Source organism: Halorubrum salsamenti, from assembly GCF_007671685.1.
Lineage (GTDB): Archaea > Halobacteriota > Halobacteria > Halobacteriales > Haloferacaceae > Halorubrum > Halorubrum salsamenti.
Window position 1 is genome coordinate 388,415 of record NZ_VCNL01000002.1, and the last position, 113,694, is coordinate 502,108.

Annotated in this window: 101 protein-coding genes (1 of these 101 running past the window's edge); 42 read left to right on the plus strand and 59 right to left on the minus strand. The window is 69.2% G+C overall.

The window, feature by feature from the left end; all coding sequences use genetic code 11:
• Positions 1–826, plus strand: the 3' portion of a protein-coding gene (locus FGL94_RS06530) for a fumarylacetoacetate hydrolase family protein (protein WP_144922396.1). It extends 50 nt beyond the left edge of the window; only the last 826 of its 876 coding nucleotides appear in the window; the start codon falls outside the window, past its left edge; its stop codon occupies positions 824–826.
• Between the two features lie 873 nt (positions 827–1,699).
• Here FGL94_RS06530 and FGL94_RS06535 read toward each other — a convergent pair.
• Positions 1,700–3,634: an archaea-specific SMC-related protein gene (locus FGL94_RS06535; protein ID WP_144922399.1), complete on the minus strand. Its 1,935-nt coding sequence runs from the start codon at positions 3,632–3,634 to the stop codon at positions 1,700–1,702.
• Between the two features lie 799 nt (positions 3,635–4,433).
• On the opposite strand from FGL94_RS06535, the gene FGL94_RS06540 reads away from it, so the two are divergent.
• The 5 genes from FGL94_RS06540 to FGL94_RS06560 are packed head-to-tail and all read left to right on the plus strand — an operon-like array spanning position 4,434 to position 11,915.
• The gene (locus FGL94_RS06540; RefSeq protein ID WP_144922402.1) at positions 4,434–5,534 is read left to right on the plus strand and encodes a hypothetical protein; all 1,101 of its coding nucleotides are present in this window, start codon (positions 4,434–4,436) and stop codon (positions 5,532–5,534) included.
• Positions 5,535–5,588: 54 nt separating this feature from the next.
• A complete protein-coding gene (locus FGL94_RS06545; protein WP_144922405.1) occupies positions 5,589–6,611 on the plus strand; it encodes a hypothetical protein in 1,023 nt (340 codons plus the stop codon).
• A 1-nt stretch (position 6,612) separates the two neighbouring features.
• Complete coding sequence (locus FGL94_RS06550; protein ID WP_144922408.1) at positions 6,613–7,248, plus strand: hypothetical protein; 636 nt, start codon at positions 6,613–6,615, stop codon at positions 7,246–7,248.
• Positions 7,241–8,974: an ATP-binding protein gene (locus FGL94_RS06555; RefSeq protein ID WP_144922411.1), complete on the plus strand. Its 1,734-nt coding sequence runs from the start codon at positions 7,241–7,243 to the stop codon at positions 8,972–8,974. The genes FGL94_RS06550 and FGL94_RS06555 overlap by 8 nt, the downstream gene beginning before the upstream one ends.
• Positions 8,967–11,915: a hypothetical protein gene (locus FGL94_RS06560; protein ID WP_144922414.1), complete on the plus strand. Its 2,949-nt coding sequence runs from the start codon at positions 8,967–8,969 to the stop codon at positions 11,913–11,915. The genes FGL94_RS06555 and FGL94_RS06560 overlap by 8 nt, the downstream gene beginning before the upstream one ends.
• Before the next feature lie 96 nt (positions 11,916–12,011).
• Here the strand turns inward: FGL94_RS06560 and FGL94_RS06565 are convergent, their stop codons facing one another.
• The 9 genes from FGL94_RS06565 to FGL94_RS06605 form a co-directional block, all read right to left on the minus strand.
• Positions 12,012–14,291, minus strand: coding sequence for a COG1361 family protein (locus tag FGL94_RS06565; RefSeq protein ID WP_206664914.1), 2,280 nt, complete (start codon positions 14,289–14,291; stop codon positions 12,012–12,014).
• Entirely contained in the window at positions 14,284–15,300 is a 1,017-nt protein-coding gene (locus FGL94_RS06570; protein ID WP_144922417.1) for a hypothetical protein, read from the minus strand. The genes FGL94_RS06565 and FGL94_RS06570 overlap by 8 nt, the downstream gene beginning before the upstream one ends.
• Position 15,301: 1 nt before the next feature.
• Positions 15,302–18,217 (minus strand): hypothetical protein, encoded by a 2,916-nt coding sequence (locus FGL94_RS06575; RefSeq protein ID WP_144922420.1) that lies wholly within the window; start codon positions 18,215–18,217, stop codon positions 15,302–15,304.
• A 6-nt stretch (positions 18,218–18,223) separates the two neighbouring features.
• Positions 18,224–19,453 carry an FtsZ/tubulin family protein gene (locus FGL94_RS06580; protein WP_144922423.1) on the minus strand — a complete coding sequence of 410 codons (1,230 nt, stop codon included), beginning with the start codon at positions 19,451–19,453 and terminating at the stop codon, positions 18,224–18,226.
• Positions 19,454–19,456: 3 nt separating this feature from the next.
• The gene (locus FGL94_RS06585) at positions 19,457–21,553 is read right to left on the minus strand and encodes a hypothetical protein (protein ID WP_144922426.1); all 2,097 of its coding nucleotides are present in this window, start codon (positions 21,551–21,553) and stop codon (positions 19,457–19,459) included.
• Entirely contained in the window at positions 21,550–22,593 is a 1,044-nt protein-coding gene (locus FGL94_RS06590; protein WP_144922428.1) for a hypothetical protein, read from the minus strand. Before FGL94_RS06590 ends, FGL94_RS06585 begins: the two co-directional genes overlap by 4 nt.
• A complete protein-coding gene (locus FGL94_RS06595) occupies positions 22,590–22,865 on the minus strand; it encodes a hypothetical protein (RefSeq protein WP_144922431.1) in 276 nt (91 codons plus the stop codon). The genes FGL94_RS06590 and FGL94_RS06595 overlap by 4 nt, the downstream gene beginning before the upstream one ends.
• Positions 22,862–24,142, minus strand: coding sequence for an FtsZ/tubulin family protein (locus FGL94_RS06600; RefSeq protein WP_144922434.1), 1,281 nt, complete (start codon positions 24,140–24,142; stop codon positions 22,862–22,864). The genes FGL94_RS06595 and FGL94_RS06600 overlap by 4 nt, the downstream gene beginning before the upstream one ends.
• A 126-nt stretch (positions 24,143–24,268) precedes the next feature.
• Positions 24,269–26,338, minus strand: a complete 2,070-nt coding sequence (locus FGL94_RS06605; RefSeq protein ID WP_144922437.1) for a zinc ribbon domain-containing protein — start codon at positions 26,336–26,338, stop codon at positions 24,269–24,271.
• A 125-nt stretch (positions 26,339–26,463) separates the two neighbouring features.
• On the opposite strand from FGL94_RS06605, the gene FGL94_RS18225 reads away from it, so the two are divergent.
• Positions 26,464–26,880, plus strand: a complete 417-nt coding sequence (locus FGL94_RS18225; RefSeq protein WP_186313350.1) for a hypothetical protein — start codon at positions 26,464–26,466, stop codon at positions 26,878–26,880.
• Between the two features lie 60 nt (positions 26,881–26,940).
• Here FGL94_RS18225 and FGL94_RS06615 read toward each other — a convergent pair whose 3' ends face one another.
• Together FGL94_RS06615 and FGL94_RS06620 are read right to left on the minus strand one after the other, a co-directional pair.
• Complete coding sequence (locus FGL94_RS06615; RefSeq protein ID WP_144922439.1) at positions 26,941–28,569, minus strand: FtsZ/tubulin family protein; 1,629 nt, start codon at positions 28,567–28,569, stop codon at positions 26,941–26,943.
• Between the two features lie 113 nt (positions 28,570–28,682).
• Positions 28,683–30,302 carry a hypothetical protein gene (locus FGL94_RS06620; protein ID WP_144922442.1) on the minus strand — a complete coding sequence of 540 codons (1,620 nt, stop codon included), beginning with the start codon at positions 30,300–30,302 and terminating at the stop codon, positions 28,683–28,685.
• 104 nt (positions 30,303–30,406) lie between these two features.
• Here FGL94_RS06620 and FGL94_RS06625 point away from each other — a divergent pair, with 104 nt between their 5' ends.
• Positions 30,407–31,000: a class I SAM-dependent methyltransferase gene (locus FGL94_RS06625; RefSeq protein ID WP_144922445.1), complete on the plus strand. Its 594-nt coding sequence runs from the start codon at positions 30,407–30,409 to the stop codon at positions 30,998–31,000.
• Positions 31,001–31,010: 10 nt separating this feature from the next.
• Here FGL94_RS06625 and FGL94_RS06630 read toward each other — a convergent pair whose 3' ends face one another.
• The 4 genes from FGL94_RS06630 to FGL94_RS06645 all read right to left on the minus strand — a co-directional run bounded on the left by FGL94_RS06630 (position 31,011) and on the right by FGL94_RS06645 (position 34,449).
• Positions 31,011–31,685 (minus strand): Sjogren's syndrome/scleroderma autoantigen 1 family protein, encoded by a 675-nt coding sequence (locus FGL94_RS06630; protein WP_144922448.1) that lies wholly within the window; start codon positions 31,683–31,685, stop codon positions 31,011–31,013.
• A 108-nt stretch (positions 31,686–31,793) separates the two neighbouring features.
• Positions 31,794–32,216 carry a Fe-S cluster assembly sulfur transfer protein SufU gene (gene sufU / locus FGL94_RS06635; protein WP_144922452.1) on the minus strand — a complete coding sequence of 141 codons (423 nt, stop codon included), beginning with the start codon at positions 32,214–32,216 and terminating at the stop codon, positions 31,794–31,796.
• Positions 32,217–32,342: 126 nt separating this feature from the next.
• Positions 32,343–32,945: a response regulator gene (locus tag FGL94_RS06640; protein WP_144922455.1), complete on the minus strand. Its 603-nt coding sequence runs from the start codon at positions 32,943–32,945 to the stop codon at positions 32,343–32,345.
• A gap of 226 nt (positions 32,946–33,171) precedes the next feature.
• Positions 33,172–34,449 carry an aminotransferase class V-fold PLP-dependent enzyme gene (locus FGL94_RS06645; protein WP_144922458.1) on the minus strand — a complete coding sequence of 426 codons (1,278 nt, stop codon included), beginning with the start codon at positions 34,447–34,449 and terminating at the stop codon, positions 33,172–33,174.
• A gap of 328 nt (positions 34,450–34,777) precedes the next feature.
• Here FGL94_RS06645 and hemC point away from each other — a divergent pair, with 328 nt between their 5' ends.
• The 4 genes from hemC to FGL94_RS06665 all read left to right on the plus strand — a co-directional run bounded on the left by hemC (position 34,778) and on the right by FGL94_RS06665 (position 38,303).
• Positions 34,778–36,001 (plus strand): hydroxymethylbilane synthase, encoded by a 1,224-nt coding sequence (hemC, locus tag FGL94_RS06650; RefSeq protein WP_144922461.1) that lies wholly within the window; start codon positions 34,778–34,780, stop codon positions 35,999–36,001.
• Positions 35,994–36,794, plus strand: a complete 801-nt coding sequence (cobA, locus tag FGL94_RS06655; RefSeq protein WP_144922464.1) for a uroporphyrinogen-III C-methyltransferase — start codon at positions 35,994–35,996, stop codon at positions 36,792–36,794. The genes hemC and cobA overlap by 8 nt, the downstream gene beginning before the upstream one ends.
• Positions 36,791–37,627 (plus strand): uroporphyrinogen-III synthase, encoded by an 837-nt coding sequence (locus tag FGL94_RS06660; protein WP_144922467.1) that lies wholly within the window; start codon positions 36,791–36,793, stop codon positions 37,625–37,627. Before cobA ends, FGL94_RS06660 begins: the two co-directional genes overlap by 4 nt.
• 277 nt (positions 37,628–37,904) lie before the next feature.
• Entirely contained in the window at positions 37,905–38,303 is a 399-nt protein-coding gene (locus FGL94_RS06665; protein WP_144922470.1) for a hypothetical protein, read from the plus strand.
• A 57-nt stretch (positions 38,304–38,360) separates the two neighbouring features.
• Here the strand turns inward: FGL94_RS06665 and glmM are convergent, their stop codons facing one another.
• On the minus strand, positions 38,361–39,725 hold the full coding sequence (gene glmM / locus FGL94_RS06670; protein ID WP_144922473.1) for a phosphoglucosamine mutase: 1,365 nt from the start codon (positions 39,723–39,725) through the stop codon (positions 38,361–38,363).
• 117 nt (positions 39,726–39,842) lie between these two features.
• On the opposite strand from glmM, the gene FGL94_RS06675 reads away from it, so the two are divergent.
• Positions 39,843–40,445: a hypothetical protein gene (locus FGL94_RS06675; protein ID WP_144923735.1), complete on the plus strand. Its 603-nt coding sequence runs from the start codon at positions 39,843–39,845 to the stop codon at positions 40,443–40,445.
• A gap of 614 nt (positions 40,446–41,059) precedes the next feature.
• Here the strand turns inward: FGL94_RS06675 and FGL94_RS06680 are convergent.
• Both FGL94_RS06680 and ggt read right to left on the minus strand, forming a co-directional pair.
• Positions 41,060–42,460 (minus strand): ABC transporter substrate-binding protein, encoded by a 1,401-nt coding sequence (locus FGL94_RS06680; protein ID WP_144922476.1) that lies wholly within the window; start codon positions 42,458–42,460, stop codon positions 41,060–41,062.
• Between the two features lie 195 nt (positions 42,461–42,655).
• Positions 42,656–44,284 carry a gamma-glutamyltransferase gene (gene ggt / locus FGL94_RS06685; RefSeq protein ID WP_144922479.1) on the minus strand — a complete coding sequence of 543 codons (1,629 nt, stop codon included), beginning with the start codon at positions 44,282–44,284 and terminating at the stop codon, positions 42,656–42,658.
• 144 nt (positions 44,285–44,428) lie between these two features.
• Here ggt and FGL94_RS18230 point away from each other — a divergent pair, with 144 nt between their 5' ends.
• Positions 44,429–44,578 (plus strand): hypothetical protein, encoded by a 150-nt coding sequence (locus FGL94_RS18230; protein ID WP_186313351.1) that lies wholly within the window; start codon positions 44,429–44,431, stop codon positions 44,576–44,578.
• 422 nt (positions 44,579–45,000) lie between these two features.
• Positions 45,001–45,231 (plus strand): DUF1328 domain-containing protein, encoded by a 231-nt coding sequence (locus FGL94_RS06690; protein WP_144922481.1) that lies wholly within the window; start codon positions 45,001–45,003, stop codon positions 45,229–45,231.
• Positions 45,232–45,486: 255 nt separating this feature from the next.
• Here the strand turns inward: FGL94_RS06690 and FGL94_RS06695 are convergent, their stop codons facing one another.
• The 3 genes from FGL94_RS06695 to FGL94_RS06705 all read right to left on the minus strand — a co-directional run bounded on the left by FGL94_RS06695 (position 45,487) and on the right by FGL94_RS06705 (position 49,715).
• The gene (locus FGL94_RS06695; protein ID WP_144922484.1) at positions 45,487–45,948 is read right to left on the minus strand and encodes a molybdopterin-dependent oxidoreductase; all 462 of its coding nucleotides are present in this window, start codon (positions 45,946–45,948) and stop codon (positions 45,487–45,489) included.
• A 501-nt stretch (positions 45,949–46,449) separates the two neighbouring features.
• Positions 46,450–48,864, minus strand: coding sequence for a heavy metal translocating P-type ATPase (locus tag FGL94_RS06700; protein WP_144922487.1), 2,415 nt, complete (start codon positions 48,862–48,864; stop codon positions 46,450–46,452).
• 95 nt (positions 48,865–48,959) lie between these two features.
• Complete coding sequence (locus FGL94_RS06705; RefSeq protein ID WP_144922490.1) at positions 48,960–49,715, minus strand: helix-turn-helix domain-containing protein; 756 nt, start codon at positions 49,713–49,715, stop codon at positions 48,960–48,962.
• Between the two features lie 235 nt (positions 49,716–49,950).
• Between FGL94_RS06705 and FGL94_RS06710 the strand changes: the two genes are divergently transcribed.
• Both FGL94_RS06710 and FGL94_RS06715 read left to right on the plus strand, forming a co-directional pair.
• Positions 49,951–50,349, plus strand: a complete 399-nt coding sequence (locus FGL94_RS06710) for an Htur_1727 family rSAM-partnered candidate RiPP (protein WP_144922492.1) — start codon at positions 49,951–49,953, stop codon at positions 50,347–50,349.
• Complete coding sequence (locus tag FGL94_RS06715; protein WP_144922494.1) at positions 50,346–51,575, plus strand: TIGR04347 family pseudo-SAM/SPASM protein; 1,230 nt, start codon at positions 50,346–50,348, stop codon at positions 51,573–51,575. Before FGL94_RS06710 ends, FGL94_RS06715 begins: the two co-directional genes overlap by 4 nt.
• Before the next feature lie 103 nt (positions 51,576–51,678).
• Here the strand turns inward: FGL94_RS06715 and FGL94_RS06720 are convergent, their stop codons facing one another.
• Positions 51,679–52,281, minus strand: coding sequence for a helix-turn-helix domain-containing protein (locus FGL94_RS06720; RefSeq protein ID WP_144922496.1), 603 nt, complete (start codon positions 52,279–52,281; stop codon positions 51,679–51,681).
• A 120-nt stretch (positions 52,282–52,401) separates the two neighbouring features.
• Between FGL94_RS06720 and FGL94_RS06725 the strand changes: the two genes are divergently transcribed.
• On the plus strand, positions 52,402–53,265 hold the full coding sequence (locus FGL94_RS06725; protein WP_186313352.1) for a geranylgeranylglycerol-phosphate geranylgeranyltransferase: 864 nt from the start codon (positions 52,402–52,404) through the stop codon (positions 53,263–53,265).
• Positions 53,266–53,378: 113 nt separating this feature from the next.
• On the opposite strand, the gene yciH is transcribed toward FGL94_RS06725, so the two are convergent.
• The 5 genes from yciH to FGL94_RS06750 form a co-directional block, all read right to left on the minus strand.
• Entirely contained in the window at positions 53,379–53,672 is a 294-nt protein-coding gene (gene yciH / locus FGL94_RS06730; RefSeq protein WP_004046732.1) for a stress response translation initiation inhibitor YciH, read from the minus strand.
• Between the two features lie 76 nt (positions 53,673–53,748).
• Entirely contained in the window at positions 53,749–56,085 is a 2,337-nt protein-coding gene (locus FGL94_RS06735; protein ID WP_144922500.1) for a transglutaminase TgpA family protein, read from the minus strand.
• Positions 56,082–57,152: a DUF58 domain-containing protein gene (locus tag FGL94_RS06740; protein WP_144922502.1), complete on the minus strand. Its 1,071-nt coding sequence runs from the start codon at positions 57,150–57,152 to the stop codon at positions 56,082–56,084. The genes FGL94_RS06735 and FGL94_RS06740 overlap by 4 nt, the downstream gene beginning before the upstream one ends.
• 4 nt (positions 57,153–57,156) lie before the next feature.
• Complete coding sequence (locus FGL94_RS06745) at positions 57,157–58,188, minus strand: AAA family ATPase (RefSeq protein WP_144922504.1); 1,032 nt, start codon at positions 58,186–58,188, stop codon at positions 57,157–57,159.
• A gap of 272 nt (positions 58,189–58,460) precedes the next feature.
• Positions 58,461–59,807: a dihydroorotase gene (locus FGL94_RS06750; protein ID WP_144922505.1), complete on the minus strand. Its 1,347-nt coding sequence runs from the start codon at positions 59,805–59,807 to the stop codon at positions 58,461–58,463.
• An 84-nt stretch (positions 59,808–59,891) separates the two neighbouring features.
• Between FGL94_RS06750 and FGL94_RS06755 the strand changes: the two genes are divergently transcribed.
• From FGL94_RS06755 to serS, 3 genes are all read left to right on the plus strand, one after another.
• On the plus strand, positions 59,892–60,437 hold the full coding sequence (locus FGL94_RS06755; RefSeq protein WP_144922507.1) for a hypothetical protein: 546 nt from the start codon (positions 59,892–59,894) through the stop codon (positions 60,435–60,437).
• A gap of 89 nt (positions 60,438–60,526) precedes the next feature.
• Entirely contained in the window at positions 60,527–60,763 is a 237-nt protein-coding gene (locus FGL94_RS06760; protein WP_144922509.1) for a hypothetical protein, read from the plus strand.
• Positions 60,764–60,856: 93 nt separating this feature from the next.
• A complete protein-coding gene (serS, locus tag FGL94_RS06765; protein WP_123619304.1) occupies positions 60,857–62,227 on the plus strand; it encodes a serine--tRNA ligase in 1,371 nt (456 codons plus the stop codon).
• Between the two features lie 13 nt (positions 62,228–62,240).
• On the opposite strand, the gene FGL94_RS06770 is transcribed toward serS, so the two are convergent.
• The 6 genes from FGL94_RS06770 to FGL94_RS06795 all read right to left on the minus strand — a co-directional run bounded on the left by FGL94_RS06770 (position 62,241) and on the right by FGL94_RS06795 (position 70,444).
• The gene (locus FGL94_RS06770; protein ID WP_144922511.1) at positions 62,241–62,843 is read right to left on the minus strand and encodes an LURP-one-related/scramblase family protein; all 603 of its coding nucleotides are present in this window, start codon (positions 62,841–62,843) and stop codon (positions 62,241–62,243) included.
• A gap of 187 nt (positions 62,844–63,030) precedes the next feature.
• Entirely contained in the window at positions 63,031–64,113 is a 1,083-nt protein-coding gene (locus FGL94_RS06775; RefSeq protein WP_186313353.1) for an Mrp/NBP35 family ATP-binding protein, read from the minus strand.
• Positions 64,114–64,124: 11 nt separating this feature from the next.
• Positions 64,125–64,802, minus strand: a complete 678-nt coding sequence (locus FGL94_RS06780; RefSeq protein ID WP_123619700.1) for a molecular chaperone TorD family protein — start codon at positions 64,800–64,802, stop codon at positions 64,125–64,127.
• Between the two features lie 68 nt (positions 64,803–64,870).
• Positions 64,871–68,128, minus strand: coding sequence for a molybdopterin-dependent oxidoreductase (locus FGL94_RS06785; RefSeq protein WP_144922513.1), 3,258 nt, complete (start codon positions 68,126–68,128; stop codon positions 64,871–64,873).
• Positions 68,125–69,396, minus strand: coding sequence for an NrfD/PsrC family molybdoenzyme membrane anchor subunit (gene nrfD / locus FGL94_RS06790; protein WP_144922515.1), 1,272 nt, complete (start codon positions 69,394–69,396; stop codon positions 68,125–68,127). The genes FGL94_RS06785 and nrfD overlap by 4 nt, the downstream gene beginning before the upstream one ends.
• Before the next feature lie 4 nt (positions 69,397–69,400).
• Positions 69,401–70,444 (minus strand): 4Fe-4S dicluster domain-containing protein, encoded by a 1,044-nt coding sequence (locus tag FGL94_RS06795; RefSeq protein WP_186313354.1) that lies wholly within the window; start codon positions 70,442–70,444, stop codon positions 69,401–69,403.
• Between the two features lie 346 nt (positions 70,445–70,790).
• Between FGL94_RS06795 and FGL94_RS06800 the strand changes: the two genes are divergently transcribed.
• Complete coding sequence (locus FGL94_RS06800; protein ID WP_144922517.1) at positions 70,791–72,629, plus strand: bacterio-opsin activator domain-containing protein; 1,839 nt, start codon at positions 70,791–70,793, stop codon at positions 72,627–72,629.
• A gap of 27 nt (positions 72,630–72,656) precedes the next feature.
• On the opposite strand, the gene endA is transcribed toward FGL94_RS06800, so the two are convergent.
• A complete protein-coding gene (gene endA, locus FGL94_RS06805) occupies positions 72,657–73,844 on the minus strand; it encodes a tRNA-intron lyase (RefSeq protein WP_144922519.1) in 1,188 nt (395 codons plus the stop codon).
• An 83-nt stretch (positions 73,845–73,927) separates the two neighbouring features.
• Here endA and FGL94_RS06810 point away from each other — a divergent pair, with 83 nt between their 5' ends.
• Entirely contained in the window at positions 73,928–76,219 is a 2,292-nt protein-coding gene (locus tag FGL94_RS06810) for an AAA family ATPase (RefSeq protein WP_144922521.1), read from the plus strand.
• 9 nt (positions 76,220–76,228) lie between these two features.
• A complete protein-coding gene (locus FGL94_RS06815) occupies positions 76,229–77,194 on the plus strand; it encodes a rhomboid family intramembrane serine protease (protein WP_241659142.1) in 966 nt (321 codons plus the stop codon).
• 34 nt (positions 77,195–77,228) lie between these two features.
• On the opposite strand, the gene FGL94_RS06820 is transcribed toward FGL94_RS06815, so the two are convergent.
• Complete coding sequence (locus tag FGL94_RS06820) at positions 77,229–77,720, minus strand: CopG family ribbon-helix-helix protein (protein ID WP_144922524.1); 492 nt, start codon at positions 77,718–77,720, stop codon at positions 77,229–77,231.
• A 25-nt stretch (positions 77,721–77,745) separates the two neighbouring features.
• Complete coding sequence (locus FGL94_RS06825; RefSeq protein ID WP_144922527.1) at positions 77,746–78,111, minus strand: PadR family transcriptional regulator; 366 nt, start codon at positions 78,109–78,111, stop codon at positions 77,746–77,748.
• A 237-nt stretch (positions 78,112–78,348) separates the two neighbouring features.
• On the opposite strand from FGL94_RS06825, the gene FGL94_RS18770 reads away from it, so the two are divergent.
• Positions 78,349–78,483, plus strand: coding sequence for a hypothetical protein (locus tag FGL94_RS18770; protein WP_277752607.1), 135 nt, complete (start codon positions 78,349–78,351; stop codon positions 78,481–78,483).
• A 23-nt stretch (positions 78,484–78,506) separates the two neighbouring features.
• On the opposite strand, the gene FGL94_RS06830 is transcribed toward FGL94_RS18770, so the two are convergent.
• Both FGL94_RS06830 and lwrS read right to left on the minus strand, forming a co-directional pair.
• Entirely contained in the window at positions 78,507–79,160 is a 654-nt protein-coding gene (locus FGL94_RS06830) for an HAD family hydrolase (RefSeq protein ID WP_144922531.1), read from the minus strand.
• Between the two features lie 83 nt (positions 79,161–79,243).
• Positions 79,244–79,609, minus strand: coding sequence for an LWR-salt protein (gene lwrS / locus FGL94_RS06835; RefSeq protein ID WP_144922534.1), 366 nt, complete (start codon positions 79,607–79,609; stop codon positions 79,244–79,246).
• A gap of 64 nt (positions 79,610–79,673) precedes the next feature.
• On the opposite strand from lwrS, the gene uppS reads away from it, so the two are divergent.
• Positions 79,674–80,672, plus strand: a complete 999-nt coding sequence (gene uppS, locus FGL94_RS06840; protein ID WP_144922537.1) for a polyprenyl diphosphate synthase — start codon at positions 79,674–79,676, stop codon at positions 80,670–80,672.
• A 36-nt stretch (positions 80,673–80,708) separates the two neighbouring features.
• Here uppS and FGL94_RS06845 read toward each other — a convergent pair whose 3' ends face one another.
• Together FGL94_RS06845 and FGL94_RS06850 are read right to left on the minus strand one after the other, a co-directional pair.
• Positions 80,709–81,167, minus strand: coding sequence for an NOB1 family endonuclease (locus FGL94_RS06845; RefSeq protein WP_144922540.1), 459 nt, complete (start codon positions 81,165–81,167; stop codon positions 80,709–80,711).
• The gene (locus FGL94_RS06850) at positions 81,167–81,412 is read right to left on the minus strand and encodes a PRC-barrel domain-containing protein (protein ID WP_008848114.1); all 246 of its coding nucleotides are present in this window, start codon (positions 81,410–81,412) and stop codon (positions 81,167–81,169) included. The genes FGL94_RS06845 and FGL94_RS06850 overlap by 1 nt, the downstream gene beginning before the upstream one ends.
• A gap of 210 nt (positions 81,413–81,622) precedes the next feature.
• On the opposite strand from FGL94_RS06850, the gene infB reads away from it, so the two are divergent.
• Positions 81,623–83,416, plus strand: coding sequence for a translation initiation factor IF-2 (gene infB / locus FGL94_RS06855; protein ID WP_144922543.1), 1,794 nt, complete (start codon positions 81,623–81,625; stop codon positions 83,414–83,416).
• A 25-nt stretch (positions 83,417–83,441) separates the two neighbouring features.
• Here infB and FGL94_RS18775 read toward each other — a convergent pair whose 3' ends face one another.
• Complete coding sequence (locus FGL94_RS18775; RefSeq protein ID WP_277752608.1) at positions 83,442–83,567, minus strand: hypothetical protein; 126 nt, start codon at positions 83,565–83,567, stop codon at positions 83,442–83,444.
• A gap of 63 nt (positions 83,568–83,630) precedes the next feature.
• Complete coding sequence (locus tag FGL94_RS06860; RefSeq protein WP_144922546.1) at positions 83,631–84,383, minus strand: TOBE domain-containing protein; 753 nt, start codon at positions 84,381–84,383, stop codon at positions 83,631–83,633.
• Positions 84,384–84,629: 246 nt separating this feature from the next.
• On the opposite strand from FGL94_RS06860, the gene FGL94_RS06865 reads away from it, so the two are divergent.
• From FGL94_RS06865 to FGL94_RS06875, 3 genes are read left to right on the plus strand one after another with little or no spacing between them, the layout of a single operon-like run.
• Positions 84,630–85,559: a substrate-binding domain-containing protein gene (locus FGL94_RS06865; RefSeq protein WP_144922549.1), complete on the plus strand. Its 930-nt coding sequence runs from the start codon at positions 84,630–84,632 to the stop codon at positions 85,557–85,559.
• Positions 85,560–85,561: 2 nt separating this feature from the next.
• Positions 85,562–86,278, plus strand: a complete 717-nt coding sequence (locus FGL94_RS06870) for an ABC transporter permease (protein WP_144922552.1) — start codon at positions 85,562–85,564, stop codon at positions 86,276–86,278.
• On the plus strand, positions 86,278–87,042 hold the full coding sequence (locus tag FGL94_RS06875) for an ABC transporter ATP-binding protein (protein ID WP_144922555.1): 765 nt from the start codon (positions 86,278–86,280) through the stop codon (positions 87,040–87,042). Before FGL94_RS06870 ends, FGL94_RS06875 begins: the two co-directional genes overlap by 1 nt.
• Before the next feature lie 442 nt (positions 87,043–87,484).
• Here the strand turns inward: FGL94_RS06875 and bcp are convergent, their stop codons facing one another.
• Complete coding sequence (gene bcp, locus FGL94_RS06880; RefSeq protein ID WP_144922558.1) at positions 87,485–87,952, minus strand: thioredoxin-dependent thiol peroxidase; 468 nt, start codon at positions 87,950–87,952, stop codon at positions 87,485–87,487.
• Positions 87,953–88,031: 79 nt separating this feature from the next.
• On the opposite strand from bcp, the gene FGL94_RS06885 reads away from it, so the two are divergent.
• The 3 genes from FGL94_RS06885 (at position 88,032) to FGL94_RS06895 (ending at position 91,878) form a co-directional block, all read left to right on the plus strand.
• Complete coding sequence (locus FGL94_RS06885; RefSeq protein WP_144922561.1) at positions 88,032–90,317, plus strand: histidine kinase N-terminal 7TM domain-containing protein; 2,286 nt, start codon at positions 88,032–88,034, stop codon at positions 90,315–90,317.
• Positions 90,318–90,418: 101 nt separating this feature from the next.
• On the plus strand, positions 90,419–91,327 hold the full coding sequence (map, locus tag FGL94_RS06890) for a type II methionyl aminopeptidase (protein WP_144922564.1): 909 nt from the start codon (positions 90,419–90,421) through the stop codon (positions 91,325–91,327).
• Positions 91,327–91,878, plus strand: a complete 552-nt coding sequence (locus FGL94_RS06895; RefSeq protein ID WP_144922567.1) for an HIT family protein — start codon at positions 91,327–91,329, stop codon at positions 91,876–91,878. The genes map and FGL94_RS06895 overlap by 1 nt, the downstream gene beginning before the upstream one ends.
• A 287-nt stretch (positions 91,879–92,165) precedes the next feature.
• Here FGL94_RS06895 and FGL94_RS06900 read toward each other — a convergent pair whose 3' ends face one another.
• From FGL94_RS06900 to FGL94_RS06910, 3 genes are read right to left on the minus strand one after another with little or no spacing between them, the layout of a single operon-like run.
• Positions 92,166–93,092, minus strand: a complete 927-nt coding sequence (locus FGL94_RS06900) for a DMT family transporter (RefSeq protein WP_144922570.1) — start codon at positions 93,090–93,092, stop codon at positions 92,166–92,168.
• Between the two features lie 45 nt (positions 93,093–93,137).
• Entirely contained in the window at positions 93,138–94,184 is a 1,047-nt protein-coding gene (idsA3, locus tag FGL94_RS06905; protein ID WP_144922574.1) for a geranylfarnesyl diphosphate synthase, read from the minus strand.
• Positions 94,181–95,533, minus strand: a complete 1,353-nt coding sequence (locus FGL94_RS06910) for a ribonuclease J (protein ID WP_144922577.1) — start codon at positions 95,531–95,533, stop codon at positions 94,181–94,183. Before FGL94_RS06910 ends, idsA3 begins: the two co-directional genes overlap by 4 nt.
• A gap of 252 nt (positions 95,534–95,785) precedes the next feature.
• On the opposite strand from FGL94_RS06910, the gene FGL94_RS06915 reads away from it, so the two are divergent.
• The 5 genes from FGL94_RS06915 (at position 95,786) to FGL94_RS06935 (ending at position 99,393) form a co-directional block, all read left to right on the plus strand.
• Positions 95,786–96,442: a hypothetical protein gene (locus FGL94_RS06915; RefSeq protein WP_144922580.1), complete on the plus strand. Its 657-nt coding sequence runs from the start codon at positions 95,786–95,788 to the stop codon at positions 96,440–96,442.
• Positions 96,439–97,728: a hypothetical protein gene (locus FGL94_RS06920; RefSeq protein ID WP_144922583.1), complete on the plus strand. Its 1,290-nt coding sequence runs from the start codon at positions 96,439–96,441 to the stop codon at positions 97,726–97,728. The genes FGL94_RS06915 and FGL94_RS06920 overlap by 4 nt, the downstream gene beginning before the upstream one ends.
• Before the next feature lie 63 nt (positions 97,729–97,791).
• Positions 97,792–98,034 carry an LSM domain-containing protein gene (locus tag FGL94_RS06925; protein WP_144922586.1) on the plus strand — a complete coding sequence of 81 codons (243 nt, stop codon included), beginning with the start codon at positions 97,792–97,794 and terminating at the stop codon, positions 98,032–98,034.
• Entirely contained in the window at positions 98,031–98,207 is a 177-nt protein-coding gene (locus FGL94_RS06930) for a 50S ribosomal protein L37e (RefSeq protein ID WP_049983101.1), read from the plus strand. Before FGL94_RS06925 ends, FGL94_RS06930 begins: the two co-directional genes overlap by 4 nt.
• Positions 98,208–98,349: 142 nt before the next feature.
• Positions 98,350–99,393 carry an LLM class flavin-dependent oxidoreductase gene (locus FGL94_RS06935; RefSeq protein WP_144922589.1) on the plus strand — a complete coding sequence of 348 codons (1,044 nt, stop codon included), beginning with the start codon at positions 98,350–98,352 and terminating at the stop codon, positions 99,391–99,393.
• An 87-nt stretch (positions 99,394–99,480) separates the two neighbouring features.
• Here FGL94_RS06935 and FGL94_RS06940 read toward each other — a convergent pair whose 3' ends face one another.
• From FGL94_RS06940 to FGL94_RS06965, 6 genes are all read right to left on the minus strand, one after another.
• Positions 99,481–99,696, minus strand: a complete 216-nt coding sequence (locus FGL94_RS06940) for a hypothetical protein (protein ID WP_144922592.1) — start codon at positions 99,694–99,696, stop codon at positions 99,481–99,483.
• On the minus strand, positions 99,693–99,893 hold the full coding sequence (locus FGL94_RS06945; protein WP_144922595.1) for a hypothetical protein: 201 nt from the start codon (positions 99,891–99,893) through the stop codon (positions 99,693–99,695). The genes FGL94_RS06940 and FGL94_RS06945 overlap by 4 nt, the downstream gene beginning before the upstream one ends.
• A 560-nt stretch (positions 99,894–100,453) precedes the next feature.
• The gene (locus FGL94_RS06950) at positions 100,454–101,563 is read right to left on the minus strand and encodes a deoxyhypusine synthase (RefSeq protein ID WP_144922598.1); all 1,110 of its coding nucleotides are present in this window, start codon (positions 101,561–101,563) and stop codon (positions 100,454–100,456) included.
• 73 nt (positions 101,564–101,636) lie between these two features.
• Positions 101,637–101,921: a ubiquitin-like small modifier protein 1 gene (locus tag FGL94_RS06955; RefSeq protein WP_144922601.1), complete on the minus strand. Its 285-nt coding sequence runs from the start codon at positions 101,919–101,921 to the stop codon at positions 101,637–101,639.
• 23 nt (positions 101,922–101,944) lie between these two features.
• Entirely contained in the window at positions 101,945–103,348 is a 1,404-nt protein-coding gene (locus FGL94_RS06960) for a cation:proton antiporter regulatory subunit (protein ID WP_144922604.1), read from the minus strand.
• Positions 103,345–104,613, minus strand: a complete 1,269-nt coding sequence (locus FGL94_RS06965) for a potassium channel family protein (protein ID WP_144922607.1) — start codon at positions 104,611–104,613, stop codon at positions 103,345–103,347. The genes FGL94_RS06960 and FGL94_RS06965 overlap by 4 nt, the downstream gene beginning before the upstream one ends.
• Positions 104,614–104,745: 132 nt before the next feature.
• Here FGL94_RS06965 and FGL94_RS06970 point away from each other — a divergent pair, with 132 nt between their 5' ends.
• Entirely contained in the window at positions 104,746–105,945 is a 1,200-nt protein-coding gene (locus tag FGL94_RS06970) for an NAD-binding protein (RefSeq protein WP_144922611.1), read from the plus strand.
• Positions 105,946–105,971: 26 nt separating this feature from the next.
• Here FGL94_RS06970 and FGL94_RS06975 read toward each other — a convergent pair whose 3' ends face one another.
• From FGL94_RS06975 to sdhC, 6 genes are all read right to left on the minus strand, one after another.
• The gene (locus FGL94_RS06975) at positions 105,972–106,607 is read right to left on the minus strand and encodes a uracil-DNA glycosylase (RefSeq protein ID WP_144922614.1); all 636 of its coding nucleotides are present in this window, start codon (positions 106,605–106,607) and stop codon (positions 105,972–105,974) included.
• 78 nt (positions 106,608–106,685) lie between these two features.
• A complete protein-coding gene (locus FGL94_RS06980) occupies positions 106,686–106,913 on the minus strand; it encodes a TrmB family transcriptional regulator (protein ID WP_050032533.1) in 228 nt (75 codons plus the stop codon).
• 221 nt (positions 106,914–107,134) lie between these two features.
• Complete coding sequence (locus tag FGL94_RS06985) at positions 107,135–108,964, minus strand: FAD-binding protein (RefSeq protein ID WP_144922619.1); 1,830 nt, start codon at positions 108,962–108,964, stop codon at positions 107,135–107,137.
• Positions 108,965–109,016: 52 nt separating this feature from the next.
• The gene (locus FGL94_RS06990) at positions 109,017–109,907 is read right to left on the minus strand and encodes a succinate dehydrogenase/fumarate reductase iron-sulfur subunit (protein WP_144922622.1); all 891 of its coding nucleotides are present in this window, start codon (positions 109,905–109,907) and stop codon (positions 109,017–109,019) included.
• 3 nt (positions 109,908–109,910) lie between these two features.
• Positions 109,911–110,285, minus strand: a complete 375-nt coding sequence (locus FGL94_RS06995; protein ID WP_144922625.1) for a succinate dehydrogenase — start codon at positions 110,283–110,285, stop codon at positions 109,911–109,913.
• Position 110,286: 1 nt separating this feature from the next.
• Positions 110,287–110,715 (minus strand): succinate dehydrogenase, cytochrome b556 subunit, encoded by a 429-nt coding sequence (gene sdhC / locus FGL94_RS07000; protein WP_144922628.1) that lies wholly within the window; start codon positions 110,713–110,715, stop codon positions 110,287–110,289.
• A 154-nt stretch (positions 110,716–110,869) separates the two neighbouring features.
• Here sdhC and FGL94_RS07005 point away from each other — a divergent pair, with 154 nt between their 5' ends.
• The 3 genes from FGL94_RS07005 to FGL94_RS07015 all read left to right on the plus strand — a co-directional run bounded on the left by FGL94_RS07005 (position 110,870) and on the right by FGL94_RS07015 (position 113,377).
• Positions 110,870–111,064, plus strand: a complete 195-nt coding sequence (locus FGL94_RS07005) for a cold-shock protein (RefSeq protein ID WP_004046659.1) — start codon at positions 110,870–110,872, stop codon at positions 111,062–111,064.
• 135 nt (positions 111,065–111,199) lie between these two features.
• On the plus strand, positions 111,200–111,973 hold the full coding sequence (locus tag FGL94_RS07010; RefSeq protein ID WP_144922631.1) for a TetR/AcrR family transcriptional regulator: 774 nt from the start codon (positions 111,200–111,202) through the stop codon (positions 111,971–111,973).
• A gap of 27 nt (positions 111,974–112,000) precedes the next feature.
• The gene (locus tag FGL94_RS07015) at positions 112,001–113,377 is read left to right on the plus strand and encodes an MFS transporter (protein WP_144923740.1); all 1,377 of its coding nucleotides are present in this window, start codon (positions 112,001–112,003) and stop codon (positions 113,375–113,377) included.
• Positions 113,378–113,694: the final 317 nt, after the last annotated feature.

Consider the following 113,694-nt stretch of genomic DNA (forward strand, 5'->3'; position numbering starts at 1 on the left):
GCTCGTCGTCGTCGACGACGGCGACGCCTACGACCTGTCGACGGCCTCGGACGACCTCGGATCGTTCACCGAACTCGCTCGCGCCGCGAACGCGTGCGACGAATCCGTCGACGCCATCGCACGGGGCCGGATCGACGACGCGGAGTCGGTGGATCTCGACCCCGACGACGTGCTCCTGCCGGTGACTCCCGACGAGGTGTGGGCCGCGGGGGTCACGTATCAGATCAGCGAACAGGCACGCGAGGCCGAGAGCGGCAAGCCCGAGGTGTACATCGACGTGTACGACAGCGAGCGCCCCGAGCTATTCTTAAAGGCGACCCCCTCGCGGACGGTCGGCCCCAACGAGGCCGTCGGGATCCGCGGCGACTCCACGTGGGACGTGCCGGAGCCGGAACTCGGGGTCGTGCTCCACCGCGAGGAGGTCGTCGGCTACACGATCGGCAACGACGTGTCGAGCCGGTCTATCGAGGGCGAGAACCCCCTGTATCTCCCGCAGGCGAAGGTGTACGACCGGTGCTGTTCGGTCGGTCCGTGCGTGGCGACCCCGGAGGTCGTCGACGACCCCCACGACCTCGGGATGACGCTCACCATCGAGCGCGACGGCGAGGTCCTCTTCGAGGACTCGACGTCGACGAGCGAGATGGCGACCACCTGCGAGAAGCTCGTCTCGTATCTCCGGCGGCACAACGATCTCCCGGAGACCGTCGTCCTGCTGACCGGCACCGCGCTCGTGCCGCCGGAGTCGTTCACGCTCGCCGAGGGCGACCGGATCACGATCGACATCGACGAGATCGGACAGCTCGCCAACGACACCGTCGGCGTCTGACAACGCTCCGAACCGACACCTGAGTCACGCGTCGTCCGCGACCCGCCCGAACCACGCGTCGTCCGCGACCCGCGTCTCGGTGAAGCACGTCCGTCCGTTCCCCGGCACCGCGTTCACCCCGTCACCTCGAACGCCACGGTGTCGGCGGTCTCCGCGGCGGAGTGACCGACACGGAACTCGGAAGGACCGGCCTCGACCGCGAGGCCCGCGTTGCGATCGTGGTACGCGTTCATCGCGACTCCACGGCCGCCTCGACATCAGCCGCCGCAACGACACCACAACGATGACGACGCCGGCCGTCACGACGAGTTGGTGCCCGATGCGTTCTCGGTGTCAGAACTCCGGTTTCGATCGTCGATTCGCAGTGTTCCCGGGAACGGGGGGTTTAAACCGCGTTTCCGGCTCAAAATGGGGAGGATCACGGACGAGGACCCGTGTCGCGGATGGGGTCGGTGTATTCTGTAATAGAGACCGTCTGAGCGAGGTGGTGACGTGACTCGGCGGAACGGACCAGCACGCGGATCCGCCGCATCATCAGAAGGGAGCCGCTCAGTACGTTAAAGTAGCGCCGTCGGGAGAACGCTTCGACCAACGAGCGGATCGACCGACCCTCGAACCGTAACGTCCCGGTCAGCGACACATTGACCGCCTACGTGGAGCCACTCCGGTAGGTCGCCTGGTCGCGCCGACCGTTCGCGTGCGTCGCGCCGACCCTCCATACGGTGACCGATCGCTACCGCACGTTCTGATATTACGAACGGCTGTCGTTACAAACATATCGTTGTAATAGTCCCGTCTCCTCGGACGTTCTGGCGGAACGGGGAACAGGAACGAGAAGCATTATCTGTGCCCGAGCCCGCGGCCGGCCATCGATCAGTCGATGTTCTCGATGTAGGCGTACTCCTCGGAGAGGGCGGCGGCGTCCTCGGGGAGGAGCGCGGCGACGAGGTAGTCGGCGTGCGTTCGGAAGTAGTCGACGACGCGCGCGATTCGGTCCGAGTCGATCGCTTCGAGCGAGTCGAGCAGGACGAACGGGACCGTCTCGTGAACGTCGTGGACGAGGTACCCCGCGAGCGCGAACACGAGCCCCGTCACCTCGCGCTCGCTCTCCGAGAGGTGGTCGACCGTGTCCTCGTAGGCCGTCCCGTCGGGCGACGAGCGGACGATGTGGAGGTCGAACCGGGTCCGCGTGACCTTGCGGCGACCCTCGCGGACCTCCGTCTCGCGGCGCTCGATCCAGATCCGGTCGAGGTTCTCGTACTCCAGAATGTCGAGGACGGTCTCCATGTGTTCGTTGAACCCCTCGACGGCGTTCTCCTCGATGCGGTCGACGCGCGTCCGCAGCTCGGTGAGCCGCTCGGCCAGCTCCTCGCGTTCCGCTTTCAGGTCCTCGCGGCGCTCGATCGCGGCCTCGCGCTCGTCGATCTCGTCGTCGATTTCGTCGATCTCGTCCTCGATCCGCTCGATCCGGAGCTCGATCCCGTTCGCCTCGCGATGGAGCTCTAGCGCCTCGTCGTAGCCGTCGACGTCGATCGACTCGGCCTCCTCTTCCAGCTCCTCGATCTCGTCCGCCTTCGACTCGATCTGCGCTTCTAAGTCGGCGATCCGCGACTCGGTCGATTCGATCTCCTCGTCGACCGCGTCGAGCCGCTCCTCGGTGCGCTCGATCTCGCGTTTCGCCTCGCGGATCGACGACTGCTGGTCGGTGAGCTCCTGGATCTCCGCGCGGATCTCGTTGCGCTCGTCGAGCTTGTCGGACCGAAGCTCCCGGAGCCGATCGAGGGTCGCCTCGATCTGGTCGGTCTCGACCTCGGACCCGCAGGTCCAACAGACCGTCTGGTCGCCCGCGGTCAGCGCGGCGGTCGGGTCGTCGCCGGACGCCCCCTCGTCGACGTCGATATCGATCCCCGAGCCGTCCACCATGTCCTCGTTGAAGCCGATGACGCTGCCGAGCTCGTTGATGTCGTCGTCGAGCGAGCGCTTCCGGCGGCGCAGTTCGTCGATGCGACCGGCGAGACGGTCCGCGTTCTCCTCGGGCTCCTCGGCCTCCTCGACCGTCTCCCGAAGCTCCTCGCGCTCGGCCTTCAGCTCCGAGAGCGTCGAGCGCTCGGTCTCGAGGTCGAACTCGAGGTCGTCAAGCTCGGAGCGGGCGTCGCGCACCTGCTGGAACGCCTCTTCCATCTCCTGTTTGCGCGTCCGGCTCTCCTCGACGCCGGCGTCGAGATCGTCGAGCTCCTCGCGGACCGCTTCGAGCTCTTCTTGCGCTGCTTCCAGCTCCTCGACCTTCTCGCGGCGGTCCGCTTCGAGGTCGGGCAGGTCGCGTTCGAGGCTGTCGAGCTTCTCGATCTCGGACTCCAGATCGTCGCGCTCGCGCTTGCACTCTCGGATCTCCGCGTCGATCGAGTCGGTGTCGATCGGGCGCATGATGATCTCTCGGAGGTCGTCGCCGCGCGCCACCGCTCGGCGCGCCTCGTTGTTCTCCAACAGGAACGCGAACAGGTCGGCCAGTTCCGGGTCGTCGAGGTACGGGTCGCCGCCGAACGCGACGGAGTCGCCGCGGCGTTGCAGCGTGCGCGTGTACGTCTCGTCGCCGAGTTCGAGGGCCACCTCGCCCTCCTCGGCGTCGCCCTTCAGTGAGCTCTGTCGACTACCGAGTCCGGCCATCAGCGCCTGCAGGAAGGAGGTCCGGTTCGTCGCGTTCCGTCCGGTCAAAATCGAGACGCCGTCGGGGAGTGTCACCGACGCCTCGTCGATGCCACCGATGTTCCGGACATCGACGCGGACGACAGGTTTCGAGATTTGAGCCATCGATATGGTTGCAGAACGATACTCGCGGTGTTAAATCTATCCTTCGCTCAGCGGTTCAGCGCGGTCTCGAACCGCCCTGACGGTGTCGATACGCCGGATCGACGTCGTCCCGGTCGATCGGCACCGCCAGAGAAAACGTTTCTACTATCAAATGGGTCGGATGTCTCCTAAGAGTAGAGAAACATCCGCAGATCGCGGATCAGCGATACCGCGTCGAGCGGTCCGCCGGAGCTCCCCGTTCCAGATTGGATCGTACGTCCTTATATCTCCGATAAAGATAAATGAACAGGAAAATTCTGTCAAATAAGAACCACAAAACACCAATATATGAAAATATAGTTATAAATAAACTGTAATAAACTCAGATAACAGTATCTATTAAAAGATAGTCAGTATACGCGATAAGAAGTAGTTACACACGATATCCTCCATTGATCGGTGTTTTGTCGCGATAGAGTCGGCGAGTTCCATGCGTCCGATCTCGCGGACCGGGATCGAGCCGGTCCGAGCGAAACAGAACCCATCAAGAAATTTATTAGTGTATATATCTTATAAGTGATCGATACGTGACGTTCAGTAGAGATCTGTTATTCTCCCTGATAGAGGAAACGGCGCACGCGCTTTGGACGCGGCCGGTGATGGCAGTCGGACGGGTCCGGCGATCTCGACTCAACGGAGATCTCGGCTCAAAGACGTACGCAGACGGTGAAGTGAACCACACCAGGAATGCGGGTCACCGGGGGTTCACCGATCGTCATGTTCGCAAGGTTTAGTATGGGAGCCTGTCACGCATGTTGTAATGACGATCTTGCCGGTCGATACGGACGTCCTTGAGGACGTCTGTCGAGATATCGCCCAAGACAACTACGGGTTCGTGTACGTCACGGATCAGAAGTCGGAGATCAAATCCGGCTACGAGAACGCGGACGTCGGAATGCTGAACGCCGGGTCGCTCGCCGCGAGCGACATGCGGAAGTCGCTCGCAGAGATGTCGAGCGACGAGTTCGTCGATCTCGAACAGATCCGCGACGGGGTGTACTACGTCGATCCCTTCGGGGTGAAAGGGAACATGAACATCACGCGGGAACTGACGAACCTCTTCGGCCAGCGGCTCGTCGTCACCGGTGAGACGCTCCGCTCGCGGTTCTCGCTGGCCATCGACGACCTCGACTTCTTCGTCGACGAACTCACCGAGCGCGACTACCTCCGCCGCATCACCGCGGGTAAGCGCGACTACTACACCATCGGGACGCAGCTCAAGGAGCACGCCGACGACGTGGGGCTCGACGCGCGGCTCGAACGCGAGGCGTCGAACGGGAAGATCGCTCACAGCGACCTCGAGAGCGTCATCGACGTGAACGCCACCTCGGACGTGATCCGCTACCTCGATCGGGAGGGGTACATCGTCGACCTCGACGGCGAGTATCTCGTCGAGGAGGCGATAGACGAGTACGCGGAGTTCCTCGCGGACGAGATCGAGGAGGCGATCGAAGGGGAGTTCGAGGAGTCGAACCACGCGTTGCGCGTCGGAGAGTTCGAACAGGTCGTCGAGAACGCGATCGACTCTCGGTTCGACGTGCTGTCTGTGGCGCGGAGCGTCCGGACGGAAATTCTCAGGGAGACGCGGTCGACGCTCGTCGACCGCCTGGGGCTTGCGGTGGGACCGGAAGTCGTCACGGTCGAGGAGCCCTTCGACCGACTCGTCGACGAGCGAGCGCGCCGGATACTCGGTGAGGTGAAAGGGGAGTACGACGTGTTCGCCTCCCCCTCGGAGTTCACCGAACGCGCCGAAGCGCAGTTCGAGGAACTCCAAGTCGCTCACGACGACCGCGTCAACGAGCACGTCCGCGAGGCAGTGGTCGACCGGTACGAGACCGTCGTCGCCGACGAGGAGTTCTGAAAGCCGATGGAATAATGTGGATTGACTGATTTATACAGACTCAACGACCATCGAATGACTCGCAAATATTCCTTCGAAACGAAAACGATCAACGGCCAACAGTTCGTCATCGCGGAGGGGCGCGGTCAGGCCTCCGAACCGATCCGCGTCCGGGCCGACTGGATCGAAAGCGACGACATGGAGGGGAAATGGGAGGACCTGATCAAACAGATCGTCCAGCCGGAGAACATCGATCAGATCGACATCGACGAGGGACACGGCGGGATCAGCCGCCGAGAGGCCGTCGAGGCGCTCGCCGGGGCGACCGCCGACGGGGAGACGATCGTGTCGAGCGAGCAACAGGCCGACGTGCTCGTCGAGTACCTCGCCGAGGAGGACATCGTCGAGATCGAAGGCGAAGAGCTCGTGCTGTTCCGGGACCCCGACGAGGAGAACCTCAACAGCGCGGCGCTGATGAACTGGGCGGCGCTGATGTCTGCGGTGATCGAGAGCATCGACGAGCATCTCGAACGGGTCGAAGACGCGAAAGAGCGGTTCCAAGAGACCGTCGATACGCTCGAAGTCGAGCAGCAGGACTCCGAGGAGCGTCTCTCGAAGACCGCACAGCGGATACAGAACCTCGGTCCCGGACAGGGAGTGCCCGACCCGGACACGCTGAGCGACGAAGAGCGGCAGGAGTACACCCAGCTCAAAGAACACTACCTCTACCTCCAGGACATCGAGAAGGCGAAGTCGGAGAACTTCGTCGAGAACGTGAGCGCCGGCGTCGATCAGATCGGAATGGCCATCGAACGCCTCGAGGCCGCGCGCGAGGCGTACGACATGTTCCACAGCAACACCAGAAAGGCGGCGCTGAAGAGCTCCGTCTTCCCCGAGGAGGCCCTGGAGTTCGTCGACAACGCCGGGAGCCTGATCAACGAACTCGCCGGGCAGGAGGAGAGTCAGGCGGACGAGGTCGCGGACGACGACTTCGCCGAGATGATCGAAGAGAACCACGGCGAAACCGTTCAAGAACAGGCCGCGGAGACCGCGGACCTCGCCGAGACCGCCGAGGAGGCAGCGGGGTTCAAACGGTAGGATGTACGCCTCATCGTTCATCGAGGCGTTCAAGACCGTTGACGGGGCCATCGAGCGCGCGCTTTCCCTCGATACGTATCGCCAAACGGACCGGGTGCGCCGGATCCGGTCGGAGGCGGTGGCGGCGACGGACGACATCGCCGAGCTGTCGACGGTCGCCGTGGCCGGCGTGGAGCTGTCGGGGTACGAACGATGGGAGACCGACGACATCGTCGAATCGATCGTCGAGGCCCGGATCGCGGACCGCGATGACCCAGATCTGTCCGCCGAGGACATCGATCGCGCCGTGAGCGCCGGGCGCATCGTCGAGGAAGCGGGAGCGGTTCTCGTCCCGCTGACCGATGAGCCGGGACCGATTCGGAACTGGTGGCTCCTCGCGAACGAGCTGTGCGACTGGCTCGCGGATCTGATCGACGACGCGCGTCGAGTGCACCGCCGCGCGTCCGTGGACGGGTCGGCCCTCGTCGAGACCGCGTTTTGGACGCTGTTGGACCGGCTGGTCGCGCTCCGGGAACTGCTGGACGAGGCCCTGACGATGGGCGATTTCGTGTACCGATCGACTCGACGGGAAACGTTCGAGATGCTCACCGACATCGGTCGGGTCGCGGGAACGATCACGGAGCGAACCCATGCTTAACATCAAGCCGATAGCCCTGTCGCGACAGCCGACCTCGCACGTCAAGATCGGCGACTCGAAGATCAGCGCGGCGACCGACGTCGTACAGCTGAAACACAAGGGGATCGGCGCGTATTTCTACGTCAACACCGTCGACGACCTGTTCAACGACATCGGGAACGAGGTCCGCGTCCACGAGAACGTCGAGCGGCTGTTCGGCGGGTTCGACCGGAGCCGGGACTTCCTCGTCGACACCGACGTCTCGATCGCGGAGGTCCCCGACTGCACGTCCGTCTCGATCCACGCGGAGACCGACGAGGGCGAGCTGGAGGCGTTCCTCCGCGAGAGCAACTACCTCCTCCATCCGATCGAGGAGGCGGTCGAACGCGGCGAGCGTCTCGAAACGTTCGATCCGGTCGATCTCGAACCGTCCGGGTACAACACCCTTCGAGTGACCGACGAGACCGAGATCGAATTCGTCGATACCGGAGAGTACCGAGAGCGGAAGGCGATGGCGGACTCCCGACCGACGGGGCCGGGCACAGGCGGGCAGGGGCGCGGCGGACAGGAGGAGGACGACGAGGCGGTCCAGGTGTCGCTCGAACCGAAGAAACCGACGGTCAGCTTCGAGGAGGACGTGGCCGGGCTGCCGGAGGTGAAACGCACGGCGGAGAACCTGCTGGCGCTGTTCGATCCCGACGTGCGCGACGAGGTCGTCGACCGCTACGGCGACGAGTTCGCCTCGCGCGGCAACAGCATGCTGCTGTACGGTCCCCCCGGCTGCGGGAAGACGCTCGTCTCGGAAGCGATCGCCTACGAGGCGAAGTACAACTCGAACATCGAGGAGAGCTACGGCGAGGTGAAGTTCCTCGAGATCAAGGGCAGCGACGTGCTCTCGAAGTACTCCGGGGAGTCGGAGAAGCGCGTGGAGGCGATCTTCGAGAAGGCACACGGGATCGCACAGGACGGGTTCGCCGTCCTCTTCTTCGACGAGGTCGACACGCTGATCCCGGACCGCGGCGACGACTCGCTCCAGCGCCACGAGCGCTCGCTGACCAACGCGTTCCTCCAGGAGATGAACGAGATCGAGGACAACCTCCTGGTGATCGGCGCGACGAACATGCCGTTCACCATCGATCCGGCCGCGACCCGGCGGTTCCCGATCCAGCAGTTCATTCCGCAGCCGGAGACGGAGGTGATGGCGCAGGTGTGGCGGAAACACCTCGCGTCGATGAACGGGACCGACGCGCTCGACTACGACCGGCTCGGCGAGCTTTCGACTGGATACACCCCCGCGGAGATCGCCGACCGCGTGCTGGGAAGCGAGCTCCAGCGCGAGTTCGTCGAGAGCGTCCACCTCCCGGACCGGGAGCCGATCGATCCGACGACCGACTACTTCGCGGACCGGCTCGGGGAGACCGAGCCTAAAACGGTCCGGCAGTACGTCGCCAGCGTCCGGACCCAGATCGACGACCTCGAAGGGTACCCGGAGCTGCGGCGGTACGTCGAAGAGCAGGCCGAGCGGCTGGACATGCGGCTGGGCAACGAGCCCTCGTCGCTCGAGCAGTTGTTCGGTGGGGACGGAAACGACGAGGGAGGCCCCGAAGGCGACGGAAGCGGCGGGGGCGGGGACGGCGGAAGCGGCGACGGCAACGGCGGACCGACGCCCGGCGGCGAGGCCGCCGAGGGCAAGGGCGCCCCCGGAAGCTCCGCCGAGGCGGAGATCGGAGGTGACCGCCGTGACTGACGGCTACCGGCAGGTCGGCTCCTTCGAGAGCGACGCCCCGTCGGCGGTCGGGGTCGGGAGCGACGTGATCGCGTTCGGCCTCGGCGACCGCGTCACACTGGTCTCCAGCCGAGAGCGAACCGCGATCGACCACGGCGAGCCGATCGTCGATCTGGCGGTGGGGGACCGCCTGCTCGTCCTCTCGCCGGAGACGCTCACGGCGTACTCGCTCGACGGCGACCGGGTGTGGAGCCACGACGCGGGCGACGCCTACGCCGTGGCCGGCGTCGAGTCCCGAGAGTGTTGCGGCGTCCTCGACGCCGACGCCCTCCGGTTCGTCGAGGTCGCGAGCGGCCGCGAGCGGTTCTCAGCCGACCGGCCCCGACCGGGGACGCCGGACGACGCCTTCCTCGCGACGCCGACCGGTTTCGTGATCGCGACGTGGTCGTTCCTCACCGCTGTCGACGGGGACGGCGAGGTCGCCTTCGACCGGGACCTCTCCGCGGTCGTCCGGAGCGTCGGCGCCTGTGACGGCACGGTGGTCGCGGCGCTCCAGAGCGACCGGCTCGTCGGCCTCGACCGCGGGAACGGCGAGGACCGCTGGCGCACCGAACTGGACGCCCGGCAGGTGGCGCCGGTCGGCGAGGAGTCGGTGCTCGTCAGCGCGGCCGACGGCGTGCTCGACGTGGGAGCGGACGGGACGACCGAGACGGTTCCCGATCTCCCGACCGGCGACGTGTACGCGACTGTCGGCGGGGCGGTCGTCTGCTCGGTTCGGGACGGAACCATCGCGACGTACGTCCCCGACCGCGACCGGGTCGGCGTGGAACTGCTCACCGACTCCGTCGGCGTCGGCGGCACGGTCGACGTCGAGGTCTCGAACCCGACCGAGACGGAGCGGACGGTCGAGCTCGCGGTCGACGTGGACGGCTGCTCGCTCTCACCCGCCGAGCGCACCGTGACGGTCGACGGCGAGGGCTCCGGCGTCGCCGACTTCCCCGTCGCGTCGGTGCGGCGGGAGGGACGGGCCGACGTGACCGTCGCGGTCGACGGCACCGAGGCCGGGAGCGGAACCGTCGAGGTCGAGGACGCGGCGAGCGGCGGGTTGGCGGTCGAAACCGCGCTGCACACGACGCGGATCGACGACGGCGTCGCCGAGATCGGGGTGACTGTCGAGAACGTCGGGGGCGTCCCCTTCGACGCGGTCCGGCTGCTGGAGACCGGCACCGAGTCGACGGACATCGCGCCCGGCGACGCGTGGGAGGGAACGGTCACCCGGCCCTACGAGCCCGACACGCGGGTCTCGGTCGGACTCGAAGTGGCGCGCGGCGACCGCCGCCGGGAGTACGCCCCCACGTGTACGCTCCCGTCGCTCCCGACGATCGACGCGTCGGTGGAACGCGACGCGCTGCGAGCGACCGTCACGGTCGCGGACGACGTTCCGGTCTCCGATCGGCTCGTGGTGGAGATGCCGGGGGCCGGACGCGTGCGGTCCCCGGTGACGATCGACGGCGACGAACTGCTGCTCCTCGTCCCGCAGTACGAGTCGGGGGTCGCTCGGATCGCACTCGACGCGCTCGACGCCGAGGAGCGCGTCCGCGTCCCCGGGAACGGGACGTTCACGACGCCCTCGTCGAACGGCGGTCGCGATCGCGACCGGCCGCGATCCTCCCGCGAGACGGAGCGATCGAACCGGTCGCCGGACTCGACCGAGTCGATGACCGCCGACACGTCGCCCCCCTCCACGGCGGGGGCGTCCGAGGCCGATCCATCTCCCGCTCGCGGCTCGGATCGGAACCGGTCGAACGAGGCGTCGGAGGACCGGAACCGGTCGAGTGAGTCACCAAACGACCAGAACCGGCGATCGTCATCGACGACGGAGCGGGAGCGAACGGCTTCGAGCCGGTCAGAGGAGGGGCCGTCGCTCTCGGCGACGCGACGCGCCCCGGAGCGTGCGCCCGGAGTCGGCCACGCGGTCCGCGATCGGATCGCCGTCGAGAACGAGGGCGGACCGGTCGAGTCGGTCGAAGTCGCCCTCGACGACGATGCCCGGGTCGCCCTCGGCCGCCTCGACGGTGGCGAGACCGCGTCGGTCGACCGGTTCGTCGCCGCGGGAGAGAACGCCGAACTCACGCTCCCGTCGGCCGCGGTCGAGGCGGACGAGTCGGTCGTCGGCGAGGTCGACGCCGAACGGCTTCCGGTGAACGACGATTCGGTCGGCGTGCTGGCGACGGTCGATCCGACCGACGGCACGCTCACGGCCACGTTCGAGAACGGAACCGACCGGAGGTGTCGCGTGACAGGCGTCGACCCCGGACCGGACGGCGGCCGGGCGTCGCTCTCGGCCGCGGTCGACGCCGGCGCGAGCGCGAGCGTCTCAACAGCGGTTGACGAGCGACCGGCGCCCGGCGACGCCGTCCCCGTCTCCTTCTGGGTCGAATCGGACGGTAAGGAGCGTCGGATCGACGTGTTGGCGGCGGCCGACGACGATGCGGGAGTCGGTGGCACGGCGGGCGGCAGCGCCCGCGACGAGCCATCACTGCGCCCCGGGATCAGCCCGGACACACAGGTCGCCGGCGAGTACAGCTCCGTCGTGCTCGCGTTCGAGAACGACGGCGGCGCGCCGCTCGCCGACGTTTCGGTGGTCGCCGACGGCGACCCGATCGACTCGATGTTCTACTCGCCCGCGCGCCGCGAACTCGTGGAGCCCGGCGACCGGATCGAACACTACGTCGACCTCGAATCCGGACACGCGGAGCCGAGCTTCGAGGTCACCGTCTCGTACGCGGTCGACGGAACCGAACGGGAGTACGTCGCCCGCGCCTCGGGCCCCGCCGTCGACGACGAGGCCGCGTGGACCGACGACCACCTCAACGCGTGGTCGCTCGACCGGGTCGGCGCGGCGACCGTATCCCCCGACGTCCCGTCGCAGCTCTCGACGCCGCTGCGAAGCGAAGACTGACGGCGCCACAGACGCAGTCGGAGAAAAAGGAAAACGGGTGAATCGGGGTCGTTCCCCGTTTTGCGGTCGTTGTGTCGCCGGCGTTTTCTCCTGAGCCTACACGAGGAAGTCGCCGCTCACCGACTCCCGCGTGTCGCGGACGTACCAGAACATCCGCCTCGCGGTCCGGACGGTCAGTCCGACTGCGACAAGCGCGTAGACCCCGATCGCGCCGAAAAGCGAGTAGTGGGCGATCCCGAGCGCGGCGGTACGCGACTCGTACTCGGCCGTGACCTCCTCGGCGCGCGCGGTCTCACCCGCGCTCTCGAACTCTCCGATCGCCTCCCGATAGGCGGCATCGATCGACTCCGTGCCGGCCACGAACCCGTCGTAGTTCGCCGGATTCAACAGGAGCGGTTGGCCGAAGAGGACGACGAACTGGTCGTCCTCCATCTGGCTCCACGTGTTCTCGGCGTCCTGAACCGACTGCTCGCCGGCCGAGACGGAGTCGGAGTAGCTGTTGAACGCTTCCTCCGCGTCGCTTTCGAGTTGGTTCGCGCGCTCCTCGTCGCCCTGCAGCAGTGCGATCCGCGCGAGTTGGCGCTGCGTGGTCGCCTCCTCGATCAGCGACATCTCGCCCGATTCGAGCCGGTCCTCGTAGTAGGCCTGCTGTTCCTGGATGAGCCGGTCGAGGTCGCCCTCCGCGTCTGACTGCGCGGTGTTTGCGAGCCCGCGGAGCTCCTCGTCTCCGAGCCGGTCGGCCTGTAGCCCCATCGTGTTGTACGCGGCGGCGGCACGGATGATAGCGGACTGGGCCTCGGCGTGATTGCCGTTCTCGAGGTTGGTGTCCGCCTCCTCGACCGCTTCGACGTACAGCGTCGCCGCCTCGCCGAAGGTCAACACGGTGGAGATCTCCTCGTCGCCGCTTTCGCCGCTCCGGAGGCGCTCGTCCATTCTGTCCACGAGTTCGAGGGTGCTGTCGGCGACGGCGGTGTCGTACCCGGAGAGCTCGTTCCGGATCGGTTCCAGATCGAGCGGGACCGGCGAGGCGGTGACCGTGATGGTCGCGTCGTCGCCGTCGCCGTCGACGTCGTACTCCCACTGGTAGCTCTCGCCGAGCTCCGCGCTGGTGTCGAACTCCAAGGAGAACGAGGCCTCGCCGCTGCCGCCCGCGCTCACCGAACTCGGCGCGCTCTCCAACGTGAGCCACTCGTCCGGGCCGTTCGCGAGCGTCGTCTCGACGTTGTTGACGTCGTTGTAGCCGAGCTCCTCGCTGATCGTCACGGTCCGACCGTTGGCCTCGCCGATCGCCACGTCGCCGATATCTGCGTCCTCGGCGACGAGGCGTGTCTCGTGGACGATCTCGAAGCTCCCGTCGAGGCTCGCGTCGTCGCCGTCGTACCCGGGCGTGTCCACGGTCGCGGAGATGTCGTACGCGCCCTCCGGGAGGTCTCGGTCGGCGGTGATCCGCAACGCGACGTCGGCGGTCGACTGCCCCTCGATCTCGTCCGGCGTGCTCGACACCGTCACGGAGACGCCCGAGTTGGGCGAGAACGCCGAGACGTCACCGACCTCGATCGGCGTGTCCCCGTCGTTGGGGACCTCCAAGTCGATCGTCCGGGTCAGCGTGTCACCCTCGTCGCGCGGCTCGTCGAACGCGAACTCGTCGTCGTCGAGTTCCAGTTCGCCGAAGTACCCGGGATAAATGGCGCGGGCCTCGACATCGACCTCGCGGGTCGCGTCGTACCGCGAGTCGGATATCTCGACGGTCCACTCCAGATCCTCGTGTTGGGGGGTGTCCGAGGACGGCGTCACCGTCCAGTCGACGGTTCCGCTGCTGCCGGTGACAGAGCGCTCGCCGGAGAAGTCGAGAGTCGCGTCCTGATCGCCGCTCACTTCGCTGATGTCTACCCCGTCGAGCGACCCGTCGCCGCTGACCTCCTCGACGGTGACCTCGCCCGAAGCGCTCTGGCCGACGAGCACGTCGCCGAGGTCGAGCGGCTCGTCTTCGAATCCGGCGAGCGGCGGCGTCTCGACCGTCAGGTAGAACTCGAACGGTTCTCCGTTGACGTTCCCGGAGACGGTGCCGCTCTCGGCGTCGAAGCCGGCGGTGATGTCGAGCGGGACATCGGTCGTCGTCCCCGGCGAGAGGGACGTGTCGTCGCCGGTGACCGACACCCCGGACGGTTCGTTCGTGATCGTCACGTCGGCGTTCGTCCCGTTCTCGCCGCTGTTAGTCACCTGAATGTCGTGGGTGTCCGTCTGGTTGTCCGTCTGGACGTTCATCGTGTAGTCGTCCGCCTCCACGTTCGAGACGTTGGCTGCACCGACCGCGGGCGCGGCGAGCAGGCCGACGACGACCGCCACCACGAGGGCGGCGGAGCGCCGCTTAGACATCGCCGTCACCCCCGGAGACGATCGACCCGATCTGGGCCATCTCGTAGGTCCGGCGCCAGAGGAAGATCCGGCCGAGCATCGCCGTGCCGATCAGGCCGACGACGAGCCCGTAGCCGACGAGGATCGAGACGGACGCGACCGCAAGGGAGAGCCGCGCGTCGCCCACGTCGGCGGCGAGTGCGCTCAGCTCCGACGTGCGCTCGTCGAGCCCGTTGTCGCTCGCGTCGGCCTGCGCCGCCCGCACGTCCGAGAGCGTCTCCTGAGAGTCCTGATACCGCTCGAACGTCCGAACCGGATTGGTGCTGCCGCCGACCGCGCCGGCGACGGTGCCGCAGTCGAGGCACTGATCGAGGAAGTCGCCGGCGGTCGCCTCCGCGTCGTCCATCCGCTCCGTCGCGGCGTTGTACTCGGCGGAAAGCTGTTCGGCTTGGAGGTTGAACTCCGCGGCCTCGTTCGGCCGGTTCGCTCGCTCGTAGGCGGTCGCAGTCATCGAGAGCAGCTCGATCCGGTCCGGCGTTCGCTCGGTCGACGACGCCTCGTCGCGGAGACCGTCACCGAGGCTCGCATAGAAACGAGTCACCGCGAGATCCGCGAGCGTCGCTTGGGTCTCCTCGTGCGATTCCAGCTCGTCGATCGCGGCCTCGGCGTCCTCGGCCGCGGACAGGCTCTCCTCGTATTCGCCGGCGCCGGCACGCTCGTACGCCTGCTCGAACGCCACCATGGCGTCGAGCACCGCGGCGAACTCGGCACGGTCGTCGTCATCGAGCGTCCCCACCTCTTGGGCGCGAGAGACGGCGAACGTCCGGATCGCCTCGAACTCCTCGTACTCCTGATAGGCTTCGGTCCCCTCCATCGAACGGAACGTCTCGAAGTACTCGTTCGCGGTCTCCGGGTCCTCCTGTGCGACCGCCGTCCCGGCGCCACCCGCCGCGACCGTCGCGAGGACGAGCAGGCCGGCGAGCGCGCAGGCGACCGCCGTTCGTGTCGTCCGTGTGCGTATTTCCGTCATGTCAGAACACCGTTCGTGTGAGTCGCTCGCGGAGGGCGTCGTGTTCGAACAGCTCTTCGACCGCGTCGAGCAGCAGCAGGGACGTGTATCCGATCGCGACCGCCTCGGGACCGCGATCGGCCTCGCGCGTCAGTTCCCACGCGCGCTGTTGCATCTCTCTGGCCGGCGCGATCTCGGAGAGCTCGCCGCGCCGGTCCTCGATCAGCCCGTCGACCGCCTCGTACCGCTGCTTGACCTCGCGGCGCCGGACGCTCGAGTCGGCTTCGAGCCGATCGAGCAGCTCGGCAAGCTCGAAGGACCCGCCCCATCGAACGTCCGCGCCAGGCATGTCTGCGCAGGCCGCAAACAGGTCGACGTTGCGCTTCGTCGTCATCGCCTCGGAGACGGCGTCCGTCGTCCGGTCAGCCGCTTCGAGGATCCCGTCGACGGCCTCGTCCGGACCGACTTCGCGGCCGACAAACTCGTGGCCGGCGTCCGGCACCGACTCGGCGGCGTCGAGCATCGACTCGACGACAGAGGCGTAGTATCGGGGAATCGTCCCGTCGCGGCCGCCGCCGTCCGAGAGCGACCGAACGTCGCTCCGGATCCGGTCGATCCGGTTCCGGTGTTCGTCGTCGAGACGCCACGTGAACCGGGCGTCGATATCCGCCCGAGCGGTTCCCGTCTCGCTCACCGTGACCGTCGTCTCGGCGTCCTCGTAGGCGCCGTCTCGATCCGCGAGCGTGGCCTCGATCCGGTACTGCCCGATCGGCACCTCTCGCCCGTCGAGCGTCCCGTCGGTGTCGGTCGTGACGGTCTCGACCTCGAAGCGGTCCGACAGGAACTCGTCGTCGGGGACGATCCGGAGCGGGACGGCTCCCGCGGGCGCGCCGCCGACTTGGGCCGACCCACGGAGCCGCCCGGTCCGGCGGTCGAGTTTGACGGTGGGGCTCGCGTTCTGCTGGAAGCGCACGCGTTCGGTCGCGTCCGCGTACCGGTCGTGTGACACCTCGATCTCCGCGTCGGTCGCGTCTTCCGGCGGATCGAGCGTGACCGCACCGTTCCGATCCGTCGCCCCCGAGATGTCCGCCTCGCCGCTGACCGCCGCGTCCGCGATCGGATCGCCGTCGCTCGCGTCGACCACGGTGAGCGTCGCCTCGACCGGAACTGTCAGCGTCGCGGACGGGTCGCTCGCGTCGATCGTCTCGACGTTCGAGCGCACGGAGCCGTGGCGCGCGTACACCTCCCAGGTTCCGCTACCGGGCATTTGGATCGTTTCGCGCCCGCCCCGCACCGTCACGGGGTCGTATCGCTCCCGTTCGCCGGGCTCCCGGTAATGGACGGTGGCGTCGCCTCGGAAGAGGTTCGACCCGTCGGTAACGGTCACCTTGGCGGCGAACGGACCGGACGCGGCGTCGGCTCCGCTCCCGCTTAACAGCCGGTGGCCAGCAGCGGTGCTGACCGTTCCGAGGAGGACGCCGGCGTAGCTGACGAGGTTGATTAGTGCGGCTCCGAACAGCTCAATCTCGAACAGTACCAGCATCCCGACCGCCGCGAGCCCCGCCAGCGCGAAGCCGAGAACGCAGAGAATCGCCGTGTCGACGGGCTCCGGATCGCTCTGGCTGCGGTGACCGATTACGACGCCGGGAACCGCACCGACGAGAAGCGGAACGAGGAACACGGGGAGTACGGGGATGATCCCGCCGAGTGCACCGCTCGCACCGGCTCCCACGACGCCACCGCTCCCGCCGCCAGCGTCGAGCGTCACGGCCACGTCGCCGGCGGCGGTCGACAGTAGCAGCGTCTCCGCGCCACTCAAGTCGACGCCGTCGAGGGCCAAGCGACCGTCGTCGCTGATGGCGCCGTCAACGGCCTCGTACGTCGACCCGTCGCCGGTTCCGACGAGGGCGCCGTTGACGTCAAGCCCCGCGAGCGCTCGGGCGAAGCTGAGCGTTCCGTCGTCGGCGACGGTTGCGCCGGTCTCGTGCGGTCCCGCGTACGCGATCGGGTCGTCGTCGGTATAGTTGGCGAACGTGGTCCCGTCGGTGGACGAAACGTGTATCTCGGTCTCGCTCGCCGTCAGCCCCGGTAGTTGGAGGTAGCCGTTCTCGCTCTCGGCGGCGGCGGCAGTGTACCGAGCCTCCTCGCCAACGGTGCTCGCGTCGACCGCGTACGGCTCGTCAGGCTCGAACAGCGGGTGCCAGAGCGCGAGACCGTCCCCCCACGAGCGCAGCTCGGGACCGATCGGTGAGTCGTCGCTTACCGGACCGGCGCTCGACGTCACTCGGAGATTGAGCGTTTCTCTCGAGCCGCCGGCGGCGGCGGTCAGGTCGTCTCGGTCGACAACGAGTTGGGTGCCGTCTCCTCGGACGGTCCCCTCCGCGGTCTCGTCCCTGTCGAGGTCGAGTTCGACTTCGTCCTGGTTGGCGATCCCAACCGTTCCGGCGGCGTCCAGCGGGACGTAGAGCCCGTCGGTCGCGTTGTCGCCCTCGCCGACGGTGTCGATCCACGCCGGGCGGTCGTCCGCGAACGCGACCGCGTGAAGGGGCACCGACGTACCGTTCGAGATCGTTGTGACGTTCTCGTCACTCCGTTCGACGGTAACCGCCACCGTCGCGTTTCGCAGATCGGTTCCGTTGACGGTTCCCTCGTCGGGATCGGTGACGTCGATCGAGACCTCCTCATCACCCGTCGCGTTTTCGCGGTAGGTGATTCCGGGATCCGACGGCTCCGTCACCTCGACGATGACGGTGTTCGGGTCGTCCACGTCGGAGACGTTGACGACGAGGTCGCTCCCCTGTCGGTCGAGGGTGTCGGCGGCCGAGGCGAGGCCGGGCGCGAACGCGAGGGCGCCGACGAGGAGCAGCGCGACGAGCGCGGCGGCGGCTCGGCGGTCGGGTCCCCGCTCCGCGTCACCCGGTGATGCGTGTGGAGCCATGCGCGATCACTCCGCGTTCCGGTCGACGTACGTTTCGAGGTTGTCGACGATCCGATCGAGCTGCGCCTGCGTCAGCTCGCCGCCGGTCCCGCCGCCGGTCCCCGCGAGGCTGTCTCCGAGCATCTCGAACTCGTCCCACGAGTGGTCGAGCAGCGGGTTCAGGTCGAACCCGCCCAACAGCAGGAGCACGTCGACGTCGCTGCCGCGCCCGCGTTTCGGCGTGAGACTCGCCTGCCCGGCCACGTTGATGTCGTGTTTGGTGGTCCAGTCGCGGAACGCGCCGTACACCTCCGGCTCGCTGATCTCGTCGTCGTCGATCATGCTCTCCGGAGCGCGGACGATGGCGTACGCCGCCGTCGTCGTGCCGACGTCCATCGGCACGTACGTGTTCTCGGCCGCCTGATCGAGCATGTACTCGAGCTCGTACACCTGGCCGTTCATCTCGGTCGCGACGGCGGGCGTGAAGTGGTACGCGTCCATCTGCGACGGGATGGTCACGTAATCTTTCACGTCGATGACGCTGCGCGTCTCGCGGCCGGCGCCGATCATCAGGTCGATCGCCGTGATGATCGCGTCGTTGATCGAGTCGTAGTGGCGCCCGTTGCCGTTCTCCTCCTCGTCGAGTTGAGAGTTCGAGGCGAGCAACACCATGTCGGCGTTCTGCGTGTTGTCTGCGGTGCGGATCAGCCGCGAGAGCCCACACACCGCGTTGAAGTGCCGCTGCGGCTGTTCGTAGTAGTAGGGCCACACTCCGAACGCGGTGTGGATCACGCTGTCCATCCAGTCCTCCGTCGCGCCCTCGTCTTCGAGGTCGGCGAGGCCGGTCTTGAACTGCTCTATCGTGTACGGGATCGACCCGTTTCCGGTGCCGCCGCCGAGCGTCGCGACGTGCATGAACGCGTCTGAGGTCCCGAAGTCCTTGATCCGGGAGACGATTCGGTCGAGGTCCTCCCTCGCGCACGCCTCGCCGTTCGGGAAGAAGTTACCGGCGCCCTGCTGGGAGCCGAACTCCAGCGCGTGCGACTCCATCGTCTCCTCCTCGCCGCGCTCGTCCCGGAGGGTCCCGCGCATCCGGTCGATCGTGTTCCGGAGGTCGGCGCGGTTCGTGTTCATCACCAGTACCCGGTCGTCGATACCGGGGTTCTCCGCCCGGTCGAAGAACTGCGACGCGATGCGGCCGCCGCCCTCTCCCGACGCGATAACGCTCCATCTCGTAAACGTGTCCGTTTGTGCCATTTGTCAGTGTTCGTTGATCTCGAGTCCCGTTTCGGTCATCGTCACGCTGTGCTCGCCGTCGATCGCACCGACCACGTCCCGGACCACGGAGTCCGGGACCGGCGCCGAAAGGAAGTTCCGCCGCAGCTCGGCGAAGCTCATCCGGTCGCCCGGGTCGACGTTGTACCGCAGCACGTTGGTCAGCTCGCGTTCGATCTGGTCGTCGTCGTACACGACGACCTCACCGTCGCTCCGACAGATTCCGTGTCCCACCTCGTCGCTCCAGATGGCGAGTAGGCAGGCCGCGTGGGTGTCCTGTACCGGCAGGTCCATCGCCGTCGAGACGTATCCCTCCTCGGCGAACGACGATTCGAGCCGGGAGCGCATGTCCGGGAGGATCTCAGTCATGTCGACATCGACATCGGCGCAGAGCTGGTCGCGGAGCTCACGTTCGAGGAACTCCACCGACACCGACGCGTCGCCGTCGATCGTCACGTCGCGCTCGATCGATCCGAACGCGTCGTCGCCGGGATCGGCCGAGAGATCGTGGGTGCCCGCCGGGACGCTCTCGAACGCCGCCGTGCCGGCGACCCGCGTCTCCACGGTGACGGTCTCGGAGTACCCGCCGCCGTCGAGTTCGATCGTCGCCGTGCGGGGACGCTCGCTGCCGTGCTCGTAGGCCACTTCCACGGTCAGGTCGTGGGTCTCCACGTCGCCGCGCCGCAGGGCGGGGACGCTCGGGTCGAACTCCAGTCCCTCGTTCCGGCGGTAGTAGAGCCCGAGGAACTGGTCCGCGTGCCGCATCGGGAGGTCGTCGCCGACGACCTCACCGCGCTCCGCCAGCGCCGTCTCGATCGTCTCCGAGACGTCGTCGTACGCGTCGACGACGGCCGCCTTGGTACTGGCTGTCCCGACCGCATCGCGCAGGTCGGTCGCCGCGGTCTCCCACCGCTCGGTGAACGCCTCTAGGTCCTCGATCTCGTCGAGGTCGGCCGCGAAGCGTTCGTCGCTTGCGGCCGGCTCCGTGTAGTACCCCGGAGGCAAATCGGCCGCCTGAAGCGTCTCCGCGTGGTCGGAGAGACGACGCTCCATCGTCCGGATCATGTCGAGACAGACCCGCCGGAGGTCGGAGCGGTGGCGGCTCGCCTCCGAGAGGTCGAGCGCCGAGTCGAGGTCCGACACCGCTGCGTCGATGCGGTCGACCTCGTCGATCGAACTCGCCTCGACGTGCGCGTCGACGTCGGCCCGGTCGACCGCGTCGACGAGGTCGCGGATCGCGTCTAACTCCTCGTTGAACGACCCCGAGAACTCGTCGCGGAGCCGGTCACGCGCCTCAAGTACCGATTCGACGGCCGATGCGAACTCCCCGCGGTCCAACGCCGCCTCGGCGTCGGCGAGGTCCGCCTCGATGGCGCCGCCGTCGTCGGCGCGATGCTGGCCGCGCCGCATCTCGCGGACGGTCTCGATCGCCGCTTCGATCGTCTCGCTCGTCGCCTCGCGCGAGCCGTCTATCACGTCGCGACACGCGGCGATAGACGCGTTCGCGTCGGGCGCCGAGAACGACTCGTCCGGGTCGGCGAGATCGACCTCCGCAAGCCGTTCGAGCACGCGCTCGCGCCGGGAGAGATCGGCGGCGACGAACTCCCGAAACGTGGACTCGACCTCGTCGCTGAGCCGTTCGGTCTCGTTCGAGAGGCGCTCGAACTCCTGCAGATCAGCGGATTTGACCCCGTTTCCGAGGTCGAACGCACCGGTCTCTCGGTCGACGGTGACGCCCTGCGTCTCGAAGTCTCCGACCGCGGACTCGATCTGCGCGTCGATCCCCGGGTCCCAGTCGGGGTACGCGGTCCGGAGCTCCTGGATCTGCCGGAGGAGCGCCTGGAACTCCTCGGCGGTCGACCGAGCGCGGGTGCGGACGAACTGCTGTTCGCTCGTCCCGCTGCGTGTGATCACGCCCCGGACGTACAGCCCGATGCCGGCGACGACGAAAAGCGGGATACCGATGAGGACGAACCACGTCGCCGCCTGCGACCCGGACCAGACGAAGATCCCCGCGCCGATCGCCGCCGCCAACACGACGAGCGCGCCGATCCCGAGCGCGGTCCGTCGGTTCGCGTTCATGCTATCACCCGGAGCAGCGGGCCAAGCCCAACCAACACGGCGAGGATAGCCGCCCCGGCGACGACGGCGACGGTCCCGATCAGGATCGGGAGCAGCGCCGTCTTCCGGTCGTAGCTCACGTCCCGGCTCAGCTTCATCTTCTCTTTGACGCGACGCGCGGCGACCAACGGAACCGCGGCGCCGGCGACGAGGCCGAGCGCCACCCCGGCTCCCAGCGATCCGAGCACCGAGAGCCGCACCGTCGAACGGGGGCCTTCCGCCTCCGCTCCGATCGCGGTGGTGTACGCGGTCGCCGCCGCCGTCACGTTCGCGTCGCGTTGCCGATACCCCTCGTCGAGCGCCGCGGCCGTCCCGACGGCGCCGGTGACGTTCCCGCTCTCGCCCGTCAACCTGAGGCGGTCCAGTAGGTCGCCTCGTGCGTCTCTCATGTCCGTGTAGTTCCTCTCCAAGGAGTGAACCGTTTCGTTTGCCGCGTCGAGGTCGCCCTCGCCGGCTTCGAGCGCGCCCGTCGTCTCGTTCAGCGCCGCCGTCGCGTTTGCGGTCCGACTCACGGCGTTGCGGTACCGCCGGTACGCGTCACCGACCTCGTCGTCGCCGGCTGCGAGCTCGTCACCGACCGCCTCGGCGCCGCCTCCGGCGACGTTGACGACAAGCCGGTTCTCGAACGACGGCTGGTCCCCGTCCGCGAGGTGGTCGGCGAAGTCGACGGTCTCGGTCTCGCCGGTGATCGTGACGGGGTACGTGTGGCCGTCGCGGTCACCGACCTCGAAGCCGGTGCCGTCGGACAGCCAGTCCCGGTCGGCCGGCTCGCCGAACGAGCAGTAGCCGACGGTCAGCGTCGACCCGGGGTGGAGCGTGACCTCGTTATCTTCGCCACCGATGTCGTCACCTCCGACGCCGCCGACGATGGCGCTCTCGTTCTCGCCGATCCCCTCACAGTAGTCTTCCGGGCCCGCGGCCGCCGCACCGCCGGATGCGACGGCGAGCAGGCCGACGCAGAGCAGCGACACCAGCAGGCAGCGTCTCGCTCGTCCGGTCATTCGAGCCGCCCCCCGATCTGTTTGCTCTGGTACCAGTACGTGGCGCCGCTCGCGATCACGGCGCCGACACCGAGTCCGATCAGCGCGCCGCCGGCCGCGAGGTACGGGACCTGCCCGGCGAGCGCGGTGGCGGCCGTCGCCGTCGCCGTCGCCTCGACGGCCGACCGGACGGCCTCGACCCCGGCGCCGACGGCGACGCCGACGAGTCCCACGAGCGCGGCCACCGCGACGAGCGCGACCCTCTCAAGCCGCGGTCTCGTCGTCCGAGTCATGCGAACAGCTCCTCCGTCTCCTGTTCGTAGGCGTCGGCCGCGGCCTCGATCTCGTCGAGGCGGTCGAGGTCCTCGCGGCGGTACGTGAGCAGCGTCACGACCGACGCGAGGTTGCGGCCGCTGAGCGCGACGCCGAGGTTCACCTCGTTGAGCCGACAGCTCCGTTCGAGGTACTCCTTTATCGTCCCGGTCTCGACGCCGTGCGAGCCCGGCCCGATGTTCGCGCTGGGCGCGCGGACCAGTGCGATCGCCTTTTGGGCGTCGTTCGGGTCGGCCTTCGCGAGCGACTGCTTCGACGCCGAGAGCCGCGCCAGCGCCGCGCTGTCGATGTCCCGGCGCCCGACGAACGGGAGCAGGTACCCCGACAGCGACCGCGTCATCGTCACCGATCGCCCGATCGCGCCGTACCCCGGTCGGGACTCTCCGCCGGCGACGCCGAAGGACAGCGACGTGACGATGTCGCGAACGTCGATGTCCGGGGTGTCGACGCCGTCGACCTCGCTGGCGTCGACGTTGCTCAACATCGGCCCGACGACGATGTCGTGGAACGCGGCGGCGACGTACTCGTTGTACTCGCCGAACTCGCCCCCGGCCGAGTCGAGGTACGAGATCCGCTGATTGTCGACGAGGACGATTCCGTCGACCTCGTCTTCGAGTCGGTCGAGGCCGTACCGGGCGTTCCACGCCTGTCGGCCCGCGCTGACCTCGCCGTCCGTCTCGTCGTCCTCGACCCCGCCGCGGGTGTTCGGGAGGACCGTCACGGCGACGACCTTCGTCCGGTCGTCGGTGAACTCCTTGATGCCGCGAGCGATGTGCGGGCTGATCCCGCACCCGGTGCCGCCGCCGAGTCCGACGAACAGGAACGCGAACTGAATGGCGTCCGTGTCGGTCGCCGGTACGTTCTCCTCGTCGTCCGCGGCGGCGGCCCGTCCCCCGAACTTCGATTGGAGGACCGTCTGGAGCTCGTCGGCGTGGTCCGCCATCACCTCGTCGGCGTCGACCGGATTCCGACCGAACCCGCCCGTCACCATCTCCTCGAAGCCGGGCTCGATCCCCTGCACGAGCCCGTGCTGCTGTGCGACCCCGTATTGGTCTTCCGCGGGAACGTTCGAGAGGTTCTGTAAGTCCCGCATCGTCGAGTTGAACACCAGCGGTCGACCCAGCGTCGAGATGTCCGTGGACTCGAACAGCCCGAGCATCGAGTCGTCCGTGTACTCGAAGATCGCGTCGACGATCGCTCCCCCCGCTTGTCCCGCGCCGATAAACAGATACGTCATTTAGCTGGTGGTTCCTTCGTACGCCCGCTCGTGAAAATAGTTATCGAACAGTACATGTCTCTACTACAGATATTACTCGAACATCGGATTATAAAGATGGTGGACGTACCAGTATGCGGACAGGCGTCAGCCGCGCAGTCGACGGAGCATTACGCTGTACTCGTTGCGCTCGTACAGCTCCTCGACGTGATCGAGGAGGTCGCTCGCCGCGGCGAGCTGGCCGGCGGCCCGTTGCGGCTGCTCGTCCCCCATCCGCCGGGCCCGATCACAGAGCGTGTCGGCGAGGTCGAGGAAATGCTTCGGAATAGTGTGGTTGTGGTCCGCGCGGACCGAGACGTACTCCTCGTTGACCGACGCGATCCGGTCTTCGACGTCGTGCACGCGACGGGCCACGTCGACGCTCTCCGAGGGCCCGTCGGACCGTGAGAGCCGCGGGACGAGCGTCCGGTCGTAGAAGGTGCATTCCTGGTAGATGGCGTACAGCTGCACTTCGTCGACGTCCGGCTCGTCCGCCATCGCCTCCAGCTCCCGGACCCGATCCGCGAGGTGGCGATAGACGTTGCCGTCCGCCCGCTGGAGGTCGCGTTCGAGCGACTCGATCCGGCGGCGCACGTCGCTCACCTCGATATCCGCGATCGCGGCCTGCACCTCGCTGAGTTCGTCGAGCCGCTCAACCGTCGACCGGAGCCGCTCGGCCGCCTCAGCCTCGTCGCCGTCGTCGAGCGCGTCGAGCAACCGTCGCGTCTCCGACGACCGCGGACGCGCGTCGGCACGCACCCGGTCGGCGAGCGACGACAGAGACGAACTCGGGCGCTCGACGGCGACCTCGCCGCGTTCGATCGCGTCCGCGAGCGCCGTCGCCCGGTCAGCAACATCTCCAGAGCCGAGGTCGACCGTGCCGTCGGCCGCCCGGCAGAGCCGCTCTGCGGCCTCGCGGTGGCGGTCGCGCTCCGTCTCGGACCGGTCGCGCTCCTCCGCCAGTTCGATCGCTCTGTCGAACACCGGGAGCAGCCCGGACGCGGCGTCGCCGTCGCTTCGCGCGACGCGGCTGCGCGCGGACTCCAACTGACGGGCCGTCGGCGAGTCGTCAAGGCCGGAGACGGCGTCCGTGAGCGCCGCGTCGCTCTCCAGACGCTCGACCGCGTCGCCGAGGACCGACTCGACGCGGCTTTCGTCCGCGTCGGGATCGGAGAGAACCCGACAGAGCTGCTCTGCGACGTCTGATTCCGGTCTCTTTCGGGTCGAAACCGTGTCGGCAGCCGAGACGGTGCGGGCCGATTCGGAGTCGCCGGCGTCTGAGCGATCGGGCGGGCTGTCGGTTGCTCCGTCATCCCGATCAGCGGGCGATCGAGAGCCCGTTGCCGGCCCGGTGTTTTGTGGCGATCGGCTGCCAGCGCTTGACTGGCGGTCCGAATCCGAGGTGTCACGCAGCGGCGACGCGGTCCCGCACTCGGGACAGAAGCGCATGTCGCGGCCGACATCGGCCCCGCAGTCGGTACAACTCGGAGACACGTCTTCCGCAGTCGTCTCCGGCTCGTTTTCGTCCGCCAGCGGAGAGGTCTGATCCGGTTCCTCGGTGGATTTTGACGCTGCCTCACGGTCGTCCGCATCGGCGTCGGTCTTCGAGAACGGAGATTCCGTCCCGCATTCGCGACAGAAATCCACATCTTGGGAGTAGGAGACGCCGCAGTTCCGACAGATTCGGGTCTGACGGTTCTGTCCCCCGTCCGACGTTGCCTCATTCGTCGTCGACCGAGTCGCACGGTTGTCGGTTGTCACAGTTCCGCTCGACGTGCCCGCTTCCGGGGCGGATCCGGTCGTCCCAGTGACATAACCGCCTAACACGCCACCGATGAGACCGAACGCGATAGAGTGAGAAATGATAATGAGTATGATAAGACCGAGACTGCCCGCGAGGATACCGCCGATGACCGGAACATCTGCCAACGCCTGTCCGAAGAAGACTCCGAGTAGAATCGCGGGCAACGTCATCCCGATACCGTTCAACAATCCGGATTTCACCCCGCCCCACGTGCTTTGGCTGCCAATGTACGCCGCGGTCGCCCCTCCCAGAATCGGGCCGAACAGGCTCACGACCGGGAGGAGATACGCGAGGGTCGTGACGCCCATCCCGGCGAGGACACCTTTCAGCAGCTGCTTTCTGTGTCTCCCGCTGTTACTCGTCGCCGTTCTCATTAGTCATCCCGGACTCATCTTGTTAACGACACATTAAAAATGTGAGTGAATATACCACAGCCGATCCAGCGGAGCGGAGCGGCGTCGGGGATACATTTATGGTCGACCGACCGCCGCAGAGGGATATGGCAAAGAGGCAACTAAACCCGGACGAGATGTTCTGTACCAGTTGTGGTGAGATTATTAAACGGAAAGCCGAGATCTGCCCTGAGTGTGGCGTCCGACACGACGAGGACCCAACCGCGACGAACGGCGGAGGACCTGCGTCGACGGCCCGGGGGACTGCGTCGACGAACCAGAGAGCCACATCGACGGCCGGGGGAAACGACGTGGGACTCGTGATGGCGTTCGTGGACCTCTGGAAAGCGAAAAAGGCCGTCCGTCATCTGCTGGATCTCATTCTGATATTCGTCTCGTTCGGGACGTATCTCGCGATATACTTCGTCGAAGCGTTCGTCCACTACTACTACCTCAAGAAAGGGAAGTACGGCATTTACGACGAGGAGACCGATTCGGAGATCTGGTCGCCGCTGCTCAAGTGAGTACGTCGAACGGCGACGGAAAATCTGAACCGCGATCACCCGACGTGGATTCGCGGCCGGCTATCCCATGTTCTCGCGGCCGAGACACGAGAACAGCGCCTCGACCTCGTCCCACACCTCGCGGATATTCTCGGCCTGCTCGGTGTTCCCCTCCTGTTTGAGCGTCAGCGCGTGGTCGTACATCGCCTCGATCGACGGCATCTCCGGGTTCCACAGCGTTCCCCACAGGTACACGTCGTCGAGGTACGGCGTCACGAGCTGTTTGATGTGGATGTCCACCGACTCGATGCCGGTCGAGCGGCCGGCGTCGAGGAACTGCTCGTCGCCGATAATGCTCGCGAGGGTACCGTCGCCGATCAGCTCCGACACCTCCCGCATCTTCCCCTCGGGGCCGTACACGAGGAAGGTCCCGCCCCACGCGGTCGTCGGGTCGAACTCGGCGAGCTTGTTCTGGAACAGCGCGTTCCGGACGAGTAGCTCCAGCTTCGACTCGTCGAACGCGTTCGCCCGCGAGCGGCCGAGCACCGGTGCGAGCACCACCGCAGGCGAGAAGTCTCGGTCGGGATCACGCTGGTACTTGTCCTGAACCGGCCGGAAGCTGTCCGCCGGGTCGAACACGTCGCCTTTGATCGACATCGTCGCGTCCCGGTCGAGGAACTGCGGCACCGATGACATCGTGAACGCCTCCAGGAAGGCCACGAGCGGCTTGTTCACCTCGACGTACTGCGGCGGGTTGTACTCGCCGAGCCGGTCGATCCGCGGGCGGATGTCGGCGCCCACGTCCTCCAGCCGCTTGTTGTCGAACGGGATGATCGCGTCGACGGTCCGGGAGGTGCGAGCGAGTCCGACGACGCCGTTCACCTTCGCGCGGCCGCCGAACTCCGAGTACTGGGTCCCCTCCGAGGGGATCACGACGCTGCTGAACAGCGGCTTCGAGACGATTCCGTCGTCGAGCACCTTCTCGCGGAGCTTCTCGGCGAGGACGGGGGTCGCGCCACAGCCCGTTCCCTTGGTGACGCTGTGGACGAACATCACGGCCTGTGAGTCTTGGAGCCGCTCGCCCTTGAGGTCCCACCGCTCCCGGAAGGGGTCGGCGTCGTCGGCGAAGTCGGCCTCGATCAGGTCGCGTCCGAGGTCCCACCGGTAGCCGGCGCCGGCGTAGTCGTGTTCGCCGAAGCCGATGATGCAGTTCGGGAGGAGGTCGTTGCGGCTGTACCCCTTCTCCTCTTGGGCGTAGTAGGTCTGTTCGAGCTCGCTGACGTTGGTGTTCAGCAGGCCGTACCCAGCCAGTCCGCCCTGCCAGATCCGGGCGCGGCGCTCGTTGTTCTCCTCCAGCGTCGCGCGTCGGAGCAGGATCGCGTCGAGGATGTTGTTGCCCGCGCCGCCAACGCCGACGAGATACCACTTCTTCCCGTACGCGTCGTCCATCAGGTCGTCGCTCGGCGTCTCGGTCCCCGAGGGCGCCGGCGTCGCCGCCCGCCCGAACTCGTCGGTATCGGTCGGGGTACCCGGGTCGCTCGTGTCGTCGGCGGTGGGGTCACCCCCGGACGTCGCCGCCTCCTTGAGATCGGGATACACCTGCTCGACCGATGCGGGCTCGTCCGCGTGGGCCCGGGCAAGGTGTTCGACGAGCGACCCCCCCGCCCACTTGTTCGAGCGCTGCATACAGATCTTGCAGATGTCGGTCATGTTTGGATACGGTATCGGGGGTGGCGGAGACACATAAAACATTACGGACGCGACCGGTCGCGTCCGATTCCGTTACCGAGTCCTGATAGGAATTCATCCGCGTTCCCTACCGCCTATCCCCCATGTCGCTCCGTGAATCGCTCCCGAAGCGCGTCGAGACCGGCAGACACAGTGGTTCCTCCGCTGAACTCGATCTCGAAGAAGCCGGGCGGGGCGTTCTCCTGCAGCGTCACCGACGCGACGAGGTCCGTCTGTCGCCGGCAGAACGTCGTCAGCGGTTCAAGCACCTCACGGCGTCCCACCGCGTCAGGGAGCCGCTCGGTCTGGCACTCGACGGCGCCGTTCCCCCCCCGGCCGTCGAGCTCCCGAAGCACGAAGAGGATCTCGTCCGCGACCGCGTCCGGCGTGAGCTGTTCGCGGTCCCCGGTCTCCTCTCGCTCCGTCCCGCTCGCCGATCCGGCCGACGAGGAGACGCCGGACGCTTCGCGGCCGGGACTGGACACCTTCTCGCCGGACCGCGAGGACCCCTCACCGCCGGACCGCGAGGGACCGCGATCTCCGGACCGGGAGGGACCACCGGTGACGACGAGTTCGTCACCGTCGAGCTCGACACCGACGGCGTACTGCCGGTCGAGGATGGGAACGAGGTCGGCGACGAACTCGTCGGCCACGCCGTCCGGAACGCCGACGCGGCCGCTCCCGTGATCGATCGTCCCAGTGACCCCGCCGAGGAAGTCGACGGCCATCAGCAGGTCGTCGCCGGTCCGCTCGGCGTCGCGGACCGCCCGGTCGGCGTCGTCGAACGCGCAGGCGTGGAGCGATCGGTCCGCAGCATCGAGTCGACGCTCGATGTCGACGACACCGGGAAGCGCCTCGTGGCGACCGTCGACGACGAACTCCCGCACCCGGTCGGCGAAGACGCCGTCGAAGCGATCGGTCATCTCTCTGATGTCCGCGAGCGTGCGCTCCGCCTCGCGCCGCTCGTCGAGGTACGACTCCTCTCGGCGGCGAACGTGCGACTCGACGTCGCGACAGTGGTCGTTGACCGCCGCGACGACCCGAGCGACCTCGTGGAGGTCGCGGTCGTCGAGCGCGTCGCGGACGGTTCCCTCCAAGTCCGCCACGTGGACCGTCTCGCCCCCGGGCGGGACCGTCAGTTCTCGGAACCGACTCGGCAGGTTCACCACGTCGTAGGCCCCGCCCAGCGACGAGGTCACGGTCGGGTCGAACCGCCCCTCGTCGAGGGCGTCTTCGACCGCCTGTCGGAGGTCCCGCTCCATCGCGTCGACCGCGCTCGGCGCCGCGTTCCGATCAAGCGGGAGCCGGTCGCGGATCCGTCCGACCGCATCCGGCGCGACCGGTTCGAGCCGGTCGAGAGCGCGCTCGCCGATCCGATCGTCGAACGCCGCGCTCGCGCCGCCCGCGTTCGGTCCGGTTACTCCGTCTTCTGTCGCGCCGCCGACACCGCTCGAGGGGGATGATCCGGGAGAAGGTTCCGACGGCTCGCCGGACGCATCCCCGTTCCGGCGGCGGTACGCGAGCGCTCCGACCGCAGCGACGAGAAGCACCGCGACGCCGCCGACGGCGAGTAGTAGGGTCGTCCCGAACCCGCCTGCAACGCCGACGACGCCCCCGACGCCGTCGAGGGGGACCGCAGTCGCCCCCGGTTCGGCAGCCAGCTCGGTCCGCCCGGCGATCGCCGACCGGACTCCCTCGAAGCGGTCCACGTCCATACGAGCCATGTGTACCTGACGGGGGTAAAGACCTGTCGTCCGCGCGAGAGGACCGTCGGCGAGCGATCCGAATTGCTACCTTTCCCCGCGTTCTGCGTCCAGACATGGACCGTTTCCAGAACACGGGACAGCCGGACTGGGACTGGTGGGGACGGGTGTGGCCGACGCCGGGCGCAACCCTCCGGCGGCTCGGGCTCCGCCACGGGGACCGCGTCGCCGAGATCGGCAGCGGGAACGGCTACTTCGCGCTGCCCGCGGCGCGGATCGCCGACCCGGCGACGGTGTACGCCGTCGACGTCGACGGGTCGCTTCTCGCCGAGCTCGACGCGTTCGCGGCGGATCAGGGGATCGGAAACGTCACGACCGTCGAGGGGGACGCGCGAGCCCTCCCGGATCTCCTCCCTGAGCCCGTCGATTTCGCGCTGCTTGCGAACGCGTTCCACGGTATCGAGGACCGCGCTGCGTTCGTCGAGGCCGTCGCCGCCGCACTGACCGTCGACGGCCGGTTCGCCGTGGTGAACTGGCGCGACTCGCCGCGCGAGGAGACGACGATCGACGGCGAGCCCCGGGGGCCGCCCACCGCCCTGCGCCTCTCGCCGGAGGCGACCCGGCGGGCCGTCGAAGACGCGAGCGCTCTGCGCCTCGCGCAGGAGGCCGATCTCCCGCCGTACCACTACGGGCTCGTCTTCGAGCGCTGAGGGGGAAGCGTCAGTCCAGCGCCGCCAGCGCCTCCGCCGCCTCGCGGGCCGCCTTCAGGTGGTCGCGGGCGCGCCGCGGATCGTTCGTCTCCTCGGCCGCGCGGGCGAACCGCGCCAGCGTCCGCGTCAGCGACGCGCGGGCGTCGGCGACGGTCCCCGATCCGGCGGGCTCGGTCGACCGGGGCGTCGTCGGCTCGTCACGCGACCCCTCGGGATTCGACGGTGCCGATCCAGCCGCGTTCTGAACCGTCGCGGTCGGATCTGTCGCGGTCGGATCTGTCGCGGTCGGATCTGTCGCGTTCTGACTCGCATTTTCGGGAGGGGCCCGTCCCGCGGCCGACGCACGCCGTGTGTCTCCTTGCAGTCGGTTCTCGTCCCCACTCGCGGCCTGCGCGTCCTCTCGCGGCGTGTTCCGTGCCTCCCCCTGCGCCGCCGTCTCCGCGGCTTCCTGCGAGCCACCCCGTGCCGCGTCTCCCGAACCGGTCGCCTGACACGTCGGACAGAACTCCTGTCCGTCGTGCCGGAAGATGGGATCGCCGCAGTCGTCGCAGTGGCGGTTCGTCATCGTTGCGCCCTGCAACAGCAGCTCGGACATCCGCTGGGTGTGTTCGCGCTCCTGTTCGTCCTCCGCGAACTTCTCGCGGAGCTTCTCGCGTTCGGCCTCTTTGTCGAACCCGTCGCTCATACGCGGACGAACGTGACTCACGAGCAAAAGTCCGGTGGGCTCGGAACGGGTCGGGTCTGGCGGAGCGGGTCGGGTCTGGCGGAGCCAGACGGACCGACAGAGGGGACCCTACTCCTCGGTCTTCGTGCGGTCGTCGGGGTCGAGTTCGCCGCGGTGGATCTTCGAGCCGTCCTGCGCGACCTGCCGACCGAGCACCGCGCACTTCACGCGCATCGGGGAGATGTCGACGCCGAGCATCTCGGTGACGTCATCGGTGTCGAGTTCGTCGAGCTCCTCGATCGACATCCCGTGGAGCCGCTCGGAGAGCATGCTCGCCGAGGCCATCGAGATCGCGCAGCCGTCGCCGGTGAACCGCACCGCGTCGATCGTCTCGCCCGCGTCGTCGAGGGCGACCTGCATCCGGATCGTGTCGCCGCAGGAGGGGTTCTCGCCGACGTGGGTGAAGTCGGGGTCCTCGAGTTCCCCGTAGTTGCGCGGGTTCTTGTAGTGGTCGAGGATCTGCTGCCGGTACATATCCGAGCCCAGTCCCATATCGGTCATCGATAGGCCCGTGCGAGTCAAAAGGGTTCCGTCGCTCGGAGGAGCGGAGCCGTTTCAGGGCGGAGACGAGGGACATCTCAGGGCGGAGACGGGGGACATCTCAGGACGGAAACGACGTCACTCCTCCGATCGGACCGGCTTTCGGACGCCTGGCGAGTCGTCGACAGACACCGACTCTTCGGGTCCCGAGCGCCGGGAGTCGCGCTCAGCGACGAGCGTTCGGACCCGGTCGAGGATACGCTCGTATTGGCCCCGCACCGGCCGCTTCTCGAAGTACGAGTCCGCGCCGACGCCGAACGCTCGCGCCTCGATCCCCTCCTCGTGGCAGGTGGTGTGGAACACGACGGGGCGGTCCTCGCCGTCGCGGCGGAGCCGCTCGACGAGCCCCACGCCCGACCCGTCCGGCAGTCGCTGTTCGGTCACGACGCAGTCGGTGTCGTCGACCGCCGCCAGCGCCGCCTCGGCCCCGTTCACCGACCGGACCGACAGCCCGTCCGTGAAGTGCGCCGCGAACGCCGCCAGAAGCTCCGCCGACCGCGGATCGGGCTCGACGTGGAGCACGTCGATAGCGGGGGTCCCGTCGGTCGCGGAGTTCTCGCCGATCGAGCCGGTGGCGGTCGACGCGGAGCCGGGTGGCGCGGGTCCGGTCGCGGCGGCGGGGTCGGTCGACGAGTTCGATTCGAAGATTTCGGACGAAGCGGACGGGTTGTGGTCGGTCATGGTGGGAGACGAACAACGACTCGTCGGCGGAGTACAACTTGCGTTGTTATTCTTCTTCAAAACGAATATTTACTCGTGATAGTAATAATAATTGTGCGATTACCGTTGTCACGACTCACGTCGGACGACCCCACTAATGAACAGCAGCCAGCAACACCGCAACACCGCAACACACCTGATCACGCGGAGAGACAACTGCGCCACTCCGTCACCGACACAAGCACGTCTACGCGAACAGGTCGCGGGCCTCGCCGACGGCCTCGACCAGGGCGTCGATCTCCTCGACGGTGTTGTAGAGGTAGAAGGAGGCGCGCGCGGAGGCGGCGACCCCCATCTCGTCGTGGAGCGGCTGGGTGCAGTGGTCGCCGGCGCGGATGGCGACGCCGTAGTCGTTGAGGATGCTGGAGAGGTCGTGGGCGTGGACGCCCTCGACGTTGAACGCGACGAGGCCGCCGCGGTCGTGGCCCGGCGGGCCGTAGATCTCCACGCCGCCGAGGTCGGTCAGCTCGTCGTACGCGTACTCCGCCAGCAGGTCCTCGTGAGCCTGCACGTTGTCCATGCCGATCTCCTCCAGATACTCGATCGCGGCCGCGAAGGCGATCCCCTGCGCGATCGACGGCGTGCCGGCTTCGAACTTCCACGGCAGGTCCTCCCACGTTGAGTCCTCGAAGGAGACGCGCCGGATCATGTCGCCGCCGTAGAGGTACGGTCCCATCTCGTCGAGGATCTCCTCGCGGCCGTACAGCGCCCCGATACCGGTCGGGCCGCACATCTTGTGGCCGGAGAAGGCGAGGAAGTCGACGCCCAGATCCCCGACGTCGACCGGGCGGGTCGGGACCGACTGCGCGCCGTCGGCGAAGACGTACGCGTCGTGGTCGTGGGCCATCGCCGAGATCTCCGGGATCGGGTTGACGGTGCCCAGCGTGTTCGAGACGTGGACGACCGACACCATCTGCGTGTCGTCGTCGATCAGGCTTGCGGCGTGCTCCATGTCGAGCCGGCCCTCGTCGGTCACCTCGATGAACCGCACGTCTGCGCCGGTGCGCTTGCCGATCTGCTGCCACGTCACCAGCGACGAGTGGTGCTCCATCTGCGAGAGGACGACGTTGTCGCCCGGCCCGAGCTCCTCGAGCCCCCACGCGTACGCGACGAGGTTCATCGCCTCGGTGGTGTTTTTCGTGAAGACGATCTCCTCGCGGCCCGACGCGCCGACGAAGTCGGCGACGGTGTCGTGCGCCTGCTCGTAGGCGACGGAGGCCTCCTGGCTCAGCTGGTGGATCCCGCGGTGGACGTTGGCGTTGTAACCGCGGTAGTAGTCCGCGATCGTGTCGACGACGGGGTCCGGCGTGTGCGAGGTCGCCGCGCTGTCGAGGTAGACGAGCGGGGTGTCGTCGCCCGGACCTTCGCCCGGCGACTCCGGATCGCCGCCGACCTTCCGATCGAGGATCGGGAAGTCGGCGCGGACGGCCTCGACGTCGAACGGGTACTGTTCCTGAACTCCCATTACCCGGATCTGGGCCCCGAACACTAACACACCTTCGGTCCGGTACGTGTTGCCAGTGTCTCTGATCCGGACGATCGCGTACGACGTGTTTCTGCGACGGCGTGGCGAACACTCACAAAGCCCCAGCCTCGTCGGCCGGCCGGAGCAACGCGGAGGCCGGTCGACTCCCTCGCGCGGTGCCGTTCGCGGCCGCCTCGGCGACCGCTCACGGGCACGCGCCATCGCCGTTCTTTATAAGCATACACGGTCCCGATCCCGCGTTTCGCCGGTGCGCCACCGTCACGGCCGAACTAGTGCGCTTTTGAACGCGGGGGGCCTCGATCCGGGTATGACCGATACGCTCAGGCTCGCCACGCGCGGCTCGGACCTGGCCCTCCGGCAGGCCGGAACCGTCCGCGACGCCCTGTCGAGCCGCCGCCGCGACGTGGAGATCCGGCGCGTCGAGACCCGCGGCGACCAGATCCCCGACGAGCTGATCCACCGCCTCGGCAAGACGGGCGCCTTCGTCCGCGCGCTCGACGAGGAGGTGCTCGACGGCGACGCCGACCTCGCCGTCCACTCGCTGAAGGACGTGCCCACCGAGGGGATGGACGACGTGGTCATCGCCGGCGTCCCCGAGCGCGCTCCCTCCGGCGACGTGGTCGTCCACCCCGACGGCCTCGGCATCGAGGACCTCCCGTCGGGCTCCGTCGTCGGGACCGGATCGCTCCGCCGGACCGCCCAGATCAAGGCCGCGCGGCCGGACCTGGTGGTCGAGCCCCTCCGCGGCAACGTCGACACCCGGATCGAGAAGCTGCTCGCGCCGGGTCTGCAGGCGGAACACGAGCGGCGGCTGATCGCCTCGGGCGAGGCGCGCGCGGCGACCGCCGACGAGGGCGGCGAGGAGAGCGACGGCGAGGGCGGCGAGAACGGAGCCGACGAGCCGAACTGGGACGCGCTCAGCGACGACGAGGGCGACACCGGAGAAGGTGACGAGGTCGACGATGAGTTCGACCGGACCGTCGAGGAGTGGTTCGACTCGCTCTCGGACCTCGAGCGGTCGGCGATGGAGCGGAAAGTCGAGACGGAGTACGACGCCATCGTACTCGCGGAGGCCGGGCTCCGGCGCTCGGAGCTGTTCTACGAGGTGCCCACGACCCGGCTCCCCCGCGAGGAGTTCGTCCCCGCGGCCGGGCAGGGCGCCATCGCCGTCACCGCGACCGACCCGGACGTGATCGAGGACGTGCGCTCCGCGGTCGACCACCCGCGGACCCGGGTGGCCGTCACCGTCGAGCGGACGATCCTCGGCGAACTCAACGGGGGCTGTGTCGCCCCGATCGGCGTCTCGGCGCTCGTGCAGGGCGAGCACGTCCACACCCGCGTCCGCGTGCTCTCGACCGACGGCACGGAGGAGGTGGCCGACACCCGCGACCTCCCGATCCGATCGCACGCGAAGGCCGCCGAGGAGTTCGCGGCCGACTTGGCGGATCGAGGCGCCGCCGACCTGATCGAGGCGGCGCGAGAGGAGACCGAGGCCGACGAGGGGACCCGAGAAGAGGCGGACGATGAGTGAGGCGGACGGCGCGTCGGAGGACGACGCGGGCACCGTCTACCTCGTCGGCTCCGGCCCGGGCGACCCGGACCTCATGACGGTGAGGGCCGCCGAGCTGATCGAGTCGGCCGACGTGGTGCTCCACGACAAGCTCCCCGGCCCGGAGATCCTCGGGCGGATCCCCGAGGAGAAACGCGAGGACGTGGGGAAGCGCGCCGGCGGCGAGTGGACCCCGCAGGAGTACACGAACCGGCGCCTCGTCGAACTGGCGCGGGAGGGGAAGTCGGTCGTCCGCCTGAAGGGCGGCGACCCGTTCGTCTTCGGGCGCGGCGGCGAGGAGGCCGAACACCTCGCCGAAGAGGGAATTCCCTTCGAGGTCGTCCCCGGCGTCACCTCCGCGATCGCGGGCCCCGCGGTCGCCGGGATCCCGGTGACCCACCGCGACCACGCCTCCTCCGTCTCCTTCGTCACGGGCCACGAGGACCCGACGAAGGCGGAGTCGGCGATCGACTGGGACGCGCTCGCCGCGACCGGCGGCACCATCGTCGTGCTGATGGGAGTCGGGAAGCTCCCAGCGTACACCGCCGAACTCCGCGACGCCGGGCTGGGCGGCGACACCCCGGTCGCGCTGGTCGAGCGCGCGACGTGGCCCGACATGCGCGTCGCCACCGGCACCCTCGACACCATCGTCGACGCGCGCGACGAGGCGGGGATCGAGCCGCCCGCGATCACCGTGATCGGCGACGTGGCCGCGACGCGCGACCGAGTCGTCGAGTTCCTCCGGAACGACGGCGAGCGAGGTGACGAGGCATGAGCGACGAATCCGTCAGCGCGACCGACGGCCCCGACGGTGCGACCGACGACCCCGACGCCCCCCGCGTCGCCGTCTTCCGCCCCGCCGACGAGCGGATCGATGACGCGGAGGAACTGTTGGCGTCGCTCGGCGCCGACCCGGTCGCCGACCCGATGCTCGCGGTCGACGCGACGGGTGCGACCCCCGAGTCGGCGCCGTACGTCGTCCTCACGAGCAAGACGGGCGTCGAACTCGCCGCCGAGGCGGGTTGGGCGCCGGGCGACGCGACCCTCGTCGCCATCGGCCCCGCGACCGCCGACGCGGCCCGCGAGGCGGGCTGGACCGTCGACCTCGTCCCGGACGAGTACACCTCAACCGGGCTGGTGGCGGCGCTGGAAGGCCGCGTCGACGGCGAGCGCGTCGAGGTGGCGCGCTCGGACCACGGCAGCGACGTGCTTTTGGAGGGGCTCCGCGAGGCCGACGCGACCGTGACCGAGACGGTGTTGTACCGGCTGACGCGCCCGAAAGGGGCCGGGAAGTCCGCGGAGTTGGCCGCCGCGGGCGACCTCGACGCCGCCGCGTTCACCTCGTCGCTCACGGTGACCCACTTCCTCGACGCCGCGGCGGATCGGGGGATCCGCGAGGCGGCGATCGCGGGGCTGAACGACGCGGTCGTGGGCGCGATCGGACCGCCGACCGCGGAGACGGCCGCCGAACACGGGATCGACGTCGACGTGGTCCCCGACGACGCCGACTTCGAAGCGCTCGCGCGGGCCGTGGCCGAGGCGACCGACGGAGACCGGGACGCCGGCCACGGCGAAGCCAAGGATGGGGCGGCGGAGCGCCGTCGATAGCGACTGGTACTTATAAACGGACGCCGGGCGCTGGCGGGCGGCGACGGACGGAAGAGCGGCGATCGGGCAGCCGGATCGTCGAGCGCGTCTCGGTACGACGGTAGGTCTCACGACCGATACCGCGGCGGAGTTTGAGTATCGGAGCGGAGGATGAGACGAGCAGCCCGCGTTTGAGGAGAGTTTGCGCACGATCCGAGATACACCTGAATCCTCGGAGATTATCATATGAGATATTTCACCCCGTGCATTTATCAGCCGACAGGTGAGAAGAGATAGCATGGGACCGAGCGAGCGATGGTCGATCCGGGTCGACGACGAGGTACTCGTCGTCGAGTTCCCGCATGGGACGGGGCTCTCCCCGTCGGACGGCGAGGCGCTCCTCGACCGATGGCAGGCGCTCATGACCGAACGACGGGTGGACGCCGTCGTGCTCATCGTGCGGACGACGCGCCCCTGCTCGGATGCCGGCCGGCAGACGCTCCGGCTCGCGGCGCGGGCCGCGGCCGACCGCGGCGTATCGCGGTTCGCTGTGGTCGCAGAGCGCCCCAAACGGCAGTACCTCGAACGGACGATGGACGTGGACGGGATCGACGCCGAGCCGTTCAACGACGCCGCGACCGCGATGCGGTGGGCGAAGTGCCCGTCGGAGCCGGCGGCGTCCGTCGCCACCGAGTGAGCGCGGCGGCGCCGTCGCTGGCGTTCGCGTATGTTCTCGACGTAACTGCGGCCGCCGTTACCGCCCGCTCTCGACCGCGACGTACATGTCCGTCGCGAGCCGCTCGGCGCGGTCGGCGTCGGCCGACTCGGCGTAGACGCGGATCTTCGGCTCGGTGCCGGAGGGGCGCACGAGCACCCACGCGTCCCCGTAGTCGAGCCGGTAACCGTCGGTGGTGTTCGGCTCCGCGTCCGCGGTCTCGACGTAGGCACGCGCAGCCGACAGCATCTCGTCGCGCTCGTCGTCGTCCGCGTACTCGACGTTTCGCCGCACGAAGTGGTAGTCGGTGTACGGTGCGACGACCTCGCTGACGGGCGTCCCGTCCGCGTCCGCGAGCAGTTCGAGGAAGCGCGCGCCGATGTAGGCGCCGTCCCGCGAGAGCCGGTACGGCGGGAAGAACAACCCGCCGTTCCCCTCGCCGGCGATGGGGACGTTCGTCCCCTCCTCGTGGAGTTCGCGGGTCCGCGTGATGATGTTGGTCGCCCCGATGGGAGTGAGTTCGAGGTCGGCGTCGTTGGCGTCGCAGACGTCGACGAGCCGCTGTGAGACGTTCACCGCGCTGACGACGGCGTCACCGGGTTCGAGGCAGGCGTCTGCCATCGCCGCGAACGAGGTGTCGCCGTCGACGAACGCGCCGTTCTCGTCGACGAACACCGCCCGGTCAGCGTCGCCGTCGTGGGCGATCCCCACGTCGGCATCGGTGGTCGCGACGAGCCGTTGGAGATCGCCGAGGTTCTCCGGGACGGGCTCCGAGTCCCGTCCGGGGAAGTGGCCGTCGGGCGTCGCGTTCACGGTCAGCACCTCGCAGCCGAGCTCGCGGTAGATCCGCGGCGACGACACCGACGCGGCGCCGTGGCCGGGATCGACCGCGACCGTGAGGTCCGCGTCGGCGATCGCCTCGCGGTCGACCGCGTCGATCAGCTGGTCGACGTAGTCGTCGACCGCGCCCTCGGCCCGGGTCGTGGCGCCCGCGTTCCGCCAGTCCGCGTGGTCGTAGTCGTCGTCGAGGACGCGGCGCTCGACCCGTTCGAGCACGTCGACCGACAGCTCAACGCCGTCGGCGCCGACGAGCTTGATCCCGTTGAACTCCGGCGGGTTGTGCGAGGCGGTGACGAGCACGCAGGGGACGCCGGCCGACTCGCAGTAGTTGCCGACCGCGGGCGTCGGAACGACGCCGAGTCGGTCGACGTCGCAGCCGACCGCGGCGAGCCCGCTCGCGGCGGCGTTGGCGAACAGCTCGCCGGTGGTGCGGGTGTCGCGAGCGACGGCGACCCGGTCGGCGTCCCAGGTCGTGCCGGCGGCCTTCGCGATGTCGAGGACGAGCTCCGGCGTGAGGTACCGGAGCGCGACTCCGCGAATGCCGCTGGATCCGAACAGCTCCATGGCGGTTATGCGCCGGCCGACGGGAAAGCGGTTCCGAACCGGGGCGGAAGCGAGACGGGCTGACACGGTCGTCGCCGACGCGTGCGGTTCAAGCCGGCCGCGCTCCAACAGACCGACATGGAGCGCACGCGACGCGATCTGTTGGCGACGAGCGCGGCGACCCTCACCGCCGCCGGAGGAGTCGGCGTCGCCGGGTGTCTCGACTTCGCCGCGGGCGACGGCCCGCAGGGTCCCGAGGGAGTCCCGGAGACGCTGACCTGCGAGGACGACGCGTTCGTCCGGCTGACGGCCCCCTTCGACGAGCCGGTCGAGGGGACCATCGTCGACGCCGCGGGGACGCGGTTCGAGCTGGCGACGGAGGGTAACGCCGAGACGTACGGTCAGTCGATGCGGCTCGTGTTCCGTAACACCGGCGATGAGCCGGCGACGGTCCTCGGCAAGCACGCCTACTCGTTCCAGCGCGAGACCGGGGAGGGATGGCTCGACGTCCGCGGGTCGGCCGCGGGCGAGACGGTCGAACTCCCCAGAGCCGAGGAGACGCTCGACCCGAGCGGCGCGTACATCTGGTCGATCGACCTCGAGGAGACGGCGATCGCGTCGGCCGTTCCCGACCGAGATCTGGCGGTGTGCCCGCCGCTCGGGGACGGCACGTATCGGTTCGTCTACTGGGGGATCCCGGACGGCCCGCCGCTGGGCGCCGAGTTCGAGCTAGTAGGGTGATCAGGGGAAGTAGTCCGATCCGGGTGTAGTCAGTACGGACACGACGGCGATCGATAGCGGGAGTGAGTGTTGCAGATCGGTGGCGGTGATGACGTATTTAAACGACTGTGAGCGACAGCGACGATCGCTTATAAATGGGTCTGCGGTGGCGCGCGCCCGTGAGCGGCCGACAGGCCGCGAACGGCGCCGCGCGAGGGAGTCGGCCGGCGCTTATAAGTGCCGGCCGACGAGGCTGGGGAGGCGTGAGGCTGCGGTTGCGGTGCGGGAGGACTCAAAGGGGCAGTCGCGAGGGCGAAGCACGCCGCAGTAAGCACCGCAGCGAGGGAGCGCTAGCGACTGAGCGAGGAGCACAACAAGGCGCGCGAGCCCTCGCGGCTGGGGCTTTGGAGACCCTCACCGCAAAGCCGTCGATCGCTTATAAACAGCCGACAGCAACACCGTGACCCGACTTATAAACGACCAATCAACTGCACCGATATACGTACTCCCGTTATCGATCAAGAAGCAAGCCTCAGCGACGGGTATTTCGGACGAAAAGCCGTCCAAAGGATCGGATTTCAACGAGGCCAAAAAGCGGAAACGGAAATCGACGACGAGACGTCGCTACGGGAGGGCTACTGGTTCAGCACGCTCGACCACTGGCTGGTGTACGTCGCCTGCGCCGGCTCGAAGGAGACGCGCTCCGTGATCGTCCCGTCGTTGTCCTCGAAGGCGGCCACGTACTGCTCCTCGAGCGACTGGCCGTAGGCGTCGTTGAGGTACAGCGTCCCCGAGGACTCGGCGCCGACCGTGTCGCCCATCGCGAGCTCGGCCATCGCCGGGCCCTGCAGGAGGTCGGACGGCGCGGTCCGGAAGACGTAGCCGTTGTCGTCCAGGTCGGTCACGTCCGGGCTGGTCGAGGACGGCGAGATGCCGACGACGCCGTTCGGGATGTACACCTGGTCGGCCACCTGAAGGTTCACGTTCGAGGAGGCCGGTCCGACGACGGCGCCGTAGCCGGCGTCGACGAGCGCGTTCGCGCCCGAGATCCCCGCCTGCGGGTCGGTCTGGGTGTCCTCGACGCGGGTGTCGACCGTGACGTTCAGGCCGGCGTCGTTGACTTGAGTCGCCGCGAGCAGCGCGCCGTCGCGAATCGGGCCACCGAGCGGGCCGAGGTCACCGGTCTCGGGCATCAGCACGCCGATCTTCGCCTCGAACTCGTCGACGCCGACGGGGTCCGCCGCCGTCGCGTTCAGGTCCTCGTCCGAGAGCTCGTTGCCGAACTCCAGGGTGTCGAGCGTGACGATCTCGCCGTCCTGGAAGTCTTGGACGTCGTACGCCGCGGTGGCGATGTCGCCGTTGACGTCGAAGTTGACGCTCGACGACGCCCCGACGTAGTGGACGGGATCGCCGGCGGCGACGGCCTCGACCGCCTCGGGGAGGTTCTCCGGCCCGAACTCGTCGCCGCCGGGGTTCGCGACGGTCCGGACGCGGTCGCGGATTGCCTCGCCGTTGTTCTCGCCCGCGGCGGTCGCCGCGAGGATCTCGACCGCCATCGCGTCGTACGCCTGGGCGGTGAACACGCCCGGCGCGGTGTCGTACTCCTCCTCGTACAGGCCGGTGAAGAACTCCGCGCCCGGACCGCCCGCGGACGGCGCGGTCCCGATGACGTTGTTCATGTCGTTGTCGACCTCGCCGGGGAGATCGGAGTCGATCAGCCCGTCGGGGACGACGATGTCGAGGTCGGGCACGTCGCTGGCGAAGTTGGAGTAGAAGTCGCGGAACAACTGGATGCCGGACTCCGGGAAGCCGACGACCATCACGGCGTCCGGGACCTCGCCGCCGTCGCTTCCGTCGGAGCCGTCGCTCCCGTCGGAGCCGTCACTGCCGTCGGAGCCATCGCTTCCGTCGGACCCGTCGGAGCTGTCCTCGCCGTCGCCGCCGTCGCCGCTCTCGGTCGAGCAGCCGGCGAGTGCCGCGACGCCGGCCACTCCGGCGCCTTTGAGTACGTCGCGTCGCTGTATCCTTCGTGTCATTCTGTTACGCAATACCATACGTGAGTTTATAAGTGTATCCACGCCCACAAAAACCACAGCACTCAGGTCGACGACGACTTCGGGGAGCGTAACCCGTTCGAGACGCCGCGTGTCGGCGTCTGCGTCGATCGACGGTCGCGACGAAATCGCCGTTAATCATCGATATCAGTCATGTCTCGCGGGCGGGTGTGAGAGCTAGTACCCCTGCGCGTTCCCGTCCTTCCGCGGCTCGGTCGCCGCCGAGAGGACGCCGTCCCGAGCCCGCGCGATCTGGGCGCCGCCGAACACGGTCGGCGGGAGGGTTCGCACGTCGTGGCCCTTCCGGGAGAGTTTCGCGGCGATCGACCCGTCAGTCTGGGGTTCGAGCGCCAACTCCCCGCTCTCACGGTAGCGCCACCGCGGCTCGTCGAGCGCGCGCTGGAGCGGCATCCCGTAGTCGACGAGGTTCGAGACCACCTGCACGTGCCCCTGCGGCTGCATGTACCCGCCCATCACGCCGAACGCGGCCCAGTCGTCCTCGTCGAACCGGATGAGCCCGGGAATCAGGGTGTGGAACGGACGCTTTCCCGGTTCGAGATGGTTCGGGTGGTCCGGGTCGAGCGAGAACGACGCGCCGCGGTTCTGGAGGGCGATCCCCGTCTCGCCCGCGACGAGCCCGGAGCCGAACCCGGCGAACCGCGAGTTGATGTACGAGACGACGTTCCCCTCGTCGTCGGCGACCGTCAGCAGGACGGTGTCGGCGTCCTCCGCGTTGGCGTCGGAGACGCCGAAGCTCACGTCGTGGTTGGCCGTCTCGCCGACCTCGGTCGCCCGGCGCTCCGCCCAGTCCGCGGACGCGAGCGGCGGGACCTCCTCGTAGGCCGGATCGGTGATGTAGCGATGGCCGTCGTGGAACGCCACCTTCAGCGCCTCCGCGAAGTAGTGGACGCGTTCGGTGGACTCGTACTCGTACTCGCCGGCCCCGACCTCGGCCGCGACGTTGAGCGCCTCCAACGCGATGAGCCCCTGGTTGTTCGGCGGGAGTTCGTACACCTCGACGCCGTTGTACGTCGTCGAGACCGGCTCCGGCCACTCCACCTCGAAGCCCGCCAAGTCGTCGACCGTCATGAACCCGCCCGCCGCCTGTACCTCCGCGGCGATGGCCTCGGCGATCTCGCCCTCGTAGACGGCGTCCGCCCCCTCCTCGGCGATCAGCTCCAGTGACTCGCCGAGCCGGGGAAGCGTCACCCGCTGACCGACCGCGGGCGACCCGCCGTCGAAGAGGTACGCCTCGCGGGCGTGATCGCTCTCGAACAGGTCCTCGCCCTGGGTCCACGCGTCCGCGATCACCTCGCTGACGGGGTACCCCTCGGTCGCGTAGCGGATCGCCGGCTGCAGGAGCCGGGCGAGATCGAACTCGCCGAACCGCTCGGCGGTCGCCTCCCACCCGCGTGCGGTCCCCGGAACCGTCACCGTCTGCGCCCCCGTCGTCGGCATCTCGACCGCGCTCGGGTCGGTCTCCTCGACGTCGTCGTCGGCCGCGATCGCCTCTCGGGCGTTCTCGATCGTCGCGTCCACGGGCGCGCCGCCGCAGGCGCGCATGGCGCCGACCTCGCCGTCGGCGGTGCGGTACAGCGCGAACACGTCGCCGCCCAGCCCCGTCGACGTCGGCTCGACGACGTTGAGCGCGGCGGCGGTCGCCACCGCGGCGTCGAACGCGTTCCCGCCGTCGCGTAACACCTCGATCCCCGCCTCGCTCGCGAGCGGCTGACTCGTGGCGACCACGCCGCGCTGCCCGTACACCGTCGACCGCCGAGAACCGAACCGGTCCACGTCTGGGTCCATGGCCACACGTTCGCCGGCACCGAGTTAAACGTCACCCGAACGGCGGGGTTTCGGAAGCAGTATTCGATGATCGGTACCGCTTAACACAGCCGGGTCCTCGGTACGCGAGACTCGCCAGACCCGCGGCAGCGGCGTCGCCGGCGCGTGGTACGTCTCGCGGCCGGGTCGGCCGCCGCCGAGAACGGCGAGGAGCGGGCGATCGACGACCGGCTTTCTGCGCCGACTTCGTCGCTGTGGGACGTCCGGAATGCGTTCGGGAGCGACGACCAGGCGAGATGCGCGACACTGCGGTGAAGGAAATCCGCAGCGCTCGCCGGAATCGAGCGCGCGAACGCCGCCATCGACGCCCCGCTGTGAGCAGCGGAATCCGCTGACGCCGTGCGATTCACCCGAGCGACGGCGCGTTCGGCGGGAGCCGACTGCCCGGCCTCCCCGACGGTCGTCGCTCAGGTCGTTCAACCACCCGTATCGCACTGATAAATCAACAGCCGCGATATCAATTGCAGATCGGGCGTCGTCACCGCTCCGTATCGCTCCGGCACCGGTCCGGGAGGCCGGAGTTCCGCGCCCTCTCTTTCCGGTGTGATACCGCTCGGTGCTCGTCGTCGAGAGCCCTGCAATCGGGGTCGTCCGCGTCGCGTGCAAGCGGAGAAATAAGCCGGCCTTACTGCTTTGGGAGCCTTCATAACTAATCGAACGGCACCGTCACTTCCGATATGGATAGTACCAGCATACCGTCGGTCGATCAGCAGCTGTTGTCGGGGATCGAAACCTCGGTGCCGCTACAGTTCTCGGGCGACTTTCTCGAACTGGCGGTGTTGTTCTTCGTCATCGCGATCGTCGCAGCGGTCCTCGGCGCGCGCGGCGTCGCCGGCCTCTCGATGACCGTCGCGAAGTGGCTCGTCATCGTCTTCCTCGTGCTGGCAGTCATCTCGATCCTGCTCTGAACGGTCGTTCTCCGTTTCTGACGGGCACATGACGAGGGCGGATCGATCGCCGACGGTTTCCGCCGGACCGGAGACGCCGGTCGCGTGACCCGCTAGTCGGGACTCCGGAGCGGAGAAACGCGTTTCTCGGTGAAAACGGCCTCGGCACTCATAGGGCTCGTCATCGCTGGTGCCGAGGCAGCTCGGAGCGGTGCATCGTCATCGGCCGGTCGCCCGTAGTCGGCTCGTCGCCTAAAAGGGTCGGGACCGCCGCCGTCAGTACCCGAGCTCTTCGTAGTCCTGCGGCTCCTCGTCCGGTCCGAGCCGGAGGAACCGGAGTTCGCGGACCCCCCGAACCGTCCGTCCGGCGTCGACCGGGGCGACGAACCGCGGCCGGCGGGCCGGCGGGAGGGGCTCGCCCTCGCGTTCGACGGCGAGCACGCCGTCAAGCGCGGTCCGGATCGGCACGCAGACGGCGTACCCGTCGGCGCCGACGCGGACATGGGTCGCCTCCGGGTCGACGTCCACGTCCGGCCGGTCGAGCAGCGCCGCCACGGGGACGCCGCGCCAGACGCCGCCCCAGCGCTCGCCGCTGGCGCACAGGAATTCCTCTTCGACGCGTTCAAGCGCGCGGTCGTCGAGCGCGTCGCAGACCACCGTTCCGTCCGCGAGCCCGCACAGCCGGACCGCGGTCCGCGCGGTCGCGTCCGGATCCCTCTCGCGTTCGCGTGGGCGCATACCCGGCGGTAGGGGGTCCGGCCTTACAAACCGGCCGCACCGTTTTCGCGAACTGGGCATCCGGAGCCGACTTCAGGGGAGCGACAGCGGTCCGGACGCACCGCTCCGGATATGACGCTCGCCGGTCGAAAAATCGGGGTGCGGCCGGTCACTCGCCGCCGTGACACGACCCCGCGTACGCGTTCCATCGGCCGGTTCCGTTCGGAATCCGCCCCGTGTCCGTCGCGTCGAACGTCGCCGCGGAGCGCGCGACCGCCTCGGCCGCGGTCGGTAGGTCGTCGCTCGCCTCGCGATCGACCGGATCTCCGCCGGTCGACGCCGTCGTTTCCGTCTCGATGCTCGTCTCGCACGTGCTCGGACCCTCGGGACCGACCGCCGCCTCCGATTCCGAGCCTGGGTCAGCCGTGTACTACGGGTGGCACGTCTCCCCCGAGGGGCGCATCCTTAATAATTGTTCATGTTTGTTCGGGCGCTGCGGGGCGGCAGGCTCGAACCGCTCGCCTACTCGAACGACTCGGGCTCGATACCGGAGAGCCGCATCGCGTTGCCGGTGACGCCGAGGCTCATTCCCATGTCGCCGACGACGACCGCGACCGCGACGCTCACCAGTCCCAGCGGCACGCCGAGCGCGAGCAGGAACTTCACGCCGAGGCTCGCCCAGACGTTCTGGCGGATAACGCCGTTGGCGGTGTGCGAGAGCGCGTACAGGTACGGGAGCTTTCCCACGTCGTCGCCCATCAATGCGATGTCGGCGGTCTCCAAGGCCGTGTCCGTCCCCGCCGCGCCCATCGCGACGCCGACCTCGGCGGTCGCCAGGGCGGGGGCGTCGTTGATCCCGTCGCCGACCATCGCCACTTCGCCGTACTCGGCCTGCAGCGACTCGACCGCGTCCACTTTCTCCTCGGGCAGGAGGTCGGACCGGTACTCGTCGACCCCCGCCTGTTCGGCGATCGCCCGCGCGGTCCCCTCGTTGTCGCCGGTCAACATCACGACGCGCTCCACGCCGAGTTCCCGGAGGCGCTCGACCGCGCGCTTCGAGTCGCGGCGAACCTCGTCGGCGACGGCGACGGCCCCGGTCAGCTCCGTCGCCGTTCCCACGAGCACCACCGTCTTCCCCTCGCGTTCCAGCGCGGCGAGGGCCCCGTCGGCGAACTCACCGGGAGCGGTGTCGGCGGCTTCCGGACCCCCCTCGGCGACGACCCCGCCGTCGGTCTCCGCCCGCGCCCGAGACAGGTCGAACCCGAGCTCCTCGAACAGCGCGGGCTTCCCGGCGTAGTACGTCTCGCCGTCGATCTCGGCGCGTATTCCCTTTCCGGTCAGGCTCTCGAACTCCGTCGGCTCGGGGAGGTCGTTCACGCCGGCCCGGTCGGCGCGGTCGAGGACCGCAGTCGCGATCGGGTGCTCGCTCCGCCGCTCCAGCGCGGCGGCCAGCCGGAGCAGCGTTCCTTCGTCGGCGTCGCCCAGCGGGAGCAGGTCCGTGACGGCCAGCTCGCCCTTCGTGAGCGTCCCGGTCTTGTCGAGGGCGACGGCGTCGACGTCGCCCATCGCTTCGAGGTGATTGCCGCCCTTGATCAGGACGCCGTTCTTCGCCGCGCTCGTGATCCCGGAGACGACGGAGACCGGCGTCGAGATGACGAACGCGCAGGGGCACGCGATCACCAGTAGCGTGAGCCCGCGGACGAACCACGTCCCCCAGTCCGCGGCGAACGTGATCCCGTAGCCGGCGACGTCGACCGCGATCGGCTCCGCGATGACCAGCGGGGGGATCGCGGCCGTCAGGATCGCCAGCACGACCACGACCGGGGTGTAGTACCCCGCGAAGCGGTCGACGAACCGCTCGGTCTCGGTCTTCTCGGCCTGCGCGCCCTGCACCAGTTCGATGATCCGCGCGAGCGTCGAGTCGCCGGCGGTCGAGGTCACATCGATCTCCAGGTACCCCTCCTCGTTGATCGCGCCCGCGAACGCCTCGTCGCCGGGGGCCTTGTCGACGGGGACGCTCTCGCCGGTGATCGGCGACTCGTCGACCGCGCTCTCGCCCTCGATCACGGTCCCGTCGAGCGGGACCTTCTCGCCCGGTCGGACGACCACGGTCTCGCCGACCGCCACGTCGTCGGCCGGAACCGTCGTCTCCGCTCCGTCGCGCCTGACGGTGGCCTCGTCCGGCGACAGCTCCATCAGCTCGCGCAGGGAGTCGCGGGCGCGGTCCATCGCGTAGTCCTCTAACAGCTCGGCGACGCTGAAGAGCACGGCGAGCGTGGCGGCCTCGACGAAGTAGCCGATCCCGGTCGCCGCGATGATCGCCGTCCCCATCAGCAGGTCGATGTCGAGGCTCCGGTTGCGCGCCGAGTAGTACCCTCCGCGGATGACGGGGGTCCCGCTCGCCGCGACCGCGCCGAGGAACAGGACGCCCGAGAGGCGGATCGGGTACCCGAGCACGCTCGCCACCGCGGGGTTCTGCCCGGTCAAGACGAACTCGAACAGCAGCCCGAGGGTCACGAGACCCGCGCCCAGCCACGTCTTCTTCGCGCGCGGCGTCGTCCAGACCTCGGCGGGGGGCGCGACGGCGACGCCGCCGGAGCCAGCGTCGGCGTCGCCGCCGTCGGTGCCACCGCCGTTCCCGTCGCCCGCCGACCGCCCGCCGGTGACCTCGTAGCCGGCGCCCTCGATCGCCGCGACCACGTCGCCCTCGTCGACGGCGTCGGGATCGTACGTCACCGTCGCCGTCCCGGCGGTCGGGTTGAGCGCGGCCTCTGTCACGCCGTCGAGGCTCCCGAGCGCGTTGTCGACCTTGCCGGCACAAGAGGGGCAGTCCATCTCGGGGACCGCGAGGCCGGCGGTCAGCTCCCGGCGCCTCCCGTCTCCGCCGGCGGGCCCGCCGCCGTCGCTCCCGCCGCTTCCGTTCGAGCCGTCTGTCATTACGCGGAGAGAGGGGCCGTATCTCGATAAGCCTTGGTTGGAGTATTCCAACTACTGCGGATCGGACGGGATAGGCGGCGCCGACTCACGTCGCCTTACTTCGCGGGCGGTCCGGCGTCGACGACTCGCCCGTCGGCGACGTGCGCCTTCGCGAGCCGCTCTTCGGCCCGGCGGAGCCGGTAAGTGAGCGTCGACCGCGGCACGTCGAGGTGGTCGGCGAGGTCGCCCACGTCGACCTCGCGCGGGGACTCGTAGTAGCCGTGTTCGACGGCGGCCCTGAGCGCGGCCTCCTGCTCGGGGCTGAGTCCGATGTCTCCCCCGTCCGCTCCCGAACCGGCGGTCGCGCCGGACGCGCTCGCCGTCTTGAGCAGTTCGGTCCGGGCGGCGTCGCCGACGGCCGCTCGGAGCGCATCGAAGAAGTCGCCCACGTCGCCCTCGCCGGAGTGAATGAGTCGCCAGGTGTAGTGGCGGCCCTCGTGGCGCGTCTCGAACAGCACGCTCTCCCCGAGGTGGTCGCGCGCGATGTGGGGCACCGACGCGCAGGCGGGCGTGGGCTCCCAGTCGGTGTACAACACCAGCGTGTCGTCGGTGTGATCGAGGACGCGGGTGGTCTGGGCCGCGCCGCAGTCCTCGGCCGCGAGACAGTCGGCGTAGTAGTCGCCGTCGAGGAAGGCGGCCTCGACGGCGTCGAGCGCGGCCGGGGTGCCGACCGCGTGGTCGACGCGCCAGAGGTGGTCGTCGGTGGCGTGCACCGACAGCGACCGGACCCGGGCGCCCGGATGGTCGGCCAGCGCGTCGGCCACCCTGTTGCGCCCCGGCTCGTACTCGAGGGCGAAGACGAGTTCGCGCATACCGGACGATAAGGGCTCGGCGGCTATTAACGGGTTGCCCGATCTGCCGCGGAAGTAGCTCGAACCCTCGTTCGCCGCCGAATCTGTGCGCGCCGTTCGACCTGATTCGCCGCGCGTAGCCGATTTGATATACCGAAGCGCGATTTATCAGTCCGGTGTCCGAACGTGTTCGGGCGCGTTTCGCGGCCGTGGGAACCCTCGAAAACGGGTAGGGTGGGTCGTGCGTACCCCGGGTATGGTCGAGAAGACGGACCGAACCGGCGGATCGAACGGGGCGCGCTCCGCGGACGGCCGACGCTTCGAGGTGTTCGTCCGCGAGGAGGAGGCGGACCCGCTCCGTCACGTCGGCACCGTCGCGGCGCCGACGCCCGACGTCGCCCACGAGGAGGCGAGCAAGCTCTTCGCGTGGTACGCCCGCGACGTGTGGGTGTGCCCCGCGGACGAGACGCACCGGTACTCCGCCGAGTCGCTCGCGGACGGCGGGGCGAGCGACGACGAGGAACCCGACGCGGGGGCGGACGATTCCGACGAGCCGCGCGTCTACGAGGAGACCGAGGGGACCCCGACGGTCTCGTGCGGCGGGGCGCCTGCGGCCGACGCGGCCGACACCGACGACGCGGAGGGGCCCCGATGATCTCCGTCAGCAAGCTCCTCTGTGACCTCGACGCCGAGAGCGACGGGCTCCGATACGACGCGGCCGACGGCTCGAAAGAGCCCCAGATCACGGACGACAAACAGCGGCGCCCGGTCGTCGTCTGGAACACCACGAAGCGGTGTAACCTCTACTGCGAGCACTGCTACGCCGCGGCCGACCAGGAGGGCGCGCCGAACGAGCTGTCGACCGCGGAGGGGAAGGCGCTCATCGACGACCTCGCGGAGTTCGGCGTGCCGGTGATCCTCTTCTCCGGCGGCGAGCCGCTCGTCCGCGAGGACCTCCCGGAGCTGGTCGCGCACGCCGCCGACAGCGGGGTCCGCCCCGTCCTCTCGACGAACGGGACCCTCCTGACCCGCGAGCGCGCCCGCGAGCTGAAGGAGGCGGGACTCAAGTACGCGGGCGTCTCGGTCGACGGCCTCCCCGAGCGCAACGACCGCATCCGGGGCGAGGAGGGCGCGTTCGACGCCGCCGTCCGAGGGATCGAGGCGTGTCTCGACGTGGGGCTCAAGACGGGGCTCCGGTACACGATCACCGAGCACAACGTCGAGGACCTCGCGGGCGTCGTCGACCTGCTCGTCGACGCCGGCGTCGACCGGTTCTGCTTCTACCACCTCGACTACGGCGGGCGCGGCGCCGACATCTCCGACGTGGACCTGAGCCCCGAGGCGACCCGGAAGGCGGTCACCGACCTGTGCGACCTCACCCGCGAGTACCACGAGTCGGGCGAGGAGATCGAGACGCTGCTCGTCGGTAACTACGCCGACGCGGGCCACCTCGTCGAGTACGCCGACCGCGAGATGGGGACCGACCGGGCGCGGATCATCTACCGGCACCTCCAGCGCAACGGCGGCGATCCCACCGGCGAGCGCGTCGCCGACGTCGACCCCGTCGGCAACGTCCACCTCACGCAGTTCTGGCAGGGGTACTCGCCCGGCAACGTCCGCGATCGGTCGTTCGGCGCGATCTGGTCGGACGAGTCGAACCCGCTGCTCGGGGGGCTCCGCGAGCGCGAGGACCGCCTCTCCGGGCGGTGCGCGGACTGCGCGTACAAGAGCGTCTGCCGCGGCGGGTCGCGGCTCCGCGCGCTGGCGGCCCACGACGACCCGTTCGCTCCCGACCCGAAGTGTTACCTCACCGAGGCGGAACGCGACGGAAACGCGGCGTTGAGCCGGATACGGGGCGGATCGGCGGCCGACGCGGACTGAGCCACGGGGCGGGCTAGTCGGGCCGGTCGCCGTCGGCGAGCGGCGCTCTCTGTGTGTCACGCTTGACGATGTGTGACTTCGAAAACGAACGCCGCGCACCGCCTCACTTGATCTCGTCGAACACGTCGGTGACGAGCTTCGCCTGCGCGGTCCGAAGCCGCTGTGAGAGCGCGGACTTGCTGATCTCTAGCTCGGCGGCCAGCTCGCCGAGCCCCACGTCGCGGTCGTCGTCGAAGTAGCCGCGGACCACCGCGAGTTCGAGTCCCTCCCGCTGCTTCGGGGTGAGCGCGGAGAGGTCGAAGGTCACCTGCTCAGCCGCCTCCGGGCCCTCGACGACCGCGAGCCGGACCAGCCGGACGTGATCGAGGGTCTCTCTGAGCTCCCCGACCACGTCGCGGACCGTCTCCCGGTCGTCGACGTAGGTGGTCACGAGCATCGTCCCGTCTTCGACCCGCCGGACGTGCGGGACGCAGCCGAATCCCTGGAAGATCCGACAGAGACAGTCCTCGGAGACCTCGCCGCGAGCGCGCACCAAACCGTCGCCGTCGGCCGGCTGCACGTCGACGGTGCACTCGTGGCCCACCGCGTTGACGGCCACGTCGCTCGCGTCGGGAGTCTGAGACACGATCGGGCACTCCCAATCGCCGCTCGGATCGATGTCGAGATCGACGCGGAGTCGGCGTCCGTCGCCGGCGGCTTCGGCCATGGTGCTACTTGTCCGGCCGGCGGCTTAGACGCCCGGCGGATCCTCAATCTCCGAGAACGCGCGCGCGACGGATGGCGGCTCGGACTGCTTCCCGCGTCCCCGCCGGATCCCGCGCCGTTTATGTGCCGCGCGGCGGTGGACGGAGACGACGTGCGCGAGACAGCACGCGGAGTCCTCGAACTGGCACGCCCGGGCAACTGCGTCGCCGCCGCGGTCCTCACCGCGACCGGCGCGTTCGTCGCCGGCGCCGGCGACGCGCTCGCTCCGGCGGCGATCGCCGCGGTCACCACCTCCTTCGCGGTCGCCGCCGGCAACGCGATCAACGACTACTTCGACCGCGAGATCGACGCGATCAATCAGCCCGACCGCCCGATCCCGCGGGGCGCGGTCTCGCCGCGGGGCGCGCTCGGGGTCTCCGGCGTCTGGTTCGCGGCCGCCGTCGCGCTCGCGCTGGCGCTCCCGCCGCTGGCGCTCGCCATCGCCGGCGTCAACCTCGTCGCCCTCGTGACCTACACGACCGTTTTTAAGGGGACGCCGGGGCTCGGAAACGCCCTCGTCTCGTACCTCGTGGGGTCGACCTTCCTGTTCGGCGGCGCCGCCGTCGGCCGCCCCGGGGCGGTCGTCGCGCTCGCGCTGCTCGCGGGCCTCTCGACGTTCGCCCGCGAGGTGATCAAAGACGTCGAGGACGTGGTGGGCGACCGCGAGGAGGGGCTCCGGACGCTCCCCGTCGCGATCGGCGAGCGCCGCTCGCTGTGGATAGCGACCGGCTCGCTCGTCGTCGCCGTCGCCGCCAGCCCGTTCCCGTACCTCTCCGGGACGTTCGGGGGCGCCTATCTCCTCCTCGTCGCGGTCGCCGACGCGGTCATGCTGTACGCCTGCTACGAGGCGTTCACCGACCCGACTGCGGCGCAGCGGCGGTTCAAGTACGGGACGTTCCTCGCGGCGGTCGCCTTCGTGGTCGGGCGGGCGGTGCTGCTCGTGTGAACGAGCGGTTACCAGTACCGCGATCGACGACGCCGTCGCTCGCCGGACGGAGTTACTGAAAAGTCGCGGTGCGAAAGCCGCGAACGGCTCGACGACGGACGGTTAGGTGACGGTCACGCGACGTTGAAGCCCTTGTCGCGGAGGAAGTCCTCCACGCGACCCGAGTGGTTCCCCTGCAGCTCGATGGCGCCGTCCTCGACGGTGCCCCCGCAGGCGAACTTCGACTTGAGGTCCGACGAGAGGGAGCTCATGTCCACGTCCTTCGGGTCGAATCCTTCGATGACCGTTACCTCCTTACCGTACCTGCGCTCGTCGATGCGGATGCTGATCTGCTGGGACTCTTTCGCGACGTCCTCGCAGACGCAGAGTTCCTGGGGCAGTCCGCACGTCGAGCAGACTTCCGACATTACGGTCGAGACTACAAGATGCCCGTATTAAATAGTGTCGGGAGTGCGGGGGTCGCGCACGCCGAGCGGCGTCGAGTCACTTCCCGTCGAACAGCCGGCCGATCACGGGCATCCGCTCCAGCGCGAGCCGGCGGACCGTCCGTCGCGCCTCCTCCGCCTCTGCGCGCGTCACCGACCCGGCGTACGCCGCCCGCTCGTAGGTCTCGCCGACCGTTCGCGCGCGCTCGTCGCCGTCGCGGAGCGGGAGGTCGTCGAGGTACGCCCGCGGCGTCTCCCCGGGTCGCCGCTCGCGGTAGCGCCGCGCCAGCAGGTGTTCCAGGTCCGCGAACGCCCGCTTCGCGTCCTCGACCGGTTCGCCGCCCCCCCACGGCGTCCGGATCCGGACGGCGCGTCGCGCGCGAACGGTGAGGCCGAGCCGCCGGGCGCCGGCGACACCGACTGCCACGACGAACAGCCAGTACGCGACCGCCTCCCGCGACGGAAGCTGGAGGCCGTCAGTGTCGCCGGCGTCCGGGTCGGCCCCGCCGACCGGTGTTCCGTTCTGGACGAGCCGCTCCTGTGAGAATCCGTCCCCGGGGATCGGAGTGTCGGTCCCGGTGGCGTTGCCCGTCTCGTCGCCGGCGGTCCCGTTGCGCCCGTTCGAGGGCGCGTCGGCTTCCGTCTCGGGACTCGCATCGGACTCCGGCTCGTCGGGCCCGTCACCCTCGTCGCTCGGCTCCGACGCCTCGGTGTCGACGCCCGCCTCGCCGGTCGCGCGGGCCTCGGCGAGGCGCTCGCTCCGGGCCTCGTCGCGCTCGCTCGGCGGGGTCGGATCGAACTCGACCCAGCCGTGCTCCGGGAAGTACACCTTCACCCACGCGTGGGCGTCCTGCCCGCGGACGACGTACCGGTCCTCGCCGACCCGTTCGCCCTCGGAATAGCCGGTCGCGAACTGCGCCGGGACCCCCTGCGAGCGAAGCATCGCGACCATCGTCGTCGCGAAGTAGGTGCAGTAGCCGGTGTCCATCTCGAAGAGGAACGCGTCGGCGACGTCGCCTTCGGGCCGCTCGACCGCGAGCGAGTAGTCGTACTCCTCGATCAGGTACCGCTCGATCGCGGCGGCCCGATCGTAGGGGTTCTCGGCGTCCGCCGCCTCGACGATCGCCTCGGTGCGCTCGCCGACGCGGTCGGGCGTGCTCTCCGGGAGCTGGGTGTACCGCTCCTCGATCGCGGGGTCGTACTCCGTGCTGGCGTTCCGGAGCTCCGCCGGTTCCGCGTCGAGCACCCGGCTCTCGACGGTCGTCTCCTCGCCCGGGCGGAGCGCGGCGCCGAGCCGGAGCGTCCCGCGCTCGTCGACCTGCGCGGTCGAGGCGCCCGCGCCGCTCACGTCCACGGCCTGCCACGGGGCGGGCAGCGCGGTCGACTCGGTCCGCGCCGTGACCGTGACGTTCGCGGTCGTCGTCTCGCCGGGCGGCCCGTCGAGCGACCCCTCCAGCGTCGAGCGCTCGCCCGACCGCACCCAGCCGTCCCCGGTGTAGGTGTCGTAGGCGGCGACGTGCCAGCTCGACTCGACCGGGCTCTCGATCGCGTACCGCACCTCCGGCGAGAGCCGGGTCGCCCCGACCACCTCCACCTCGTCGCCGGCGCCGAGCGACGACTCCAGCGTCTGGCCGCGGTCGGCCCCCCACGGCTGCGCCGCGCCCGCCGGCAGCACGGTGATCGTCGCGCTCACGAGGACCATCGTCGCCAGCACGGCGGCGAGCTGATCGCCGTGGCTCCGGAGCGCGCCGGGCGTCGACAGCGTCGAGAGCCCGGCCGCGAGCGCGGCGCCGACGACGCCGACCAGCGCGGCCAGTCCCCCCGCGTCGCCGGTGCACACGAGGAACCCGAGCGTGCCGCCGGCCACCGCGGTCGCGCCGACGTGTCGCCCGCGCGCGGCGAGGGACGCGACGAGGAACGTCGGCACCGGCGCGACCGCGAGTATCCACGCGTCCGCGAGCGCGAGCCGGAGGATCGAGAGCCCGGTCAGGAGCGACACCACGTCGAGCCCGACGCTCTCGACCGAGAAGAGCGCCCGCCGGCTCGCGGGCACCGCGAAGTAGTAGCCGGCGAGCGTCGCGGCGAAGAGGACCGCCGTCAGCCGCACGGCGGTGCGCTCGGTGACGACCCGCGCGAGGACCGCGCCGGCGACTCCCGCGACCGAGACGGCCGCGGCGGTTTGCGCCGTCCCGCCGACCACGTCGGTCGCCTCGAAGAACACGCCGAGGTACGTCGCGGTGACGAGCGCGACGCCGACGACCGCGGGGTCCGCGAGCCCGCTCCAGTCGTCCGCGGGCTCGTCGGCGTCCTCCCGGCCGAGGTCCGGCAGCGCTCCCGACGCGCGCCGCCTCGCGGCGTCGACCCGTCGCCGGTCGCCAGACGTTCGACCGCTCATCGCCAGTTCACCTCCGGTTCGGTCGGAGCCGGTGACGTCGTCTCAGGCGACATCTCCGCTCCCGGCTCGCCGTCGCCCCCCGACGCCCGGAGGTCCTCCACGGAGACGGTTCGGTTTCCGACCCGGTACCGCGCCCCGTCGGCGTCGGCGATCACCGCCACGTCGGCGTCGTCGACGGCGACCCCGCCGGGACCGGTCACCGCGGCCAGTTCGAGGACGGCGCGTCGCCCCTGCGGCCCCGGCCGGACCGACACGCTCCCGGCCGGCAGCGTCAGGTCGATCGGGACCCCGTCGTCGAGGAGCGCGAGCGCGAGGCTGGCGGCCGCGCTCGCGAGGGCGTCGGCCCCCTCGCGCTCGCCGGCCGTCGCGCCCCCGATCGACACCCGCCCGCGGCGCGTCTCCGCGGCGAACTCCTTGACCACGATCTCGTCGCGCTTCGCGGTCGTCGGCCAGTGCACGTCCCGGAGGGCGTCGCCGCGCGCGTACTCTCGCAGGCGATCGAACTCCTCGCGCCGCCGGCTCACGCCGACCGCGTCGTCGGCGTACAGCTCCCGCCGGAACTCCGCCGGGATCGGGTGACAGGCCGGGTACGCAGTCACCGCGTCTACGTCGTCGACGACCACCTCGCGGTCGAAGAGCCCGAACACGTCCGTCGCGGTCACTCTGGCAGGCCCCAATCGGCGCTCTCCCCGCTGCAGGTACCGGACCCGATACGTCACCGGTCCCTCGCCGATCGACGCGCGGATCGGAGCGTCTGGACCCTCCAACCCGTCGTCCGTGTCGTCGGCGATCGCAGCCAGATAGGTCCCGGACGCCCCCGCGGTCGCCGGCCGGAGCTCGATCCGGACCTCGCCGCGCTCGCCGACGAACCCGTCCGGGGGCGGGACCCGCCGCATCTCGGGGTCATCGACTCTCGCCAACTGGACGTAGCCGGCGACGAGCGCGACGACGCCCGGGAGAACGACCGCGTCGAGCGCGCGTCCGCCCGCCGCCAGCGCCAGCAGGCCGCCGACCACGCAGGCCGCGGCGACGACGCGGCCGCGCCGGGTGAGGGTCGCCTTCGGCATCGGCTCACTCCACGGGGACCCGTTCGAGCGCGTCGGCGACGACCTCGTCGCCGTCGGCGTCGCCGGAGTCGGACCGGATCCGGTGGGCGAACACCGTCGGCGCCTCGGCCTGCACGTCGTCCGGGATCACGTAGCCGCGGCCGTCGAGGGAGGCCCGCGCCTGCGCGGTCCGCAGCAGCGCGAGGCTCCCGCGCGGGCTGACGCCGAGGCGGGCGTGCCGCCGGGTGTGGACCGCCAGCCGCGCCACGTACCGGCGCAGCTCCTCGGTCGCCTCGATCGCCCCCACCGCGGCCCGGGCGCGCCGAACGTCCTCGATCGTCGCCACCGGCTCGACCGACTCGACCGGGTGGTCGCCGGCCATCCGTCCGATGATCTCGGCCTCCTCGTCGGTGTCGGGGTAGCCGAGCCGGATCTTCTTGGTGAACCGGTCGACCTCGGCGACCGGCAGGTCGTACGTCTGCCCGGGCTCCACGTCGTTCTGGGTCGCGATCACGCAGAACGGGTCGGGGAGTTCGCGGGTCACCCCGTCGGTCGTCACCTGCCGCTCCTCCATCGCCTCGAGGAGCGCCGACTGGGTCTTGGGGGGCGCGCGGTTGATCTCGTCGCCGAGCACGACGTTCGCGAACACCGGCCCCGGCTGGAACTCGAACTCGTCGGTGCGCTGGTCGAACACGTTGACGCCCGTCACGTCGGAGGGGAGCAGGTCCGGCGTGAACTGGACGCGTTTAAAGGATCCGCCGATCGAGCGCGCGACCGCCTTCGCGAGGGTCGTCTTCCCGACGCCGGGCACGTCCTCGACCAGGAGGTGGCCGCGGGCGAGCAGGGTGACGACGACGTGCTCGACCGCCTCCCGCTTCCCGACGATCACCTCCTCGACGCTGTCGGCGAGGCGTTCCGCGAGGTCGGCCACCGCCGCGGGTTCCATGGCGGCTCCCGCGGGGGTATCGTCGCCAGAGGCGTCAGTCCCCGAGCCGCCGTCACCGTCTCTCTCGCTGACGCCCGCCCCCAGCGGCCCGGACTCTCCCGGGTCAGTCATGGCGTCGCCCGTCGTCACGGACCGGCGATCGCGGTCCGCGTGTAGCGGCCCGACCCGGGTGCGCCCGGTGCCGGTCCGGAGACGCGCCGATCCGATTTGGGCGCACGCTGGCCTGCCGGAGGGCGACCATGCTAGTGGTACCCATTGTCATCGATATGGATCGAATTAGGGTGGAAGCGGCATATGCGTTCCGCCGGCACTTCGGCGGGGTCACTCACGGACGCGAATCGGACGGCCCCCGCGGTGGGCTCCCGATACCGTGCGACCGCCCCCTACGACTCCCGCACGTTCCGCCCGACCGACTCGCCGAACGACTCCGCGCCGGTGACCGGATCGCGCTCGTAGACGACCTCGCCGCGGACCGTCGTCAGTTCCGGAAACACGCCCAGCAGTCCCTCGAAGGGGGTCCAGCCGGCCGCGCCGTGAAGCGCGCCGGCCTCGATCTCGCGCGGGTTCGTCATGTCGACTAAGACGAGGTCGGCGTCGGCACCCGGCTCGATCCGACCCTTGTCCCCGATCCCGAAGATCGACGCGGGGTTGGCGGCGACCACGTCGCGGACGCGCTCTAAGGAGAGGTCGCCCTTCCGCACGGACTCCAAGAGGAGCGGGTAGAGGGTCTCCACGCCGGGAACGCCGCTCGGCGCGTCGGCGAGCCCCTGCCGCTTCTCCGCGACCGTGTGGGGCGCGTGGTCGGTGGCGACGGCGTCCACGTCGCCGTCGCGGAGCCGCTCGAAGACGGCGGCGCGCCGCTCCTCGGAGCGGAGCGGCGGGTTCATGCGCCCGAAGGTGCCGAGCCGGCCCGCGTCCTCGCGCGACAGGAAGAGGTGATGCGGCGTCACCTCGCAGGTGGGCGGGGCGCCCCCGGTCGCGGCCTCCCGCGCCTCGACGACCGCGTCGATCCCCTCCGGCGTCGACGTGTGCGCGATGTGGACCTGCGCGTCGCTCGCGGCGGCGGCGTCGAGGGCGCGCTCGACCGCCGCGGCCTCGGCCTCCGCGGTCCGGTAGGCCGACCACGCGTCGGCGTTCGCGGCGGTGCCGACCCCGCCGAGGTCGCCGTCGAGCGCTCCCTCGTCGAACAGGGTCTCGTCCTCCGCGTGGACCGTGACGGGGACGTCGGGGGCGGCGGCGTCGGCGAGCGCGTCCTCGAACAGGTCCACGGCGATCCCCATGTCGCCGGTGGAGTCCGCGAGGAACACCTCGCCGAGCGCGAACAGGGGGCGCTCGAAGAGGCTCTCGGGGTCCCAGTCGCCGGTGACGCCGCCGTTGATCCCGTAGTCGACGATCGAGGGCGCGGCGAGGCCGGCCTTCTCGTCGAAGGCGTCGCCGTCGACGGTCGGCGGCGAGGTGTTCGGCTGGTCGACGACGGTCGTGACCCCGCCCGCGGCCGCGCCCCGCGAGCCCGAGGTCCACGTCTCCTTGTGGCTCGCGCCCGGCTCGCGAAAGTGGACGTGCACGTCGACGGCGCCGGGGAGGAGGTGTCGCCCGCGCGCGTCGACGACGCGCTCTCCCGCGTCGGCGTCGAGCCCCGCGTTCGTCGGTTCGACCGCGTCGACGGTCCCGTCTCGGACCCGAACGTCGCGGACCCGTCCGTCGGCCAGCTCCGCTCCCGTGATGAGCATGGGTAGGCGCTCGCGGCGCGCCGCTTAAACCGTGGTGATCTGATCCACCACAAAGCGTTTGCCGCGCGCGGAGCCCGTTCGAACATGGCCCACCCCGTCCCTCCGATCTCCGCCCTTCCCGCGCTCGCGTCCGCTCCGGTCGCCCCCGCCGTCCCGGCGATCGTCGACACCGCGACCGAGTGGCTGTGGACGATCGCGCTGTTCGCGCTCCCCGGGACCGTCGCCGCCGCGCTCTGGACACCCTTCCTGATCGCGGCGCGGTTCCGGGCGCTGTTCCGCGCGCTGCCGCCCGCGAACCGGCTCGTCCCTTCCTACGTCGGCGTCTCGCTCGCGCTCTCGGTCCCATATCTCGCGGGCCTCCTGCTCACGGTCGCGCTCGTCGACTCGGCGGGCCCCGGGTGGAGCGAGGGGTTCCTCGACACCGCGCTGTTCGGCGGAGTCATCGTCGGGTTCGTCGCCCCGGCGCTCGCCGTGCTCGGGCTCCCGCGGCTCGGCGTCGACTGGGACCCGACCGGGTACGGGCCGGGGACGTGGGCGCTGCTGGTGGCCGCCGGGCTGTGGTACGCGGTCGTGGCCGCGGTGCCGCTGGTCGCGCTCGCGATCGGGATGGCGCTCCCCGGTGGGTACTGACGGCGGCGCTGGCCCGGGACCGCTCCGGGGTTCCGCTGCGACGCTCGTCACCGTAACATTTTGTTGATCCGCGCGACCTACACCCGGACATGCTCCCCGCGCCCCTCCGGCTGTTCTTCGTCGCTGTCCCCCTCCTCGTCGCCGCCGGCGCGCTCGCGATGGCCGCCTTCCCCCGTCGGATGACGAACTGGCAGGCTCGCGGTCCCGAGGGGACGACACAGATAGCGCCGAGCGAGACCCGGATCCTGATGATGCGGATCATGGGCGTCGTCGTCGCCGGCCTCGCGCTCCTCATGGTGGTCGCGAACTTCGCGTTCATCCCCTGACGGGGACGCCGCGTCCCGAACCACGAACCCACCGTGCCAACCGATGCCGACGCTCCGATACGGTTTTGGGGCGGCCGGCGGAACCTCCGGTAAATGCTGTCTCGACAGTTCGTCCGGGAGAACCCCGAGGTCGTCCGCGAGGCGCTCGCCAACAAGGGCGTCGACGTGGACCTCGACCGGATACTCGACGTCGACGAGGAGTGGCGGGAGCTGAAACAGCGCGGCGACGACCTGCGTCACGAGCGCAACGAGGTCTCCTCGAAAATCGGCGACCTCAAACAGGCCGGCGACGAGGAGGCGGCCCAAGAGGCGATCGAGCGCTCACAGGAACTCAAGTCGGAGCTACAGGAGATCGAGGAGCGCGCCGACGAGCTGGAGGCCGAGCTGGAGGAGTCGCTGCTCGAACTCCCCCAGATCCCGCAGGAGTCGGTGCCGGTCGGCGCCGACGAGTCGGAGAACGTCGAGCGGCGCCGCGAGGGGTTCGACGCTCTCCGGGAGCTCCCGGAGAGCGTCGAGCCGCACTACGACCTCGGCGAGGAGCTGGAGATCCTCGACTTCGAGCGCGGCGCGAAGGTCGCCGGCGGCGGCTTCTACGTCGCGAAGGGCGACGGCGCCCGGCTGGAGCACGCGCTGATCCAGTTCATGCTCGACGTGCACCGCGAGCAGGGGTACGAGGACGTGTTCCCGCCGATCCCAGTCAACTCCGCGTCGATGCGCGGCACCGGCCAGCTCCCGAAGTTCACCGAGGACGCCTACCGCGTCGAGGGGACCAACGAGGACGACTACGACGACGACGACCTCTGGCTGCTCCCGACCGCGGAGGTGCCCGTCACGAACCTCCACCGCGACGAGATCCTCTTGGGTGAGGACCTCCCGCTCAAGTACCAGGCGTACACGCCGAACTTCCGGCAGGAGGCGGGCGAGCACGGCACCGAGACGCGCGGGATCGTCCGCGTCCACCAGTTCAACAAGGTTGAGATGGTGAACTTCGTCCGGCCCGAGGAGAGCGACGAGCGCTTCGAGGGGCTCGTCGACGAGGCCGAGGAGGTGCTCCGTCGCCTCGAACTCCCCTACCGCATCCTCGAGATGTGTACCGGCGACCTCGGGTTCACGCAGGCGAAGAAGTACGACATCGAGGTGTGGGCGCCCGCAGACGACATGGACGAGGGCCCAGAGCGGGGCGGCCGCTGGCTGGAGGTCTCCTCCGTCTCGAACTTCGAGGACTTCCAGGCGCGTCGCGCCGGGATCCGCTACCGCGAGGAGCACCACGAGTCCGCGGAGTTCCTCCACACCCTGAACGGCTCGGGGCTCGCGGTCCCGCGGATCGTCGTCGCGATCTTAGAGTACTACCAGAACGACGACGGCACCGTCACCGTCCCCGAGGCGCTGCGCCCGTACATGGGCGGGACAGAAGTGATCGAGGGCCACGACGCGGTCGGCGAGACGAAGCTGGGCGGGGAGTAGGCGTCGAGCGTCGCTACTGGTTCTCTAAGGCGTCGAGGATGCACGCGGCGGCGATCACCGCCTCTTTCGGCACGTCGCTCGCGTCGTCGATGGTGACCGTGTAGGCGTCGCGCAGCGAGAACTGCCCCTCGATGTCGCCGACGTGACCGCCGTCGGCGTCGAATATCTCGTACTTGTTCGGGACGAGGTTCGCCGCGCCGACGAGGTGGCGGAGCGCCGAGAGGAGCTTGTTCTTCGATCGAATGGTCGCCAGCGCCTCCCCCGTGTCGGGGTCGCGGATCGTCCAGTTTTCGGTGAACAGCGAGTAGTCCTCGTCGAGGACGACGACCTCCTCGCCGGTGCCCGCGTCGGTGATTGCGTAGTTGCCCGCGACGTCCATGATTCCGCCAGCCTTCACCGTGAACGCGTCACCGTCGTCGCCGGTGACGAACGGGAACTCCTCTTTCAGCTTGAACATCTTCTGTTTCCCGCGCAAGACGACGTCGCCGGCGCTGTCGCGGACGGTGTACTTGTTCCGGACCATCGACTGTGTCACCTCGTAGCGGTCGTCGTCGAGGTCGACCGTGGAGATGTCGTACGCGCTCGACCCGGACGGGAAGGCGGAGGGATCGTCCATGGGTGCCGAAGCGCGTCACCGCCGGAAAAATCCTTCCGTTCTCCCGACGACGCCCGCGTCCGGACGCGGTAGTCCAAAGCGATCATCGTGGAGACGAAGCTGAGTGGGAGCGGAGGCGGTGTCGATCGCTTCCGGTTCCGCTCTACCGGCACCACCACGGTTTTTCAGCTCGGCGCCGACTCCCGCGTCACATTGGCTCCGGCTCTCGCCGCTGCTGTTGGTGGTGACGTCGGAGGACCCCGACTTTGTTTGCGACCGTCGCCGCCAACTCCCGGAACGCCGCTGCGGTGTCGCCCTCGTCACCGAACACGATCGGTTCACCGTCGTCGGCTCCCGCGCGGACGGCCGGATCCAGCGGCAGCGATCCGAGGTACGGGACGTCGACCGCATCGGCGAGCGTCCGGCCGCCGTCCTCGCCGAAGATGTCGTGCGTGTCTCCACAACTGGGGCAGACGAACCCGCTCATGTTCTCGACGACGCCCAACACGTTCGTCTGGTACTCCCCGAACATCTGCACGCCTCGGCGGGTGTCTCCCACGGCGACGGATTGGGGGGTCGTGACGACGACCGTCCCCGTGACGGGGAGGTTCTGAAGCACCGTCAACTGGACGTCGCCGGTACCCGGCGGGAGATCCACGACGAGGTAGTCCAGCGATCCCCACGACACGTCGTCGAAGAGGTCCGTGAGCGTGTTCTGCGCCACCGGACCGCGCCAGACGACAGGGTCGTCGTCGTCGATCAGCAGTCCGACGCTCATCAGTTCGAGCCCGTGGGCGGTCGGCGGTTCGATCCGGTCTTCGCCGTCGACCGTCGTCACGTCGGGGTCGGCGTCGGCGCCGAGCATCTGGGGAACGTTCGGGCCGTACACGTCGGCGTCGAACAGCCCGACGTTCGCTCCGCGGTCGGCGAGGCCGGCGGCGAGGTTGACGGCGACGGTGCTTTTCCCGACGCCGCCTTTCCCGGAGGCGACGGCGATCACGTTTTTCACGCCGGGCAGGACCGACGACTCGGCCGAGTCGAACAGCGGCACGTTCGCCGAGAGTTCGACGTCGATCCCGGCGTCGGCGGCGACCTCGCGGACGCGGTCCGCGATGGCGGCCTCGTCCGGCGCGTGCGGCGCGCCGAGTGCGAGCTCGACGGCGGCGGTCCCGCCGTCGACCGTGACGTCGGTGACGAGGCCGGCGCTGACGATGTCTGTATCGAGCGCCGGGTCGTCGACGGCGCGGAGGCGATCACGGAGGTCTGCGTCTGAGATGTCTGTTGTTGTCATCGGTGAAGTGGTTACGTGGAGGTGATTTCGGACGACCGCCGGTCGGCGTCGACGACTTCCTGTGCGTCCCATGCGGTGAACGTCCGAGCGAGACGAGCGATCGCGGCGAAGACGCCTTCGACGGTGTCGCGGCTCGCGACGGCGTCTTCGAACCGGTCGATCCACCCCAACTGGGAGAGCGTCCGGGCTTGGAGGTCGCGGACCGCGTCGAGGTTCGCCTCGCGTCCGCCGCCGTCGAGGAGCGCCGCCTCCCGCTCGCAGAGCGCGCGCATGAACTCGAAACAGGCGGCGACGTGGTCGGGGATGTCGTCGCCCCGTTCGGGCGAGAACCCGGCGGCGGCGTACAGCTGCGCCATGTCGGCGGCCGGATCGCCGAGGAGTTCGCCGGCTTCCCCGGCGGTGTGATACCGGGAGTCGGACTCGAACGCCTCGCTCGGATCGACCGCGTGGGCGGACGCGAACGGCGGTACGTAGTGGCTTCCCGGTACGACGAACAGGTTGTCGTACCCGATCTTCAGCGAGTCGGCGTCGTGATCGTCACCGCGCAGGTCGGCCGTCTCGATGTCGATCGGGAACACGTCGGCGACGGCCGCGAAGGCCTCCCGATCGAGCGCGGCAGCGATCGTCTCGGCCTCGCCGTCGAAGGTCGCGGCCAGCAGTCCGTACAGCCGTGCGCGGGCCGTCGCCATCGCCGCCTCGTCGCGGGCGGCGCCTGCGTCTGTGTCCGCGTCTGGGTCTGTGTGTCCGGACATGCGTCTCACCGCCGCTCCACGTCGACGAAGGCGTCGTACTGCGCGTTGCTCCCGCCGACCAGATCCGAGAGGCCGGTGTCGCCGAGTTCCTCGTCTAACGGTTGGATGTGGTTGATCGCGAAGCCGGCGTCGCGCCCCTTCGCGTATCCGGCCTCCTCGGTCATCGGCTCGTCGAACTGGTAGTCGCTGTGGCCGTCCGCCTCGACCGCCGGCCGCGTTTCGCCGTCGATCGTGTCGGCCGTCGCGCCGTCGCCCGTCCGACCCCAGCCCCACATCGCACCGACGACGCCGGGTCGGATCCCGCTCGTGACCATCGCGACCGCGTCGGCGGTCCCGCGACCCGCGTCGATGACGATCTCGTCGCCGTTCTCGATGCCCCGTTCCTCGGCGTCCCGCGGGTTGATCCAGACGGGGTTTTCCGGGCGTGTCTCGCGGAGCCACGGGCTGTTCTGGGTGCGGTGCATCCCCTGCGTCCGCGGCTTCCAGTTGATCAGCCGGAGCGGGCGCTCCGGGTCGTCGTCGCCGCTCACCGCGGCCTGGACGGTCCCGTCGTAGTGCTCGACGTCGTCGATCCGCGGGAGCGGGTCGAACCGCTCGCCGGTGTAGGAGTGTTTCCCCTTCGGGACGACCTCGCTGTAGAAGTCGACGCGCGACTCGAGCTTGTACCGCATGTGCTCGCCGTCGTAGGCGTTCGACTCCTCGCCGCGCTCGGCGTAGTCGTACCCGTGACCGTGCTCGGCGAACGCCTCGTCGTAGCCCTCGGTCGGCTCCTCGAAGCGGCCGCCCCGGTTCAACACCGTGACGACCTTCGGCCACTCCTCGTCGGTGACGGCAGCCCGCCAGCGGTCGAGGTCGAACTGCTCGCCGAGGCCGTTCTCGTGGCTCTCGCGGAACACCCGCCGCTCGTCCTCGCTCGCGTCCGCGACCGGGTCGCGGGCGTACGCGATGTTGGCCGCGAGCTTCAGGTAGAAGTCCTCGGCCTGTTCGAGGGGCCATAAGTTGCCGTCCGCGTCGGGGATAGCCTCCTCACCGACGCCGGGCAGGTCAAGCTCCGACCACAGCTCGATGAGCACGTCTTCGAACGGACGCGCGTTGGGGACGACCGAGACCGCCGGCTGGCTGACCTTCTCGTCGGCCAGCCGCTTGTTCGGGTACGTCCCGAAGTTCTCCCACCGTTCGAGGTACGTCGGCTCGGGCAGGATGTAGTCGGCGTACTGGCTCGTCTCGCCGATGACCGTGTCCGAGGCGACGATCAGCGGGATCGCGTCGGTGTCTTCGAGGATCGCCGGGATCTCGTCGCCGCCGGCGACCGCCATCACGTGGTTGTTCGAGTACGGCCGGATGAACAGCGCCTCGACGCCGTACGGGTACTCGTCGGCGGCGCTGCCGTAGAGCTCTTGGGTCGCCTGCGGCGGCGCGACGGGGAACCACGGCCGCTTCGCCGGGTAGCCGTCGTCGCGCTCGAACAACGAGGTGTCCTCGTAGTTGACGCCGCCGCGGAGCAGGGGGATCCCCCACGGGGAGTATCCGTCCGGGACCGAGCCGAGTTCGTACCGGCCGGACATAGTGTCGTAGCCCGCGTAGGGCGTGATCTGGCCGCCTTTCCAGTCGTAGTTCCCGATGAGGTGCTGGAGGGTGGCTATCGCTCGCGTGTTGTAGAAGCCGTTGGTGTGCTTCGCCGGGCCGCGGTAGGCCATGATCGCCGCCCGCTTGCCGTGGCTGGTGAACTCGTCGGCGATCTCGGCGATCTGGTCGGCCGGCACGCCGGCCATCTCGGCGTACTCCTCGACGGTGTGTTCGAAGACGCGCTCGCGGTACTGGCTCCAGACGCTGCGAACCGCCGTCCCGTCGATCGTCACGTCGACGTCGAGAACGGCCGTCTCGACCTCGCTCGCGGGTCGCGGCTCGCCCGTCGCCGCGTCGACGGCGACGAAGTCGTCGGCGGCCTCGTCGCCCTCCGGAACGAGCCCGAGGTCGCCGGCGCGCGCCTTCGGTCCCGCCGGCTCGTCGACGAGGACGAGGTGCGTCGCGTCGCTCCACGTGGGTTCGTCGTCGTCGCTCGCGGCCGACCGCGAGGGGTTCTGGAGATACGCCAGGTCGTGGCGGTCGTTCTCGATGATCCACCGCGCCATCCCGAGCGCGAGCGCCCCGTCCGCGCCGGGTTCGACGGGGACCCACGTGTCGGCCTTCTCCGCGGTCTTCGACAGCCGCGGGTCGACGACGTCCATCCGCATCCCGTCCTCGATGGCGTTCGTCAGCTTCGGCGCGAGCCACGTCGGCCCCTTGTTGGCGACCATGGGATTGGTCCCCCACGCGAGGAGGTACTCGCAGTTCTCGATGTCCGGATACTGTCGCTTCTTCTGGGCGGCGTGCGAGCGCACGTTGCCCATCACGCTCGAGACGCCGCAGGTCCCGGCGTGGTGGATGCTGTTTATCGACCCCAGTCCCTGATGCCAGAGTCGGTTCCGAATGAAGTTGCGGCGGAACCCGCCGACGTCGACGATCTGGTTGGACTTCGGGCCGAGGTCGGGGTGGTCGGTGTCGATGAGGTCGTCGGCGTACTTCTCGTCGAACGCGGACTTGGAGAGCTCGCCGTTCTGGACCGCCTCCCAGTCGCTCATCACCGCCTCCTGCGGGGCGTATCCCCAGATGTCTTCGAGTCCGGGGTGGCCGAGCTCGTCGTCGCCCTCGACGATGTCCCGAATCGCCTGGTCCCACGAGACGGTCTTCCACTCGCCCGAGCCGCGCGGGCCGACGCGTTTCATCGGCTGTCGGACGCGGTAGCTGTCGAAGGCCGTCTGAATGCCCGCCTGTCCTTTTAAACAGATCCGGCCGCCGGAGAGCGACCAGCGGTCGGTGTCGACGTCGCCGCTCCCCTCGACGTCGCCCATCGCCACGTCCTCCGGGTCGCTCTCGTAGGGCACCTGTGAGAACGGCTGCGTGTTGAGGAACGAGTACGGGTTCCCGGCGAGCTTCCGGACGAGCGAGCTGTACTCGCCGGTGCCGCTCCCGTCCGCGAGCTGCACCTTGATCGGACAGAACGTGTTACACTGTCCGCAGGTGGTGTGTATCACGTCGCTCGCGCCGTACTCGCCGTAGTCGTCTCCGACGTAGTGGTGTTGGTCGTCCGTCCACAGGTCGTCGACGTCCACGTCGACCGCGGCGTTGCTCGCCGCCGCGATGACTCCGATACTCCCGGCCGCCTTGACGAAGTCGCGGCGCGAAACGCCCGCGCCGTCCTCGCCCGAATCGTCGGTACTCATTCGTGGTCACCTCCGGAAAGCGGGGTCAACGGAAGCGTCTCCGCACCCAGCGTGTACAACAGCAGGCCGACACCGATCATGCCGATACTCGTCCCCCACTCGACGAGCGTCGGGAAGTACGACCCGTGGGGGAGCCCCTCCATCACCGGCATGACCTGCGCCGGGACGACGATGTTGAACCGCACCGCGACGATCCCGACGACGACGCTCAGTCCGGCGAGCACCATCACCGACGGCGTGCGTCGCCACGACTTCTTGCTCAGCAGGACCATCGGGAACACCCAGCTGAAGCCGACCATGAACCACCAGAACGACCACGACATCGGACCGTACATGATCACCTGCCAGGTCTCGATCTCGTGGGGGTGGAGGCTGGCGATCGCGATGAACGTCTCGATGGCGGTCAGGGCGGCGTCGACGATGATGAAGCCGATCAGCAGCTGTGCGAGCCGGTCGAGCAGATCCGGATCGACCGAGTCGCCGTCGAACAGTCGGGTCCGAAGCACGTAGATCATCATCACGAGCGCGGTCCCGCTGAGCAGCGCCGAGATGACGAAGATCACCGGGAACAGTCCGCTGTTCCAGTACGGGCGGGCCTTCGAGACGGCGAACAGCACGCCGGTGCCGCCGTGAACCATGAAGATCGCCAGCGGGATTCCGACGACGCCGGCTCGCTTGAGCCAGCGCCGGTCGAACGCTTGGGACTCCTCGCTCGTGTCCAGTCGACCGAGCGCGAGCGCCGCGTAGAACGTCTCTCGGAGCCCCGAGGTCCGCTCGGCGACTCGCGCGAGGTCGATCCGCATCGAGAAGTACAGCTCCGTGACCAGGATTCCGATATAGGCCACGTACGCGTGGACCTCCCACGAGAGCGCGGACGTCAGCTGGCGCCAGATGAACGGGAAGTACATCCGGTCCATCCGCCCGAGGTCGATCCAGACGAACAGCAGCGCCACCGCCATGCTGATGACGGCCGCGAACAGCGCGTCGCGGTCGATCCTGTGCATCCCCTCGACCTCGAAGACGTTGGCCATCGTGCTCACGAGGAACGCGCCGGCGGAGAGGCCGACGAAGTAGATGTAGAAGGCGACCCACGCGCCCCACGGGACGATGCTCGTGAGGTTGGTACTCGCCATCCCCCCCGTGAGCCGCAGGTATGTCGCGTACGCGCCGACGGCGACGAGGACGCCGACGACCGCGTACCAGGCTATTCGCAGCCGGTCGTCTTCGAACCCCGGATCGAACTCGAAGCGTGAACTCTGTGTCGACATCGGTCTATTTGAGGTAGTAGACGTTGGGGTCGGTCCCCTCGTCCTCTTTCAGTTGGAACGCGCGCGACGAGTCGGCCATCCGTGCGACGTCGCTGTCGGGGTTCTCGAGATCGCCCATGTTGCGGGCGTCGCCGACGCACGTCTCGACGCACGCCGGCTCTTCGCCGCGCTCTAACCGGTGCGTACAGAAACTGCACTTGCGGATGTTGCCGATCGGCGACTTCCCCTCTTCGCGTGGACCGCGGTCGACGCCGTACTCCGGACTCGTGATTTCGCCCGCCTCGTCGACCTCGTCGTCGTAGTTCTCGCCGAAGTCGAAGTACCGCGCGCCGTACGGACAGGCGATGTTGCAGTACCGGCAGCCGATACACCGGTCGTAGTCGATGTTGACCACGCCGTCGTCCATCTTGTACGTCGCAGAGACGGGACACACCTGCACACAGGGCGGGTTGTCGCACTGCATGCACGGTCGCGGCACGTTCGTCCGCGTGACGTTCGGGAACTCGCCGTGTTCCTCCTCCATCACGACGTTGTACGAGACGCCCGGCGGCGTCCGGTTCTCTGACTTGCACGCGACCGTACACGAGTCGCAGCCGACGCATTTCTGGAGGTCGATCACCATCCCCCACTTCTCGTCGCCCGCGCCGATCCCTCCGTCCGACTCGCCTCCGCCCTCGCCGTCGATCTGCGCCGACTCCGCCGACACGGTGTCCATCGATCCGACGGCACAACTCAGCGACTCGGCCGTCTCCGTCGAGACGGTCTGGTCGCCGGCGTCGACTGCCGGGTTCGGCGTCTCGCGGTACGCCTCGCCGAACTCCGCGGCGGCGGCCTCGTCGTACTTCTCCCAGTACTCGTCGCCCGAGAGTTCACCGCGGGCGACGCGCTGCGCGTCTTCGGCCATCGAAACGCCGAGGTCCGTGTCCGCCTCGACGTCCGCGAGCTCCTCTCGCGGGTCGGGTCGCTCGTTCTCCACCATCGCGTCGAGGTCTGCCTTCCCGACGTTCGGGATGCCGGGGAGGGTGTCTCCGTCGTCAGCGGTGCTCATCGCCACCACCCGTCGCTGGTCGTCTCGCCGACGTGCGGCCGGCTCCGTACCGACCGGTTGGTCCTGGAGGTCATACACGTGGATGTACGCGGAGTCCGGTGGAAAGGGTGATACCAATACAGTTTGACCCGGGGGCTCCCCGGGGAGACACCCCATATTGCGCGTACCAATACTGTTTGGATCGGGGGATAACTCCCCCGGATCGGTCCGTTCCGCACTGCGCGCCAGCGACCGCCGACATTATCAACGAGAACGGACTCCTCTCGGCTATGAACGGGTCGCGCCGAGACGGACAAACGGTCGGCGGGCCACCGACGCCGGTCCGCCTGGGGAGGAGAGTGGTCGTATGAACTGGATCATCGCCCTCTCGATCGGGCTGCGGCTGCTCGGCGTCGGCTACTCGATCCTGCTGCTTGCGAGCACTCGCGATCGGCGGTTCGGCTTCCTGACGCTGCTTCTGACCTTCATGACGCTTCGGCAGCTGCTCACCGTGCGGACGGCGACCACCGGGATCGAGGAGCTTCCCGGGCTCCTCGTGAGCGCGCTCACCCTGTTGACGGTGTATTACCTCTCCGAGTACGTCGACGAGGAGGACGCCGTCAAAACGCAATTGCAGACGGCGAACGAGCGGCTCCGGGGCTATCGGAAAGCCATCGAACACGCCGGGCACGCGATCTTCCTCACCGACCCTGACGGCACCATCGAGTACGCGAACCCGGCCGTCGAGACGGTCACGGGATACGAGCCGGACGAGGTGGTCGGAGAGAATCCGCGACTCTGGCAGTCGGGGAAACACGACGAGGAGTTCTACGAGGAGCTCTGGGAACGGATAGCGTCCGGGTCTGTCTGGGAGGGAGAGCTGACGAACCGCCGGAAGTCGGGAGAGCTCTGCTGGATCGACGCGACGATCGCGCCGATCACCGAAGACGGGGACGTGGAACGCTACGTGGCGATCGAGCGCGACGTCACCGAACGGAAGGAGCGCGAGCTGCGCATCGAAGATCAGAACGAGCGACTGGCCCTCCTGAACAACACGAACGAGGTACTCCGCGACGTCAATCGGGAGCTCGTCGCCGCGTCGACGCGAGAGGAGATCGAGTCGGAGGTGTGCGAGCAGTTCGCTTCCTCCGACCTCTTCGACGTGGCTTGGACCGGTGGACGCGGGCTCGTCGACGGCACGGTCAGCCCGCGCTCGTGTGCGGGGACCGACATCGACTCGCTCGACGGCCATATCGAGACGTTGTGTGCGACCGATCCGACGCCGATCGAAGCGGCGCTCGACGACTCTCGTCCGGTGTTCACCGAGATCGACGACGACCTCGCCGAGACGCCCGGCGAGGCGCACTGCGTCGTGGTGCCGCTCGCGTACCGCGGCGCGGAGTACGGCGTTCTCGTCGTAATGACCCGTAACGCCGACGCATTCGACCTGATCGAGCGCGATATCTTCGCCGAACTGGGTCGCACCGTCGCGGACGCGATCAGCGCCGTCGAGAGCAAGCAGACGCTCGCCGCGGACAGCGTCACCGAACTGGAGTTCCAGCTGACGGGGATCGACGAGCCGTTGGCGAATATGGCGGCGCGACTCGACTGCACGGTCGCCGTCGAGCACGTCGGCGGCGGCGACAGCGATCGCGTCCAGTACGTCACCGTCGCGGACGCCGAGCCGGAAGCCGTCTCCGAGTACGCCGCCGAGGCCGACCACGTCGACGCGGCACAGCACGTCTACACCCACGAGGCACGTTCCCTGTTCCGGTTCTCGATCGACGAGCGGTCGATCGTCGCGACGCTGGCGCAGTACGGGGCGGGCATCGAATCCCTCTCGGTCACCGGTACGAGCGGGACGCTGGTCGCACACGTCGCCAGCTCGAACGACATCCGGACCGTCGTCGACGCCCTTCAGACGGCGTACGACGGACTGACGCTCGTCGCGCAGCGCGAGCGCGAGCGAGACGTACAGACCGAGGCCGGGTTCCGGAAGCAGCTGTCGGGAGCGTTAACGGACCGACAGCGCGAAGCGGCGCGTACCGCGCACTTCGCCGGGTTCTTCGAGTGGCCCCGCGAACACACCGGCGAGGAGGTGGCGTCGATGATGGACATCTCGCAAACGACGTTCACACAGCACCTCCGTGCGGCCGAGAACAAGCTGTTCTCCGCGCTGTTCGACGACACCGTGACGGTGTCGTGAACGGTTCGCGGGAGGGGTTTCACTCGGCTACGGCGTCAATCGGCCGACGGAGAGCCACTCCACGGCGGCGTCGCGGACCGCGTCGTGTCCGTCGGCGTCGTCGCGCCCGTCACCGCCCACCGCCGTCAGCGCGAACACCATCTCCTTGCGGACGCCGCCCGCGAGCCGCACGTCGAGCGACAGCTCGCGCGGCGAGAACCGGTGGTCGGCCTCGACGACACGCACGAGGTGTTCGGAGTGCGGCAGGTCCTCGACCGTCTCCACGTCGAGGTAGGTCCGGAAGTCCGCGCCGAACTTGAACCCGGTCTTCGGGACGGCGTCGGCGTCGCGGAGGCGCTTATAAACGGCGAGCCGACGGTCGAAGCGCTCGCCCTCCACGTCGCGGCCGCGGGCGACGACCGCGGCGGCGGGGGCGTCCGTCTCCGCGGCCCCGTCGCTGGAGGAGCCGGTTGCCTCGCCCGCCGCGTCCACCGACGCCGACAGCGACAGCACGCCGTCGGCCGCGAGCGACGCCGCCTCGACGAGGGAGAGCTGGACCGCGCCCTCGACCGCGGCGGCGCGGCCGGTGAGCGGCTGGCCGTAGAAGCCGCGCTCGTAGAGCCCCTCGGGGGCGTCCCAGACGACGACGCGGTCGGCGAGGAGGACGCCCGTCAGCCGGTCGGGGGGCTCGTAGTCGGTCGCGCCCGCGATCTCCCCGCTCGTCGCCGCGAAGTACGTGATGTCGGACTCCTCGTCGACGACCGCGAGAGTGCGCCCGGCGAGCCCGGCCGCCGGCAGCGACTCGCGCTCGCCGACGACCTGTACGGGATACTTCACGTTCCCCGTGTCCGGCGTCGAGCCGCGCTCGTAGGCGACGAAGTCGACCGCGTCGGGCGCGTCGACGTCGCCGCCGGGCCACGGATCGCGGGCGGGCGAGAGGTAGAAGCCGCGGTCGCGCAGGTCGGCGTAGACGAGGTAGCGCACGGCGAACCGATCGGCCGCGGCCGCGCTCTCGACGAAGAAGCGCTCGAAGCCGACCTCGCCGGTGCCGTCGTCCTCACCGATCGTGACTCCCGAGAGGTCGCCGCGGAACAGCAGGTGGGCGGCCTCGACCCGCGAGAGCGCGATCTCGTCGCCGCCGAGCGGGCGACCGTAGCCGCCGGAGTCGTGGAACCGCTGGCGGGCGTCGCCGGCGACGCGGACCGCGTCGCCGCGCAGGTGCCCTGTCGGTTGCATACCGAACGACGGGTTCGGGCGGGGTAAGGGGGTTGCGGTCGGCGGCGGGCAAGGATAAAGGGTCAGTGGCGGGAACGGAGCGTATGAACGACACCGCCGGCCTCCGGCTTACGGTGCGTGCCGCCGAGAAGCGGGACGCGGGCCGGGGCATCGCCCGCCTCCCCGAACCCTCCCGGAAGCGACTCGGCCTCCTCAGCGGCGACACCGTCGAGATCCGCGGCGAGCGCACCGCGGTCGCGAAGGTGTGGCCCGGCGGCGCGGACGCCCGAGAGGGGTCCGTCCTCATCGACGCCGACACCCGCGCGAACGCCGGCGTGAAGGTCGGCGACACCGTCACGGTCGCCGCCGTCGACGTCGAGGACGCAGACCGCGTCGTGCTCGGCGCGCCCGCGGAGCTCGCCGACGTCGACGTGAGCCGCGAGGTGGTCGAGCGCGCGCTCGCCCGCGACCTCCGCGACCGCCCCGTCACCGAGGGGGAAGCCGTCCACGTCGAGCGGCTCGGCGGGATCCGGTTCGTCGTCGCCGAGACCGACCCGACGGGCACGGTGCGCGTCACGAACCGGACCGACGTGTCGGTGAGATACGGGGACGGGGACGACTCCCGATCCGACGCGGGCGCCGGTCGCGATCGACGGAGCGCGCCCGGATCGCGGTCGGAGAGTCGTCCCTCGGCCGACCGATCCGCCGGGAGCGACACGAGCGGAACCGACGCCCCCGGAACCGACGCTCCCGGAACCGACGCGAAACCAACCGGCGGCGGTACCGCGCCCCCGGAAGAGCACACCGCGGGCGCGACCTACGAGGACATCGGTGGGCTCGACGAGGAGCTGGAGTTAGTCCGCGAGACGATCGAGCTCCCGCTCTCGGAGCCCGGCGTGTTCACCCGGCTCGGGATCGACCCGCCGAAGGGCGTCCTGCTCCACGGGCCGCCGGGCACCGGGAAGACGCTGATCGCCCGCGCCGTCGCCAACGAGGTCGACGCGACGTTCATCACCGTCGACGGCCCGGAGATCATGTCGAAGTACAAAGGGGAAAGCGAGGAGAAGCTCCGGGAAAAGTTCAAAGAAGCCCGTGAGGCCGCCCCCGCGATCATCTTCTTCGACGAGATCGACTCGATCGCCGGCAAGCGCGACGACGGCGGCGACGTTGAGAACCGCGTCGTGGGCCAGCTGCTCTCGCTGATGGACGGGCTCGACGCCCGCGGCGACGTGATCGTCATCGGCGCGACCAACCGCGTCGACACCCTCGACCCCGCGCTCCGGCGCGGCGGCCGGTTCGACCGCGAGATCGAGATCGGCGTCCCCGGCGAGGCCGGCCGCCGGCAGATCCTCGACGTACACACGCGCCGGATGCCCCTCGGGGACGACGTGGACTTGGACCGGATCGCGGCGCGGACCCACGGGTTCGTCGGGGCCGACATCGAGGGGCTCACGCAGGAGGCGGCGATGACCGCGCTGCGGCGCGCCCGCGAGTCGGACGCTCGGGCGCTCGACGACGTGACCGTCGGGAAGGCGGACTTCGAGGCCGCCCACGCGAACGTCGAGCCGAGCGCGATGCGCGAGTACGTCGCCGAGCAGCCGACCACCGACTTCTCGGACGTGGGCGGGCTCCCGGAGGCCAAGGAGCGGCTGGAGCGCGCCGTCACGTGGCCGCTGACCTACGGTCCGCTGTTCGACGCCGCGGACGCCGACCCGCCGACGGGGGTCCTGCTCCACGGGCCGCCGGGGACCGGGAAGACCCTCCTCGCGCGGGCTATCGCGGGCGAGAGCGGCGTGAACTTCATCCAAGTGGCCGGGCCCGAACTCCTCGATCGCTACGTGGGCGAGTCCGAGAAGGCGGTCCGGGACCTGTTCGACCGCGCCCGGCAGGCGGCGCCCGCGATCGTCTTCTTCGACGAGATCGACGCGATCGCGGCCGACCGAGACGGCGCGGGCGGCGACGGCTCCGGCGTCGGCGAGCGCGTGGTCTCCCAGCTGCTCACGGAGCTGGACCGCGCCAGCGACAACCCGAACCTCGTCGTGCTCGCGGCGACGAACCGACGGAACGCGCTCGACCCCGCGCTGCTCCGGCCCGGCCGGTTAGAGACCCACATCGAGGTCCCCGAGCCCGATCGCGAGGCCCGCCGCAAGATATTCGACGTACACACCCGTTCGAAGCCCCTCGTCGACGGCGTCGACCTAGAGCACCTCGCAGACGAGACCGAGGGGTACTCCGGCGCGGAGATCGCGTCGCTGTGCCGGGAGGCCGCCCTGATCGCCATCGAGCGCGTCGCAGACGAACACGGCGAGAAGGCCAACGACCACGCCGACGAGGTCTCGATCACGGCCGACGACTTCGCGGCGGCGCTCGAGAGCGTTCGTCCGGCCACGCCGTAGGGGATCGGGATGACGGACGACGGCGATCCGGAGGGGCGCGACGGCGACCCGGCAAACCACGACGGTGACGACGGCGCACCGTCTGGCCCGCCCACCCTTCGCGGCCTGCTCGCGGGACTTCTCACCGCCGTTCGGTCCCGGCCGCCGGCGGAGCTGGCGCTCGTCTCCCTCCCGTTACCGGTCTTGCTCGTCGGCGTGAGCCTCCTCCCCGGAGCCGAGGCGTGGCGGCTCTCGCTGGCGACGGAGGGCGTGTTCGAGAGCCGGTGGGCGCTGTGGACCGCGTTCGCGTCGAGCTTCGTCCACGCGGACCCGGCCCACCTCGCCGACAACGTCGTCAACTACTGGCTGCTCGTCGCGGTCGCGTACCCCCTCTCGGTCGTCGCCGGTTGGCGCCGGCGGCTCCTCGGGTCGGTCGCGGTCTACCTCGCGGTCGTCCCCCTCGTCTCGGCGTGGGCCACCATCGTCGCGCTCGGCGGCGTGACGGACGCGCCGACCGCCGGCTTCTCGGACGTGAACAGCGCGCTCCTCGGCTACCTCGTCGCCGTCTGGTTCGCCGCGCTGGCGGCGGAAAGCGATCGGAGCCGAAGCGAGGCGCTCGCCGGCGTCGACCCGCGGTGGTCGCTCGTTGTGGTCCTCGCGTCGCTCGCGTTCGCGTACCTCGCGCCGAGCGGTACCGGCTACTTCCCGCCCCTGCCGGCCGTGGGGTCGCTGTTCGCGGTCGGGGCCGCCCTCGCCGCGGCCGCGCTGTCCGTCGCGGTCGGACGTCCGCGGGTGGCGGGACTCGATCTGGAGCCGGAGCGCGAGCTGCTGTACGTCACCGGCGCGAGCGTCGCGGCCGCCGGCGTGATCGGGTCGCTGGTGCTCGTCCCGTTCGGCAGCAACGTGTTCGCGCACCTCGCCGGCTACGTCGTCGGGTTCGCGGTGCCGTTCGTCGGCGTGCTCGCGGACGCGGAAGCCGATCGCGGTGGTACTTAAAAAACGGCGGCGCTCCCGCTCAGTCGTCCCGGCCCTAGTCGTGGCCGTGACCGCGGCCGCCAGCGTGATCCCCGCTCTCCCCTCGATCCCCGCCCGTCGCCGCGAGGTCGCTGTCGGCGCCGAACTCGTCGACCGGCGTCACGCTGTAGTCGACCGTGAGCGTGTCCTTCGTCGCGCGGATCTTCCCGACGAACGCCGAGATGTCGTCCAGGCGCCCTTCGAGGACGAACAGCTCCATGCAGTACCGCGAGCCGACGTGGCTGTGGAAGTTGGAGGCGACGAGCCCCTCGTGTTCGTGGCGGAGCCGCATCATCCGCTCCTCGACGCTCGTGGTCTCGTAGTCGAAGAGCACGGTCACCACCGCCATCAGGTCCCTGTCTTCCAGCTTCGCGTCCTCGAACTCCCCGAGGAGGTTCCGGGAGGCCTCGCGGACGACCTCGCTGCGTCCGGTGTAGCCGTGCTCGTCCGCGAACCCGTCGATCCGTTCCAACAGCTCCTCCGGCATCGAGACGCTGACGACCGTCATATATTAACTGATCGCACCGTTCTTGTTAATCTTTGAGGTTGGGGCCACTGGCGCCGTCGTCGTCGCTGGTGTCGTCGTCGTTGACGGAACCGACCGGCGGTCCGTCAGCGGGTCCGCCATCGATTCTCGCCGAGAGCCATTCGTGGTGATCGAGGAGGGCGCGCTCGCCGGCGTCGGTGAGCGCGTACACGTCGGCGAGCCCCTCGGTCCGTCGGTCGAGGAAGCCCGACTCCACGAGCGAGGTCAGCGTGGCGTAGAACGAACGGGGATCGATCCGCTCGTCGTAGTGCGATTCGAGCCGGCTCTTCAACGACTGCGCCCGCAGCTCGCCGGCGTCGTACAGCAGCGCGCACAGGTCGCGGCGGCGGCCGCTGTGGAGCCACTTCGTCATACGTCCGGTTCCGCCCGGCGCCTCACGACCGTTTCGGTCGCGGGCGAGGTGCGTGAGCAGGGACCGCGATCGACGGCCCCGATCGGGCGCTGTTGAATGCGATGAGTGTTTTATTCTGTGCGAGATCACTTCTCGTATTCCGCCCTATCTGAGAATATCGTGACCGATTGAGGTGTATTATGTGTATAAATGTGTGTCTACGGAACTTTCTTCAGTCGCAATCGTTGTCGTTGCACTATGCACGCGACGATCGAACGCCTGGTCTGTCGACACCGGTACGAGCGACGGGCGGTCGTAATCAACCCGAACGAGGTCGTGGAGCGCTGTGCGAAGTGCGGCAAAGAGCGTGTCCGGGGCGCCGCCGGTTCGTAGCGGTCGAGTCCGGCCCCGGCCCCTTACGTCGGTCCGAGCAGTTCGTCGAGCCGGCTGACGCGCCGGTCGCCCAGCACGCATCGCCCGCGGTCCTCGTGGCCCACCCGCTCGACGTGGACCGCGTCGAGCCCCGCGTTCCACGCGGCGCCCACGTCGCTCTCGCCGTCGCCGGCGTAGTAGCCGCGGTCGGTTCGGGGGTCGACGCCGAGGTCCGCCATCGCCAGCTCGATGGGATCCGGGTCGGGCTTCCAGCCGGTCTCGTCGGTACAGCAGACGACCGCGTCGAACCGGCCGTCGAGGTCGAGCCGGTCGAGCACGGGCTCGGCGAGGAACCGCTGGCAGTGGGTGACGAGTCCGGTCGGGCCGCCGGCGTCGTCGACGCGGTCGAGCAGCCGGGCGGCGTCGTCGTGGAGGTACGTCGCCTCCGCGCGGGCGATCGGGTCCTCCTCGGCGTGGAACGCCGGCCAGAACGCGTCGGGGTCCACCCCGAGTTCGCGGAGGGTGTTCCCGCGGGCGCCGCCGAGCCCGTGCCAGAGGACGTACGCCTCCCGGTCGGTGAAGCGGCGACCGAGCCGGTCGCCGACGCTGTCGAAGACGTTCCGGGTGTACGACCACTCCGCGTCGACGAGCGTCCCGTCGAGGTCGAACAGGTGGAAGTCGTAGTCGTCGACGACCATGGGGGCGCCCGTAGGCGGCCGGTCGGTAAGTGCGTTGTGGGGGTGGGTAAGTTCGTTGTGGGGGGTAGGTCCGAGCCGAGCCGTCACTCCCGCACGTGGACCGACGACCCGAGGTACTTGTGGAGCACCTCGTCGACCGAGTCGGCGTTGAACCGGTCGAGGTCCGCGCCGACCTCGTGTTTCAGCGCGTCGAGGTGTTCGCGGTCGGTCCGGAGCTCACGGAAGTCGGCGGCGACGACCTCGACGCCCAGGCGGTCGCCGGCGAGCTCTCGGAACGACGGCTCGTCGCCGATCTCGCCGCGCCAGAGGCGGTCACGGAAGAACAGCCACCCTTCTGTCCCCGGCTCGCTCGCGGGGATCTCCAGCGTCGTCTCGAACCGGTCGGGGTCGACCGCCGCCTCGTCCGGATCGAGCCGGAACGCGACGGCGAAGAGGTAGGCGGGGTCCATCGGCCGCGATCTGCGAGGCCAGAGGGTAAAAGTACATACCCCTCGGTCGTGTCCGTCCGCATGTATGCTGGACCGCCTCCGCGATCTCACCCAGCGCGCGTACCTCCGACACCTCCGCCGGGAGATCGAGGACGTGCCGACGCACGTCGCGATCATCCAGGACGGGAACCGGCGGTACGCCCGCGAGCGGGGCGAGGACGCGCCCGACGGCCACCGCGCGGGCGCCGACACCACCGAGCGCGTGCTGGACTGGTGCGCGGATCTGGGCGTCGCGGAACTGACGCTGTACGCCTTCTCGACCGAGAACTTCGAACGCCCGGACGAGGAGTTAGAGCCGCTGTTCGACCTGCTGGAGGACAAGCTCCGCGACTTCGCCGACGCCGACCGCGTCCACGAGCAGGGAGTTCGTGTCCGCGCCATCGGCGACGTCGATCGGCTCCCGGCGCACGTGCGCGACGCGGTGGAGTACGCGGAGCGCCGCACCGCGGACAACGACCGGTTCACGCTGAACGTCGCGCTGGCGTACGGCGGCCGGACAGAACTGCTCGACGCGGCGACGGCGATCGCGCGCGACGTCGACGACGACGACCTCGACCCCGACGACGTCGACGTCGAGACCGTCGAGGACAGGCTGTACGACCGCCCGGTTCGCGACGTCGACCTCATCGTCCGGACCGGCGGCGACGAGCGCACCTCGAACTTCCTCCCGTGGCACGCGAACGGCAACGAGGCGGCCGTCTACTTCTGTGCGCCGTACTGGCCGGAGTTCTCGGAGGTGGAGTTCCTCCGCGCCATCCGCACGTACCAGTCGCGCGAGGAGTCGTGGCGCCGGGCCCGTGCGGAACGCGCGGTCGCGCTCGTCCGGGCGGTCGCCGAGGTCGAGATCGCCGAGGCGCACGCGGTCGCGAGACGGCTCCGCGCCCGGCTCCCGATCGACGCCGACGCGCTCGCCGCCGCGCTACCAGGCGACGCCGAGGGCCCGGACGAGGGCGGACCCGCGCCCGAAACCGCGGCCCGAACCCCAACCGGAGAAAGCGACGCGGAGCCGGAGTCGGCGGACTGAGTGCCCGCGAAACGGCGACAAAAGCGGAACTCCGCGCTACGCCGGGTTCTTCCGCGTCAGGTCGCTCCCGCAGATCGGACACCGCTCCTTGTTCTCGTCGAAGGTGCGGTTGCAGCCGACGCACTGGAACCGCCACTCGCGCTCCTCGGAGATGCCGTCACGCGCGATCGCCTCGACGGCGATGTCGAGCCGCTCCGCGACGTTCTGCATCGCGTAGTCGTCGGTGACCAGCGTCGCGCTCAGCTCCAGCGCGGTCGCGATCAGCCGGGTGTCGGTGTCGGACAGCTCCGCGGCGTCGCCGGAGCCGCGCGCGGCGCGCCGCACGTTGTCGAGGACTTCCGGGGCCGGGACGTGGATCGTCATTCCGGAGCCCTCCATCGCGTCGAAGCGGAGCGCGCCCTCACCGGTGAGTTCCTCGTGGACTTCGGGCACCGAGACCACGTCGTCGTCGGTGGTGTACTCGTGGATGAACGCCGATGTGTCGAGGACTTCCATCAGCGGGCGACGACGATGTAGTCTTTCACCGCCTGCACGTTCGCAACCGGCACTTTCAGGCGACCCATCTCGTCGACGTCGAAGCCCGAGCGCTCCGGGCTGAGGTGCTCGTGAGGACTCACGAGCAGGTCGGAGAGTTCGCCCGACTTGAGGTCCATCGTGATGTTGTAGAGGTCCCCGAGTTCCGTTCCGTCCGCGCTCATCACCGCCTTCCCGGAGAGGTTCTCCGCGAGGATGTCGACCATGTTCCCACGGTCCCGGGCAACGGTCTTAAACTCCACGGGGGCGTCGGACGGGCGACAGACGGGTGCCGGGCGTGGCGACGCCGGCGAGCGCCCCGAGATGTCGCGGTCCCGGCGGCCGCTCCCCCCGCGATCCGGACGGGCGCATTTTGAAAGGCTTAACTGACGTCCGGGCCGAACAGGAGATAACCGACCTTTTCGGGGCGATCACTGATGACCGACCACACAAACGCGGACACCCTTCGGACGCCGATCGTCGCCGTGCTGGGCCACGTCGATCACGGCAAGACCAGCCTGCTCGACAAGATCCGTGGCTCCGCCGTCAGCGAGGGCGAAGCCGGCGCGATCACCCAACACATCGGGGCGACCGACATCCCGCTCGACACAATCTCGGGGATGGCGGGCGAGCTCATCGACCCGACCGACTTCGACCTCCCCGGCCTCCTCTTCATCGACACGCCGGGCCACCACTCCTTCTCGACGCTGCGCGCGCGCGGCGGCGCGCTCGCAGACATCGCGGTGCTCGTCGTCGACGTCAACGACGGCTTCCAGCCCCAGACCGAGGAGGCGATCGACATTCTCAGACGCACCGGCACCCCCTTCGTCGTCGCCGCCAACAAGGTGGACACGACGCCGGGGTGGAACCCGCAGGACGGTCAGCCGATCCAGCGGAGCTTAGAGGCGCAGTCGGAGCGCGCCGAGTCGATGCTCAACGAGAACCTCTACGAGATCATCGGCCAGCTCTCCGACGCCGGCTTCTCGGCGGACCTCTACTGGCGCGTGCAGGACTTCCAGAAGAACATCGGCGTCGTCCCGCTCTCGGCGATCACGGGCGAGGGCGTCCCCGACCTGCTCACCGTCCTGATGGGGCTCTCCCAGCGGTTCATGAAAGAGGAGATGGCGATCGACGTCTTCGGGCCCGGCGAGGGGACGGTCCTAGAAGTCAAAGACGAGCGCGGCTTCGGCGCCACCATCGACACGGTCGTGTACGACGGCGTGGTGCGCAACGGCGACCAGGTCGTCGTCGGCGGGCAGGACGAGCCGATCGTCACCGAGATCCGGGCGCTGCTCCAGCCGCGGCCCTTAGAGGAAATTCGCACCGAGAAGAAGTTCGAGAAGGTGGCGGAGGTCGGCGCCGCCGCCGGGGTGAAGATCGCCGCGCCCGACCTCGATCGGGCGATGGCCGGAGCGCCCGTGCGGGTCGTCCGTGACCGCCCGATCGACGAGGTCGTCGAGGAGGTGAAGGCCGAGCTCGCGGAGATAGAGGTGGATACCGCCGAGAACGGCGTCGTCGTCAAGGCCGACACGCTCGGTTCCTTAGAGGCGATGGCGAACGCGCTCCGCGAGGCGGAGGTCCCCATCCTGCGCGCGGAGGTCGGCGACATCGCGCCCCGCGACATCGCCGTGGCCGAGACCGCGAACCAGGACGAGCACAAGGCGATCCTCGGATTCAACGTCGATCTGCTCGCGAACGCCGAGACCGAGCTGGAGAACGCCGACGTGAAGCTGTTCACCGACGACGTGATCTACCAGCTGATCGAGGACTACGAGACGTACGTCGAGGAGAAACAGCGCGCTCAACAGGAGACGGTGCTCGACAAGGTCGTCCGCCCCGCGCGCTTCCGGATCCTCCCCGACCACACGTTCCGCCAGAACGACCCCGCGGTCGTCGGCGTCGAGGTCATCTCCGGGACGGTCCAGAACAACCGCAACGTCGGCGCCTTCGAGGGCAACGAGTTCGAGCGCGCCGGCCAGCTCTCCGGCATTCAAAAGCAGGGCGACGACGTGGACGAGGCGCGCGCCGGCGAGCGCGTGAGCATCGCCATCGACGGCCCCACCGTCGGCCGCGACATCGAGGAGGGCGACACCCTCTGGACGGAGGTCCCCGAGAAGCACGCGAAGATCCTCGAACAGGAGCTGAAAGAGGAGATCACGGCCGACGAGCGCGAGGCGCTCTCGGCGTACCTGGAGACCAAGCGGAAGCGGGACCCCTTCTGGGGGAAGTGAGTCGTCGGGGCCGAGGTGGACGCCCTCAGAGCGCCTCGCCGCAGCTCGGACACTCCGGACCGCGCTCGCCGTCGACCGGCTCGACCGCGATCCGACAGTTCTCACACCACCGTCGCGCTCTGTCATCGTCGCCGGGGACGTCGTGTGTCACGTGTCTAGGGGTGAAACGGGGGATAACCGTCGTCGACGTCGCCGGGAGACGCGACGGTCGACCTCACTCCCGGACCGACCGTCCCACGTGCTCTACCACCCGCGTCGCGGTCGCCTTCCAGCGGATCGCCACGGCGTCGCCCGCGTCCAGCTCCAACCGCTCCGCGCTCTCGGCCGTGATCAACACCCGGAACGCGACGCCCGAAACCGCGACCCGCACCGTCGACACCGTCTCGCCCGCGTCGATCCCGACGACCTCGCCGCGAAGCCGGTTCCGGGCGCTCGTCGAGTCCGGGTCGACCCGCTCGTCGCCTTTATAAACGGTCACCGCGTCGGCGCCGATCCGCACCTGCACGGCGTCGCCGACCGCCACCGTGTCGCGGGCGTCGCTCCCGTCGTCTCCCCCATCGTGGAGACCGCGCACCTCTCCGACCGCGGTGTCGACGTCGGCCAGCTCGCCGTCGACGCTCGCGACCGTCCCGTCGAACACCGTTTCCGGAACCTGCGCGGTCGCGGCGAGCACGGCTTGAAGGCGGTCGTACCGGTCGAGGAGGTCGCGACCGGCTCCCGAGAGCCGGCTGCCGCCGCCGCCGGAGCCGCCGCGCTGGCGCTCGACGAGGGTCCCGAACGCGTCCTCCAACGCCTCGATCCGCGAGAGGGCGCGGGCGCGGGAGCGACCCAGATCCGAGGCCGCGCCGGCGACCGACCCCGCCTCGTGGACCGCTCGGAGAAGCGCGGCGTCGCGGCCGTCGAACTCGACGCCGTCCTCGATGAGCGCGGCCCGGCCGCGGCCCGCGGCGCCGCCCGTTTCGTCCATACACCGACCGTCGCCCCGCGAGGTGTTGGTGTTTTCCCTCCGACCGCGGCTCTCCGCGTAGCCGCGTCCGGGACGTAACTGCCTCCGGACGAGATCGAGGCCGGAGCGGAGGCGATCGGACCGCCGGAGCGAACGCCGTCACCGTCTCTACCAGACGCGCCCATCGCCCGCTTCCGATTTCACATAATCGGTATCGGTTACGATCGCGGCAGAAGCTATATCCGACATCGGCCCATCGGTGTGTCCATGTCGATACATCGACGACGATTCGTCGCCGCGCTCGGTGCAGGTGCAGTCGCGAGTACAGCCGGCTGCACGCAGCTGGGGATCGGCGGCAGCGACGACCAGGCCGCCGTGGCCGGCGAGACGCTCACGCTCACGACGACGACGAGCACCTACGACACGGGGCTGCTCGACGAGATCCACACCGACTTCGAGGAGATGTACGGCGTCACCGTCGACGCCGTCGCCCAGGGGACCGGCGCGGCCTTGGAGTCGGCCCGCAACGGCGACTCTGACGTGGTGATGGTCCACGCCCGCGGGCTCGAAGACGAGTTCCTGCGCAACGGGTACGGGGTCAACCGCCGCGACCTGATGTTCAACGACTTCGTCATCGTCGGGCCGGAGAGCGACCCGGCGGGGATCCAGGGGATGGACTCGGCGACGGAGGCGCTGACGGCCATCGCCGACGCGGGGGCGACGTTCGTCTCTCGCGGCGACAACTCCGGGACGCACACGAAGGAACTCAATCTCTGGGAGGCCGCGGGCACCGAGCCCGGCGGCGACTGGTACCAGGAGACCGGCACCGGGATGGGCGAGGCGCTGAACGTCGCCAACCAGCAGGGGGCGTACACGCTCTCGGACCGCGGGACGTTCATCTCCCAGCGCTCCGAGGTCGATCTCACGATCCTCGTGCAGGGACCCATCGAGGACGGGCCGGAGATCCTCGCGAACCCCTACGGGATCATGGTCGTCAATCCCGGCGTCCACGAGAACGCCAACTACGACCTCGGGATGGCGTACATCGGCTGGATCACCAGTCCGGGCGTCCAGAGCTCGATCTCGGAGTACCAGGTGAACGGGGAACAGCTGTTCTTCCCCGAAGCGGTCTCGGAGGACCCCGACTTCCAGCAGTACGTTCCGGAGGGTTGGAGTAGCGACGGCTCGGACGCGTAAGCGTGCCAGTCGACTCGGCCGTCCAACTGGTGCCGGCACTCCTCGACCTCCCGTTCAGGGAGGGGTACGTCCGGAGCATCATCGTCGTCTCGCTGTACGTGAGCGTCCTCGCGGTGACGCTGAGCACGCTCGTCAGCGTCCCGGTCGCGGTCCTGTTGGGTTTCGCCGACTTCCCCGGCAAGCGGTTCGTCAAGTCGGTGATCAACACGGGGATGGGGTTCCCGAGCGTCGTCGTCGGCCTCGTCGTCCTGTTCGCGGTCTCAAACCAGGGACCCCTGGGATCGCTCAATCTCATCTTCACCAAGGAGGCGATGATCATGTCCCAGTTCGTGCTCGCGACGCCGCCGATCACGGCGATCAGCCTCGCCGCGATCACGGGGGTCGACGACGGCGTCCGCGACGCCGCGCGCGTCCTCGGCGGGACGCGGCTCGACGTCGCGCTCGTCGTGTTGAAGGAGGCGCGGTACGGGATCGCGACTGCGATACTGGCCGGGTTCGGCCGCGCGATCAGCGAGGTCGGCTCCGTGCTCATCGTCGGCGGCAACATCACCAGCGCGGACGGCATCTCGAAGACGCGAACCCTCACCACCGCGATCCAACTGGAGGCCAGACAGGGGCAGTACCAGACCGCGATGGTGCTCGGCGCGGTGCTCGTCGCGCTCGTGTTGACGGTCAACGCGGTCGTCGTCCGCTTCGGCGACCGGGGGGTCCAGAGCTGATGCTCCGGGTCGCGAACGCCTCGCGGTCGTACGGCGACGAGACCGTGCTCCGGAACCTCTCCATCGAGGTCGGGTCGGGAGAGGTCGTGGCCGTCATCGGCCCCTCCGGCGTCGGCAAGACGACGCTGCTCCGACTGCTCGCGCTCTCGCTCGAACCGGACGAGGGCACCGTCGCGCTCGACGGCACCGACGCGTGGGCTGTCGACGCCGCCGAACGTCGGGCGCTCCGGCGTCGGGTCGGGATGGTGTTTCAGGAGGCGAGCCTCTTCGACGCGTCCGTCGCTCGAAACGTGGAGTACGGGCTCCGCGTCCGCCGGTCGTGGCGCGACCGGCTCCACGACGAGGTCGCCGGGCTCGTCCGGTCCAACGGGGTCGCCGACGCCGTCCACGAAGCGCTCGACGTGGTCGGGTTGACCCAGAAGGTGGTACAGCAGGCCGACTCGCTGTCCGGCGGCGAGGCCCAGCGGGTGTCGTTCGCCCGCGCGCTGGCGTACGAACCTGACGTCCTCCTCCTCGACGAGCCGACCTCCGACCTCGATCCGCGCAACACCGCGGTCATCGAGGACGCGATCGGCGAGGCGCGAGACCGCGGGATCGGCGTCGTCGCCGCCACGCACGACATGCATCAGGCCGAGCGGGTCGCGGACAGGGTCGCGGTGCTGCTCGACGACGGGATCACGGAGATCGGGCCGACGGAACGGATCTTCGAGGACCCCTCGGACGAGCGCACTCGGAAGTTCATCTCGGGCGAGCTGGTGTACTGACGCGTACTGGGAGTATGTATCGCAGATCGATCGGGTAGTCGTTTATAAATGAACGAGTGGTGTTGCTATCAGCTGTTTATACGTGATCGATGGGTTTGCGGTGAACACTTCCAAAGCCCCAGTCGCGAGGACGGCGCACGCTCGCTGTGCTCCTCAGTCGCTCACTTCGTTCGCTCCTTGCGGTGTCGCCGGCGGCTTCGCCGCCGGCTTTCCGTGGCGCGTAGCGCCACGCTACTTACGTCGCCTGCGCCGTCCTCGCGACTGCTCCTTTGAGTCCACCCGACCAACCGCACCGCCTCACGCCTCCCCAGCCTCGTCGGCGGCTTCGCCGCCGGCTGTCAGAGGGACCTTCGGTCCCTCACTCCTCGCGGTCGCCAGTGGCGGCCGCTCGGAGGCGCGCGCCACCGCACAGTTTATTTATAAGCGATCTCGCTGTCGATCATCAGTTCTCCAGCGCCTCGATGTCGTCGAGTATCTCGACCGCGTGGTCCTCGGGGGAGACGCCCTCGTAGGCGAGCGCGACCGTCCCGTCAGCGTCGAGGACGTACGTGTTCCGGAACACGCCGTCGAAGGTGTTGCCGAACATCTGCTTCTCTCCGTAGGAGTCGTACGCGCTCGCGACCTCGCCGTCGGGGTCCGAAAGCAGCGTGAACGGGAGGTCGTACTCCTCGGCGAACGGTTCGAGGTCCTCGACGGGGTCGTCGCTGACCCCGACGACCGCGACGTCGGCGCCCTCGAAGGCGTCCCACTCGTCGCGGAAGCCGCAGGCCTCGGTCGTACAGCCCGGCGTGTCGGCCCGGGGGTAGAAGTAGACGACCGTGTAACGCGCCGCGGACGGGTCGACGGTGACGGTGGCTCCGTGCTGGTCAGACAGCGTGATCTCGGGTGCGGGATCGCCCGGTTCGAGCATACGTCCCGTGGTTTCGCCCCGGTATTAGGACGTTCGGTCCGGTTCTTTTTTACCCGCCACTGTCATGGAGCCGGTATCGATGGAGTGGCAACCGACGCCGTACACGGCACCGTTGCTCGTGGCGGCGCTCGCGTCGTTCTCCTTCGCCGTGTACGCCGTCAGAAACCGGGCCCGGAAGGAGACGCCGCTCGTGCGGAGCTTCGTCGCGGTCACCGTCGCCAGCGGGGTCTGGTCGCTGGCGTACGCGGCGCAGCTGTCGGCGGCGACGCTCGAGGCGACCCTGTTGTGGAACCGCCTCGTCTGGGTCGGGATCGCGGCGCTCGCCGTCGCCTGGCCCGCGTTCGTGTTCGCGTACGTCGGCTGGATGTCGTGGCTCAGACCCCGTCGGTTCGTCCTCCTCTGTCTCGTTCCCGCGGCCGCCGTCGGCGGAGTTCTCGCTCTCGGCGCCGACCCGCTCTTTTACACGTCTCCGTCGCTGGACGGCGCGAACGGGTACCTCGTTACGGAGTATCTGCCGACGCCGGCGCTCATCGGCTTCATGACGTACAGCTACGCGGTGAACCTGTTCACCTTCGGTGTGCTCGGCTACGCCGCACTCGTCCGGGACGGCGTGTTCCGGCGGCAGGCCGTGCTTCTGCTCGCCGCCGGCCTCGCGCCGATGACCGTCGGTGTCGTCGGGGTTGCGGGATTTCTCGGTCCCGTGTTCGTCGACCTCACGCCGGTCACGTTCGCGGCCACTTCAGGCCTACTTGGTTGGGTCGTGTTTCGACACCGACTCCTCGACCTCTCACCGGTCGCCCGCGACGCGGTGTTCTCGAACCTCTCGGACGGGGTCGTGGTCGTCGACGCCGACGGTCGCGTCGTCGATTTGAATCAGCCGGCACGCCGGCTGTTCCCGTCCGCGGCGGTCGGCCGTGACGTCGAGACGGCGTTCGAGGACGTGCCGGCCGTAGCCGATCTCGCGTCGTCGACCGGGACCGCCAGCGGGAAGCGTTCCGACCGCGGTGCCGGGCCGGAACCGGACGGCGATCTCAGGGTGACCCTCAACGGGGACTCCGCCCCCCGCTTCCTGACCGTCGCCGCCCACTCGATCGCCACCGCGGGGATCGGATACGAGAGCGGTAGTGAGACGGCGGGAGGGACCGTCCTCCTGTTCCGCGACGTCACCGAGCGCGAGACGCTCCAGCGGCGCTATCGGGCGCTCATCGAGAAGTCGCCGAACGTCATCGCCGTCTGTGGAACCGACGGGCTGCTCCGGTACGTGAGCCCGTCGATAGAGCGGCTGCTCGGTCACTCGCCCGCGGCGATCGAGGGGCGGCCGGTGATCGATCTCGTCCACCCCGACGACCAGCGGGAGGCGCAGCGCGCGTTCGAGCAGGCCTTCGAGACCGACGAACAGCAGTCGCTCGACCATCGGATCGCGCACGCCGACGGGAACTGGCGCCGGTTCGAGACGACGGTCGAGCGCCTGTTTAAGGACACCGAGGAGGTGGTGATAACCGCCACCGACGTGACCGAGAGCCGGCGGTACGAACAGCGGCTCCAAGTACTCAACCGGGTCCTCAGACACGATCTGAAAAACGACACGAACGTCATCGGTGGGTACGCGGACCTCCTGCGTGACCACATCGACGACGAGGGGGGCGAGTACCTCGACGTCATCGACCGGAAGGTCGAGACGCTGACGCATCTCAGCGACCAGGCCCGCGAGATCGATGTCGCGCTCCACAGCGACGGAGCGCGCGCGGAGATCGACCTGTCGGCGCTGGTCGCGCGGCTCTGCGACTCGCTCGCGTCGTCGTTCCCGGAGGCGACGGTGACGGTGTCGACGCCGGACGCGGCGGTGGTGTGCGCGGACGAGCTGTTGGAGTCCGCGGTCCGGAACGTGTTGGAGAACGCGGTCGTCCACAACGACGCGGACCAGCCGATCGTCGAGGCGGCCGTCGACCCGGACGACGGCGGCTACCGGATCGCCGTCGCGGACAACGGCCCGGGGATCCCGCCGGTCGAGCGGAGCGTGTTCTCGGAGACCAGAGAGACCGCGCTCGAACACGCGAGCGGGTTGGGCCTCTGGCTCGTCCACTGGATCGTCACCGAGTCCGGCGGGGATCTGGAGATCCACACGCGCGAGCCGACGGGGACGCTGATCACGATGTGGCTCCCGACGCCCGACGGCGACGCTGCGGAGGGGGAGGAGGAGGAATCAGAAGAGGGGGAAGAGGCGTCTGAGTCCGCGGATCCGGAAGGGCCCGAGGGGGCGGTCGCGGGCGCCGAGACGGAGACGAAGGCGGACGACGGTCCGAGATCCGATCGCGACCCGGCCGCCGGCGGGGTCCCGTCGGCCGACCGCGACCCCGCGCCGTGACCGCGCGCCACGACCGCGCGCTGTGGCCCGCCTCCCGACCCGTTGCGGGCCCGCGAACTCCCTCCGCAACCTCTTTGCGGTCGGTCGCCGAACTCGATGACATGAGCCACGGATCCCTGGACGACGACGCGATCGAGAGCTACCGGGAGGCCGGTGCGGTGTTGGTCGAGGCGATGAACGAGGCCCGCGAGATGGTCGAGCCGGGGCGGACACACCTCGAGGTCGCCGAGTGGACGGAGGACTTCATCCGCGAGCGGGACGCGGGGCTCGCGTTCCCCGTCAACATCAGCGTCGACCCCGAGGCGTCCCACGCCACACCGGGGCGCGACGACGAGGTCGAGTTCGGCGAGGAGATGGTGTGTCTCGACGTCGGAGTCCACGTCGACGGCTACATCGCCGACGCCGCGGTCACGGTCGACCACACGGGGACCCCCGAGCTGGTCGAGGCCGCCGAGATGGCCTTGGAAGCCGCGGTCGACGAGGCCGGACCGGGCGTCGAGGTCGGCGTCGTCGGTCAGGCGATCGAGGACGTGATCCGCGGGTACGGCTACACGCCCGTCCTGAACCTCTCCGGGCACGGGGTCGAGCGCTACGACGCGCACACGGGACCGACGGTGCCGAACCGGGGCGTCGACCGCTCGGTCGAGCTGGAGCCGGGGCAGGCGGTCGCCATCGAGCCGTTCGCCACCGACGGCCGCGGGAAGGTCGGCGAGGGGACAGAAGAGGAGATCTTCGAGCGGACGGGCTCCGCGAGCGTCCGCGACCGCCGCGCGCGGCGGGCCCTCGAGGAGATCGAGGCGTTCGACGACCTCCCGTTCGCGGCGCGGTGGCTGGAGGGCGACCGCGTGGAGATGGCCCTCCGTCGGCTGAAGCAGGCGAACGCGGTGAAGGGGTACCCCGTCCTGAAGGAGGCAGACGACGCCTTGGTGAGCCAGGCGGAACACACCCTGCTCGTCACCGATGACGGCGTCGAGGTGACGACCGCGGGCATCCACGGCTTCGACGACTGATGGACCGGATCTACGCGCCGTGGCGGATCGAGTGGGTCGAGCGCGACTCCGACCCGATCGACGGCTGCCCGTTCTGCGTCCTGCCGGAGCGCGAGGACGCCCGTGAGGCACGGGTCGTCGCCCGCAGCGAGCGCAACTACGTCCTGTTGAACAACGCCCCGTACAATCCGGGTCACGCCATGGTGATCCCGAACGAGCACCGCGAGGACCCGACCGACCTCGACGACGCGATCCTCCTCGATCACGCGAAGCTGAAGGCGGCGACGCTCGCGGCGTTGCGATACGACGTGGACCCCGACGGAGTGAACACCGGACAGAACCTCGGCGCCTCGGCGGCCGGCGGCTCGATCGACCACCTCCACACCCACGTGGTCCCGCGGTGGGACGGCGACACGAACTTCATGCCCGTCACGGGGGACACGAAGGTGATCGTGGAGGCGATCGACCGCACCTACGAGCACCTCCACGCCGGCTTCGCCGCCGGCGACGACGTGGTCGACTCGGGCGACGCAGAGGCCGGCGAGGCGGTCAGGCTCGACTTCGATGTCTGAAGCGACAGCGACGATCGCTTATAAATAAACTGTGCGGAGGCGCGCGTGCGAGGGAGTCGGCCGACCGGAGCGAAGCGACGGGAGGCCGACGAGGCTGGGGAGGCGTGAGGTGCGGTTTCGGTCGCGACTGGGGCTTTGGGGATGTTCACCGTCGAGCCATTGATCGCTGATAAACAGCCGCCAGCGACACCATTCTATTACCTACAAACAATCACCGAGACGACCTGATACACGTACTCCCGCCAGCGATCGGGAGGTACCCTTCGGCGATCGGCTCGACGACCAGTTTAAAACAGCCCGCCGACCCGCGAGAGGAGCCGCGGCACCTCGTCGGCGATCGCGTGCCGCTTGAGGAGGCCGAACCCGACGACGATGACGGCGAAGCCGGCGACCGTCAGCGGCGTCACGGGCTCGGCGAGCAAGAGCGCGCCAGTCACCGTCGCCACCACGGGAACGACGTAGGAGACGAGGTTGATCTCGAAGGGCCCCAGCCGGTCGAGCAGCGTGAAGTAGATGACGTACGCGACCGCCGAGGCCAGCACGCCGAGGAACAGCAGCGCGCCGAGCGCCGGGAGCGCGGTCGACGGGAGCCGCTGCGGCTCGCCGAGCCCGAGGCTGAATCCGTGGATCAACAGCGCGCCGAACAGCATCGCCCACCCGGTGAGCGAAACGCTTGAAAAGCTCGTCTCCACGGTGCGGAGCCCGACGCTGCCGACCGCGACCGCGATCACGCCGATCGAGATGATTCCGACGCCGATCGTGACGCCGCCGGCGAGGTTCGCGGGGTCTGGCTGGGCGACGAGCCCGACGCCCACGAACGCGAGCACCACGCCGAGCGCACCCCGGGCGTCGAGGTCCGAGCCGCCGATCCAGACGGCCGCGACCGCTGCGGTCGCGATGGGGACGAGGCTGTAGGTGATCGAAGCGATCCCGCTCGTCGTGTACTGCTGACCGACGAACAGCAGGGAGTTGTTGGCGGCGACGGAGAGGCCGCCGCTGAACCCGATCGCGGCCAGATCACCGCGGGTCCGCGGGACCGACTCGCTCTCGGTGAGGAGAACGTACGACACGAGCACCAGCGCCGCCAGATCGAACCGATAGGCGGCGTACAGCACGGGCGGGTAGTAGTCGAGCCCGACTTCGATCGCGACGAAGGAACCGCCCCAAAGCAGCGCGAGCGCGAAGAAGAGGGCGATATCTCGGTACCTGGACACGAACGGAGAGACGGCTTTAGAGTGTAAAGCGGTGTCCGTTTCGCCTCAGTAGCCGCGGACGATCAGGTAGTCCGCGAGGTCCGCTAACAGCTCTCGGGACCCGCTCTCGGGGAGGATTTCGAGGTGTTCCTTCGACCGCTCCGTGAGGTCCTCGGCCGTCTCGCGGGCGTACGCGATCGAGCCGACCTCTTCGAGGGCCGCCACCGCCTCGTCGATGGCCTCCTCGGTCACCTCGGCGGGGGTGTCGGCGTCGACCAGCCCGTCCACGTCGACGCCCTGCTGCCGGGCGTGGAGGGTGATCAGCGTCTCCTTCCCCTCGACGAGGTCGGAGCCGCGCTGCTTGCCCAGATCCTCGGAGGGGACGGTCAGATCGAGCACGTCGTCCTGGATCTGGAACGCCCGCCCCGAGTCGATCCCGTACTGGTAGAGGGCGTCGACGACCTCGTCGTCCGCGCCGAGCAGGACGGCGGGCGTCGCGGCCGAGGCGCCGTAGAGGACGGCGGTCTTCAGCTCGACCATCTCCAGGTACTCGTCCGGGAGGATGTCGTCGCGCGACTCGAAGGCGACGTCGAGCGCCTGTCCCTCGCAGATCTGGGTGCAGGTGGACGCGAGCATCCGCATCGCCTCCAGCCCGTTGGCCGGGTCGGAGCCCGTCTCCGTCATAAACTCGAACGCCTTCGAGTAGAGCGTGTCGCCGGCGAGGATGGCGGTCGAGGTGTCGTACTGCTCGTGGACGGCCGGGACGCCCCGCCGCAGGTCGTCCTCGTCCATGATGTCGTCGTGGATCAGCGTGAACGACTGGATCACCTCGATCGCGACCGCGGCGCGCATCACGTCGACGGTGTTGCCGTCGAGGGCCGCGAACTCGCGGAAGTCGGCGGCCAGCGGATCGGTACCGGTCACCGCCTCCGCGGCCAGCGTCGTCACCGTCGGCCGGAGCCGCTTGCCGCCGGCTTCGAGGATGTACCGCGCCGCCTCGTAGAGCCGCTCCGGGTGCTGTACCGGCAGCTCCTCGTCGATAGCGGCGTTGACGAGGTCACGCCGCTCGCGGATGGCTTCCAGCACCCGCGCCTCCTTCGTCTCGCTCGTCATTCGACGAGCTGGATAACGCTCCCGTTCTGCGTGACGTGCACGTCACGTCCGAGCTTGTACCCCTGCGACTTCGCGAGGTCGACGTACGGCGAACGACCCTTCAGCGTCTGGTGACCGGGGATAAGGTGCTGGGGCTGGAGCGCGTCCAGCATCTCGTAGTGGCCCTCCTCGCGGAGGTGGCCGGAGACGTGGATGTCGTCGTAGAGACGCGCGCCCTGCATCCGGAGGAGCTGTTCGGACTGGTACCGCTGCCCCTCGTTGGTCGGCTCCGGAATGATGCTCGCGCTGAAGACGACCTTGTCGCCGTTCTCGATTTCGTACGGGGTCTCGCCGCGGCCCATGCGGGTGAGCATCGCGCGCGGCTCGCCTTGGTGGCCCGTCACGATCGGGAGGAAGTTGCCCTTCCCCTCCTTCATGATCCGCTTGAACGCGCGGTCGACCGACTTCCGGTGGCCGTACATGCCGACGTCGCCCTGGAAGTCGACGAAGTCGAGCCGTTCCGCGGTGCCCGAGTACTTCTCCATCGAGCGACCGAGCAGGACCGGCTGGCGGCCGATCTCTCGGGCGTACTCGACGAGGGTCTTCACGCGGGCGATGTGGGAGGAGAACGTCGTGGCGACGATTCCGCCCGAGTAGTCCTCCATCGACGTCAGCGTGTCCTCGACGTGCTTCTTGGCGTACGACTCGGAGGGCGTTCGGCCCTTCCGGCCGGCGTTCGTACAGTCCTCGATGTAACAGAGGACGCCCTCGTCCTGACGGCCGATCTCGCGGAACCGGTCCATGTCGATCGGGTCGCCGATGACGGGGTCGTGGTCCAGTCGCTTGTCGAGCCCGTAGACGACGGCGCCCTCGGGCGTGTGGAGGACCGGGTTGATCGCGTCGATGATCGAGTGGGTGACGTTGACGAACTCCATCTCGACCTGCTCGGAGTCGCCGATGGCCATCGTGCCGCCCGCCTTCATCTTCACGAGGTCGTTGTCGACCTGGAACTTCCCCTCGTCGTCGATCTGCTGTTTGACCAGCTCGATCGTGTACGGGGAGCCGACGATGGGCGCGTCGTACCGGTGCGCGAGCTTCGGGATGCCCGCGATGTGGTCGAGGTGACCGTGCGTGGGAACGATCGCCTGGACGTCGCCCTCCAGCTCGCTCATGACGCGGTCGTCCGGGATCGCGCCCATGTCGATCAGGTCGAGGCTGTGCATGCTCTCGGTCTCCACGTTGTCGTGGATGAGGACCTTACTGAGGTTCAGGCCCATGTCGAAGATGACGATGTCGTCGCCCGCTCGGACCGCCGTCATCTGTCGACCGACCTCTTCGTAACCGCCGAGTGTCGCAATTTCTATTTCCATGGTTTGTGGGTTCGAACACTGTGATGGGCGTCCATCACTGAAACCCCGCAAGGAGCCGTCAGCGCTACGTTCGTCCGCGCGTCGTTGAGGCCCCGCTACGGCCGAGCCGACGTCGACTCACCGTGTCCCGCGGGAGTGTGGTATCCGGAGGTACAGCGGCCCGTCTTAAAAACACCCGGGTTCGAGCGCGTTCTCGACCGATCGCCGTCGACCGCCGCAACTCATTTCGGTCCGCTGGTCGAACCGCCGCCGATGGCAGATCTCCCCCGCCGCCGAGCCCTCCTCGCGGCCGCGTCAGGGATCGCCGCCCTGGCGGGCTGCTCCGGCCGCGACTCCGCGTCGAACAGCTATCCGAGCAGGAACCGACCGATCGACGACTACGAACTCGAAAAAGCCCGTGACGAAACCGGCAGCGTCCTGTTCACGCAGAGCGACACCCTCCCGTCGCCGCCGTCCGACGAACGAGCGCCGCAGCGTCGCCACGGCCGACGCGTGCTGACGGGGGAGTCGAGCCTCTCGGAGCTCACCTTCGCCGAGACGACCCCGGCGGAGACGCTCCGGTCGTTCTGCGCCGCGACCGACTTCGACGCGGCGTCGGTGTACCTGCTCGCGACGCCCGTCGACGCCTGTCGGGAGGTCCGGTTCCGGTCGGTGTCCGTCGAGCGCGACGAGCTCGCGGACGGCGACCTCCACACCCACGCCGACTTCTGTCAGACCTACCGCCCGGCGGGCGTCGACTGCGACCTCGACGAGACCCACACAGTCGGCTTCGCGATCCGAATTCCCGTGGCGGCCGACCGGTCGACCGGCGCCGGGCGCGGCATGTCCGGCTCCTGTCGGACGCCGTCCGGGCGCCCGGAGGCGTTCAACGGCTCCGTGACGGCACCGATCGGGGGCGACGACGCGTGACGCCGCGTCGGACCTCTCGCCGCCGGTTCCTCGCGGGGTTCGGCGCGGTCGGAACGGCCGCGCTCGCCGGCTGTTCGAGTCTCCCGTTCGGAGACGACTCCCGCGCGGAACAGCCCGCGGTGTCGCTGGCGACGGACGACGTCGGGTCGGTCGCGTGGCCGGCGTCGCCGTTCCCGGTTCCGATACCCGGGTCGCTCGCGGCCGCTCACGAGGCGCGCGTCCGCGACCTACTTGCGGAAGTGCCGACCGAACCGTCGATCCCGAACGAGGCGGTCGCCGCGGACCTCGCGAGCGACCGGGAGCGCGCGGCGGCGGGGGTCGACCGCGCGGTCGACGATCCGTGGCCCGTCGACGCCCTGGCGGCGTGGCGGCGGCGTCGAGAGCGCGCCGCGACCGTCCGCGGCGCGTACCGGGCCGCGACCGGCGGCGGCGATCCCGCGACCGCGGCGGAACGTCGCCAGACGGTGCGCGCAGACCTGCGGGCGTTCGAGGCCGACGTGACGTACCGCGCGCGGTCGCCGCGAGAGGCGGTGCTGGCGTACGGGCCGGTCGAGTCCCTGCTCGCCGACTGCGAGCGACGCGTCCGCCCGACGCCGCCGTACCCGGAGGACCCGGTGGCCGATCCGTTTCGGGCCGGCGAGGCCGTCGGACGAGTCGAGACCGCGCGGGCGACGCTCGACGACGCGGCGGGACTGCGAGAGGCGTACCTCGCCGAACGCCCGGAGGCGACCGCTCAGTGGGCCTCCGTGGCCGCGGCGGCCGAAGACCTCGAGGGGTCCGCGCGTCGGACCCGGGGGGTCGTTCGCGAGGCGCTCGGCGACGGTCCGTCCGGCGACGACGTTCAAGGAACCGTCGCGCGGGAGCTGTTCCGCGAGACCGAGTGGATCGTCGAATCGCAGATCGACGACGTCGAGCGGGCGATGGACGTCGGGGAGTACGCGACTGCCGTGGTCGCTTCCGGGAGAGCGCTGGCGGCGACCGAGGCGCACCGGGCGGCGGGCGAGGCCATCCGCGAGGGCGGGTATCGAGAGCCCGTCACGGCGGAGTCAGTGCGGACGGCCGCGGACCGCGCGCGTGCCGCCGTCGCCGATATCGGCGAGGCCGAAGCGACGCGACTGGCCGCGGCGATCGGGCGTCCAGCCCTCGAACGAGTCCGGTACGCGATCGACCTCGTCGACGAGGGATACGGGAGCGTCGTGCGCGTTCGGGCGCTCCTGACCCACGCCGTCCTGCTTGCACGGGCGGCCCCGGAGGCGGCGGCGTTCGTCGACGAGCGACTCCGATGAGCGCCGCTCCGCGCGTGCGTCGTCCCGGTATTTTTATTAGTACGACGGGCGGCGATACGGACAATGAGTGGACGACCCCTCGACGTGCTCGAAGCGTCGCTCGAGGAGCCGGTGACGGTTCACCTGAAGGACGGAACGACCTACTACGGCATCCTCGCCGGCTACGACCAACACATGAACGTCGTCATCGAGCCCGAGTCCGACGTGAGCGATCGCGTCGACGACGACCTCGAAGGCGAGTTCGCGGTCGCGATCGAAGACACAACGATTATACGCGGCGATAACGTCGTCACCATCAAAGCATGACCGGCTCCGGAACGCCCTCTCAGGGGAAGAAGAACAAGACGGTTCACGTGAAGTGCCGCCGCTGCGGCGAGAAATCCTACCACGTCAAGAAGGAGCGCTGCTCCTCGTGCGGCTTCGGCGACTCCGCCTCCCGCCGCGACTACGCCTGGCAGTCGAAGTCCGGCGACAACTGACGACCGCGCTCTCTCTTTCGACGCTTTCGTTTCTCACCCCCTCAGTCGCTGCGCCGGTTCCGATCGGCCGTGAGCGCTTCCGATTCCCCGACGCGACCGCCGGGAGCCCAACCGTTAACGCTCGGGACCGACGACGGCGAGTGTGAACCTCTCGATCGTCGATCTCTCTCCGGTCCCCGCGGGCGGGACCGCCGCCGACGCGTACGCGAACACGGTCGCGGCCGCGGAGCAGGCCGAGCGGCTGGGTTACTCGCGGTTCTGGGTCGCCGAGCACCACGGGATGGGTGCCCATCTCGCCGGGACGACTCCGGAGGTGCTGCTCGGCCGTCTCGCGGGCGCTACCGAACGGATCCGGATCGGCTCCGGCGCCGTTCTACTCAACCACTACAGCCCGTATAAGGTCGCGGAGGCGTTCGGCACGCTCGACGGGCTCGCGCCGGGACGGATCGACGCCGGCCTCGGGCGGGCGAACGGCTCGCCGGCCTCGGACCGCGCGCTCGGCACGGACCGGCGCGTCGAGAACCCCGACGAGGACCACGAGGAGCGCATCCGCGCGGTCGTGAGCCACTTATACGACGACTTCCCCGACGACCATCCGTACGCCGACCTGACGGTCCCGCGCTCCGGTGCGGAGCCGCCGGTCCCGTGGGTGCTCGGCTCTAGCCCGTCGAGCGCGGCGATCGCGGGCAAGCTCGGTGCCCGGTTCTGTTTCGCGGCGTTCATCCGCCCGAACCTCGCCGAGCGCGCCTTCGAGACCTACCGCGAGCAGTTCGAGCCCGCGGAGATCGGGGACGGCCTCGAGGAGCCGTACGGGATGATCGCGGTCAACGCGGTCGCCGCCGAGACGGACGCGGCCGCGGCGCGGCGTCGCGCGCCCGCGGAGGCGACCTTCAAGCGGATGCAGCGCGGCGTTGTGGGTGCGACCCCCTCGGTCGAGGAGTCGATCGCGGAGCTCGGCGGCGCCCCCGAGCCGACGCCAGCGACGCTCGACGCCGGCGAGTGGCCGCGGGCGATCTCCGGGAGTCCGGAGACGATCGAAGGCCTGCTCGAACAGCTCGCGGACCGGGTCGGCGCCGACGAGATGATGATCCAGCACACGGTGCCCGACCACGAGGACGCGCTGGAGTCCCACGCGCAGTTGGCGGAGGCGGTCGGGCTGGAGGGCGTCGAGTCGGAGGGCGTCTGACCGAAAGAACGGGTTGGAGGAAAGCGGGTTGGAGGGCGTCGATCGCTCAGGAGGGGGTCGACCGTTCTCCCGTCGTCGATGTCCCCGTCACCCGACCTGCGGCGGGTTCCAGAACAGCCCGTCGACCATCGGCAGGCAGCCGGCGACCGCGGCGACCGCGGTGGCGGCCGGCCACGCGTCGAACGCCGCCGCCCCGAGCGCGTAGCCGGCGGCGAACAGCAGCGGCATACAGGCGAGTATCAGGTCCGCCCGCGAGAGTCCCTCGGGCAGATCGACGCCCCGGTCCTCGGCGGTTCGGGTCACTCCATGTACCCCAAGTCCCGGAGCTTCTGGCCGATCCGGCGGGCCTCCGCCTCGCTGATCTCGTCGTCCGACTCCATCTCCTGAACGACCACGTGTTTCACGAACTCCTTGACCGAGCCGAACGGCTCGTCCTCGATGTACTCCTCGACGTCCGAGACGAACTCCTTGCGCAGCGAGATAGTGGTGTAGTCGCTCATTGACTCGGGTGACTCGCCCCGCCTTGAAAAATCTAATTACATGTAATTACACGTCGTACCCGCCGCGAGCGACTCCTCCCCCGGACCGTCGACCATAGACGCCGATATCCGGCGGGAGCAGCTAACGACACCCGGAGAATCGGCGCTTTCGAAACCCCCAACGGGAGATGCGGTATTTAAACGGTCGTGAACGGCGGCGACGATCGCTTATAAAATACGACCGCGGTTGGCGCGTGCCTGCGAGCGCCCCGTGGGCGCGAGTCAGCACGCGCGAGGTCGCCGGCGCTACGCGCCGGCTGCCAGAGGGACCTTCGGTCCCTCGCTGGAGTCGGCTCGGCGCTGATCAGCGCCGAGCCGACGAGGCTGGGGAGGCGTGAGGCTGCTGTGCGGTTGCGGGCGGCTGGGGCTTTGGAGGTGTCCACCGCAGACCCGTCGATCACTTATAAACAACCGACGGCAAACCCGCAGTCCTACTTATAAACGAACACACCACCACACTGAAAGACGTACTCCCGCTATCGATCGGGAAGCAGCGTTCAGCGGTCAGCCGTTCCGGCTCCCTATTCCACGCGCTCCCGGGCGGCCGCGATCAGCATCGGCAGCATGACGGTCGCGTCGCCGTGGACGGAGGCGTTGCGCGCGTCCTTCTCCAGTTTCCCCCACGACCGGGCCTCCTCGAGGCTGGCGCCGGAGAGCCCGCCGGTCGCCTCGGGGTCCATCGTGATCTGGACCGCGTAGTCGTAGGCGCGGGGCGTGACGAGCATCGTCTGGAGCGTGAAGTTCTTCGGGACGCCGCCGCCGACGAGCAGGCAGCCGGCGTCGTCGGCGTCGAACGCGAGGTCGGTCAGCGCCGTCATGTCGTCCAAGGCGTCGAGCGTGAAGTCGGCGGTCTGGGTGTACATCCACGCCTGTAGCCCGAGCACGGAGTCCTGCACTGCGGGGCAGTAGACGGGCACGTCGCACTCGTAGGCCGCGGCGGCGACGCCGGGGTCCTCGGGCACGTCGTCGCGCTCGTTGACCGCGGCGTTGGCGCGGCCGAGCTCGCGCGTGAGGTCGGCGATGCCGACGACGCCGTCGTTCGCGTCGTCCCCTCCGTCCGGATCGGCCTCCAACTCCGGGAACACCTCCTCGCGCAGGTGGCCTTCGAACGCGGCGAAGTGCTCCTGCGGGAGGTAGACGTTGTAGATGCGGTCGACGCCCTCGTCGCGGAGCCCCTCGTCGTGCTCGCGGGGTGTCTTCTCGGGGTCGTGGGTCCGACCGTGGTGGTGTTTCCCGCCGATGGCCTCGATGGAGTCGTGGGTGAGGTTCGCGCCCGTCGTCACCAGGGCGTCGACGTAGCCGTCGCGGATGAGGTCGGAGACGATCCGACGCATCCCCGCGGGCACCATCGCGCCCGCCAGCGAGAGGAACACGGTGCAGTCGTCGTTCGCGAACATCTCCGCGAGCACGTCGCCCGCCTCGTTGACCGACGCCGCGCCGATCCCCGCGTCGCCGTACCCCTCGACCAGCTGCCCGACGGTCATGTCGGCTGTCGAGCGGGTGTGCCCGATCGGGTCCTCGCGGAACTCCTCGCGCGGCGGGTCGCCGCCGGCGTCTTCCGGTTCGTCGTGGCCGCCGTCGGCGGCGGATTCACGGTCCTCGCTCCCACCGTCGTCGTCGCAATCGCTCATGACGAGAGATGCGACTCGCGACCGTTTGAAACGACCGATCCTCTCGGCCGTTGATCGATCCTCTCGACCCCGCCTACCGCCCGACGGCGCCCCCGCTCACGGGCGGGAACAGCGCCAGCTCGTCGCCCGCGTCGAGCGTCGTGTCCATCCCGCCGTCGCGGCGGACGTTCTGGCCGTTCCGAAGGACGTTGATGTGGTCGGCGACCTCGCCGTCGGCGATCACCCGGTCGCGGAGGTCCGGGTGGGCCTCCAACAGCGCGTCAAGCGCGTCGCCGACGGTGTCGCCCGGCTCCGCCGCCACGTCGATCTCACGCCCGCCGGCGATCTCCGCGAGGTCGGCGAACAGCTTCCACTCCATACGCGGATCCCCGCGCGGGCGACTCAAGAGCGTTGCGCCCGATCGGCGTCGTCCGGAGTATCGGTGTCGTCGGTGTCGGCGGCGGCGTCATCGGCGTCATCGGTGTCGGTGTCGACGTCATCGGCGTCATCGGTGTCGGCGACGGCGTCATCGACGTCGTCTGAGATGCCGATCTCGTCGCTTCCGTCCGTCGGTTCCCCTCCGGTTCCCGCCGCGGCGGCCGTCTCGAACCGACGGATCGCGTCCGGGCGGCCGACGAGGTACACGAGGTCGCCGGCGCCGAACGCGTACGCGCGTGTCGGGATCGGCTGGACGGCCCCGTCCATTGGCCGCACCGCGGCGACGACGGTGTCGACGTCGCCGACGGTGCTCCCGTCGAGGTCGCTTCCCGCCTGGACGGTCACGGACGCCATCGTCTCGTCCGCGTTCCGCAGCAGGGAGGCGAACTCCCGTTCCGCCTGCGGCTCTGCGGGGAGCGTCACTATCCGATATCCGCCCTCGTCGGTCAGGCGCTCGGCGTCCGACTCGTCGAGCGCGACCGTGACGGCGTCGCCGGCCACCCCGCGTAACTCCCCGGTCGCGACGCGCTTCGGCTCCGGATCGTCCCGCCACAGCTGGACCGTGTCGCCGACCGTAGCGTTGTTCGGCGGGTCGGCCGCGACCGCGACCGCCGCCGACCCCGGCGCGAGCGTCGGGCCGAGTCCGGCGGCGCGAGAGCCGACCGCGAAGTACTCGACCGTCCCGTCGGCGTCGATGTCGATGTCGACGTAGCCGACGCCGTACTCCTCTTTGAGACGGGAGACGAGCCGATCTCGGAGGTCCTCCTCGGAGAGCTTCCGCGGGAAGAGCAGTGTCGTATCCGCGAGTTCCGCCTTCTTCTCCGGCGAGACGGGATCGTACGTGTCCATATCGCCGATATCGTCAGCCGATGGGATCGTCACCGCCGTGAACCGACCCACCGCGCGCACGACGCCACTCAGCTCGCCTTCGAGCTGTTTGGCCCCGGAGAGCGCGAACACGTCGACCGCGAGCCGGTCGCCCACGTACCGGCCGACGGGTGCCATCACCGCCGCGACCCCGAGCGAGACGAGGTTGAAGAACACGCTCTCGGGCGCTAAAAGCGCCGGGTTGTCCCCGACCGCGACCGACCCCAGCGAGGTCGTGTTGAGGTACAGCGCGACGACGGCGACGCCAAGCAGACCGGTCACCCCTTCGGGTATCTCCGTGCGGAAGTACCAACGGTAGGCCAGCGACGCGCTCCCCGCGACAAGCACGGCGAGGACGGCGAACGTAACGAGAGTGACCGCCGCCTGTCGCGGTCGAGCGAACCCGACGTCGACGGCAGCGACGACCGCAGCGGCGACCGTGGCGTCCGCACCCGCGGCGACGGCCTCCGAGCCGTCGAGCGCGACGAGCGCGGCGGTCACGCGGCCACCTCCTCGAATCGGTCGAGCGCGTCGCGGCTCCCGACGACGAACAGCTCGTCGTCCGCCGACAGCGGCTGCGCCCCGGCTGGCGCGATCGTCCACGACTCGTGACGCGCCGCGAGGACGGTGACATCGTACGCCTCGCGGACCTCGGCCTCGCTGATGGTGTGCCCGTCCAACGGCCCGCCGGCGACGACCGAGACCTTCCGGAACCGCTTACCGGTACGCCGTAACAGCGCCGTAAGCTCGTACTCGCGGCGGGTTCCCCGCGACAGCACCAGTACGCGCCCCCGGTCGGCGCGCAGGAGTTCCGTCGCCTCGGAGCGGGTGACGGCGACCGTCACCCGTCCCTCGCCGCCGGTCGTCGTGGGAGCGGTCGCCGCCGGGGGAGACGCGACGGTTGCCTCTCCGCCGTCGGTTCGGAGGTCGTCGTCCGGTTCCGGACCGTCGCCGGCGGCGGAGGCGGGTGCGGTCGCCGCGCCGGCCCCCGCTTCCGGCGTTCCGCTCGACCGGGCGGCGAGTACGGCTCCCTCGACGGCGAGATCCGGTGTGATAACGCGTACGAGGTCTCCCCGGGCGATCCCCGTCGGAACGAGCGCCGACACCGATACCGCGCGCTTCCCGGCCGGCACCCGCTTCGAGAGCGCTCCGGTCGGCGGCGCGGCCGCCACCGTCGCGCGCGCTTGCTCGTCGATCCGGACCGCCACGTCGGCCAGATCGAGTTCGGTCTGTAACCGCTCCGCGAATCGGTCCTCCAGCTCCGTGAGCGGGAGGTCGGCCGGGAACGTCCAGTCGCCGTCGAGGATCGCCCGGCGGGTCTCGGCCGGCAGCGGCGGGTACCCTTCCATGTCGGTCACCTCGCCGGCCACCTCGACGGAGACCCGGCCCCGGCCGCCGACGAGTTCGATCACGTCGGTCGAGAGCGTCCGGTCGCGGAGCTGCTTGAGCGAGATCCGCTTCGGGACGCTGGCGCCGAGCCGGTCCCCCTGCGCGTGGGCGTACATCGAGAGCATCAACACGACGATGATCGCCGTGAGGATCGCCGGCGCGCGCTCCGACGACCGGATCGTCTCGTCGTTGAGCGCGAGCAGTCCGCCGTTGACGCCGGCGATCGCGAGCGACAACACGACCACCCCGAGCCCGGGGATCGTCACGTCGGTGACGTACTTAAACACGAACCCGAGGACCCCGGCCACCAGCGCGGGGACGATCCCGGTGATGACGCCGAGGTAGATCCCGAAGACGATCTCGACCGGCAGTGACATACGCCCCTCAATCGGCGGCGCGGTTAAACGTGTGTCGACGCCGCGGGCGTCTCCGACCGTCTGCTAACACCTCTCGGGGACGCCGTTGACCTCGCTCGCGGGGTTTAAGTTCGCCGTCGGCGACCACCTCCCATGGAGCTGACCCGTGATTGGGTGACCGTCCGAGCGTCCATTCTCCTGACGTTCGCGGTCGCGGTGCTGTCGATCCTCGCCGGGCTCGCCCAGATCGGCGGGCTCGGGGTCGACGGGCCGCTCTCCCCGCACGTCCCCGCGGTCGTCCGCCAGACCGTCGGATTCACCGGGACGATCACCGGGTTCGCGATGTTCGGGAGCGGCTTCGCGCTGCGGAACGGCTACCGGGTCGGCTGGTACTCCACGGCGATCCTGCTCCCGCTGACCGCCCTCCAAGGACTGATGCAGGCGTCGGTGCTGTCGTTCCCGCTGGTGGCGCTGTCGATCGTGTCGATGCCGGCGCTCGCGTACAACCGCGGGCGTTTCGACAGGGACTTCACCCCGTCGCCGACGCAGCTCGCGGCGGGCGCGGCGCTCGTGACCGCCATCTCGTACGGGACGGTCGGGTCGTACGCCCTCCGCGACCAGTTCGAGGGCATCGAGACGATCGTCGACGCGTTCTACTTCACCGTCGTCACCGCCTCCACGGTCGGCTACGGGGACGTGACGCCGCAGACCGGTGCGGCCGCCGACATCGCCCAGCTGTTCGTGCTCTCCTCGCTCGTGATGAACGTCGCCGCGTTCGCGGTGGCACTCGGGGTCCTCCTCACGCCCGCCATCGAAGCGCAGCTCTCCAAGGCGCTCGGAAAAATGACTGACAGACAGATCGACCTCCTCGACGACCACGTCCTCGTGCTCGGCTACGGGGACCTGACCGAACCGATCCTCGAAGAACTCGACGCCCGAGACGGGACCGAGTACGCGGTCGTGACCACCGACGAGAGCGCCGCGAGACGGCTCGCCGACCGCGACGTGCCGGTATTCACCGCGGACCCGAGCGACGTCGACCCGCTCGAACGGGTCAACATCCTCGGCGCCCGCGCGGTCGTCGTCGCGACGAACGACGACGCGCGCGACGCGCTCGCGATCCTCACCGCCAGACAGCTCAACCCCGACGTGCGTATCGTCGCGGCGGTGACCCAGCGCGAGAACGTCAACAAGCTCCGCCGTGCCGGCGCGGATCAGGTCATCTCGCCCGCGACGCTCGGCGGCCACATTCTCATCGACTGCGCGTTCGGCGCGGACAGCGAAGACGCGACGACCGACCTCCTCGGCGACGCGATCGACGACGTGGGAGATCTCGACGACGCGGCCGACTGACCGCGCCCTACCGTCGTTACCGCCCCTCAGCGACTCCGCCGACCTTTCGTCTGCCGGTAATCCCGACTCAACACGTTCTCTCGCATGTGCTCTCGAAACGCGTCGGCCTCGGCGTCGGTCATCTCGGCCGGCTCCTTCATCGGCACCAGCTCGAAGCCCCGCCCCCGGATCGTCGTCGCGTGCTCGGCGTCGACGTCGAAGGAATCCGGACGTCGGGTAGTGTACGCGACCGCGAGTTCGCGGAGGGTTCGCTCGCCGACGGGAACGATGATCTGGGGGTTTATCATCCGGATCTCGGCGTTGAGGAACGGCTCACACGTCTCGATCTCTCGATCGGTCGGCTCGCGGTCGGGATGACGGCAGCGCGTTAAGTTCGTGAAAAACACATTCTGTACGTCGGGCTCCGCCGCGTCCGGCGCAGACCGGACGAACCCGAGATCGGCGAAGATCGACTGCACCCGCTCGCCTTCGCCCGTACCGGTGAAGGGGACGCCGTTGGTCTCGGCGGGAGCGCTGGGACGTGCGCCGACGACAAGGAACTCGCCACCCACGTCGCCGTAGCCGTGGACGACGCGGTCGCGGGCGCCGCACAGCTCGGGACAGTTCTCGCAGTCCGTATCCATCCCGAACGGGTTCCGGAGCTTGTTCTGATTCGCGTCCACGACCTCACTGCGTTCCGCGGGCTGGTAAACGCTCCGCTGGCGGGATCGGCGGTCGTCAAGAACAGCCCGGCCAGACCGTTAGTTCAGCGCGTAGGTGTCGCCGTCGCAGTCGACCATACCCTCCTTTCGGAGGGTCTTCAGGATGCTGTACAGCGAGAGCTTCTTCATGCCCAGCGAGTCGCCCATCTCCGAGACGGTCGCGTCGCCGTTCGTCGTCAGGTACAGGTACACGAGCTTCGCGCGGGGAGACTGCAGCTCCGGCGGCAACGCCGGCGCCGCGGTGCGTGCGGTCTGTGTCTCTAACATCTTGTCAGATCCATTCGCTTCGACGATAATAAACCCCCCATTCAACGATCGTCGAAATGACGCTGACGGCTGAGATCGGGGCGAAGACGCCTGAAACGCGTCGAAGCCCCGTCACATCGGTGACGTCGTCGCCCTCTCACCCGGCGGACTCCCGCCGGCTTTCGACCGACGACGGATAGGAATTCGTGAACGATCCGGATCGATCGTGTCTAATTCGCCGTTCAGTACGATCGACTCTTCGGCTCGTACGTCTTGTTCTCCCCTTCGAGGATCGTCGGCTTGTACCATAGCTCCGGCTTGCCGTCGTTCCACGAGACGAGGGTGTGTTTCAGCCAGTTCTCGTCTTTCCGCTCCTGGTGCTCCTTCCGCCAGTGGGCGCCGCGGAACTCCTCGCGCGCGAGCGCACCCATCGTGAGCGCCTCGGCGATGTCGAGGATGTTCCGGGTCTCCATCGTGTGGATGAGGTCGGTGTTGAACGTCCGGGACGGGTCCGAGACGGCCACGTCCTTGTACGCCTGGCGGGCCTCGCGGAGGTCGCCGAGCGTCTCCTCGAGCCGGCCCTCCTCGCGGAACACGTTGACGTTCGCGGTCATCGTCTGCTGGACCGTCGAGCGGATTTCGGCGTGGTTGCGGCCCTCCCGCGAGAGCAGCTCTTCGACGCGGGCCTCGGCGCGCTCGACCTCGGCCTCAAGCACGCCGTCGGGGTCCGTCGCCACCGCACCGCCGTCGGCCGCGGCGGAGCCCCGTCCGCCCACCTCGCCGACCTCGACTTCGAACTCGTAGTCGGCGGGGTCCCAGTCGCCCTCCTTACCGGTCGTGATCTCGGCCTCGCCCATCTCCTCGCCGGCCGCGTGGCGTCCGGCCCGCTTACCGAAGACGGCGAGTTCGGGCAGTGCGTTTCCGCCGAGGCGGTTCGCGCCGTGGACGGAGGCGCAGGCGCATTCGCCGGCGGCGTAGAGGCCGCCGATGACGGTCTCGCCGAACTCGTTCGTCTCGATGCCGCCCATCGCGTAGTGTTGCCCGGGCTTGACCGGCATCGGCTCCGTGAGCCCGTCGGCGCCCTCGAAGTCCTCCGCGAGGTGGAGGATGTTCTCCAGCCGGTCGAGGATGCGCTCCTCGCCGAGGTGGCGCATGTCGAGGTGGACGTACTCGTCCTCGATACCGCGTCCCTCGTTGACCTCGGTCAGCTCGGCGCGCGAGACCACGTCGCGGGAGGCGAGTTCGCCGTCGTTGTTCGCGTAGCCGTGTTCGAACATGAAGCGCTCTCCCTCCTCGTTGTAGAGGATGCCGCCCTCGCCGCGGACTCCCTCGGAGATGAGGACGCCCGTCGACGGCAGCGTCGTCGGGTGGAACTGGATGAACTCCATGTCCTCCATCGGGACGCCCGCGCGGTACGCCATCGCGACGCCGTCGCCGGTGTTCGCGACCGCGTTCGTGGTGTGATCGAACACCTGCCCCATCCCGCCGGTCGCGAGGATGACGCCGTCCTCGGCGCGGAAGCCGCTGACCTCACCGCTCTGAATGTCGTAGGCGACGACGCCGTGGCAGGTCCGGTCGGCCGGATCGTCCTCGTCGGTGACGGCCAGCTCCATCACGTGCCACTCGTCGTACACCGTGATACCGCGTTTGACCACCTGCTCGTACATCGTGTGGAGCATCTGGTGGCCGGTCTCCGCGCCGGCGTACGTCGTCCGGGGGAAGGAGAGCCCGCCGAACGGCCGCTGTGAGACGCGCCCGTCCTCCTCGCGGGAGAACGGCATGCCCCAGTGTTCGAGCTGGATGACCTCCTCCGGGCTCTCCTGACAGAGGGCCTCGACCGCCGGGGCGTCCCCGAGGTAGTCGGACCCCTTCATCGTGTCGTAGGCGTGGTCCTCCCAGGAGTCGGCGTCGCGCAGCGCCGCGTTGATGCCCCCTTCGGCCGCGCCCGTGTGCGATCGGACCGGATGGAGCTTCGAGACGATGGCCACGTCGGCCCCCGCTTCCTGTGCCGCGATCGCCGCTCGGAGTCCCGCCCCTCCGGCGCCGACAACGATAACGTCGTGTTCGTGCATTGTTGTATGGTATCTCGTTAAATTTGGAGTCCCTTGAGCGTGTCTACCGTGCTCACCAGAACTTCAGGTTGTTCTTGACGGCCTCGCGTTTCAGCTCCTGGATGTGCTCGGTAAGGGGGATGTCCTTCGGACACACCTCGGTACAGGAGAACTGGGTCTGGCACCGCCAGACGCCGTGTTCCTGTTCGATGATCTCCAGCCGCTTCTGTTTGATGTCCTCGCCCTCGCGCTCGTCCATCGCGAACCGGTACGCCTTGTTGATCGCGGCGGGGCCGAGGTACTCGTTGTCGCCGGCTGCGATGTTACACGAGGACATACACGCGCTACACCAGATACACCGGGTCGACATCTTGACCTTCTCGCGGTTCTCCCGCGTCTGGCGCTGCTCTTCGAGTTCCCCGTCGGGGTACTCGTTCGTCTGGAAGTACGGCTCGACGGCCTCCATCTGGTCGTAGAAGTGCTCCAAGTCGACGACGAGGTCCTTCCGCACCTCGGCGTGGGGGAGCGGCTCGACCCGGATCGGCTGTTCGAGCTCCGAGATCTGGGTCTTACACGCCAGCTTCTGGCCGCCGTTGACGAACATCGCGTCCGAGCCGCAGACGGCCTGCCGGCAGGAGTGCCGGAACGTGAGCGAGGAGTCGTACGTGTCCCGCGAGTACATCAGCGCGTCGAGGACGGTCATCCCCTTCGTGAACGGCACGTGGAACGTGTCGAACCGGGGCTCCTGTTTCCCCTCCACTTCGGGGTCGTACCGGAACACCTTCAGCTCGACCGTCTCCTCGTCGGCGGCGGCCTTCTCGGCCTCTTCGGCCTGCCGGCGCGAGCGCTCCTCCGCGGCGCGCCGTCGCTTCTCTTCTCGACGCTCGTCGCCCTTCGAGGGGACCTCCGCCTCGGCGTCGGTTTCGTTCGATTCCTCCGTCTGTGTCGGTGTCTGCGTACTCATAGTTCAGAGCAGTGGGAAGCCGCCCGCCCACGCGTTCGCCGTCCGAATCCCCTGGAACAGCAGCACGACGCTCGCGGCCACGAGCGTCCACTTGACGACCGTGCGTTTGGTTCCGGTGAGCCCCTGATTGATAAGGGCGTTGTACACGCCGTTGACCCCGTGGAACGTCGCGGTCACGAGGAACAGCACCATCAGCGAGTAGTAGCTCAGCTGCTCCATCCGCGCCGAGCTCGCCGCGAGCGTGACCTCGTCGGCGTGGTGGACGAAGTGGAGCAGGAAGAAGTGGAACGCTAACACGACGATCAGGAACGCCGCCGTGACGCGCTGGAGCAGCCACATCCGACCGCCGGAGTTGAACGAGGAGTAGCGCTCAGCCATCTCAGAACGCCCCCGCGATGAAGGTCGGAACCGACGCGACGGTGATCGCCCCGGTCAAGATCAGTGACGCGTAGAAGCTCTTGTCCTGTGCCTCGAGTCCGACCCCGAGGTCGACGAGGAGGAGCCGAGTGCCGTTGAGCATGTGGAAGACGGCGACCGCGAGCAGGCCGACCTCCAGGATGCGCACTAAAAGCAGCCCTTCGAGGCTGACGATCGTCCCCGTGAACACGTCCGTCTCTGACCCCTGGAACATCATCGTCGCGCCGTCGGCTGCCGGGATCGCTGTACTCAACACGGCGATGTGTGTGAACAGATAGCCGATGAGCACCCACCCCGTGAACTTATGGAAGATCCAGGCCCACATCCCCGCTTGGAACTCCCGCCAGCGGCTGAAGTCCTCGATGAGGCCTCGATTGTACGACTGACTCATACCTAACGGTTCTGAACCGGGGTCGTATAGTAGTTACTAACACGGCGGGATCCACCCCGACGGATCTCCCATCCCGTTCGGGTATGAGCCACCGTGACACGGCGGAGTCGCTCGCGGAAGCCTTTTATGTGTTCCTCCCGGTCTTACGAACGCAATGGCGAAAGGCGAAGTTGACTTCTTCAACGACACTGGCGGCTACGGATTTATCGAGACTGACGACGCGGACGAGGACGTGTTCTTCCACATGGAGGACGTCGGCGGCCCGGACCTCGAAGAGGGTCAGGAAGTCGAGTTCGACATCGAAGAAGCGGACAAGGGTCCGCGCGCGACGAACGTCACCCGCCTGTAACTCCGGCGACGACGTTCAGGGTTGTATCGGCTTTTCGACTGTTCTACGCCTCTGAGTGACTTCTTCACCCGGCGTAGCGGCGGATCGTTCTCCGACCGATAGGGATTTACCGACCGTTGACTGACTGGTCAGTCAATGAGCGACGAGCCGAGTGCGGCCGACGAGATCATGGACGGGGTCTACCGCGCGCTCCGCGCCCACGGCTACGCCGACGTGACGATGCAGGACATCGCGGACGAGTGCTCGAAGAGCAAGTCGCTGCTCCACTACCACTACGACACGAAGGAGGACCTGCTCGTCGCGTTCCTCGATCACGTCATCAGCGACTCGGAACGGCGGATCGCGGCGCACGCGGACGACCCGCCCGCGGAACGGCTCGCGGGGTTCATCGGATGGTTCGTCTTCGAGCCCGGGGCGGTCGATCGCGAGGCGTTCCACATCGCGCTCCTCGAACTCCGCACGCAGGGGCCGTTCAACGAGCCGATCCGCGAACAGCTCGCCCGGAGCGACCGGCTGCTCCGCAGCACTGTCGTCGACATTCTCGACTCGGGCATCGAGGAGGGCGTCTTCCGCGACGTCGACGTCGAGGAGACGGCGGCGCTACTGGTCGCGACCCTTGACGGCGCGCGGACGCGACAGATCACGCTGAGCCGCGGTGCCAACGCCGGCGACGGTGACGAGTCGGACGGGGACGGTTCGGACGCGGACGCTCCCGGCCGCGAGCCGAGCGACGACACGTCCGGGATCGGCGATACCGGCGATCGGCCCGAGCCGACGTACACGCGGGCGGTCGCGGAGGCAACGTTCCGGCGGATCGTCGAGCCGCTCCTCGCGGAGGGCGCGGAGCTACCGTCGCTCGAAGCGGGGATCGCGGCGATGACGCCCGTCGACGAGGACGGAACCGAATGACCGACGGTTCGAGCCGGGGTGACTGACGTGGGGGCCTTCGGGATCGACCGGCCGCCGACCGTGCTGCTCGCGGTGATCGCCAGCACCTTCTTCGTCGGCTTCGGCGGCGGCGTCGTCTTCCCGATCCTCCCGAACCTCGGCGCGGTCCTCGGTATCTCGGCGTTCATGGTCGGCGTGATCCTCTCCGCGAACCGGTGGGTGCGGCTCGTCGCGAACGCGCCGGCCGGCGCCCTCGTCGACCGATACGGGACGCGAACCCCGTTCGTCGCCGGACTGTTCGTCGAGGGCGTCGCCACGCTCGGCTACGTCGTCGCGCTCGCGATGCCGTCCGTCGAGTCGCTCCGACCGCTCGCGGCGTCGCTGCCGACGCTCGCGGCCGGCCCGATGACCGTCGGCCCGGAGGGGTGGTTCGCCGCGATCGCGGTCGCCGTCGCGCCCGAGACGTGGTTCCTGCTCGCGCGGGTCCTCTGGGGGCTCGGCTCCGCCGCGGTGTTCGCGACCGCATACACCATCGCCGCGGACCTCTCCGACAGCGGTTCGCGGGGGACGAACATGGGCGTCGTCCGGGGCGGGATCACGATGGGGTTCCCGGCCGGACTCGTGCTCGGCGGGGTCGTCTCCGCGCTCGCGGGCAACGTAGCGGCCTTCGCCGTCGCCGCGGCGTTCGCGCTGACCGCAAGCGTCGTCGCCTACCGCTACGTCCCGGAGACGCACGTCACGGGCGACCGGTCGGGAGACTCGATCAGGCCGTGGGACGTCGACACCGCCGTCCCCGCAGTGACGGTCGGGCTGGTGAACTTCGGGCTCATGTTCGCGTACATCGGCGCGCTGTTCTCCACGCTCGTGCTGTTCCTCGGCGCGAACGACATCTCCCTGTTGGGGCTCGCCCCGCAGGGGACCTCCGGGCTGTTCATGGCCGGCACGGTCCTCTCCGCCTCCTTCTTCATGCTCGTCGGCGGGCGGATCTCGGACACCCGCGACTCCCGGACGCCGATACTGTTGACCTTCCTCGTGGTCTCGTTCGTCGGCTTCCTGCTGCTCGCTCGGGCCGGGTCGGTCGTCTCGCTCGCGCTCGCCTGCGTCTTCATCGGCGCCGGGCAGGGCGGGACGAGCGGCCCGATGATGGCTCTGCTCGCTGACCTGACTCCCGACGAGCGAATGGGCCGGGCTTCGGGGACGAACAACGTCCTCGGCGACGTGGGCGGCGGCCTCGGTCCCATGGTGTCGCTGCCGCTGATCGAGTCGGTCGGCTTCGCGCCCATCTACGCCGCCTGCGCGGTGCTCCCGCTCGCCGCAGGCGCCGTGCTGCTCGTCGGCGTCCGCCGCGAGACCGGGACGTTCCTCCCCGGGCGCACCGCGGGCGAGACGGGGTCGGGAGACGGGCCGACTGCTCCGGACCCGTAGCCGACGGCCATTCATCGACCATCCGCCGCTGCGTCTTAATACGCCGACACGGCCGCCGGCGCGCCGCCGATCGACCGAAGGGCGCGAGGAGCCCGCGAGGGAGGCGGCGGGGCGGCGCGGCTCCGCCTGCGCCGCCCCGTCCGCCGAGGTTGGAGAGGCGCGAGGTGCGGTTGCGGTCCGGGGCGGTCCGGGGTGGTTACGGATGGGGCCTTAAAGGGGGCTTGAAGGAGTTCTCCGCCGATTTGCGGTCAACCACTTTTAAGCGATCGACTGGGAATTCGGAGCTGTTCACTGCGAAAGAACACTTATAAGCGCAT

Bases quoted from the DNA above. Each gene is read 5' to 3' on its own strand.
- FGL94_RS06535 (WP_144922399.1), bottom strand. From the start codon at position 3,634: ATGGCTCAAATCTCGAAACCTGTCGTCCGCGTCGATGTCCGGAACATC.
- FGL94_RS06540 (WP_144922402.1), top strand. From the start codon at position 4,434: ATGACGATCTTGCCGGTCGATACGGACGTCCTTGAGGACGTCTGTCGA.
- FGL94_RS06545 (WP_144922405.1), top strand. From the start codon at position 5,589: ATGACTCGCAAATATTCCTTCGAAACGAAAACGATCAACGGCCAACAG.
- FGL94_RS06550 (WP_144922408.1), top strand. From the start codon at position 6,613: ATGTACGCCTCATCGTTCATCGAGGCGTTCAAGACCGTTGACGGGGCC.
- FGL94_RS06555 (WP_144922411.1), top strand. From the start codon at position 7,241: ATGCTTAACATCAAGCCGATAGCCCTGTCGCGACAGCCGACCTCGCAC.
- FGL94_RS06565 (WP_206664914.1), bottom strand. From the start codon at position 14,291: ATGTCTAAGCGGCGCTCCGCCGCCCTCGTGGTGGCGGTCGTCGTCGGC.
- FGL94_RS06570 (WP_144922417.1), bottom strand. From the start codon at position 15,300: ATGACGGAAATACGCACACGGACGACACGAACGGCGGTCGCCTGCGCG.
- FGL94_RS06575 (WP_144922420.1), bottom strand. From the start codon at position 18,217: ATGGCTCCACACGCATCACCGGGTGACGCGGAGCGGGGACCCGACCGC.
- FGL94_RS06580 (WP_144922423.1), bottom strand. From the start codon at position 19,453: ATGGCACAAACGGACACGTTTACGAGATGGAGCGTTATCGCGTCGGGA.
- FGL94_RS06585 (WP_144922426.1), bottom strand. From the start codon at position 21,553: ATGAACGCGAACCGACGGACCGCGCTCGGGATCGGCGCGCTCGTCGTG.
- FGL94_RS06590 (WP_144922428.1), bottom strand. From the start codon at position 22,593: ATGACCGGACGAGCGAGACGCTGCCTGCTGGTGTCGCTGCTCTGCGTC.
- FGL94_RS06595 (WP_144922431.1), bottom strand. From the start codon at position 22,865: ATGACTCGGACGACGAGACCGCGGCTTGAGAGGGTCGCGCTCGTCGCG.
- FGL94_RS06600 (WP_144922434.1), bottom strand. From the start codon at position 24,142: ATGACGTATCTGTTTATCGGCGCGGGACAAGCGGGGGGAGCGATCGTC.
- FGL94_RS06605 (WP_144922437.1), bottom strand. From the start codon at position 26,338: ATGAGAACGGCGACGAGTAACAGCGGGAGACACAGAAAGCAGCTGCTG.
- FGL94_RS18225 (WP_186313350.1), top strand. From the start codon at position 26,464: ATGGCAAAGAGGCAACTAAACCCGGACGAGATGTTCTGTACCAGTTGT.
- FGL94_RS06615 (WP_144922439.1), bottom strand. From the start codon at position 28,569: ATGACCGACATCTGCAAGATCTGTATGCAGCGCTCGAACAAGTGGGCG.
- FGL94_RS06620 (WP_144922442.1), bottom strand. From the start codon at position 30,302: ATGGACGTGGACCGCTTCGAGGGAGTCCGGTCGGCGATCGCCGGGCGG.
- FGL94_RS06625 (WP_144922445.1), top strand. From the start codon at position 30,407: ATGGACCGTTTCCAGAACACGGGACAGCCGGACTGGGACTGGTGGGGA.
- FGL94_RS06630 (WP_144922448.1), bottom strand. From the start codon at position 31,685: ATGAGCGACGGGTTCGACAAAGAGGCCGAACGCGAGAAGCTCCGCGAG.
- sufU (WP_144922452.1), bottom strand. From the start codon at position 32,216: ATGGGACTGGGCTCGGATATGTACCGGCAGCAGATCCTCGACCACTAC.
- FGL94_RS06640 (WP_144922455.1), bottom strand. From the start codon at position 32,945: ATGACCGACCACAACCCGTCCGCTTCGTCCGAAATCTTCGAATCGAAC.
- FGL94_RS06645 (WP_144922458.1), bottom strand. From the start codon at position 34,449: ATGGGAGTTCAGGAACAGTACCCGTTCGACGTCGAGGCCGTCCGCGCC.
- hemC (WP_144922461.1), top strand. From the start codon at position 34,778: ATGACCGATACGCTCAGGCTCGCCACGCGCGGCTCGGACCTGGCCCTC.
- cobA (WP_144922464.1), top strand. From the start codon at position 35,994: ATGAGTGAGGCGGACGGCGCGTCGGAGGACGACGCGGGCACCGTCTAC.
- FGL94_RS06660 (WP_144922467.1), top strand. From the start codon at position 36,791: ATGAGCGACGAATCCGTCAGCGCGACCGACGGCCCCGACGGTGCGACC.
- FGL94_RS06665 (WP_144922470.1), top strand. From the start codon at position 37,905: ATGGGACCGAGCGAGCGATGGTCGATCCGGGTCGACGACGAGGTACTC.
- glmM (WP_144922473.1), bottom strand. From the start codon at position 39,725: ATGGAGCTGTTCGGATCCAGCGGCATTCGCGGAGTCGCGCTCCGGTAC.
- FGL94_RS06675 (WP_144923735.1), top strand. From the start codon at position 39,843: ATGGAGCGCACGCGACGCGATCTGTTGGCGACGAGCGCGGCGACCCTC.
- FGL94_RS06680 (WP_144922476.1), bottom strand. From the start codon at position 42,460: ATGACACGAAGGATACAGCGACGCGACGTACTCAAAGGCGCCGGAGTG.
- ggt (WP_144922479.1), bottom strand. From the start codon at position 44,284: ATGGACCCAGACGTGGACCGGTTCGGTTCTCGGCGGTCGACGGTGTAC.
- FGL94_RS06690 (WP_144922481.1), top strand. From the start codon at position 45,001: ATGGATAGTACCAGCATACCGTCGGTCGATCAGCAGCTGTTGTCGGGG.
- FGL94_RS06695 (WP_144922484.1), bottom strand. From the start codon at position 45,948: ATGCGCCCACGCGAACGCGAGAGGGATCCGGACGCGACCGCGCGGACC.
- FGL94_RS06700 (WP_144922487.1), bottom strand. From the start codon at position 48,864: ATGACAGACGGCTCGAACGGAAGCGGCGGGAGCGACGGCGGCGGGCCC.
- FGL94_RS06705 (WP_144922490.1), bottom strand. From the start codon at position 49,715: ATGCGCGAACTCGTCTTCGCCCTCGAGTACGAGCCGGGGCGCAACAGG.
- FGL94_RS06710 (WP_144922492.1), top strand. From the start codon at position 49,951: ATGGTCGAGAAGACGGACCGAACCGGCGGATCGAACGGGGCGCGCTCC.
- FGL94_RS06715 (WP_144922494.1), top strand. From the start codon at position 50,346: ATGATCTCCGTCAGCAAGCTCCTCTGTGACCTCGACGCCGAGAGCGAC.
- FGL94_RS06720 (WP_144922496.1), bottom strand. From the start codon at position 52,281: ATGGCCGAAGCCGCCGGCGACGGACGCCGACTCCGCGTCGATCTCGAC.
- FGL94_RS06725 (WP_186313352.1), top strand. From the start codon at position 52,402: ATGTGCCGCGCGGCGGTGGACGGAGACGACGTGCGCGAGACAGCACGC.
- yciH (WP_004046732.1), bottom strand. From the start codon at position 53,672: ATGTCGGAAGTCTGCTCGACGTGCGGACTGCCCCAGGAACTCTGCGTC.
- FGL94_RS06735 (WP_144922500.1), bottom strand. From the start codon at position 56,085: ATGAGCGGTCGAACGTCTGGCGACCGGCGACGGGTCGACGCCGCGAGG.
- FGL94_RS06740 (WP_144922502.1), bottom strand. From the start codon at position 57,152: ATGCCGAAGGCGACCCTCACCCGGCGCGGCCGCGTCGTCGCCGCGGCC.
- FGL94_RS06745 (WP_144922504.1), bottom strand. From the start codon at position 58,188: ATGACTGACCCGGGAGAGTCCGGGCCGCTGGGGGCGGGCGTCAGCGAG.
- FGL94_RS06750 (WP_144922505.1), bottom strand. From the start codon at position 59,807: ATGCTCATCACGGGAGCGGAGCTGGCCGACGGACGGGTCCGCGACGTT.
- FGL94_RS06755 (WP_144922507.1), top strand. From the start codon at position 59,892: ATGGCCCACCCCGTCCCTCCGATCTCCGCCCTTCCCGCGCTCGCGTCC.
- FGL94_RS06760 (WP_144922509.1), top strand. From the start codon at position 60,527: ATGCTCCCCGCGCCCCTCCGGCTGTTCTTCGTCGCTGTCCCCCTCCTC.
- serS (WP_123619304.1), top strand. From the start codon at position 60,857: ATGCTGTCTCGACAGTTCGTCCGGGAGAACCCCGAGGTCGTCCGCGAG.
- FGL94_RS06770 (WP_144922511.1), bottom strand. From the start codon at position 62,843: ATGGACGATCCCTCCGCCTTCCCGTCCGGGTCGAGCGCGTACGACATC.
- FGL94_RS06775 (WP_186313353.1), bottom strand. From the start codon at position 64,113: ATGACAACAACAGACATCTCAGACGCAGACCTCCGTGATCGCCTCCGC.
- FGL94_RS06780 (WP_123619700.1), bottom strand. From the start codon at position 64,802: ATGGCGACGGCCCGCGCACGGCTGTACGGACTGCTGGCCGCGACCTTC.
- FGL94_RS06785 (WP_144922513.1), bottom strand. From the start codon at position 68,128: ATGAGTACCGACGATTCGGGCGAGGACGGCGCGGGCGTTTCGCGCCGC.
- nrfD (WP_144922515.1), bottom strand. From the start codon at position 69,396: ATGTCGACACAGAGTTCACGCTTCGAGTTCGATCCGGGGTTCGAAGAC.
- FGL94_RS06795 (WP_186313354.1), bottom strand. From the start codon at position 70,444: ATGAGCACCGCTGACGACGGAGACACCCTCCCCGGCATCCCGAACGTC.
- FGL94_RS06800 (WP_144922517.1), top strand. From the start codon at position 70,791: ATGAACTGGATCATCGCCCTCTCGATCGGGCTGCGGCTGCTCGGCGTC.
- endA (WP_144922519.1), bottom strand. From the start codon at position 73,844: ATGCAACCGACAGGGCACCTGCGCGGCGACGCGGTCCGCGTCGCCGGC.
- FGL94_RS06810 (WP_144922521.1), top strand. From the start codon at position 73,928: ATGAACGACACCGCCGGCCTCCGGCTTACGGTGCGTGCCGCCGAGAAG.
- FGL94_RS06815 (WP_241659142.1), top strand. From the start codon at position 76,229: ATGACGGACGACGGCGATCCGGAGGGGCGCGACGGCGACCCGGCAAAC.
- FGL94_RS06820 (WP_144922524.1), bottom strand. From the start codon at position 77,720: ATGACGGTCGTCAGCGTCTCGATGCCGGAGGAGCTGTTGGAACGGATC.
- FGL94_RS06825 (WP_144922527.1), bottom strand. From the start codon at position 78,111: ATGACGAAGTGGCTCCACAGCGGCCGCCGCCGCGACCTGTGCGCGCTG.
- FGL94_RS18770 (WP_277752607.1), top strand. From the start codon at position 78,349: ATGCACGCGACGATCGAACGCCTGGTCTGTCGACACCGGTACGAGCGA.
- FGL94_RS06830 (WP_144922531.1), bottom strand. From the start codon at position 79,160: ATGGTCGTCGACGACTACGACTTCCACCTGTTCGACCTCGACGGGACG.
- lwrS (WP_144922534.1), bottom strand. From the start codon at position 79,609: ATGGACCCCGCCTACCTCTTCGCCGTCGCGTTCCGGCTCGATCCGGAC.
- uppS (WP_144922537.1), top strand. From the start codon at position 79,674: ATGCTGGACCGCCTCCGCGATCTCACCCAGCGCGCGTACCTCCGACAC.
- FGL94_RS06845 (WP_144922540.1), bottom strand. From the start codon at position 81,167: ATGGAAGTCCTCGACACATCGGCGTTCATCCACGAGTACACCACCGAC.
- FGL94_RS06850 (WP_008848114.1), bottom strand. From the start codon at position 81,412: ATGGTCGACATCCTCGCGGAGAACCTCTCCGGGAAGGCGGTGATGAGC.
- infB (WP_144922543.1), top strand. From the start codon at position 81,623: ATGACCGACCACACAAACGCGGACACCCTTCGGACGCCGATCGTCGCC.
- FGL94_RS06860 (WP_144922546.1), bottom strand. From the start codon at position 84,383: ATGGACGAAACGGGCGGCGCCGCGGGCCGCGGCCGGGCCGCGCTCATC.
- FGL94_RS06865 (WP_144922549.1), top strand. From the start codon at position 84,630: ATGTCGATACATCGACGACGATTCGTCGCCGCGCTCGGTGCAGGTGCA.
- FGL94_RS06875 (WP_144922555.1), top strand. From the start codon at position 86,278: ATGCTCCGGGTCGCGAACGCCTCGCGGTCGTACGGCGACGAGACCGTG.
- bcp (WP_144922558.1), bottom strand. From the start codon at position 87,952: ATGCTCGAACCGGGCGATCCCGCACCCGAGATCACGCTGTCTGACCAG.
- FGL94_RS06885 (WP_144922561.1), top strand. From the start codon at position 88,032: ATGGAGTGGCAACCGACGCCGTACACGGCACCGTTGCTCGTGGCGGCG.
- map (WP_144922564.1), top strand. From the start codon at position 90,419: ATGAGCCACGGATCCCTGGACGACGACGCGATCGAGAGCTACCGGGAG.
- FGL94_RS06895 (WP_144922567.1), top strand. From the start codon at position 91,327: ATGGACCGGATCTACGCGCCGTGGCGGATCGAGTGGGTCGAGCGCGAC.
- idsA3 (WP_144922574.1), bottom strand. From the start codon at position 94,184: ATGACGAGCGAGACGAAGGAGGCGCGGGTGCTGGAAGCCATCCGCGAG.
- FGL94_RS06910 (WP_144922577.1), bottom strand. From the start codon at position 95,533: ATGGAAATAGAAATTGCGACACTCGGCGGTTACGAAGAGGTCGGTCGA.
- FGL94_RS06915 (WP_144922580.1), top strand. From the start codon at position 95,786: ATGGCAGATCTCCCCCGCCGCCGAGCCCTCCTCGCGGCCGCGTCAGGG.
- FGL94_RS06925 (WP_144922586.1), top strand. From the start codon at position 97,792: ATGAGTGGACGACCCCTCGACGTGCTCGAAGCGTCGCTCGAGGAGCCG.
- FGL94_RS06930 (WP_049983101.1), top strand. From the start codon at position 98,031: ATGACCGGCTCCGGAACGCCCTCTCAGGGGAAGAAGAACAAGACGGTT.
- FGL94_RS06945 (WP_144922595.1), bottom strand. From the start codon at position 99,893: ATGAGCGACTACACCACTATCTCGCTGCGCAAGGAGTTCGTCTCGGAC.
- FGL94_RS06950 (WP_144922598.1), bottom strand. From the start codon at position 101,563: ATGAGCGATTGCGACGACGACGGTGGGAGCGAGGACCGTGAATCCGCC.
- FGL94_RS06955 (WP_144922601.1), bottom strand. From the start codon at position 101,921: ATGGAGTGGAAGCTGTTCGCCGACCTCGCGGAGATCGCCGGCGGGCGT.
- FGL94_RS06965 (WP_144922607.1), bottom strand. From the start codon at position 104,613: ATGTCACTGCCGGTCGAGATCGTCTTCGGGATCTACCTCGGCGTCATC.
- FGL94_RS06970 (WP_144922611.1), top strand. From the start codon at position 104,746: ATGGAGCTGACCCGTGATTGGGTGACCGTCCGAGCGTCCATTCTCCTG.
- FGL94_RS06980 (WP_050032533.1), bottom strand. From the start codon at position 106,913: ATGTTAGAGACACAGACCGCACGCACCGCGGCGCCGGCGTTGCCGCCG.
- FGL94_RS06985 (WP_144922619.1), bottom strand. From the start codon at position 108,964: ATGCACGAACACGACGTTATCGTTGTCGGCGCCGGAGGGGCGGGACTC.
- FGL94_RS06990 (WP_144922622.1), bottom strand. From the start codon at position 109,907: ATGAGTACGCAGACACCGACACAGACGGAGGAATCGAACGAAACCGAC.
- FGL94_RS06995 (WP_144922625.1), bottom strand. From the start codon at position 110,285: ATGGCTGAGCGCTACTCCTCGTTCAACTCCGGCGGTCGGATGTGGCTG.
- sdhC (WP_144922628.1), bottom strand. From the start codon at position 110,715: ATGAGTCAGTCGTACAATCGAGGCCTCATCGAGGACTTCAGCCGCTGG.
- FGL94_RS07005 (WP_004046659.1), top strand. From the start codon at position 110,870: ATGGCGAAAGGCGAAGTTGACTTCTTCAACGACACTGGCGGCTACGGA.
- FGL94_RS07010 (WP_144922631.1), top strand. From the start codon at position 111,200: ATGAGCGACGAGCCGAGTGCGGCCGACGAGATCATGGACGGGGTCTAC.